The 115,343-nt window shown below is 43.2% G+C and carries 113 protein-coding genes, 9 pseudogenes and 2 riboswitches (2 of these 124 cut by a window edge); of the genes and pseudogenes, 96 read left to right on the top strand and 26 right to left on the bottom strand.

Annotated features, from left to right (window positions below; all coding sequences use genetic code 11):
• From Q3W56_RS06415 to Q3W56_RS06245, 35 genes and pseudogenes are all read left to right on the top strand, one after another.
• Positions 1 to 309 carry the 3' portion of a RusA family crossover junction endodeoxyribonuclease gene (locus Q3W56_RS06415; RefSeq protein WP_069837300.1) on the top strand. The gene continues 120 nt to the left of window position 1, outside the view, so the window shows 309 of its 429 coding nt (coding positions 121-429); the start codon falls outside the window, past its left edge; its stop codon occupies positions 307 to 309.
• 80 nt (positions 310 to 389) lie between these two features.
• Positions 390 to 596, top strand: coding sequence for an XtrA/YqaO family protein (locus Q3W56_RS06410; RefSeq protein WP_139451244.1), 207 nt, complete (start codon positions 390 to 392; stop codon positions 594 to 596).
• 32 nt (positions 597 to 628) lie between these two features.
• A complete protein-coding gene (locus Q3W56_RS06405) occupies positions 629 to 955 on the top strand; it encodes a VWA domain-containing protein (protein ID WP_302894877.1) in 327 nt (108 codons plus the stop codon).
• Complete coding sequence (locus Q3W56_RS06400; protein WP_302894876.1) at positions 952 to 1,482, top strand: hypothetical protein; 531 nt, start codon at positions 952 to 954, stop codon at positions 1,480 to 1,482. Before Q3W56_RS06405 ends, Q3W56_RS06400 begins: the two co-directional genes overlap by 4 nt.
• The gene (locus tag Q3W56_RS06395) at positions 1,479 to 1,736 is read left to right on the top strand and encodes a hypothetical protein (protein ID WP_302894875.1); all 258 of its coding nucleotides are present in this window, start codon (positions 1,479 to 1,481) and stop codon (positions 1,734 to 1,736) included. The genes Q3W56_RS06400 and Q3W56_RS06395 overlap by 4 nt, the downstream gene beginning before the upstream one ends.
• 120 nt (positions 1,737 to 1,856) lie before the next feature.
• Positions 1,857 to 2,606, top strand: a complete 750-nt coding sequence (locus tag Q3W56_RS06390) for a hypothetical protein (RefSeq protein ID WP_268523131.1) — start codon at positions 1,857 to 1,859, stop codon at positions 2,604 to 2,606.
• Between the two features lie 127 nt (positions 2,607 to 2,733).
• On the top strand, positions 2,734 to 2,865 hold the full coding sequence (locus Q3W56_RS06385) for a hypothetical protein (protein ID WP_268523130.1): 132 nt from the start codon (positions 2,734 to 2,736) through the stop codon (positions 2,863 to 2,865).
• A 15-nt stretch (positions 2,866 to 2,880) separates the two neighbouring features.
• A pseudogene (locus Q3W56_RS06380) lies at positions 2,881 to 3,050 on the top strand (hypothetical protein).
• A 36-nt stretch (positions 3,051 to 3,086) separates the two neighbouring features.
• Complete coding sequence (locus Q3W56_RS06375) at positions 3,087 to 3,548, top strand: hypothetical protein (protein ID WP_302894874.1); 462 nt, start codon at positions 3,087 to 3,089, stop codon at positions 3,546 to 3,548.
• A 253-nt stretch (positions 3,549 to 3,801) separates the two neighbouring features.
• The gene (locus Q3W56_RS06370; protein ID WP_302894904.1) at positions 3,802 to 4,176 is read left to right on the top strand and encodes an HNH endonuclease signature motif containing protein; all 375 of its coding nucleotides are present in this window, start codon (positions 3,802 to 3,804) and stop codon (positions 4,174 to 4,176) included.
• Positions 4,145 to 4,486: a transglycosylase gene (locus Q3W56_RS06365; protein WP_302894873.1), complete on the top strand. Its 342-nt coding sequence runs from the start codon at positions 4,145 to 4,147 to the stop codon at positions 4,484 to 4,486. The genes Q3W56_RS06370 and Q3W56_RS06365 overlap by 32 nt, the downstream gene beginning before the upstream one ends.
• A gap of 71 nt (positions 4,487 to 4,557) precedes the next feature.
• Positions 4,558 to 5,091, top strand: coding sequence for a phage terminase small subunit P27 family (locus tag Q3W56_RS06360; protein WP_017697674.1), 534 nt, complete (start codon positions 4,558 to 4,560; stop codon positions 5,089 to 5,091).
• On the top strand, positions 5,091 to 6,800 hold the full coding sequence (locus tag Q3W56_RS06355) for a terminase large subunit (protein WP_302894872.1): 1,710 nt from the start codon (positions 5,091 to 5,093) through the stop codon (positions 6,798 to 6,800). The genes Q3W56_RS06360 and Q3W56_RS06355 overlap by 1 nt, the downstream gene beginning before the upstream one ends.
• A gap of 12 nt (positions 6,801 to 6,812) precedes the next feature.
• Positions 6,813 to 7,031 carry a hypothetical protein gene (locus tag Q3W56_RS06350; protein WP_302894905.1) on the top strand — a complete coding sequence of 73 codons (219 nt, stop codon included), beginning with the start codon at positions 6,813 to 6,815 and terminating at the stop codon, positions 7,029 to 7,031.
• Positions 7,032 to 7,036: 5 nt separating this feature from the next.
• On the top strand, positions 7,037 to 8,284 hold the full coding sequence (locus tag Q3W56_RS06345; protein WP_483298523.1) for a phage portal protein: 1,248 nt from the start codon (positions 7,037 to 7,039) through the stop codon (positions 8,282 to 8,284).
• Positions 8,274 to 8,900, top strand: coding sequence for an HK97 family phage prohead protease (locus tag Q3W56_RS06340; protein ID WP_268447175.1), 627 nt, complete (start codon positions 8,274 to 8,276; stop codon positions 8,898 to 8,900). The genes Q3W56_RS06345 and Q3W56_RS06340 overlap by 11 nt, the downstream gene beginning before the upstream one ends.
• A 36-nt stretch (positions 8,901 to 8,936) precedes the next feature.
• The gene (locus tag Q3W56_RS06335) at positions 8,937 to 10,142 is read left to right on the top strand and encodes a phage major capsid protein (protein WP_302894871.1); all 1,206 of its coding nucleotides are present in this window, start codon (positions 8,937 to 8,939) and stop codon (positions 10,140 to 10,142) included.
• Between the two features lie 17 nt (positions 10,143 to 10,159).
• A complete protein-coding gene (locus Q3W56_RS06330; RefSeq protein WP_302894870.1) occupies positions 10,160 to 10,474 on the top strand; it encodes a hypothetical protein in 315 nt (104 codons plus the stop codon).
• Positions 10,475 to 10,502: 28 nt separating this feature from the next.
• Positions 10,503 to 10,895 (top strand): collagen-like protein, encoded by a 393-nt coding sequence (locus Q3W56_RS06325; RefSeq protein WP_302894902.1) that lies wholly within the window; start codon positions 10,503 to 10,505, stop codon positions 10,893 to 10,895.
• A 15-nt stretch (positions 10,896 to 10,910) separates the two neighbouring features.
• Positions 10,911 to 11,258: a head-tail connector protein gene (locus Q3W56_RS06320; RefSeq protein WP_302894869.1), complete on the top strand. Its 348-nt coding sequence runs from the start codon at positions 10,911 to 10,913 to the stop codon at positions 11,256 to 11,258.
• Positions 11,191 to 11,562 (top strand): phage head closure protein, encoded by a 372-nt coding sequence (locus Q3W56_RS06315; protein WP_302894868.1) that lies wholly within the window; start codon positions 11,191 to 11,193, stop codon positions 11,560 to 11,562. The genes Q3W56_RS06320 and Q3W56_RS06315 overlap by 68 nt, the downstream gene beginning before the upstream one ends.
• A complete protein-coding gene (locus Q3W56_RS06310; protein WP_302894867.1) occupies positions 11,555 to 11,938 on the top strand; it encodes an HK97-gp10 family putative phage morphogenesis protein in 384 nt (127 codons plus the stop codon). Before Q3W56_RS06315 ends, Q3W56_RS06310 begins: the two co-directional genes overlap by 8 nt.
• Positions 11,935 to 12,315 (top strand): hypothetical protein, encoded by a 381-nt coding sequence (locus tag Q3W56_RS06305; RefSeq protein WP_268453683.1) that lies wholly within the window; start codon positions 11,935 to 11,937, stop codon positions 12,313 to 12,315. Before Q3W56_RS06310 ends, Q3W56_RS06305 begins: the two co-directional genes overlap by 4 nt.
• Positions 12,316 to 12,927, top strand: coding sequence for a major tail protein (locus tag Q3W56_RS06300; protein WP_268395707.1), 612 nt, complete (start codon positions 12,316 to 12,318; stop codon positions 12,925 to 12,927).
• Between the two features lie 54 nt (positions 12,928 to 12,981).
• Positions 12,982 to 13,320 carry a phage tail assembly chaperone G gene (gpG, locus tag Q3W56_RS06295; protein WP_003220222.1) on the top strand — a complete coding sequence of 113 codons (339 nt, stop codon included), beginning with the start codon at positions 12,982 to 12,984 and terminating at the stop codon, positions 13,318 to 13,320.
• 2 nt (positions 13,321 to 13,322) lie between these two features.
• Complete coding sequence (locus Q3W56_RS06290; RefSeq protein ID WP_268377658.1) at positions 13,323 to 13,502, top strand: hypothetical protein; 180 nt, start codon at positions 13,323 to 13,325, stop codon at positions 13,500 to 13,502.
• Between the two features lie 12 nt (positions 13,503 to 13,514).
• The gene (locus Q3W56_RS06285) at positions 13,515 to 17,393 is read left to right on the top strand and encodes a phage tail tape measure protein (RefSeq protein WP_302894866.1); all 3,879 of its coding nucleotides are present in this window, start codon (positions 13,515 to 13,517) and stop codon (positions 17,391 to 17,393) included.
• Positions 17,394 to 17,395: 2 nt separating this feature from the next.
• A complete protein-coding gene (locus Q3W56_RS06280) occupies positions 17,396 to 18,232 on the top strand; it encodes a phage tail family protein (protein ID WP_302894901.1) in 837 nt (278 codons plus the stop codon).
• An 11-nt stretch (positions 18,233 to 18,243) separates the two neighbouring features.
• Complete coding sequence (locus Q3W56_RS06275) at positions 18,244 to 19,950, top strand: phage tail protein (protein ID WP_302894865.1); 1,707 nt, start codon at positions 18,244 to 18,246, stop codon at positions 19,948 to 19,950.
• A 36-nt stretch (positions 19,951 to 19,986) separates the two neighbouring features.
• Positions 19,987 to 22,632 (top strand): peptidase G2 autoproteolytic cleavage domain-containing protein, encoded by a 2,646-nt coding sequence (locus Q3W56_RS06270; protein ID WP_302894864.1) that lies wholly within the window; start codon positions 19,987 to 19,989, stop codon positions 22,630 to 22,632.
• Between the two features lie 16 nt (positions 22,633 to 22,648).
• Positions 22,649 to 23,881 (top strand): phage baseplate upper protein, encoded by a 1,233-nt coding sequence (locus tag Q3W56_RS06265; RefSeq protein ID WP_302894900.1) that lies wholly within the window; start codon positions 22,649 to 22,651, stop codon positions 23,879 to 23,881.
• Positions 23,878 to 24,240, top strand: coding sequence for a hypothetical protein (locus Q3W56_RS06260; protein ID WP_302894863.1), 363 nt, complete (start codon positions 23,878 to 23,880; stop codon positions 24,238 to 24,240). Before Q3W56_RS06265 ends, Q3W56_RS06260 begins: the two co-directional genes overlap by 4 nt.
• On the top strand, positions 24,240 to 24,413 hold the full coding sequence (locus tag Q3W56_RS06255) for an XkdX family protein (RefSeq protein WP_302894862.1): 174 nt from the start codon (positions 24,240 to 24,242) through the stop codon (positions 24,411 to 24,413). Before Q3W56_RS06260 ends, Q3W56_RS06255 begins: the two co-directional genes overlap by 1 nt.
• Before the next feature lie 53 nt (positions 24,414 to 24,466).
• Positions 24,467 to 24,889, top strand: a complete 423-nt coding sequence (locus Q3W56_RS06250; protein ID WP_302894861.1) for a phage holin family protein — start codon at positions 24,467 to 24,469, stop codon at positions 24,887 to 24,889.
• Between the two features lie 42 nt (positions 24,890 to 24,931).
• The gene (locus Q3W56_RS06245; RefSeq protein ID WP_302894860.1) at positions 24,932 to 25,909 is read left to right on the top strand and encodes an N-acetylmuramoyl-L-alanine amidase; all 978 of its coding nucleotides are present in this window, start codon (positions 24,932 to 24,934) and stop codon (positions 25,907 to 25,909) included.
• Positions 25,910 to 25,934: 25 nt separating this feature from the next.
• On the opposite strand, the gene Q3W56_RS06240 is transcribed toward Q3W56_RS06245, so the two are convergent.
• The 3 genes from Q3W56_RS06240 to Q3W56_RS06230 form a co-directional block, all read right to left on the bottom strand.
• Entirely contained in the window at positions 25,935 to 26,696 is a 762-nt protein-coding gene (locus Q3W56_RS06240) for a hypothetical protein (protein ID WP_268377642.1), read from the bottom strand.
• A gap of 180 nt (positions 26,697 to 26,876) precedes the next feature.
• The gene (locus tag Q3W56_RS06235; RefSeq protein ID WP_268377640.1) at positions 26,877 to 27,392 is read right to left on the bottom strand and encodes a hypothetical protein; all 516 of its coding nucleotides are present in this window, start codon (positions 27,390 to 27,392) and stop codon (positions 26,877 to 26,879) included.
• A 125-nt stretch (positions 27,393 to 27,517) separates the two neighbouring features.
• The gene (locus Q3W56_RS06230; protein WP_250620337.1) at positions 27,518 to 27,718 is read right to left on the bottom strand and encodes a hypothetical protein; all 201 of its coding nucleotides are present in this window, start codon (positions 27,716 to 27,718) and stop codon (positions 27,518 to 27,520) included.
• Between the two features lie 539 nt (positions 27,719 to 28,257).
• Between Q3W56_RS06230 and Q3W56_RS06225 the strand changes: the two genes are divergently transcribed.
• From Q3W56_RS06225 to Q3W56_RS06215, 3 genes are all read left to right on the top strand, one after another.
• Positions 28,258 to 28,503 carry a helix-turn-helix domain-containing protein gene (locus tag Q3W56_RS06225; protein WP_302894859.1) on the top strand — a complete coding sequence of 82 codons (246 nt, stop codon included), beginning with the start codon at positions 28,258 to 28,260 and terminating at the stop codon, positions 28,501 to 28,503.
• 179 nt (positions 28,504 to 28,682) lie between these two features.
• Complete coding sequence (locus Q3W56_RS06220; RefSeq protein WP_302894858.1) at positions 28,683 to 29,018, top strand: helix-turn-helix domain-containing protein; 336 nt, start codon at positions 28,683 to 28,685, stop codon at positions 29,016 to 29,018.
• Positions 29,015 to 30,436, top strand: a complete 1,422-nt coding sequence (locus Q3W56_RS06215) for an ImmA/IrrE family metallo-endopeptidase (RefSeq protein WP_302894857.1) — start codon at positions 29,015 to 29,017, stop codon at positions 30,434 to 30,436. The genes Q3W56_RS06220 and Q3W56_RS06215 overlap by 4 nt, the downstream gene beginning before the upstream one ends.
• A gap of 23 nt (positions 30,437 to 30,459) precedes the next feature.
• Here Q3W56_RS06215 and Q3W56_RS06210 read toward each other — a convergent pair whose 3' ends face one another.
• Positions 30,460 to 30,648 carry a hypothetical protein gene (locus Q3W56_RS06210; protein WP_302894856.1) on the bottom strand — a complete coding sequence of 63 codons (189 nt, stop codon included), beginning with the start codon at positions 30,646 to 30,648 and terminating at the stop codon, positions 30,460 to 30,462.
• 638 nt (positions 30,649 to 31,286) lie between these two features.
• Here Q3W56_RS06210 and Q3W56_RS06205 point away from each other — a divergent pair.
• Both Q3W56_RS06205 and Q3W56_RS06200 read left to right on the top strand, forming a co-directional pair.
• Positions 31,287 to 31,570, top strand: a pseudogene (locus Q3W56_RS06205) (hypothetical protein); the annotation flags it as partial.
• Between the two features lie 144 nt (positions 31,571 to 31,714).
• Positions 31,715 to 32,380, top strand: a complete 666-nt coding sequence (locus Q3W56_RS06200; protein WP_368045758.1) for an alpha/beta hydrolase family protein — start codon at positions 31,715 to 31,717, stop codon at positions 32,378 to 32,380.
• A 113-nt stretch (positions 32,381 to 32,493) separates the two neighbouring features.
• On the opposite strand, the pseudogene Q3W56_RS06195 reads toward Q3W56_RS06200, so the two are convergent.
• Positions 32,494 to 32,778 (bottom strand): annotated as a pseudogene (locus Q3W56_RS06195) (transcriptional regulator); the annotation flags it as partial.
• Between Q3W56_RS06195 and Q3W56_RS06190 the strand changes: the two are divergent.
• Both Q3W56_RS06190 and Q3W56_RS06185 read left to right on the top strand, forming a co-directional pair.
• Positions 32,683 to 33,411 carry an MFS transporter gene (locus Q3W56_RS06190; protein ID WP_302894855.1) on the top strand — a complete coding sequence of 243 codons (729 nt, stop codon included), beginning with the start codon at positions 32,683 to 32,685 and terminating at the stop codon, positions 33,409 to 33,411. The pseudogene Q3W56_RS06195 and the gene Q3W56_RS06190 sit on opposite strands and share 96 nt — an antisense overlap.
• Positions 33,412 to 33,505: 94 nt before the next feature.
• Positions 33,506 to 34,468 (top strand): carbohydrate kinase family protein, encoded by a 963-nt coding sequence (locus tag Q3W56_RS06185; RefSeq protein WP_302894854.1) that lies wholly within the window; start codon positions 33,506 to 33,508, stop codon positions 34,466 to 34,468.
• A 59-nt stretch (positions 34,469 to 34,527) separates the two neighbouring features.
• On the opposite strand, the gene Q3W56_RS06180 is transcribed toward Q3W56_RS06185, so the two are convergent.
• The gene (locus tag Q3W56_RS06180) at positions 34,528 to 35,523 is read right to left on the bottom strand and encodes a potassium channel family protein (protein ID WP_302894853.1); all 996 of its coding nucleotides are present in this window, start codon (positions 35,521 to 35,523) and stop codon (positions 34,528 to 34,530) included.
• 610 nt (positions 35,524 to 36,133) lie between these two features.
• Here Q3W56_RS06180 and iolT point away from each other — a divergent pair.
• Positions 36,134 to 37,555: a myo-inositol transporter IolT gene (gene iolT, locus Q3W56_RS06175; RefSeq protein WP_302894852.1), complete on the top strand. Its 1,422-nt coding sequence runs from the start codon at positions 36,134 to 36,136 to the stop codon at positions 37,553 to 37,555.
• Positions 37,556 to 37,605: 50 nt separating this feature from the next.
• On the opposite strand, the gene bdhA is transcribed toward iolT, so the two are convergent.
• Complete coding sequence (gene bdhA, locus Q3W56_RS06170) at positions 37,606 to 38,646, bottom strand: (R,R)-butanediol dehydrogenase (protein ID WP_019713487.1); 1,041 nt, start codon at positions 38,644 to 38,646, stop codon at positions 37,606 to 37,608.
• Positions 38,647 to 39,090: 444 nt separating this feature from the next.
• Here bdhA and walM point away from each other — a divergent pair, with 444 nt between their 5' ends.
• Positions 39,091 to 39,462, top strand: coding sequence for a cell wall metabolism protein WalM (gene walM / locus Q3W56_RS06165; RefSeq protein WP_019713488.1), 372 nt, complete (start codon positions 39,091 to 39,093; stop codon positions 39,460 to 39,462).
• 70 nt (positions 39,463 to 39,532) lie between these two features.
• Positions 39,533 to 40,579, top strand: a complete 1,047-nt coding sequence (locus Q3W56_RS06160) for a hypothetical protein (RefSeq protein ID WP_302894851.1) — start codon at positions 39,533 to 39,535, stop codon at positions 40,577 to 40,579.
• A 28-nt stretch (positions 40,580 to 40,607) separates the two neighbouring features.
• Here Q3W56_RS06160 and Q3W56_RS06155 read toward each other — a convergent pair whose 3' ends face one another.
• The 6 genes from Q3W56_RS06155 to gabP all read right to left on the bottom strand — a co-directional run bounded on the left by Q3W56_RS06155 (position 40,608) and on the right by gabP (position 46,261).
• On the bottom strand, positions 40,608 to 40,766 hold the full coding sequence (locus Q3W56_RS06155; protein ID WP_029316997.1) for a hypothetical protein: 159 nt from the start codon (positions 40,764 to 40,766) through the stop codon (positions 40,608 to 40,610).
• Between the two features lie 185 nt (positions 40,767 to 40,951).
• Entirely contained in the window at positions 40,952 to 41,161 is a 210-nt protein-coding gene (locus tag Q3W56_RS06150) for a cold-shock protein (RefSeq protein WP_003219370.1), read from the bottom strand.
• A gap of 82 nt (positions 41,162 to 41,243) precedes the next feature.
• Complete coding sequence (locus tag Q3W56_RS06145) at positions 41,244 to 42,059, bottom strand: alpha/beta fold hydrolase (protein ID WP_302894850.1); 816 nt, start codon at positions 42,057 to 42,059, stop codon at positions 41,244 to 41,246.
• A gap of 12 nt (positions 42,060 to 42,071) precedes the next feature.
• Positions 42,072 to 43,061: a DUF4003 domain-containing protein gene (locus Q3W56_RS06140; RefSeq protein ID WP_302894849.1), complete on the bottom strand. Its 990-nt coding sequence runs from the start codon at positions 43,059 to 43,061 to the stop codon at positions 42,072 to 42,074.
• A 98-nt stretch (positions 43,062 to 43,159) separates the two neighbouring features.
• Positions 43,160 to 44,701 (bottom strand): outer spore coat copper-dependent laccase CotA, encoded by a 1,542-nt coding sequence (gene cotA / locus Q3W56_RS06135; RefSeq protein WP_302894848.1) that lies wholly within the window; start codon positions 44,699 to 44,701, stop codon positions 43,160 to 43,162.
• Positions 44,702 to 44,851: 150 nt separating this feature from the next.
• Entirely contained in the window at positions 44,852 to 46,261 is a 1,410-nt protein-coding gene (gabP, locus tag Q3W56_RS06130; protein WP_302894847.1) for a GABA permease, read from the bottom strand.
• A 410-nt stretch (positions 46,262 to 46,671) separates the two neighbouring features.
• Here gabP and mneS point away from each other — a divergent pair, with 410 nt between their 5' ends.
• The 22 genes from mneS to purD all read left to right on the top strand — a co-directional run bounded on the left by mneS (position 46,672) and on the right by purD (position 70,923).
• Positions 46,672 to 47,544, top strand: a complete 873-nt coding sequence (gene mneS / locus Q3W56_RS06125; RefSeq protein ID WP_302894846.1) for a manganese transporter MneS — start codon at positions 46,672 to 46,674, stop codon at positions 47,542 to 47,544.
• Positions 47,545 to 47,692: 148 nt separating this feature from the next.
• The gene (locus Q3W56_RS06120; RefSeq protein WP_302894845.1) at positions 47,693 to 48,655 is read left to right on the top strand and encodes an AAA family ATPase; all 963 of its coding nucleotides are present in this window, start codon (positions 47,693 to 47,695) and stop codon (positions 48,653 to 48,655) included.
• Positions 48,655 to 49,833 (top strand): DUF58 domain-containing protein, encoded by a 1,179-nt coding sequence (locus Q3W56_RS06115; RefSeq protein WP_302894844.1) that lies wholly within the window; start codon positions 48,655 to 48,657, stop codon positions 49,831 to 49,833. The genes Q3W56_RS06120 and Q3W56_RS06115 overlap by 1 nt, the downstream gene beginning before the upstream one ends.
• A 39-nt stretch (positions 49,834 to 49,872) precedes the next feature.
• Positions 49,873 to 52,086: a DUF4129 domain-containing transglutaminase family protein gene (locus Q3W56_RS06110; protein ID WP_302894843.1), complete on the top strand. Its 2,214-nt coding sequence runs from the start codon at positions 49,873 to 49,875 to the stop codon at positions 52,084 to 52,086.
• A gap of 162 nt (positions 52,087 to 52,248) precedes the next feature.
• Entirely contained in the window at positions 52,249 to 53,790 is a 1,542-nt protein-coding gene (gene guaA / locus Q3W56_RS06105) for a glutamine-hydrolyzing GMP synthase (RefSeq protein WP_268400516.1), read from the top strand.
• Between the two features lie 143 nt (positions 53,791 to 53,933).
• A riboswitch (purine riboswitch) is annotated at positions 53,934 to 54,035 on the top strand.
• Positions 54,036 to 54,171: 136 nt separating this feature from the next.
• Complete coding sequence (pbuG, locus tag Q3W56_RS06100) at positions 54,172 to 55,494, top strand: hypoxanthine/guanine permease PbuG (RefSeq protein ID WP_302894842.1); 1,323 nt, start codon at positions 54,172 to 54,174, stop codon at positions 55,492 to 55,494.
• A 207-nt stretch (positions 55,495 to 55,701) separates the two neighbouring features.
• Complete coding sequence (locus Q3W56_RS06095) at positions 55,702 to 56,505, top strand: hypothetical protein (RefSeq protein WP_302894841.1); 804 nt, start codon at positions 55,702 to 55,704, stop codon at positions 56,503 to 56,505.
• 159 nt (positions 56,506 to 56,664) lie between these two features.
• On the top strand, positions 56,665 to 56,832 hold the full coding sequence (locus Q3W56_RS06090; RefSeq protein ID WP_019713500.1) for a Fur-regulated basic protein FbpA: 168 nt from the start codon (positions 56,665 to 56,667) through the stop codon (positions 56,830 to 56,832).
• A gap of 213 nt (positions 56,833 to 57,045) precedes the next feature.
• Complete coding sequence (locus Q3W56_RS06085) at positions 57,046 to 57,600, top strand: DUF2179 domain-containing protein (protein WP_268400513.1); 555 nt, start codon at positions 57,046 to 57,048, stop codon at positions 57,598 to 57,600.
• Positions 57,600 to 57,797: an NETI motif-containing protein gene (locus tag Q3W56_RS06080; protein ID WP_302894840.1), complete on the top strand. Its 198-nt coding sequence runs from the start codon at positions 57,600 to 57,602 to the stop codon at positions 57,795 to 57,797. The genes Q3W56_RS06085 and Q3W56_RS06080 overlap by 1 nt, the downstream gene beginning before the upstream one ends.
• A 79-nt stretch (positions 57,798 to 57,876) precedes the next feature.
• Positions 57,877 to 57,978: riboswitch (purine riboswitch) on the top strand.
• A gap of 140 nt (positions 57,979 to 58,118) precedes the next feature.
• Positions 58,119 to 58,607 (top strand): 5-(carboxyamino)imidazole ribonucleotide mutase, encoded by a 489-nt coding sequence (gene purE, locus Q3W56_RS06075; protein WP_302894839.1) that lies wholly within the window; start codon positions 58,119 to 58,121, stop codon positions 58,605 to 58,607.
• On the top strand, positions 58,600 to 59,742 hold the full coding sequence (gene purK, locus Q3W56_RS06070; protein ID WP_019713503.1) for a 5-(carboxyamino)imidazole ribonucleotide synthase: 1,143 nt from the start codon (positions 58,600 to 58,602) through the stop codon (positions 59,740 to 59,742). Before purE ends, purK begins: the two co-directional genes overlap by 8 nt.
• Entirely contained in the window at positions 59,739 to 61,034 is a 1,296-nt protein-coding gene (gene purB / locus Q3W56_RS06065) for an adenylosuccinate lyase (protein ID WP_302894838.1), read from the top strand. The genes purK and purB overlap by 4 nt, the downstream gene beginning before the upstream one ends.
• 74 nt (positions 61,035 to 61,108) lie before the next feature.
• The gene (gene purC, locus Q3W56_RS06060; RefSeq protein WP_268400511.1) at positions 61,109 to 61,834 is read left to right on the top strand and encodes a phosphoribosylaminoimidazolesuccinocarboxamide synthase; all 726 of its coding nucleotides are present in this window, start codon (positions 61,109 to 61,111) and stop codon (positions 61,832 to 61,834) included.
• Complete coding sequence (gene purS, locus Q3W56_RS06055; protein ID WP_003219409.1) at positions 61,827 to 62,081, top strand: phosphoribosylformylglycinamidine synthase subunit PurS; 255 nt, start codon at positions 61,827 to 61,829, stop codon at positions 62,079 to 62,081. Before purC ends, purS begins: the two co-directional genes overlap by 8 nt.
• Positions 62,078 to 62,761 (top strand): phosphoribosylformylglycinamidine synthase subunit PurQ, encoded by a 684-nt coding sequence (purQ, locus tag Q3W56_RS06050; protein ID WP_302894837.1) that lies wholly within the window; start codon positions 62,078 to 62,080, stop codon positions 62,759 to 62,761. Before purS ends, purQ begins: the two co-directional genes overlap by 4 nt.
• On the top strand, positions 62,745 to 64,973 hold the full coding sequence (purL, locus tag Q3W56_RS06045) for a phosphoribosylformylglycinamidine synthase subunit PurL (protein WP_302894836.1): 2,229 nt from the start codon (positions 62,745 to 62,747) through the stop codon (positions 64,971 to 64,973). The genes purQ and purL overlap by 17 nt, the downstream gene beginning before the upstream one ends.
• Positions 64,949 to 66,379 (top strand): amidophosphoribosyltransferase, encoded by a 1,431-nt coding sequence (gene purF, locus Q3W56_RS06040; RefSeq protein ID WP_302894835.1) that lies wholly within the window; start codon positions 64,949 to 64,951, stop codon positions 66,377 to 66,379. The genes purL and purF overlap by 25 nt, the downstream gene beginning before the upstream one ends.
• 100 nt (positions 66,380 to 66,479) lie before the next feature.
• The gene (gene purM / locus Q3W56_RS06035) at positions 66,480 to 67,520 is read left to right on the top strand and encodes a phosphoribosylformylglycinamidine cyclo-ligase (protein WP_302894834.1); all 1,041 of its coding nucleotides are present in this window, start codon (positions 66,480 to 66,482) and stop codon (positions 67,518 to 67,520) included.
• Positions 67,517 to 68,104, top strand: coding sequence for a phosphoribosylglycinamide formyltransferase (gene purN / locus Q3W56_RS06030; RefSeq protein ID WP_302894833.1), 588 nt, complete (start codon positions 67,517 to 67,519; stop codon positions 68,102 to 68,104). The genes purM and purN overlap by 4 nt, the downstream gene beginning before the upstream one ends.
• Positions 68,101 to 69,639, top strand: coding sequence for a bifunctional phosphoribosylaminoimidazolecarboxamide formyltransferase/IMP cyclohydrolase (gene purH, locus Q3W56_RS06025; protein WP_302894832.1), 1,539 nt, complete (start codon positions 68,101 to 68,103; stop codon positions 69,637 to 69,639). The genes purN and purH overlap by 4 nt, the downstream gene beginning before the upstream one ends.
• 15 nt (positions 69,640 to 69,654) lie before the next feature.
• Positions 69,655 to 70,923 (top strand): phosphoribosylamine--glycine ligase, encoded by a 1,269-nt coding sequence (gene purD / locus Q3W56_RS06020; protein ID WP_302894831.1) that lies wholly within the window; start codon positions 69,655 to 69,657, stop codon positions 70,921 to 70,923.
• 38 nt (positions 70,924 to 70,961) lie between these two features.
• Here the strand turns inward: purD and Q3W56_RS06015 are convergent, their stop codons facing one another.
• Positions 70,962 to 71,384, bottom strand: coding sequence for an Lrp/AsnC family transcriptional regulator (locus tag Q3W56_RS06015; protein ID WP_302894830.1), 423 nt, complete (start codon positions 71,382 to 71,384; stop codon positions 70,962 to 70,964).
• 141 nt (positions 71,385 to 71,525) lie between these two features.
• Here Q3W56_RS06015 and Q3W56_RS06010 point away from each other — a divergent pair.
• Positions 71,526 to 72,801: pseudogene (locus tag Q3W56_RS06010) on the top strand (APC family permease).
• A 14-nt stretch (positions 72,802 to 72,815) separates the two neighbouring features.
• On the opposite strand, the gene Q3W56_RS06005 reads toward Q3W56_RS06010, so the two are convergent.
• Positions 72,816 to 73,049: a YgaP family membrane protein gene (locus Q3W56_RS06005; protein WP_019713513.1), complete on the bottom strand. Its 234-nt coding sequence runs from the start codon at positions 73,047 to 73,049 to the stop codon at positions 72,816 to 72,818.
• A gap of 129 nt (positions 73,050 to 73,178) precedes the next feature.
• On the opposite strand from Q3W56_RS06005, the gene Q3W56_RS06000 reads away from it, so the two are divergent.
• From Q3W56_RS06000 to Q3W56_RS05990, 3 genes are read left to right on the top strand one after another with little or no spacing between them, the layout of a single operon-like run.
• On the top strand, positions 73,179 to 74,921 hold the full coding sequence (locus tag Q3W56_RS06000; protein ID WP_019713514.1) for an adenine deaminase: 1,743 nt from the start codon (positions 73,179 to 73,181) through the stop codon (positions 74,919 to 74,921).
• Positions 74,922 to 74,947: 26 nt separating this feature from the next.
• Positions 74,948 to 75,943: a DUF3048 domain-containing protein gene (locus tag Q3W56_RS05995; protein ID WP_302894828.1), complete on the top strand. Its 996-nt coding sequence runs from the start codon at positions 74,948 to 74,950 to the stop codon at positions 75,941 to 75,943.
• Between the two features lie 2 nt (positions 75,944 to 75,945).
• On the top strand, positions 75,946 to 76,260 hold the full coding sequence (locus Q3W56_RS05990) for a YerC/YecD family TrpR-related protein (RefSeq protein ID WP_003219429.1): 315 nt from the start codon (positions 75,946 to 75,948) through the stop codon (positions 76,258 to 76,260).
• A gap of 37 nt (positions 76,261 to 76,297) precedes the next feature.
• Here the strand turns inward: Q3W56_RS05990 and Q3W56_RS05985 are convergent.
• Positions 76,298 to 76,954, bottom strand: a pseudogene (locus tag Q3W56_RS05985) (glutamate synthase-related protein); the annotation flags it as partial.
• A gap of 156 nt (positions 76,955 to 77,110) precedes the next feature.
• Here Q3W56_RS05985 and pcrB point away from each other — a divergent pair.
• The 5 genes from pcrB to Q3W56_RS05960 all read left to right on the top strand — a co-directional run bounded on the left by pcrB (position 77,111) and on the right by Q3W56_RS05960 (position 84,500).
• Positions 77,111 to 77,797 carry a heptaprenylglyceryl phosphate synthase gene (gene pcrB / locus Q3W56_RS05980; protein ID WP_302894827.1) on the top strand — a complete coding sequence of 229 codons (687 nt, stop codon included), beginning with the start codon at positions 77,111 to 77,113 and terminating at the stop codon, positions 77,795 to 77,797.
• Positions 77,798 to 77,858: 61 nt separating this feature from the next.
• Positions 77,859 to 80,078: a DNA helicase PcrA gene (gene pcrA / locus Q3W56_RS05975; RefSeq protein ID WP_302894898.1), complete on the top strand. Its 2,220-nt coding sequence runs from the start codon at positions 77,859 to 77,861 to the stop codon at positions 80,076 to 80,078.
• A 23-nt stretch (positions 80,079 to 80,101) separates the two neighbouring features.
• The gene (gene ligA / locus Q3W56_RS05970) at positions 80,102 to 82,108 is read left to right on the top strand and encodes an NAD-dependent DNA ligase LigA (RefSeq protein ID WP_302894826.1); all 2,007 of its coding nucleotides are present in this window, start codon (positions 80,102 to 80,104) and stop codon (positions 82,106 to 82,108) included.
• Positions 82,109 to 82,123: 15 nt separating this feature from the next.
• Positions 82,124 to 83,314, top strand: coding sequence for a CamS family sex pheromone protein (locus tag Q3W56_RS05965; RefSeq protein WP_019713519.1), 1,191 nt, complete (start codon positions 82,124 to 82,126; stop codon positions 83,312 to 83,314).
• 184 nt (positions 83,315 to 83,498) lie between these two features.
• Positions 83,499 to 84,500 carry a phosphotransferase enzyme family protein gene (locus tag Q3W56_RS05960; RefSeq protein WP_302894825.1) on the top strand — a complete coding sequence of 334 codons (1,002 nt, stop codon included), beginning with the start codon at positions 83,499 to 83,501 and terminating at the stop codon, positions 84,498 to 84,500.
• 37 nt (positions 84,501 to 84,537) lie between these two features.
• Here Q3W56_RS05960 and Q3W56_RS05955 read toward each other — a convergent pair whose 3' ends face one another.
• Both Q3W56_RS05955 and putP read right to left on the bottom strand, forming a co-directional pair.
• The gene (locus Q3W56_RS05955; RefSeq protein WP_072181537.1) at positions 84,538 to 85,236 is read right to left on the bottom strand and encodes an MgtC/SapB family protein; all 699 of its coding nucleotides are present in this window, start codon (positions 85,234 to 85,236) and stop codon (positions 84,538 to 84,540) included.
• Positions 85,237 to 85,340: 104 nt separating this feature from the next.
• Positions 85,341 to 86,819, bottom strand: a complete 1,479-nt coding sequence (gene putP, locus Q3W56_RS05950) for a sodium/proline symporter PutP (protein WP_302894824.1) — start codon at positions 86,817 to 86,819, stop codon at positions 85,341 to 85,343.
• Positions 86,820 to 87,232: 413 nt separating this feature from the next.
• Between putP and gatC the strand changes: the two genes are divergently transcribed.
• Genes gatC through gatB form a run of 3 tightly spaced genes read left to right on the top strand, consistent with a single transcriptional unit; the run spans position 87,233 to position 90,440 of the window.
• A complete protein-coding gene (gene gatC / locus Q3W56_RS05945; RefSeq protein ID WP_003219442.1) occupies positions 87,233 to 87,523 on the top strand; it encodes an Asp-tRNA(Asn)/Glu-tRNA(Gln) amidotransferase subunit GatC in 291 nt (96 codons plus the stop codon).
• Positions 87,524 to 87,538: 15 nt separating this feature from the next.
• On the top strand, positions 87,539 to 88,996 hold the full coding sequence (gene gatA / locus Q3W56_RS05940; protein ID WP_302894823.1) for an Asp-tRNA(Asn)/Glu-tRNA(Gln) amidotransferase subunit GatA: 1,458 nt from the start codon (positions 87,539 to 87,541) through the stop codon (positions 88,994 to 88,996).
• Between the two features lie 13 nt (positions 88,997 to 89,009).
• Complete coding sequence (gatB, locus tag Q3W56_RS05935; RefSeq protein ID WP_003219444.1) at positions 89,010 to 90,440, top strand: Asp-tRNA(Asn)/Glu-tRNA(Gln) amidotransferase subunit GatB; 1,431 nt, start codon at positions 89,010 to 89,012, stop codon at positions 90,438 to 90,440.
• 21 nt (positions 90,441 to 90,461) lie between these two features.
• Here gatB and Q3W56_RS05930 read toward each other — a convergent pair.
• Positions 90,462 to 91,326, bottom strand: a pseudogene (locus tag Q3W56_RS05930) (TetR/AcrR family transcriptional regulator); the annotation flags it as partial.
• A 130-nt stretch (positions 91,327 to 91,456) separates the two neighbouring features.
• Here Q3W56_RS05930 and srfP point away from each other — a divergent pair.
• The 7 genes and pseudogenes from srfP to Q3W56_RS05900 all read left to right on the top strand — a co-directional run bounded on the left by srfP (position 91,457) and on the right by Q3W56_RS05900 (position 100,068).
• The gene (gene srfP / locus Q3W56_RS05925) at positions 91,457 to 94,618 is read left to right on the top strand and encodes a surfactin resistance protein SrfP (protein ID WP_302894822.1); all 3,162 of its coding nucleotides are present in this window, start codon (positions 91,457 to 91,459) and stop codon (positions 94,616 to 94,618) included.
• Positions 94,619 to 95,137: 519 nt separating this feature from the next.
• Positions 95,138 to 95,656, top strand: a complete 519-nt coding sequence (locus Q3W56_RS05920) for a hypothetical protein (RefSeq protein ID WP_302894821.1) — start codon at positions 95,138 to 95,140, stop codon at positions 95,654 to 95,656.
• An 86-nt stretch (positions 95,657 to 95,742) separates the two neighbouring features.
• Entirely contained in the window at positions 95,743 to 95,949 is a 207-nt protein-coding gene (locus tag Q3W56_RS05915; protein ID WP_302894820.1) for a hypothetical protein, read from the top strand.
• Positions 95,950 to 96,232: 283 nt separating this feature from the next.
• Positions 96,233 to 96,310: pseudogene (locus Q3W56_RS21165) on the top strand (hypothetical protein); the annotation flags it as partial.
• A gap of 149 nt (positions 96,311 to 96,459) precedes the next feature.
• Positions 96,460 to 97,371: a diacylglycerol kinase gene (locus tag Q3W56_RS05910; protein ID WP_268399506.1), complete on the top strand. Its 912-nt coding sequence runs from the start codon at positions 96,460 to 96,462 to the stop codon at positions 97,369 to 97,371.
• 58 nt (positions 97,372 to 97,429) lie between these two features.
• A complete protein-coding gene (rlmD, locus tag Q3W56_RS05905; RefSeq protein WP_302894819.1) occupies positions 97,430 to 98,809 on the top strand; it encodes a 23S rRNA (uracil(1939)-C(5))-methyltransferase RlmD in 1,380 nt (459 codons plus the stop codon).
• 143 nt (positions 98,810 to 98,952) lie between these two features.
• Positions 98,953 to 100,068 (top strand): MrcB family domain-containing protein, encoded by a 1,116-nt coding sequence (locus tag Q3W56_RS05900; protein ID WP_302894818.1) that lies wholly within the window; start codon positions 98,953 to 98,955, stop codon positions 100,066 to 100,068.
• Between the two features lie 205 nt (positions 100,069 to 100,273).
• Here Q3W56_RS05900 and Q3W56_RS05895 read toward each other — a convergent pair whose 3' ends face one another.
• The 6 genes and pseudogenes from Q3W56_RS05895 to Q3W56_RS05870 all read right to left on the bottom strand — a co-directional run bounded on the left by Q3W56_RS05895 (position 100,274) and on the right by Q3W56_RS05870 (position 105,308).
• Complete coding sequence (locus Q3W56_RS05895; protein WP_302894817.1) at positions 100,274 to 100,471, bottom strand: hypothetical protein; 198 nt, start codon at positions 100,469 to 100,471, stop codon at positions 100,274 to 100,276.
• On the bottom strand, positions 100,461 to 101,588 hold the full coding sequence (locus Q3W56_RS05890) for a Rap family tetratricopeptide repeat protein (RefSeq protein ID WP_079288967.1): 1,128 nt from the start codon (positions 101,586 to 101,588) through the stop codon (positions 100,461 to 100,463). The genes Q3W56_RS05895 and Q3W56_RS05890 overlap by 11 nt, the downstream gene beginning before the upstream one ends.
• A 188-nt stretch (positions 101,589 to 101,776) precedes the next feature.
• Positions 101,777 to 102,081 (bottom strand): annotated as a pseudogene (locus tag Q3W56_RS05885) (hypothetical protein).
• Between the two features lie 234 nt (positions 102,082 to 102,315).
• Positions 102,316 to 102,786, bottom strand: a complete 471-nt coding sequence (locus Q3W56_RS05880; RefSeq protein ID WP_079288966.1) for an antitoxin YezG family protein — start codon at positions 102,784 to 102,786, stop codon at positions 102,316 to 102,318.
• 34 nt (positions 102,787 to 102,820) lie between these two features.
• Positions 102,821 to 103,294, bottom strand: a complete 474-nt coding sequence (locus Q3W56_RS05875; RefSeq protein WP_114150843.1) for an antitoxin YezG family protein — start codon at positions 103,292 to 103,294, stop codon at positions 102,821 to 102,823.
• A 4-nt stretch (positions 103,295 to 103,298) separates the two neighbouring features.
• Positions 103,299 to 105,308, bottom strand: coding sequence for a T7SS effector LXG polymorphic toxin (locus tag Q3W56_RS05870; RefSeq protein WP_302894816.1), 2,010 nt, complete (start codon positions 105,306 to 105,308; stop codon positions 103,299 to 103,301).
• A gap of 179 nt (positions 105,309 to 105,487) precedes the next feature.
• Here Q3W56_RS05870 and Q3W56_RS05865 point away from each other — a divergent pair.
• From Q3W56_RS05865 to Q3W56_RS05830, 8 genes and pseudogenes are all read left to right on the top strand, one after another.
• Positions 105,488 to 106,505 (top strand): annotated as a pseudogene (locus tag Q3W56_RS05865) (hypothetical protein).
• A 581-nt stretch (positions 106,506 to 107,086) separates the two neighbouring features.
• Complete coding sequence (phnD, locus tag Q3W56_RS05860) at positions 107,087 to 108,124, top strand: phosphate/phosphite/phosphonate ABC transporter substrate-binding protein (RefSeq protein WP_268399522.1); 1,038 nt, start codon at positions 107,087 to 107,089, stop codon at positions 108,122 to 108,124.
• 27 nt (positions 108,125 to 108,151) lie between these two features.
• Complete coding sequence (phnC, locus tag Q3W56_RS05855; protein WP_268399524.1) at positions 108,152 to 108,940, top strand: phosphonate ABC transporter ATP-binding protein; 789 nt, start codon at positions 108,152 to 108,154, stop codon at positions 108,938 to 108,940.
• Entirely contained in the window at positions 108,930 to 109,715 is a 786-nt protein-coding gene (locus Q3W56_RS05850; protein WP_268399527.1) for a PhnE/PtxC family ABC transporter permease, read from the top strand. Before phnC ends, Q3W56_RS05850 begins: the two co-directional genes overlap by 11 nt.
• A complete protein-coding gene (locus Q3W56_RS05845; protein ID WP_302894815.1) occupies positions 109,715 to 110,575 on the top strand; it encodes a PhnE/PtxC family ABC transporter permease in 861 nt (286 codons plus the stop codon). Before Q3W56_RS05850 ends, Q3W56_RS05845 begins: the two co-directional genes overlap by 1 nt.
• Before the next feature lie 275 nt (positions 110,576 to 110,850).
• Positions 110,851 to 111,993 (top strand): response regulator aspartate phosphatase RapH, encoded by a 1,143-nt coding sequence (gene rapH, locus Q3W56_RS05840; RefSeq protein WP_302894814.1) that lies wholly within the window; start codon positions 110,851 to 110,853, stop codon positions 111,991 to 111,993.
• The gene (gene phrH, locus Q3W56_RS05835) at positions 111,983 to 112,162 is read left to right on the top strand and encodes a phosphatase RapH inhibitor PhrH (protein ID WP_302894813.1); all 180 of its coding nucleotides are present in this window, start codon (positions 111,983 to 111,985) and stop codon (positions 112,160 to 112,162) included. Before rapH ends, phrH begins: the two co-directional genes overlap by 11 nt.
• A 159-nt stretch (positions 112,163 to 112,321) precedes the next feature.
• Positions 112,322 to 113,041, top strand: a complete 720-nt coding sequence (locus Q3W56_RS05830; protein ID WP_302894812.1) for a YebC/PmpR family DNA-binding transcriptional regulator — start codon at positions 112,322 to 112,324, stop codon at positions 113,039 to 113,041.
• Positions 113,042 to 113,187: 146 nt separating this feature from the next.
• Here Q3W56_RS05830 and Q3W56_RS05825 read toward each other — a convergent pair whose 3' ends face one another.
• Positions 113,188 to 114,171, bottom strand: a complete 984-nt coding sequence (locus Q3W56_RS05825; protein ID WP_302894811.1) for an amidohydrolase family protein — start codon at positions 114,169 to 114,171, stop codon at positions 113,188 to 113,190.
• 253 nt (positions 114,172 to 114,424) lie between these two features.
• Here Q3W56_RS05825 and Q3W56_RS05820 point away from each other — a divergent pair, with 253 nt between their 5' ends.
• Positions 114,425 to 115,054, top strand: coding sequence for a TetR/AcrR family transcriptional regulator (locus tag Q3W56_RS05820; RefSeq protein ID WP_302894810.1), 630 nt, complete (start codon positions 114,425 to 114,427; stop codon positions 115,052 to 115,054).
• 73 nt (positions 115,055 to 115,127) lie between these two features.
• Positions 115,128 to 115,343: the 5' portion of a spore coat-associated protein CotJA gene (gene cotJA / locus Q3W56_RS05815; RefSeq protein ID WP_268399542.1), read on the top strand. It continues 33 nt past the right edge of the window; the window shows 216 of its 249 coding nt (coding positions 1-216); its start codon is at positions 115,128 to 115,130; its stop codon lies beyond the right edge, outside the window.

The raw sequence follows: 115,343 nt of genomic DNA, 5'->3' as shown, positions 1-115,343 counted from the left end.
TATGTTGCATTAGTTGCGTCACAGTATCGACCAGAGAAGGTTATTACTGGTCCTGTCGCAATGGATGTCAGAGTATTCAGACCGATGCCGAAAAAAGTTTCTAACTCGAAAAAGAAAAAGGAGAGTGCAGAGAAGGGACTTCTTCGCCCAACCACAAAGCCGGACGTTGATAACTATGTGAAGGGTGTCAAAGATGCTTTAAACCATCTGATATACAAGGATGATAGTCAAGTAGTGGATTTGAAAGTCAGCAAGTTTTATAGCGAAGAGCCAAGAGTGGAAGTGATCATTACAGAGATTGCACAGTAAAACAAAAAAAGCACCGAAGCGTATGCCCCGATGCATTGATATGAACTGGTACTTCTATCATAGCACAGGGGGCGCTAAGAATGTACAACCCAAGAGAAATTAATTTAAGCAAAGATACAACAATCGAACAGGCAATTGAGCCGGGCAAAATACAGATTCTTATTTTAGATGGGAACGAGGGCACTGCACATGTCCTTGAAGCCCCAGAACACGGAGAAACAATCATTCAAACAATTAAGGGCGGTCTGTCTCGATTAGATTATAGGATCGGCCACAAATTCAAATAGCAGGGGCTTTCCCCTGCGGGGGAGGAACGGACATGAATAAATTACAGGAAATTAAAGCGCGTATTTCAAAACTAAAAGGCTATGAAAATGCTAAGCCAACAGATCAATACTGGATGGATAAAGAGCATATTGACTTTCTAATTGATCGGACTGAACTGTCTGTTAAACAGCAGGAAATCATCGAGGAAAACAAGCGCCAGCAGGAAGTAACGGTTCATCAATTCCGGCAGGCTCAAAAGGACATTCAGCATCTAAGCGGCGATAGGAAACGATACAAACAGGCATTAGAGAAGATCATAACAAATCTCACTTTCGCGATTACAGTTGCCCAAAATGAATTGGAGGGTGATGTGAAATGAACAAGGATATTCAATTTTTGAAAGAGCTTCAAAAGCAATTGAAAACACAGGATCATGACTCTCAAGCTGCACCCCGGTTTTGGACAGTCGGTGATTATGAATGGGTTGAAGCTCGGGAGGAAAACGCAGAGCGTTATTCTGTATACCTGCCATATATTGCAGAAGCCTATGTTTTTGATGATTATCTAGAAGAAATAAAAGAAGATAGTGAGCTGTCTAAAGAAGCCTTAACAGAGTTGCAAGAAATTGAGGACGACTATGACGATGCTATTGAGTGGATACAAAAATACATTGATGAAGAAGCAGAATTAATTCCAGAAAGAAAGGTTCACATTATACAACCAAATACAATGTTTTTGACAAATACAGAAGCAAAGAGCCACATCAAATTGAACAAGCACCATTACACTTCAGAAGCTCATACGTACGCTATGACAGCTTGGAGAGCACCAAAAGTTGAACGATTGCTTAAAATTCTTGAAACGTTTGATTGGGATTCGCTTGGGAAAGAAGGTGCTGCAGAATGATCCCTTTACAAGTCGAGCTTCAGCGGGCAGTCAAAGCCACGAAAGACGAAGCGATGACAGTTGAGCAGGCAGCGGAATATTTGAAAGTGCATCCAGATTACATACCGGTGCTTGTGGCAAAGTCAGACGATCTGAAAATGATCGGTGATGAAACAATCATTGCAAAGCGTGATAAGACGAATGGCTGGCTGATTGGGGGTATTGGGGTGGTTTTATTCTTTGCTATTGCGGTTCTGCCGGGGATAGGGGGATAAGGTATGATCGAATACAGCTGCCCGAAATGCGGCTGTAGTATGGATGTTGAGGAGGAGATTATAAGTTGATAAAATAGGATTAATAGGAAAATATTGAAGTGTGGAAGTGGGAAAATTGAAATGGAAAAAAAATTAAGTGAATTATTAAGTTATTTTGAAGTGCCTAGCTACGTTATTATGCTAGTAGGTCTCGCTTTGTATCTGATTAGGATTTTACACCCAATTACTCTTTTTTCTTCGAATGTTGTTGAACAGAGATTGTTTTCAAAAGAACAAATCTTTAGTTTGAAAGTAACTAAACATATTTTGAATACGTTATTTTGGGTGATTGTTTTATATCCAACAACATTTTATCTCAGGCATATTATACCTGGACCTAATGATTTAATTTCCTATGTGATTGTATTTGTTGGTGGAATTATATGGAGCGTAGTGAAAATAACAAATGAAGGAGCTTTTTCAAAAATCAAGTCTAGTAGACTATGTAAAGGTTTATTTGTTTTAGTTTTTATGATTTGTTTAATACTTTTTTATATGGAGCTTTATAGCTTCTTTATAGATTTACCGTTTTCGGAAAAGGAAAAGTTTAACCTGAAAGTTTTTGGGTGGAGTATGCTTGTTTTATTCTTATTTACACTTCCAATTCCTTTTATTTTAAAACCTATTTCCAAAATTATTAAATGGTCAAGCGAACAAATTGTTTATATAGAAGATGAAAAAAAACGAAAATGGTATATTTTATATTCAATAAATAAAGAGACTGTCTTGTTAGGAAATAAAAATGAACATAGACTATGCACTAAAACTATGATCAAGAGGAAAGAAGAACTATATAACACACCAATCGAGATGGTTAAACCTGATAATTAAGTCCAAGACGGAAAGCCTGCGGACACTGAACTTACAGCATTATCGCTGTTTGTTTGGTGTCCGTTTTTTATTTCGCAACTATCTGGATGTCTATCGCGATTACTACTCGTGAAAGGAGTGATTGGACATGAAACAGCCCAAAAAGAAACCATCACTGAAGCAACAGGAGCACTCAGATCGTTTCTGGCAATCAATGATGAACACGAACATGCAAACACTCAGACGCGGCAAAGGCGGCGCTTATAAACGCAGAAAGTAAAAGGGGGGTTTCAGGATGAAATACGGATTCGCTTATAAAAACGGAAAGCTTGTAAATATCTTTTGCGGCAAAGAAGAGCTCTATAACGAGTTGAAAGCCTTCTTGGTCAAAACTTTCAGTATCAGTGTGAAAGAGGTATCAAGGACTCAATATATCGCAGAACAAAAAGCAAACAACTGGAATGACACTTACTCTATTTAACTATCAGGAGGGAAAGCACTATGACAGATCAAATGATTGCTTGGGAGATTGAGGAATGGATTCGTGATTATAAATTCATGCTGCGGGAGATCAAAAGGCTCAACCGTGTGTTGAACAAAGTAGACTTTATTAGCACAAAGCTCACTGCAACATATGGGGAAGAAGCGGGCATGCCAAGGGGATCAGCAGGCGTCAGTCAGGCAGAATTGCGACAGATGGACCGAAGAGAAAGACGGCTCCACAAATATGAATCTATTTTGCATTACCTGGACAACGCTATGGAACACATTGAAGACGAAAAGCACCGTATCGTTTATGATTGCATGATGGAAGGCATGAGCTACACTGCTATTGCAAACCACCTTGATTGCTCCCGAGATACCATCAGAAAGATCAAAACAGCCATAATCGGCAACATCGTCAATAAAGTCAAAGAAGCCAACACTCTGCAATATTTGAACTCATTTAAATCGGCGGTGTAAAATGGGAGGCAGGATCGGCGCGGCGGATTATTCCTGCGTCACCACCAATTTCATATAGTGATCTAAAGCTCTATGCCCTTAATGGGTTGTAGGGCTTTTTTATATCAAGTAGCAGCAAGCGGAGCGTCATCAGTAAGGTGATGTTCTTTTTATATATTGTAAACTGCTTCCGGTAAGCCTCAGGATAGACAATTAGCGGTTAACGGCTTGAGTGCGGTGGCAGTTTAGAAAGAATATGATTGGAGGGATCAATATTAAAAAAGCTCTAAAGCCCTGCAATGAACCTGGCTGTCCCAACCTAACACGGGAGGGCTACTGCGAACAGCATAAGCGAACCAAGCCGGCCTATGATCAATATCGGGGGTCCGCTGCCAAACGGGGGTATAACAGCAGGTGGAGGCAGACGCGTCTTGGCTACTTGTCAAAGCATCCGTTCTGTGTATCGTGCATGCTGGAAGGTAGACGGGTGCCGGCAACAGTAGTCGACCATATCAAACCGCATAAAGGAGACATGAAACTCTTTTGGGACTCAAGCAATTGGCAGCCACTATGTGCACCATGCCATAGCCGGAAGACAGCGAAGGAGGATGGAGGATTTGGGAACAGAACATCAAACATGCATGTGTGATGAATGTGGAACAATGCTCTTGGTCAAAGGATGCTCAAAGGTCAGGAAGCATGACGATGGCATTCGTGAGCATTATATCAAGTGTCCTCGGTGTCGGACTGAGTATACATCCTATTACACCAATGCTGACATAAGACGTTTGCAACATAAGGTAAAGAAACTGTTTGCTCTTCGTGCAACGATGAAAAAGGAAACGGCATTCGATCTGTATACAAAGAAATTAAAAGAAGCAAAAAAGAAATTAGAAGCCGCAATGCTGCAGTTGAAAGAGGAAATGAGCACCCCCCACCCTAAAATCTCTGAGGGGTGAACGCCGGAGACCGCGCTCCCCTCCCCATTTTGAAAAATTCCCTAAATGAAAATTCGGAAGGAGGTGAGGGAATGGCTAGACCGAGGCAACCTGTTGATTTGCTACTGGTGAAAGGGAAGAAACACCTGACACAGCAAGAGATTGAGGAGCGTCGAGCACAGGAAATAAAGGCACCAAACGACAAAGTAAAAGCTCCATCATATTTGCCAAAAGACTTAAAAAGAGAGTTTAAAAAGATAGCGGACGAGCTGAAAAACATCGGGATTATGACCAATTTAGATGTTGATGCGCTTGCCCGTTTTTTGTTTGCCCGGAAATTATATTTGCAAGTAACAGAGCAATTGCTTGAACGGGGTCCGATGAAAACAGTGATCGTTAGAAAATTTGATGATGACGGGAATGTAATAGGTGAAGAAGAAAAGGTTGTACCGAATGATGACTATTCTGAACTATTGATAAACCAAGACAAGTTGTTTAAACAATGCCGGCAAGCTTCAAGCGATTTAGGACTGACCATTTCCTCTCGCTGTAAACTCGTCATCCCGAAAAAAGATGATGGGAAACCGAAGTCAAAAGAGGAAGAACGGTTCGGGGGCCGCATGTAATGCAAGAGATTAATGCCGAAATTCTCATTGAACGGGTATGGTCATACGCTGAGAAAATCCGTTCTGGTGAAATCAAGGCAAGCAAAAAGCACAGATGGGCTGTTGAGCGCTTTTTTCGAGATGTTGAACGCCTCGCAGATGATGACTGTCCTTATTATTTTGACGCTGAGGCTGTTGTCGATTTTTATGAATGGGCGCGGCAATTCAGACACGTCGAGGGGATTCTTGCCGGACAGCCGATTGAGCTTACAGACTTTCAGCTTTTTATAGCGGCTAATATCTACGGTTTTTATAAAAAAGAAAACGGTGCTCGGCGATTTCGAAAAGTTTATATCCAGCTGGCCCGGAAAAATGCGAAATCACAGTTTCTTGCTTTAGTGGCATCATACGAGATTTTTCCGACGCAAGAAAAACACCGGGTATTTATCGCCGGCTGGTCCAGAGAACAATCAGATGAGGTTTATCAAGCCATACTCGAACAGCTGCATCATGCGCCCATACTGAAAGGGAAATACTCCTCAGCCAATGGGCGAGTAAAAAAATACAAGACAAACTCCATCATTCAGCCTTTATCTCGGGAAGCCCGGAAGTTAGGGGACGGGAAAAACCCATCTATTGGGATAGTGGACGAATATCATGCTCATGAAACAAGTGAAATTTATGATGTTCTTGATAGTGGTATGGTCGCCCGCCGCAGCCCGTTAATGGCTGTTATTACGACAGCCGGCTTTCATATGGAAAGGCCGTGTTTCAGGGAATATCAATATACAAGTAAAATTCTTGATCCAGACATTGACACGGAGAATGATGATTATTTTGTTATGATCTGTGAACTTGATCCAGAGGACGATATAAAAGACGAATCAAACTGGATTAAAGCCAATCCCATTGTTGCAACGTATCCAGAGGGCATGGAGTCTTTGCGTGCTGCGCTTAAAGTAGCGCTCGAAGTTCCCGAAAAAATGAGAAGCTTTCTAACTAAAAATATGAATCGATGGGTTGATCAGAAGGATAATGGATATATGAACATGACAAAATGGCGGGCATGCAGCGGTGACATTCCTGATTTACAGGGCATGTCAGTTTACCTTGGGCTTGATCTGTCCATGACTACAGACTTAACATCCGTTGGATATGTGGCCGTGCAGGATGGCTTGTTCTACGTTGGTCAACATTCCTTTATGCCTGAGGCACGAGCCAAGGAAAAAATGGCAACAGATAAGGTGCCGTATGATTTGTGGAAAGAGATGGGTTACATTACGTATACGGCAGGGGAAGCGGTTGATTATCAACGAGTCGAACAGTGGATCATAGAATTTATTCATAAACATCGTTTTCGGCCACAAGAGATTGTATACGATAAATGGAACGCTCTTCATTTAGCCCAACGTCTTGAATCAAAAGGGCTGACGACAGTCGAAATGCCACAAAGAATAAATCATCTTTCATTACCTACAAAGAGTTTTCGGGAAAACGTTTATGAGGGGAAAGTCATACACGGTGACGATCCGGTTTTAACATGGGCCATTAATAACGCGATTACGAAAATTGATCCGCAGGAAAATATCATGCTGGATAAAGCAAAATCGAAGCAAAGGATCGACCCTATTGCAGCTGTTATAAATGCGTATGCCCGTGCGATGTACTTCGGCAATAGTGGAAGAATTGATTTGAATGAACATTTTGGGTCCGGCAATTTCAGTTTTTAGGATGTGAGAAGTATGAAAAAGGTTAGTGCCTTTTTTGCAGCTATGTTTAACCCTAGAGTTATGAAAAGAGGGTTTTCTTTTTTCTTGTTGATATTAAATGATCTGCTGTTCATCACGGGTACAGGCTTTATCCTGACAGCTGCTTATAGATGGAACACAAACATCGGTCTGATTCTGACGGGTGTCTTTTTTATGTTTTATGCCTATCTTCTGACCAAGAAAGCGAGGTGAAATAGTTGTTAATAGATCGGATGTTTGAAAAACGGTTCGGTTCAACGGATATAGACGGTTTCAATGATTTATTTGTAAATTTATTCGGCGGCCGGAAAACAGCGAGCGGCGAAACTGTAAATGAAAGAAATTCATTGGTGCAGCCTGACGTTTTTGCATGCGTGAACGTATTATCAGATGATATTGCAAAATTGCCGATCCATACGTTTCAAAAAACAGAAAACGGCATAGAACGTAATCCGGATCATCCCACTGCCTACGCTGTTTATGCACGTCCTAATCCTTATATGACGGCTTTTGTGTGGAAAAAGTTGATGATGACGCAAGTGCTGACATGGGGAAATGGTTACTCATATATCCAATTCGGTGAAAACGGTTATCCAAAAGCGCTGTCTCCTTTACGTCCTGAAACTACAAACGCTTATATTAGTCCGAATACGGGCATGTTGTGGTATCAAACGGTGGTCAATGGAAAGGCCGTGGAGCTGTATGATCATGAAGTGCTGCATTTTAAAGGACTTTCAACAGATGGCATACACGGAAAATCACCCATAGGGGTAGTACGGGAACATATCGGGGCACAATCGGCAGCCACAAAATACAATGCCAAGTTGTACAAAAATGAAGCAACACCGCGCGGAATCTTGAAAGTTCCTGCTTTTTTAGATGAGAAGCCTAAAGAGAATGTTCGTAAAGAATGGAAAAGAGTAAACCAGGGCGAAAATATTGCGATCATCGACAATGGCTTAGAATATCAATCTATTTCTATGCCATTGCAAGAAGCTCAGTTTGTAGAGTCGATGAAATTTAACAAAGCACAAATTTCTATGATCTATAAAGTACCTTTGCATAAACTCAATGAACTGGACAAAGCCACCTTCTCCAATATTGAGCATCAGTCTATTGAATACGTCAGAAACACTCTGCAGCCATGGATTGTGAATTTTGAACAAGAACTCAACGTGAAATTATTTATGGATCACAGCCAGAGAAGCGGCCACTATGTAAAATTCAATGTCGATAGTGAGTTACGGGGAGATAGTCAGTCACAGGCAGAGTATTTTAAAACAATGCATGAAACAGGGGTGCTGAATAAAAACGAAATTAGAGAGCTCATTGAACGCAATCCGATTCAACACGGAGAGAAATATCTCGCCAGCTTAAATTATGTGTTTCTTGATTTCATGGAAGAATATCAGCGCCTTAAAGCTGGCGGCGCCGTGAAAGGGGGTGACATCAAGAATGAAGGATAAGGAAGTCCGGCAGTTAACGACACCCATTGAGATACGTTCAGAAGGTGAAGGGCAAAGCGAATTTGTCGAAGGTTACGCTTTAAAATTTGAAAAGTGGTCAGAGCGTTTAGGGTGGTTCAAGGAGATTATCAGCAGGAATGCACTTGATTCAGCCGATCTGTCAAACGTTATTGCTCTTTTTAATCATCAGCAAGACTTTCCTTTGGCGAGAAATACTGTTTCAGGCGATTCTGGGCGTCTTGACCTTGAAATAGATGGAATAGGTCTCAAATTCAGATTTAAGCCCTCAGACACGTCATATGCTCGTGATTTAATGGAGAATGTCCGCAGCGGTGTTATTAATCAATGCTCTTTTGCTTTTTCACTCGATTATGGCGACGCAGACGCGGACGAGTGGCGGCTAAATGAAGATGAGGACATCTATGAGAGAAGAATCAATAAAATACACCGTATTTTTGACATATCTCTTGTCACGACGCCGGCGTATAGCGATACAGAGGCAGTCGTAGGCGCCCGCAGTTTGGAAAAAGTGGAGCAATTGAAGGAGAGCCGCAACGCATCAGATGAAACATTAAAAATGGAATTGGAACTACTTGACCTTGTACTCCCGGAGTAAGGTCTTTTTTTGTGTCTAAATAAGGAGGAAACCAATATGCCAATGCAAATGAGCAAAAAAGAAATTCAATTAAGACAGCAATTTACTGAAAAGAAGCAGCAAGCAGACAAGGCGCTGCAGGAGGGAAAAACCGATGAGGCGCGTGCCTTGCTTGATGAAGTGAAGCAGCTCAAGAATCAAATTGAATTGATGACAGAAGGACGTTCACTTGATGTGCCTGACTTGCCGGGTGGTGTGAATTTTGTGCCGGAGCAGGAGCGGAATCCAGAAGGTAGGACAGGTGATACAGGAGCAAAAGAGGAGCGTCAAAAGATGTTCGCTCAAGCATTCATGAAGTCCCTTCGAGGCAAGCGTTTAACTGATGAGGAACGTGACTTATTTGAAAGTGAAGAGTTTCGGGCAATGTCCGGTAAAAATGAAGAAGATGGCGGCATCTTAATTCCCGAAGATATTTCTAGACTGATCAAAGAGTTAAAAAGGGAGCAAGTACATCAGTTAGAGCAATACGTGACTGTTGAGCCAGTTGCAACTCGTTCAGGAAGTCGGATGCTTGAGAAAAATAGTGATTTGACTCCGTTTGCAGTTCTTGAAGAAATGGACGAGATTCAAGAAACGGATCAGCCGAAATTCTCCAAACTCTCTTATAACATTGTGGATTATGCTGGCATCTTGCCACTTTCAAATACACTACTTCAAGATACAGATCAAGCAATCATGGCCTATGTTGCTAAATGGTTTGTAAAGAAATCAATCGCGACTAGAAACGCTCTTATTTTGTCAATTCTAGATAAATTGAAAAAGGTTGAATTTAAAGGCTTAGATACTATCAAAAAGACTTTGAACGTAACGCTTGATCCAGCAATATCACCAAACGCAATTATCATGACTAACCAAGACGGATTTGATTATCTTGATCAGTTAAAGGATGCAGACGGTAAATATCTGCTTAAAGATATTCCTTCTGAACCAACAAACAAAATGTTATTTGGCCGTCGGGTAGTGGTCATTCCAAACAAGGTATTAAAAACGAAATCAGGAAAAGCGCCTGTTATTATTGGCGACCTTAAAGAAGCAATTGTATTATTCGATCGTCAGCAACAATCCATTGCCTCTACCGATGTCGGTGCTGGTGCATTTGAGACAAATACAACTAAAGTGCGCGCAATTGAGCGTGAAGACGTAAAATTGTGGGATTCTGAGGCGGTTGTGTACGGTCAATTGACATTACCTGATGCTGCTTAAATAAAGGAGGAATTCAAATGCGGGTAACTAAAAATTACACTACTGATGGCGGGGATCGTACCGTCATTGGCGGTGTTTTAGAAATTGCCGGAGGCAAGGTCATTAAAGATGGACAAGAAGTCAGTTTAGACGGCGGCAGACAAGCAGAACCCGGCCCCGGCAGTGTAACCCATGAAATGCTGGCGGATAAGTCAGTCCGCAGTAACAATATTGGGACCGGAAGCGTAATGGAAGAGCACTTGAATTCAGCTATCACAGAAAGACTATCAAGTTTAGAAGATAGATTGAAAGCATTAGAGACATCGAAAACAGAACCAGCTGCAGCTGAATGAAAAATATAAAAGAAAAGGATGAGTGAAAATGGCAGAAGATTATCTTTATGAGAGTGGCGGAGTAAAAACATCATCAGAAAAGGGGGCTGACGGTAAAGCAATTACACCTGTTTATCTAAAAGAAAACAGTGAGGATAACCCTGTCTATGTGAAAGGACTTCAAGGTGAACCGGGACCCCAAGGTGAACCCGGGCCGCCCGGTCCAAAGGGCGATCCAGCTGTAATTGAAGAAGGCTCTATTACTCACGAAATGTTGGGGGAAAAGTCTGTTCGCAGCAATAACATTGGCTCTGGAAGTGTCATGATGGACAATTTAAATTCAGATGTAAAAACAGTATTTGACCAGTTGCAAAAACAAATTGATGAGTTGAAAAATGAGGTGCAGACGCTTAAAGGAACAGATGAAGCGCCACAAGAATAAGGCGGTGTGTATTAAATGGATTTAGAGGCTATTAAAAACTATTTAAAGGTCGATCATGAAGAAGATGATCGCCAACTCTTGAAACAAATAGCGGCGGCCAAAAGCTATATCATAAATGGAATAGGCCGGTATATTGAAGGGCACCCGCAATTTGAGTTGGTACTTCAAATGCTTGTTGAACATTGGTATGAAAACAAAGGGATATATGAGTCCGGTGGCACCGGCTCGTCTATTCCTTTTACTGCTGAAAATATATTGACGCAGCTGCGTTATACATCCGAAGGAGAGCAAGACCATGAAGAAGAAAATCAGCGAACTCCGGCACAGACTGACCTTTCAAAAGAAGGAGTCAATACAGGATAAAGAACTGAATTGGAATGAGAAATATATTGATTTATTTACTGTATGGGGAGCAATAGAAGGATTTAGTTCTCTCGGAAAAAATGAATCTGTTATCGCGGGGGCATGGGGAGTGAAATCACCGAAAAAGATCACCATTCGTTATCGGGATGACGTTCAACAAGATATGAGGATTGTGAAGTGTGTCGGCAGAAATGAAAAGAATGAACCGATGTTCCGTACCTTTGATGTGATAGATTTTAACGATCCCGAAGATAACAAGGAAGAGCTTGAGATCATGTGTCAGGAGGTCGGTTTGAATGGCTAATATGGACATTGACGGCCTCGATGAGTTAACTGCGTTTTTTGAAAAGATTGGCGGCGATGTTGAGAAAGTTGAACCCGTAGCATTAAAGGCCGGCGGTGAAATCATCGCCGAACGGCAGCGCGGCCACGTTAATCGAAGTGATAAACAACAGCCTCATATGCAGGACAATATCACAGTTTCTAATGTAAGAGAATCCAAGGACGGAGAGAAATTTGTTTCTGTTGGTCCGAATAAAAAAGTCGCTTACCGTGCCAATTATCTTGAATGGGGCACATCAAAAATGCCGCCTCATCCGTTCATAGAAAAAGGTGGAGATGAAGGGGAGGGGCCTGCTGTGGCATTAATGGAGCGAATCCTAACAGCGCCGATCAAATGACAATGGACCCGGTTAGTGAATTAGTCAAAACTCTTACATCCAGTTCTAAATTGAATGAATTAGTAACGGGCGGAATCCATAATCTCACCGCAAATGATGTGAATGCATTTCCGAGAGTCGTATTTTATGAGCTTAAAGATGCTGATGCCGGTTATGCAGATAATGAAGCATACTGTTTTGAAGTTCGGTTTCAGATGAGTATATTCACTCAAGCAAGTACGCGGAGATTTGAAAAGCTCATTGCTTATGAAATAGATAAATTAATGCGATCAATTGGTTATGGTCGATATGATTCGCAAGCATTGTACGAAGAAGACACAAAAGTCTATCACAAAGCTATGAGGTATATGAAAGGCTATTTTAAGGAGGAAGAATAGATGGGAAAAATCTTAACCGGACTGGATATGTTCCATATCGCAGAAGTTCTGCAAGATACAAAAGATGAACTTGAATTTTCAGTACCAGAGGAATTACCGGGTGCAGTTAGTATGAAACTTGATCCGAAGTCTGAAACAGAAACTTTCTATGCGGATAACGGCGCGTATGCACAGTTAAGCAGCTTAGGAGACATTGACGGGGAAATGGAAGTCGCAGATTTACCCCTTGATATGCAGGCGAGGATTTTCGGGAAAACGGTTGAAAATGGTATTCATTTCTCTAGTGCAGATGACCGGCCACTAGAGATTGCGCTGGGTTTCCGTGCGAAAATTTCAACTGGTGGATACCGTTACTATTGGGCTTTAAAAGGGAAGCCGGAACTAGTTCCAGTTGAACATAAAACGGAGGAAGGAAAACCGTCGCCTCAATCTACACAAGTGAAAATTAAATTTAGTCCATTGACAAATGTGAAAAAAGGAAAGAGAAGATGGGAAGCCAAAGCCGAAGAAGGAAACGGCATTAATGCTGATACTTGGTTCAGACAAGTTGTCTATAACAAAGATAGTTTTATTTCTGGCGGAAATGATGAAGTTGTTGACGTTGGTAAATAAGTAACCTGAGCGCTTTAAGCGCTCTTTTTTCTTGAATTAAAAGGAGGAATGAAAGTGGAGGCTTTAACAATCACTCTAAGAATTGACGGGAAAGACAAAAAGTTTGTGACACCAGACTTCATTTCCGGAAAGTTGTTTCGCAGTGCTGCGGCTATTGCGGAAGACTTTGAATCTAACGATACTGACAGGCTGTTTACTGAAAAACAAAATGAATTTGTCTGTAATGTATTCGGAAATAAATTCACGCTTGATCAATTTGAAGAGGGAATCGATTCCCGACTAGCTGGAAGAACAATTTATGCTACTGCAAATTATGTTCTTGGAAACATAACAGAAGCAAGCGCTCTGTTAAATCCGAATCAGAATGCAGATGGTGAAGAACCGGGGGAGTAAGTTTGTCCGAGGCTGTCATGGATATGTATAACGCCTTGGAAGAAGTCGGGTTCTCTCAAAACCAAATTGATGAAATGGACATTGTGTATCATCTCAAACGGTTGGCAAGGAGAAAAGAAACGACTGAAAATCCGAAACCTAATGAGAATGATCAAGTGTACATAGATCAGATTTTAGGATAAGGAGGTGCCCGATTGAGCAAGGATATTAAAGTCAAACTGTATACCAATTCATCGCAGTTTAATACCGAGATGCGTGGTATTGCTGTTCAGATGAAAAATATCAAATCTGAGTTCGAAAAGAACCGTACAGCAGTCGGTGTGTGGGGGAATCAGTTAAGGACAGCCCAAGTAACAGCCCGGACTCTTAGTCAACAGCTTGAGCTGCATAAACAAAAAGTAAAAGCCCTTGAAAGAGCTTATGCAGATGCGGCGATTAAAAAAGGGAAGGATGCAAAAGAGACACAAGCTCTTGCTCGACGACTGAACAATGCGACTGCACAGATGAATAGAACGCAACATGCCTTGAAGGAAACGACTCAGAAGATAAAAGAGATGGAGAGTGCATCAAAAAGAGCTGCTGCGCGAATCAGACAGATGGAGCAGCGTTTGAATTCTGTTGGCGGAACGATGCGCTCTGTGGGTTCATCGGTTGCAATAACGTCGGGCGTGGCCTTCGGTAGTTTAGTTTTGACATTCAAAGACGCCATACAAACCGGTATGGAATTTGAAAAGCAAATGAGCAAGGTAAAAGCGATCTCCGGCGGTACAGCGTCAGAGGTAGCCAAATTGAAAGAGCAAGCGAAAGAGCTCGGTGCAACCACTGTCTTTACAGCAAGTCAGGCGGCGGATGCACAGGGCTTTTTAGCTATGGCCGGTTTTAAAGTGAATGAAATTTATGATGCAATGCCGGGTATGCTCAGCCTTGCGGCTGCTGGTCAGTTAGAGCTGGGCGCTGCGGCAGATATTACGTCTAATATCATGACTGCATTTGCTCTAAAAGCTAAAGAATCAGGTCATGCATCGGATGTCATTGCGTATGCGGCTTCTAATGCAAACACAAATGTAGAGCAGATGGGGGAAGCCATGAAATTCTTGGCGCCTAATGCTCATTCACTTGGATGGGGCATGGAGGAATCAGCTGCCGCAGTTATGGCCTTTGGTGATGCTGGTCTTCAAGGGACATTAGCGGGACAAGCATTTGGTACATCTTTGACTCGCCTTGCAGCGCCTTCCAAAAAGGCAGCTAAAGAAATAGAAAGGCTAGGTCTTAATTTCTTTGATGCTGCTGGGAATATGAAGAGCATGCCTGAAGTAATTGCTGAGATGGAAAAAGGTATGAAGGGCATGACGAAGGAGCAACAGACTGCTACGCTGAAAACAATCGTAGGGGCCGAGGCGTATAAACATTGGACAATACTTCTTGAAAAAGGCTCGAAAGCCCTCGGAGATAATACAAAAGCTCTTGAAAAGTCAGATGGTGCAGCCAAGAAAATGGCTGATACTATGCTTGATAATGCACAAGGCAGCATTGTTGCTTTTCAGTCTGCGCTTGAAGGTGCAAAGATCAAACTAACTGAAAATCTTCTGCCGGCGCTTGGTGATCTGGCCGAAAAAGGAACAGAAATTATATCCGTTTTTAATAATATGGATTCCAGCACAGTTCAAACCATTGCCAAAACTGCTCTTCTTGCAACAGGCGTTCTGGGGGTTACAACAGCCGTTGCGACGTTAACAGCTGGAATAGGAACTCTTCTAGCATTTACCGGTCCTGTTGGCCTTGCTATTGTCGGCGGAACTGCCCTTCTCGGAGGAATTACTGTTGCCACTTATGCTTACAATGAAGAATTAAAGAATCAAAAGAAGAAACAGGAAGAGGCACGGGAAGCCGCATTGCTTTACGGTGAAGGGGTTTCTAAAGCAACTCAAAAATCAGCGGCGGCTTATGTTGATTTAAGAGAAAAAGCTGAACTTCAATTATTCGAATTGAGCCGGGTTTCGGGTGAAGAAGCTCAGAAAATGTCATCTAAATTAGTTACCACATATGCCAGTATGCGTGACCAATTGATACAAGAACTTGAAGGGCTTAAAAAGGATGCTTTGGTTGTCTTAAAAGGGCTTTATGCTGATACCGATGAACAAACAAAAAAAGCCGGCGAAAAGATGACTGACAAGATGGTCGGTGCGATTGATAAAGATATGCAAGAGGCTAGGAATAAATTAAAGCAGTTAAATGCTTTGCAAAAAGAGACAGGTCTCGTCACATCTAACATGACTGCCTCTCAAAAGAAACAATTCAATGACATTGTATCTTATTTTGAGTTGTCAACAAGTAAATTTGCCGCCAATCAAAAAGAAGCATTAGCAATGCAAAAAGTAGTAACGGATCAGCAAGGACAACTTTCATTTAAACAAGCTCAACAGTACAACAATGACATTAAAAAAGTCTATGAAGATGGTAAACAAGCCGCAAAGAAAGATATGGAATACAGAAATAGTGTTATTGAGAAGCTGTATGCGCAGGGATATATGGAGGCAGACCAAAGGAAATCGTTATTGAGCAAAAGTACAGCTGACTATAATACTGCATTAGCGAAAAACACTGATGCCTATGAAAAAAACTCAAGAGCCTTGTTCTCTAAAATGTCGAGAGATGGTAAACTCCTTGATTTAGAAACAGGAAAGGCTCTTGAGAGACAAACAGAGTTTATTACTAACTCAATGGGTATCGCAACGCAAGCTGAAGAACAGGATGCAGCATATCAAGAACGATGGGCAGCACGTCAAATAGATTATCTTCAAAAACTAGGGCAATCTAAAGAAAAAGCAATTGAGACAACTCAACAGGCTTTAGAAGAGTTTTATCAGGGAATGGGGATGACCCAAGAAAAAGCCCGCGAAGAAGCCAGTCAAATGATTGCCAATGTTGAAGGAGAACTAGATAAGCCGACAAATGCCGAGCAGTCAGGGAAGAAGGTTGCTGAGGACTTTTCTGCCGGATTGAAGCAGTCTACACCAGCAGTGGTAGGTGAAGGAACAGTTTTACAGCAGGCTTTAAATAATTCATTGAAGTCTGATACTGCTACACCTGCACAAGCCGGTAAATCCAAGGGAAACGCTCTAAAATCAGGTTTAGACTCTACCAAAAACTCGAATATACAAAGTGGTTCTGTCTTGCGGCAAGCTGTATTGAGTGAACTTGCTAAGGGCGGCGGGCAGGCCAATTCAGCAGGGCAGAACAAGGGAAATAAACATAAAGCTGGTTTAAATTCCACTAAAGGTGTCAATACATCGGCTGCTGGTTCTCTTAGTTCATCTGTTACAGGTGCATTGGGTAAAACAACCGACGGTGGTGGCGGTAAAAAGGCTGGAAATGAATTAGCGAGAGGATTGAACAGCCAAAAAGGTAACGCAAATTCTGCAGGTAAAAATGTATCTAATAGTGCAAAGACAGGTTTAAAAAGCGTTAAAACAAACAGTGTAGGTCAAGACTTTGTAACTGGATTTATAAATGGAATGGGGTCTTTAAATGGATCACTTGTTAGTGCAGCATGGAAACTTGGTAAATCTGCACTTAGTTCATTAAAGAAATCCATTGACTCGCATTCTCCGTCAAAACTGACTCAATCAGAAGGTCATAACTTTTCTGATGGTTTTGCAATTGGAATTCAAGATAAGGCAAAAACAGTGAAGAAAAGCGCTGTTTCCATGGCTCAAAGTACCATGAGTTCATTTAAACAGGAACTTAGCCAGATGGCTTTTGACATAAAGGGCGCGGCCGATCAGCTGATTTCCATGAAATCGGAACTTGTGGTCAGAAATGAAGTGGATACCCCATCGTTAAACGAAAAGCTTGATGCTTTGATTAAGCTTTTATCCAAGGGACTTACAGGTGATGGAGGAGGAAGCGCAGGAATGGCACAAGCTCCAGTTGTCATTTATCCTGCACCTGTTCAGATAGATGGTCAGCATGTTGCAAATATCCTGTTTGAAAAAGGAGATGGGAGTATTCTTGATCAAAAAAGCGCGGATCGTTACAACCAGAGTGCCTATAAAGGTGGGGTGAGAGGTTAATGATTGATCTATATTTAGACTTTAACGATGGAAAGGGGGAGCGAGAGCTAACAAGCTTGCTCCCTCGTTTTAGTGTGAGGAGTTTTACACCCGACTCTCCCAATATTGAGCGAGAAACAACAACGATCCCGAGGATAAACGGCTTAGTCTTGCCGCAGCATCCCCGAGATGTTGTTTATAAGGAGCGAAGTATAAAAGTTGAATTTCTTCTTAATTCAATTATTGCTGAGACGTTTTACCAGAACAGGCATGAACTTTATGCCTTGTTAGTTCAGCCGTTTCCCTATTACATTTCAACTGATTTGTTTCCTAACCGTCGTTTTCTTGTTACTTGTGACGGGAATTTCTCTATCCCGAAAGATAAGCAGAAAAACCATGCAACATTCACTGTAGAGTTTACAGACATTCTCGGGCTAGCCGAATCTAAGTATACATCTTCAACACTCCAGAATTTTAACGGAGAACACTGGAGTTCGGGCATGGGAATTTTAATGAGGGATGATCTTGAATATCACTTCAAAAACCAAAAGCGATTCAGCATTTATAATCCGGGGGATGCCATTGTAAATACTTTGCAGCATAACTACAATGTTACCTTTTGGGCGAAAGGCAAGAATGTCACAATAGTTAATCACACGAACGGTGAAAAGCTAAAGATTGAACAAGAACTTCAACGATCTCAGAAGGTAACGTTCATCAAACAATATACAGTGATTAATGATAAACGAATTAAAACCTCTGGCCGGCTTCCGTCTTTAGATATTGGATGGAACGAGTTTGAAATACAAAACTCGAATGATTTTGAAATCAAATTTGATACCCATTTTTATTACAAGTAAGGAGGGATGATATGGCTGCAGCAGACTTTATTAAAAGCCTTGTACCCGGCGCACAAAATGTATATAAAAAATATAATGTTCTCGCCAGCCTTGTCATTGCTCAAGGATGTCTTGAAAGTGGGTACGGCACAAGTGGATTGGCGCAAAAAGCGCATAATCTTTTTGGCATAAAAGGGACATATAACGGTCAGTATGTTTTGATGTGGACAAGCGAGCAAGATAAGTATGGAAACGTGGAAAGGATACAAGCTAAATTTAGAAAGTATCCCTCCTATGCTGAAAGCTTAGCTGATTTAGGAAGCTTGTATAACCGACTTGATCGATATAAGGCAGTCGTGGGTGAGATCAACTATAAAAAGGCATGTCAAGCAGTGAAAGACGGCGGCTATGCTACAGATGTGAACTATCCGAGCAAGTTAATCAGTATCATAGATCAATATAATTTAACGCAATACGATAACATAACGACGCTTCCTGACGAACCAGATGTACCTGATAATCCGGATACCCCGGTGGAGGACCCTGTATTTCCAAGTAAGGAATATGCGGGGAAAGACGTTTCTTTAAATAAAAACTTGCCTTCTGATGTTGATTTCCCTCAATTGTTTGTTTCTACGACTGACGGAAAGGATGTCGTTGAAATAACAGGTGTTATTGTTGATTTGACAGATGACACAACAGGAAAGAAAAGCTTTACCTTCACTATTACAAAAACTCAGCAGAATGCAGCTGAATTTGATCTTTTAATAAACGACAATATCCTTTATATAGACGAGAGAAAGTTCAATCACCAGAAATACTACATTACGGATGTTGACCTGAAACAATCAAAAAATGTAATCACAAAAACGATTACCGCGAATCATATCTACTCTGTCCTTCTTGTCGAAAACCGTGTTGAGGAAACGGTCTCTAAAAAGCTAAAGCTAAAAGAGGCGCTTGATATTGCACTAAAAGGGACGGACTTCACTTATGTATTAGAAGCTCCTGAAAGTGATTTCCCATCGGCAGAAGAGGAGAATTTTGGAGAGAAAAACAGCACAGAATTGATGGATCAAATCATAGAGGAATATGATTTAGAAATTGATGTTGATAATTATAAAATCCATGTTTACAAGAAAATGGGGCAGGAAGTAGACTTCACGCTTGATTCCCGTTATAACATGCCGGGAATTAATATCAAAACAAACTCGCAAAACTGCACGACTCGGGCGTGGGGATACGGTGCAATGGCAAAGGATAGCAACTCTACAGATAAGAAACCTAAGTATGTTTTTGAGCCTATTCTTTATGTTCATCCCGAAGAGAAAAGATTCTTGCGAGAGGGTAAACCAAGATGGGCCGATCCGATAAAAGATGAAACAATCAAAAAGCCGGGCAGCATGGTCTCAGCTTTAAAGAAACATGTCAATCCTTACCCAGAAACCACTGTAAGTGTAGATTATCAATATATCTATGAACCTAAGCTTTTATCTATTGAAAAACCTTTTTGGAAAGGTGACACAATTCATGTTTTGGCTGATACGGCCGACGGCATTACGTTTGAAGATGATGTTCGTTTATTGACCATTCAATATAACCCCTTGAACCCTTACAGCAGTCCTAAGCTTACATTTGCTAATTTTAGAAAGGATATTCAAGACATTGCAGTCAATCAGGCCAAGAAAATAAGGGATCAAAAACGCTATATTGATCAGTTAATGCGAACGCTCCGATAAGCGTTTTTTATTTTACCAAAAAAGGAGTGATCAAAATTGATTCGGCTAATAAAAGACTATGATCATACAAGAAATTCTCGTTATCAAGAACAGCTAAGATCAGATATACAGAACATAGAAAATACGTTGAATGAACACGAATATAATTTTAAGCGCCATGAAGCCTCCAAAAACGCCCACACATCGGAACAAATTGACCACGGCGGCTTTACTGTTGGAAACCGCCTGAAAAATCTATCAGCGCGATTTGCCAACATGGTTACAAATCACGATGGTTCAGATGTCAAAGAAGTAGTGGACGCTCGGGTGACAACTGAAGGAGAAATCGCGCAAACCTTGAAGGACCGGTTAGATTTAGAATTTAATAGGCTCGCTCAAAAAATAAAGCGCACCGTGTATGTTGATGACTTTGGCGCAATTCCCGACGGAAAAACAGACAGCACTGAGGCTTTCAAAAAAGCTTTAGGGAATGGCCGGGTGCGAATTGAGTTAAGTGCCGGAACCTATATTGTAAGAGGCATCAAGCTCCCATCCTGGACGTACTTGAATGGAAAGGGAAAAGGTATCACGACCATCAAACTCCATGAGGATACGCCCGCCAGCGAATGGGTGATTACAAATGCAGACTATGAGAAGGGAAACAGAAATGTCTTTGTACAGGGGATGTCGCTTGATTGGAACCCGGATCGACAAGGGGGAGTTCGGGCGACTGGTGGACAACATTCCAGCTGCTTAACATTTGCCAATGTTAAATACGGATGGGTAAAAGATGTTGAGGCGATAAACCCAGGGCTGCATGGTTTTGATATTACAACTCCTACTTATGATCATTTGCCAACAATTGATTATACGAAGAACGGGAGTCGTTATATATGGCTAGACAATTGCGTTGCCTACGGATATGGCGACGATGGGATTACCACACATTACAGTGAATATATTTTCATATCCAATTCACATTGTGTTTATCCAAGTGGCAAAGCTCATAAGCAGGGGGAGTCCAATTCCAACGGTATTGAAATTGACGACGGTTCAAAGCACGCCTGGATACTGAATTGCTATTCTGCAGGAAACGTCAGGGGCGTGGAGGTTAAAGCTCATGCCAAATGGCCGGCTGCTCAAAATGTCCATGTTATCGGTCATGTGTCGTATCATGATGTACGGTCATATGATATCCGTCACATCGGCCATCATTTAGCATCTGATCCTGAAAGCACGACAGCTTACGGTGTCACATTAACAGATTGTACTGCGATTGAACCGGTATTTAATTCCTTGTATAAGGACCTTTCACCGCGGGCGCTTGTCATTTCTGCCTACAAAAATGTCGTCGTAAGCGGCTTTACAGCCATCGGTGATCCTTCATACGATTATAAAAACTATCCGGCTATCGCGCTGCAATATCGCAGCCGAAACATCTCACTCAATGGGATTCAAGTACGCGGGTTTAAAAAAGCTGAAGCGGATATCCGTCTTTTTGGAGGTGACCAGCGTACTGATAATGTCAACATTTCAAACTTCACATTTTATAAATCTGCCAAAAGCGGCTTTGTGATTGGCGGGAGAGTATATAACGTTAATATCAACAATGGGATCATGACAGGGGACAAGGGTGCTTACGGTATCACCTCACCAAACAGTCAAGCCAATATTGTGGGTGTTTATGCAGAGGGTTATGATTACGCGGCGATGATTAAAGGCCAAAAGTATAAATATGTGCCAAACAACTTAAAAGGCGGGACGAGGGTTGCCACAACTTCAGGATATGCGACCTCAGAGACCGGTTTTATTGCGGCTGCATCCGGTGATCCTGTTGCTTCCGGAGAGGCTTCAGCTGTCATTGGATCTACCGGCGGATGTAAAGCACAAGGAACGCGGAATGTGGTGCTCGGTTCTTCTGATGGATCAACCGCAACAAAAGACGGAAGTCGCTCTGTCATCGGGGCTTCAAATGATGTCAGGATTGAGGGAGATGGAGTATCCCGAACAATTTTATCCTCACAAGCTGTCATCAACAATAAAAGCTATACGGTGGCGCTTGGATACGGCACCGGGAGTCCATCGGCTTCAAATAAAAAGGTAGAGATAAATGCAAAGGCTGGGAATGTTTTAGGTACCGGTCGTATTGAAAGTGTATCTGACTTAAAGGACTTGGCTGAATACTTTGAATCTAAAGACGGCAGTAAGATTGAGTCCGGTTACCTGGTAACGTTGGACGGCGATAAAATCAGGAAAGCAGAAAAAGGTGAAAAGGTTTTAGGTGTTATTTCTGAGACGGCCGGCGTCATTATGGGCGGTGCAGCTTTTTATTGGAATGATCGCTATTTGAGAAATGAGTTCGGCGGAATCATATATGAAGAAATTAACGTTGAATCAAAAGACAAAGACGATAATGTGGTGATTCAAAAAGAACTCATACCAAAAGAAAACCCGCATTACGATCCAGATATAGAATATATTTCGCGGGAAGAGCGGGACGAGTGGCATGTTGTGGGACTGGTTGGTCAGGTCTATGTCAGGATTGATAATACGGTCCAGATAGGAGACAGCATCGTTCCTTCAGGCGGCATTGGCACTAAATCAGAAGACGGAACAGGTTTTTATGTGATGCGTATCAAGCATCCTTACTCTTTTCAAAATGGATACGGTGTTGCCATGGTCTTCATGTATCCGCAGCTGTAAAGGAGGTTCATTAGTGATTTATAAACAAGGTGGTATATCACTTGATATAAACGCGCGGAAATCGAGCGCACATTCAACCAATATCCAATTTTTTACCCAGGATACGGGCAGCGCCAAGCTGTCCTTTTCTTTTACAAAAGATGGTGTCCCACTTCCATTGTCCGCGGTCGATGCAAAAATTGTTTTGCTTTATCCGGACGGCTCTTTCTATAAAAAGAGTCTTACTTTAATAGACAAAGTGAACGGAAAAGCAGAATACATTTTGTCGGATAGGGAACTGAAACATCCCGGAATTGTAAAGGCCGAATTAAAGCTCTACTATACAAATGGTCAGGCTCTGGCTACTTCCTTTTTTACTTTTACGATATCAAAGACATTGGAAGATCAGAACATCGTCCCGGTAGCTGAGTATTACATTGATGATTTTGAGACGTTACGGAATGGCATTAATCAGACAGTGGACGAAATCAGCCGAACAGTTGAAGAGCTGCGCGAGAAGTTTGCCGATCTCGAAGCAATTGAAACAAAAGAGGGCGCGCAGGAAAAGGCTGATATAGCAGAAAAAAACGCTAAGGGGTATACCGATGTACACGCAAATGATCAGATAAAGCATATTACGGCAAAAGAGCGCGAGACATGGAATGCGAAGGAGACACCTTCCGGCGCACAGGAAAAAGTGAATGCCCATGCTGCTGACTTAGAAATACATTTAGCAGCAGAAGAGCGAGGTACTTGGAATGCCAAAGAAACACCAGAAGGGGCCCAGAGAAAAGTTGATGCTCATGAAAACAAAACGGAAATTCACGTCACGTCAGAAGAGAAAAATAACTGGAATGATGTTATTAATCAATTTAGGGCGCACAATTACAATCAAGAAAGACATACATCTGCTATAGAACGCGCTAAGTGGAACGGGGCTATCACGTATGCCAATATTACTCTTAAAAATGGGGCTGCAGCCGGAACACGGACGCCCATTTATGCAAGGTGGGGGCCTTTATTGTTACTCCGGGGACATGTGAAAACAGAACCAGAAATTATATTTGGTTCAATTCCAGCATCATACGTTCCAGCTGGCGGGGCAGTCGTTTCTATTGCTCTTAGTGGGACAGGCGGGACAGCCAATCTCATTGTATATGAAAACGGAGATTTAAAAATCAAATATCCAGACCCGACAGATTCAAGCAAGCTTGGCGGAGGATACTATATAGATGTTGTCATCGGTTTTCAAGAGGGAGGTACAGCATGATACAGGTTTACAGATATGATGAGAACTTTATCTTTGTTGAACCGGTACCAATTGAAGAACCGGGCGAGGATGGAAAATATGTAATTCCTAGAAATTGTACAACCATTCAGCCTCCATCATACATTAAACCTATGTTTCATCTGGAAGAGCAAAAATGGTCAGAAGTAGCAACTCAAGCAGAAAAAGACGAGATTTTAAAACAAGTTGAAAATGGAAGAGTTCCGTCACCTTTAGATGTGTTAAAGTCTCAAAATGCTGAAATCATGGTGCAGCTGGCTGAAGCCCAGAACTTGATAGAGTCTCAGGCGAAAATGATCGCGGACTTATTATTAATGCTGGCTGAAGGAGGGGAAGCGTGATGGATTGGTTTAGAAATATCAAAACCATCTATGGGTGGGGCAGACAGTATTACACAAACGCTGATGTCGCCCGTTTTGTTGTCTCAAATAGAATCACAGAAGAACAATATAAAGAAATCACCGGTCTGACCTATCCAGCTACAGAGCCGGTTGTCATAGATTTAGGAAGTTAACCAACACCCGTCGAGGTGTTTTTATTTTGCCTCTAAGGAGGTGATCAAAAGAAATGGAGGAAACGAACGTGTATATTAACTTTGAAACGTTGGATTTAGCGAGAGTCTACTTGTTTGGAGGTGTGAAATACCTTGATTTACTGCTGATTATCAGCATTATTGACATCCTAACTGGTGTGATTAAGGCATGGAAATTTAAAAAGCTGCGGAGCCGGAGCGCATGGTTTGGTTACGTACGAAAAATGCTAACCTTTCTAGTTGTCATTGTGGCAAATATCATTGATACAATCCTTAATTTGAACGGTGTCCTGACATTTGGAACCGTTCTTTTTTATATCGCCAATGAGGGGCTTTCCATTACGGAGAATCTTGCACAGATCGGCGTTAAGATTCCGGCTGCCATTACTGACCGGCTTCACGTAATCGAAAATGACAACGAACAAACAAAGGAAAAGGATGAACAGGCTGCTGGTTAACCCGGCGGCTTTTTCTATATCAAATTAAAGGAGAGAACTCTTATGACAATCACAGTGAAAAAGGATCTTGTATCAAAATCTAAATACGGTTTGAAATGCCCGAACCCAATGACGGCGCAGTACATCACCATTCATAACACGGCAAACGATGCGTCAGCTGCTAACGAGATCAGCTATATGATCGGGAATACAAGCTCGACAAGCTTTCACTTTGCAGTCGATGACAAGGAGGTGCGGCAGGGCATCCCTACAAATCGCAATGCATGGCACACAGGAGACGGCACAAACGGAACTGGGAACCGTAAATCTATCGGTGTTGAAATCTGTTACAGCAAGTCAGGAGGCACTAAATATAAGGCAGCAGAAAAGCTGGCTGTTAAATTTGTGGCGCAGCTGCTTAAAGAACGCGGCTGGGGGATTGATCGTGTCCGCAAGCATCAAGACTGGAATGGAAAGTATTGTCCGCACCGTATTTTGTCAGAGGGAAGATGGGATGAGGTAAAGGCTGCCATTGAAGTAGAATTGAAAACGCTAGGAGGGAAGACAACATCTAAACCGTCATCATCTGCGTCTAAAGCTTCTGGGAGCACTTACACAGTCAAAAAAGGCGATACTCTTTCTGCAATTGCAAAAGAGCATGGGGTAAGTGTGGCAAATCTTCAGAGCTGGAATAACATTAAAGACCCGAATAAAATCAAAGTTGGCCAAAAGTTAAATCTTGAAGGCACAAGCACTTCCAGCACTAAACCAAGCAGTAAAAAAACGTCATATGCGCTGCCTTCTGGCATCTATAAAGTGACAAGTCCTATGCGAAAAGGGGATGACGTAAGGCAAATTCAAAAATCGCTGGCTGCTCTTTACTTCTATCCGGATAAAGGGGCAAAGAATAACGGCATCGACGGCGTATATGGACCGAAAACAGCAAACGCAGTCAAACGGTTCCAGTCTATGTATGGGCTAACACCTGACGGAATTTATGGATCGAAGACAAAAGCAAAGCTCGAAGCTCTTTTGAAGTAATAGGCCCCCTTTTGAGGGGGCTCTTTTATTTTGGCTCAATATTTATTATTAGAGACATTGTTGGAATTTTAGCTAGTGTAACAAGGTAGTCACCATCGAGCACCTCAAGTGTATTTTGCTCACTTTTTAGAAGATCGTTTACATGCTTAATATCAATTCCTAAAGTATGAAAAACCGCAAGTGTATTAACCAGGCCTATTTGAGAAGCCATATTATCTGAACCAGAAGTGGATAAATGTAAACGGTAAAATTTTTGATTGTTGTCATACCATGCTTCCAAAGTGAAAGTTCCACCGGAGTCATCAGTTTCTTTTTTAATTTCTCTTGTGTAGACTGTGCCATCACTGACTTCGTTAAGGTTAAATTCTCCGATATTATCTTTATTAATACGACTGAGACCAGTGGAATCAATATCTTTATTACTTTCTATATCACGAGCCACTTCATTGAAAGTCTGTACAAATTCATCAAGGCTAAAATTAAATTCTTTTTGGTTATCCTCAACACTCTGAACTTCAGAGTCTTCGTCGTCTTCAGAATACATTGGCTCCTCTTCTATTGAAGGCTCATCTGTAGTGCTTTCTGTGGCAGCAGTGACATCCTCGGTTTTGGATTTGTGAGATTCTCGATTCAACGTACCCATAATGAAAAAAAGACATAAAGCCAAAACAAGGCTTATTGGAGCTATTTGAATGCCTATCTTCCTAGTTTTTTCAAAGAAGATAAAAATCAATGCTGTAATAAAGACAAAGGTTGCTAATGTTGCAATAATACCAAGAATAATCATATGATCCTCCTCTTTTTAAAACGAATATTTACATTTTAAAGCAAATGAGGATTAATATCTACGCACTGTAAATACCTTGATAGTGATTGGGATTACAGACCGAGAACGAAAGTAAAGCTTGAAGCGAAATTACAAAAAATTAAACCCCTTCTGTTGTAGAAGGGGTTTAAAATTCATTTATCAATTTTCTTGTGGAGCAATCTTTGCCACTGGAGCACCACAGAGTAGGAAGAATGCAAATACTGCTGGTGGGGAAACTGCTAAACCTATAGTTCCTAGAAATCCTACAACAGTCAACCACTCTCCGTTTTGAATGGCTTTTTGAACTTGATTCAAAGCACCTTTACTTAAGTTAAGTGCATCTTCTAAACATCCTTGAACACTATTGATTTTGACATCGGTATAATTATATTCCTTATTCATATAATTAGCGAAAGCGATCATGCCCTCTTTTTGAGCTGAAGGATAAGGAGCTTTTTCAAGCTCGTCCTCATTGACTGTATATCCCGTCTCTTTGTCAAAAACTAAAATTTTAGTAAAGATGTACTCAACTTCTGCAACAGATTTTTCAATTTGTTCTTCAGTTAAGCCATCTAAACCGTCCTCCGGATTCAATTCTGTTGCTGAAGCTGCTGGTGCTATTGTGGCAATAGCAAGAAAGAAAATCGACGCCAGAAAAAACAATCTTTTCAACATGTGTGAACTCCCCCTTTTTTGAAATGGCAAAGCAATTTAATAGTAACATACATTTTTTCAAGAAAAAGGTAGTTTGATTATAATTAACAAAATAGACACAATTAGTAAAATATCGACAAAGATTGTTACCACAAATGCAAAGCAAGAAACGAAAGTGCCCATGCAAATATGCCGAACATTACAAAAAACCTAAGAAAAGTTTCATATTTTGTAAGTCTTCGTTCTTTTTTTGTTTTACCTAATCTCCAATAAAGGGCGTAGCCGGAGAACAATAAAATTATTTGTCCCAGTTGAGACACGGACTCTAAAAACTCTATACCATTCATTGATTTCACCTCTTATTTAATTATCGCAGACAAAAAAACCGTTTCCAACAGTTATATAAAAATTGAGCAATCCGTAATATGTCTAATGGTATAAAAAATGATGTTTCCCTTATCCAGTTATTATTTTAACGGAGCAGAATTTTTTTATTAAACCTATATACAATTGTTTATAGATTGTGTATAATAAGAGTATAAGGAGGTGAGGAAATGCTAGACAATATGTTAAAAGTCCTTCAAATTATCTTCTATGTTGCATCAATCGCATGGATTGCCCAACAATCACACGATGCAAAGAAAAATAATAAGAAGGACTAAGTGTAAAGGGAAGCGAGTTGGTCGCTCGCTTCTCAATATAATTATAAACAGTCTAGCATACAATATGAAGAGAAAACAAACATTCATTTTTTCCATGATACTGCTTAGTGTTGCATCCATTGGGCTGCGCTCATTTTGGACAAACCCTTTTACAACAGGCGTTATGATCTTTGTCTTAGCGTTAACCATTTACACGATCATTAAGGATTTAAGGAGAAGATAACATGGAATATCATCTGAAAAGCCGTCAGGAGGTCGAGGACTTCATCAGGCGTGAAGTCCTCACCACTAACGAGGCAGCAGAGTTACTCGGGGTTAAACGGGCACGGATAAGCCAGCTTATAGGCAGCGGGAAGCTTATTCCAGTTAAAAAGTTGAGCGGCATCAGTTTGTTTCTTCGCTCTGATATTGTGGTAAAGAAAAAAGAGCTGGAAGCTTCCCGGAAAAAATATCGTCCATATGAAGATTGAATATATAGTTATGATTTTCGTTGTTCTGCATACACTGAGTTAAAAAAACCCTCCGTAAATTGTATAAAAACTGGAAAAAAGGGCAGTACTGTCTATAGACAAAATAACATTTTTCACCTATTATTAAGGGAGTAATCCGGGGGTAAAGGCACACAAAAAGGGTAAGGTGGTGCACATATATGAAGAATATTATAACCAAAAAAGTGAAGCGTTTAAGAGAAAATTTACACCTGCGTGAAACGTATATGGCTGATTTGCTCAATATTAAGTTAAGTGATTATTTATTGTTTGAATCAGGCTATCTTGATTTAGATGATGTGCAAATTGATCTCTTAGCTAGAGCACTTGGAGTTAAAGAGCAATATCTTTATGTTGACGAAATTAGTGACAATAAAGTTTTAGCAAGAACGGATGATGGAGAAATCAGTGAAAATGATAAAAGGCAAATTGCTGAATTTAAAAATTTCCAAAGAAATTTAAGAAAAAAAAGAGATAAGGAGCCAGTCCTCAATTGATTAATGATTTAATAAAAAAATTAAGAGATGGCTATTCTCGTTATAAATACACTCCTGAAAAACTTGCCAACAATGTTTTAAAAACTTATTTCAACGGTGAGCCCCCAAAGTTTCCTATTAACATATTTAAAATGTTAAAGGATTTTGGGGTTTTTTATGAGTTTAGGGACTTAGACAAGCTAGAAGGTGCGTATTTACCTGATAGTGATGAATTGGAAGCTGCTGTTCTTATTAACAAAAACCGTCCATACGCAAGACAAAGATTTACTACTGCCCATGAACTCTGTCATCATATTAAAGATTACGATCAAGACATCTTATGCCCTAAAAATAGTAAAGATCCTAAAGAGCAGTATGCCAATGGTTTTGCAGCAAGGTTGTTAATGCCAAGAAAGTACTTTATTATGGAAGCGGATAAACTTGCTAACGAGGATGGATATGTAGAACCCGAAGATGCTTTTTCACTCTGTCACATTTTTGGTACAAGTTATGAATCTGTTATGTGGAATCTTTATAACTTTGGTAAATTATCTTTCCATTTGGACAAAGACTTCTTCACTAGGGTACGTGTAACAGAGAGACTTGGGAAGATTGGGCACAAAGAATTTTTACGGGACATAATTAATGACTATAAATATTTTCCTTCAGAGAAAAATACTCATTTATGGTTGAAGATACAGCATGAGCTAGTATTTAATGATAGCAGATTAGAAGGCTTAGATGTTAATTTAGAAGAAGTTGCTGAATTACTTACCGATTTTAGGCTTAAAGGTAAGGAGAGTAAGTATTATGAGAAATTTCAAGACGGGGATCGTTGTGAAGTAATTGGCCACAGTTTTATGTATGACATGATTAAAAATAAAAGATTAAAAGAAGTCCCAGACCGTACAGGGCTATTAGACCTACATAAGACTTTGTTTTGTCTATCTCCACACGCAGATGAAATGGGAGTGTTCAGAAAAATCGATAATATGATTTCTGGTGCAAGCATACAAACTTCCCCATACTCTAGAATAGAACAAGACATATACTTTGTTTGTAAAGACATTGAAAAACTTCTAAATGAAAAAATTGAAAAAGATGATAAAGAAGAAGAGATGTCAATTTCAGATTATGTCTCTAAAGTCACACGTATACACCATGAATTGACTAAGATTCATCCTTTTGAAGATGGTAATGGAAGAATAATTCGTGCTTTTTCAAATTGGTTATTAAAGCTGAAAAACTTGCCACCTATATATATTCCATATGAAGCAAAATCAGAATATGTGGATTCTTTACAAAAGGCAGATGAAAATTGGGACTTTGAAGATCTTGATGCATTTTTTTATAAGCGGTTGTTGGAGTCGTTTATAATTTTAAATGAAGAATTCTCATTGGTTTTTGAAGAAGATTACGAACTTCAACAAACTAGTTAAAGCCTAATAAATTTTAGGCTTTTTTATATTATCCACTTTTTCTGCAATTTATCCCACTTCAATTCACCTTTCATCATTAAGCTTTTCACAGCTGCACGAATATCCTCTTCGCTCTTTCCTGTTTTTCTTTTCAAGTCGTTTAATGTCGGGTTCTTTCCGTATAAATGCATGTTCATTATGATCTGATACACTTTCCGTTCAAAATTAGTCATTTGATCATCTCCCTATAGGGGATTATATAAGAACTAATGTTCTGTCTGCAAATATCATGTTATTTTTTAAAAAATAACACGAAAATAACGAAAATCCCACCCAACTGTGAAAAGATGTGGTTTCTTTTTGTTTTATATTCGTTGTTTTTTAACACGGAAACCCTTAAATGAAAGAGTCTGAAATCATGCGAAAATAGCGTGAATTATGGGCGGCATGATGTAAAACCGACAAAAAAACCTTGATTTACAAAGGTTTGTCGGCAACGGACGTCATTTTTGATGCCCTTGATGCCATTTATAAATTTAGAAGCTTCTCATGAGTTCACCGAACTTGTGAGAGGCTTCTTTTTTTCTGTCTTTTTTGATGTGTAAATAGTGTTTAAAAATAATTCGTCCAAACCTTTGTTACTTCTCTCTCTATTGCAGACAGGAGACCATATTGGTATACTCTCATACGACAAAAAAGAACCTTATCTAAATTATAGTGCCACCAAGACTTTTAGACGTTCTTCCCTAGGAAAGCACTGTCAAAGAGAAATTCTGTTAAATTGCTATTTGTGCTGCTTTTTTAGCTGCTAAAAGACAATGTTTCCCTTGCAAAAAAGGAAACTTGTCTTTTATGGTAAAACGACAGAATAATGACATCCGATCCCCATTAATTCACTGTCAATGGAGTTAGATTCTTGATAAACTCCGTCCCGACTCTATAGAGAAAGACAACCCAATTATCAACTCTGACATTATCAAGGAGGACTTAATAGTGCATTTTTCAGAAATGATAGATCGCTTGGCTTTATATGATTTACACAGAAAAAGAAGTAAAGATAAACATTTTTCTGCTGCTTTTACAGCCGATGTAGATGATAGAGAGGAATTTTACAGTGCAGATATAGCTGATGTTTCTATTGATTTGAATAAATCTAAAAAAAGTTATAGGGTTGGCACATTTAGTTATGAATCCTTAATTCAAACTGGGAATTTTGTTAATGATTCTTTAAAAGGGCAGGTTTTTTTAAATAAAAATGATATAGATCAACCCAATGTCATTTTTGTACACGGCTGGCGCATGGATTCGTATAATAGGATCAAAAAAATATTTCATAATCGTATAATGAACGATTTAGGCTGGAACATGTATTATTATTCTCTTCCATACCATTTTGAAAGAGAACCGGAAAATTCACTGTATAGTGGCGAGTTGATGATTAGTGCAAATATTGATCGTACAATTGAGTCGACAAGACAGGCCATTGTCGATTTACGGGCGTTCATTCACTGGATAAAAGCAAATAAAAAGGGCCCTGTTATCATAGTGGGAGTAAGCTTAGGAGGATGGGTTACTAATCTAATTGCTACCCTAGAATCTCAAATTGATGTAGTGGTATCAATCTTTTATGCCAATCGCCTTTCTTATTCAATATGGAACACGATCCCAGGTAAATTCATAAGAGAAGAATTAGAACAAAATGGTGTATCCTATGAGGATTTAGTGAAATATTGGAATATTACAGATCCTAGTCAATCTTTGCCAAAAGTTAATAAAGATAACATTCTGCTGATTTCTGCTAAACATGATCAGTATATTGACTTGAAAGATGCAGATTATTTATGGGAAAGTTGGGGAAAACCCACAAGATATGTCTACAATTGTGGTCATTCCGGTATTGTTCTTTGCCGTAAAAAGCTGGCAAATGATACGCTTTCCTTTATACGAGATAGAATACATACCTGAAACCTGGTTCACTACATTTGTAGACCTTAATAAGAAACGAAAGGCCAGCTGCAACTTCAGTTGGCCTTTCCTATTTGTAATAAAGAAACCGAGTGAGATTGCTGACAGGACTACTATGCGTTTTCCTTAATCACCATTGCCAGTTGTTCAACCTCTTCCTGAATCCCAATCACAGGCTCCCGCGAATCAATCAAACGAATCGCTTTTAGGTTAGATTCCTTCGCTTTCGTTTTCTCTCCTCTAAGATACAACAGTTGCGCCATTCCGTAATGATTGTAGATCAGCTCAACCTGATTCGCGTTATGTTTGTCATAAAGCATCTGCTCAAAGGCATCTTCCGCTTTCTCAAACTGATCACACTTCACGTAAGTTACGCCCGGATTGAAATAAGCTTTGACAGGAATGGTGGTCGTTTCCAGCAGGCAGGTCAGCCACTCGATATCCAAGTCGGATTTTTCGAGAATGATCCAGATCATTCCGAACATTTTTCCGGCGTCAATTCGTCTGGGAATATAGTTTATCCCCATCTGCCCGATCCAGCTTTTGATCGTGTTAGAGGAGACCCCCCAGCTGGAGTGCGTTATCTATATAAGACTGTCCAGATAAGACTGTCCAGTTTTTTCGTTCTTTTTCCTTCTGACTTTTACACTCATTTTCATTTGGCTTTTCGCCTCGAGATTTTTCACAACGCCTTTAAATACGCTTGCTTGGGAATGGTTGCGTATTGTGTCGATTATGCGGAATGGAAAACCGGAGTTCGCGCGGATGGCGTGGTGATTTCCAGCATGAGCTTTATCAATAAGCTGGGCGTTGCGTTAGCCGGGTCATTTTCGGCCATTTATTTAGGAATCGCCGGATATGTGGCGAATGCAGACCAGACAGTTACGTCATTGAATGCGATTAAAAACATGAATGCTTTGATTCCGGGATTTTTTATTTTGCTTTCTATTATTCTTATCGCCTTCTATCCTTTAACTGAAAAAAGATATAAGTACATCATCTCTGAGCTGGAGCAAAGGTCTGCGAGATAAATAGATGTAAAATTTTTAATATTCAATGTTGTATTTATGGCAAAAAGTAATATACTGAGACTGTAATCTAGACTTTATAAATGAGTGTGATCATATGCGTAGTAATTCTGTTATTTGTATTGGAGAATTGTTAATTGATTTCTTTTGTACCGATGTGGATGTTGATTTAATGGAAGGGCGCCATTTCTTGAAAAGTGCCGGGGGTGCACCGGCGAATGTGTCGGCGGCCATTGCTAAGCTGGGCGGAGACGCTGCTTTCAGCGGAAAAGTGGGCAAGGATCCGTTTGGATATTTTCTGAAGCAAACATTGGACGCTGTACACGTCGATACCTCTATGCTGGTCATGGATGAGAAAGCGCCTACAACGCTTGCTTTTGTTTCATTAAAGCAAAATGGAGAGCGCGACTTTGTTTTTAATAGAGGCGCGGATGCTTTGTTTACGCTGGAGGACATTGACCAGGACAAACTAAACGAAGCGAAAATCCTTCATTTCGGCTCTGCAACGGCACTGTTATCAGATCCGTTTTGCTCAGCCTATTTACGGCTTATGTCGATTGCGAAAGACAATGGACAGTTTGTTTCATTCGACCCTAACTATCGTGAAGATTTATGGAAGGGAAGGGTGTCAGAGTTTGTAAGTGTCGCAAAAAAAGCGATCGCTGTAAGTGATTTTGTGAAAGTCAGTGACGAGGAGCTTGAGATTATCAGCGGTGTGAAGAATCATGAAGAGGGCGTTGAAATTCTTCATGAGATCGGAGCTAACATTGTCGCTGTGACACTTGGGAAAAGCGGAACTCTTCTTTCGAATGGGAAAGACCATGAAATCATTCCAAGCATTCCGGTAACATCAATCGATTCAACAGGAGCGGGAGATGCTTTTGTCGGTGCGGCTTTATATCAATTGGCAAACACGGATCACATTCAATCAGTTGATGCTGATTTTGCGAAGCTGCGTGAAATTGTGGCGTTTGCCAATAAGGTGGGAGGCCTTGTGTGCACGAAAATTGGAGCGATTGATGCACTGCCTAGCATGGATGAGATTGAAGTTACTTTGTAAAGAGCATGGATGTTTCTTGAAAGTCTTTGGACTTTTGGGGGGCATCTTTTTTTATTTGCCTACTCTCGTATAGGCCATTTTCGAGCACCTGCTTGGATAATTCCCAGCAGCAATTGACGACGTTCCTTTAAAGAATTGACGGCTGTTTGAAATGTTTGCTTGGATAAAGTCGGTATGCCTGATTGTTGAAGCCTTGAGATGTCTGGTTCCGGCGGCGCTTGTTCAGCTGAGTGGATATAGGCAGTATGAACGGTATCCAAGTAGTTTTTAATACTAGAGCGCGTTTCTTTAATGTGAAGCTGATTCGGCTGATATTGTTCAGGAATGCCGTATTTCAAGATGGTTAATGCCTCATCCAAAACTGTGACAGCTATAATGGATGATTCCTGATGCTGCGTGCTATGGTAAAAATGAAGGATAGGGAAGGCGTTATGCTGAGCGGTCAGCTTTCCCAGCTCTGATGAGATAGCGACAAGAAGGAAATCAATGTGGTGAAAATCCTTGCCGTTCCATGCGTTCTGGACGATTTCTGTTCCGTCATGCCCTAGACTTAATACACTTTGGGCAAAGGAGCGCTTTTGATTAACTGCACTCAAGACCGAAATCAAATATGTGACAGAAAATGTGATGGTAAGCAGGCCTTGAGCCGTTTCAATAACCGTTACAAGCTTCCATAGGTCTCCATTCGGTGCGAGGTCGCCATTTCCTAGTGTAAACATGACATAACCGGAAAAATAAATTCGATCTGACCAGGATGCCGGTTCTTGCGATTGAGTTTCCACGAGTGAATGGGGGTCACTTGAGAAGATCAAAAACCACCCGCCCCAAAATAAAATAATCCATATTATTAACGTCAGGCATAACAGGAGAGGACCTGCCATGCTTAGAACCTTTGCATGGTCTCCGCTAATTTTACGGCAGCCTTTCCACAGCCATGCAGACAGACTTCTTGTGATCGGGCCGGAACCGCTCTCTAACCATAATGTGGTCCATAAAAAATCAATCATCCCCGCTGTCAACAATAAAAGGCCTGTCATCAGATAAATCTCATTCAATTTTGTTGCCTCCCCTAACCAGCCATCTTTTATTTTCTTATCTATTTCCTTTTATCTTGAGTCTGAAACAATTGATCGAATGTTGATAAGAGAGTCATTGCAGAGAAGAAAAATAGGAGGAGTTAACCAAAACTTACCCATTTTATTTATAGTAGCAGATGAACAGAAATTCACAGAAATTTTGTCTTGTTTCACATAATTTTATAAAGAAAAAAGTTCATTTTCTCCTTGAATTGGTCATTTTCCTTTTATTGAATAAAAAAATTTTCAGAAATTTATATTGACTGAAAATGCTTTTAAAATTATGATAATATCAGATGTAACAAAAATGTCACTATGATATTACTATAATTGAACTACTAAGTGACTATAAAGTAACAAATCAAAATGTATATGTTCAAGAAATACCCACTGTTCTTTTAGTGAAAAATGAAATCGCTTCCAAGGGAAATGACATGCGAAGAAGAAGGGAAGGTTATGAGGCCATTGGAGAAAAACATGATGAACTTTTTCTGAAGCCTGCTTATGAAATGTGAGTAAGGCAGCAGCCCTAAAATAAAGTTTTTGAAATACGCATTGATCGATTTTGAAAAAGACTGGGGGAAACAGTATGAATAAACAAGGCAATCAAATGTCATTTTTACGTACAGTTATTTTAGTCTCGACCTTCGGCGGGCTCTTATTCGGTTATGATACCGGAGTGCTCAATGGAGCTTTGCCGTATATGGGAGAGCCGGACCAGCTTAACCTCAATGCCTTTACAGAGGGGCTCGTCACCAGCTCGCTTCTTTTTGGAGCTGCGCTCGGTGCTGTGTTTGGCGGAAGGATGTCTGATTTTAACGGCCGGCGCAAAAACATTTTGTTTCTCGCTGTTATATTTTTTATTTCAACGATCGGATGTACGTTTGCTCCAAATGTAACGATCATGATTATCTCCCGTTTTGTACTTGGCATTGCAGTCGGTGGTGCATCAGTTACGGTTCCTGCTTATTTAGCAGAGATGTCTCCTATGGAAAGCAGGGGGCGGATGGTGACGCAGAATGAATTAATGATTGTATCAGGACAGCTTTTGGCCTTTGTTTTTAATGCAATCCTCGGAACAACAATGGGAGACAACTCCCATGTGTGGAGATTTATGCTGGTCATTGCGTCGCTTCCAGCCGTATTCCTGTTTTTCGGCATGATCAGAATGCCTGAGAGTCCCCGCTGGCTCGTTTCTAAAGGTAGAAAAGAAGACGCTTTGCGTGTATTGAAAAAAATCAGGGATGAAAAGCGGGCGGCATCTGAACTGCAAGAAATTGAATTCGCTTTCAAAAAAGAAGATCAGCTTGAAAAAGCAACGTTTAAAGATCTTTCGGTCCCATGGGTGCGCCGTATTGTGTTCATTGGGATAGGGATTGCGATTGTACAGCAAATTACAGGTGTAAACTCAATTATGTATTATGGAACTGAAATTTTAAGAGATTCTGGTTTTCAAACGGAAGCCGCTTTAATCGGGAATATCGCCAATGGCGTAATTTCGGTATTGGCAACGTTCGTTGGGATCTGGCTTCTTGGTAAAGTAGGCCGCCGGCCAATGCTGATGACAGGTTTGATTGGAACGACAACGGCATTATTGCTGATCGGGATATTTTCACTTGTAATGGAAGGATCACCGGCCCTTCCATATGTTGTCCTGTTATTAACGGTTACGTTCCTTGCTTTTCAGCAGGGTGCGATTTCACCAGTGACGTGGCTGATGCTTTCAGAGATTTTCCCGCTTCGCCTTCGCGGCCTGGGAATGGGTGTCACGGTATTCTGTTTGTGGATGGTGAATTTTGCAGTCAGTTTCACCTTCCCGATATTGCTGGCCGGCATCGGGCTGTCCACGACCTTCTTTATCTTCGTCGGATTAGGCATTTGCTCTGTTCTGTTTGTGAAGAAATTTTTGCCGGAAACGAAAGGGCTTTCTCTTGAGCAGCTGGAGGAAAACTTCCGCTCTTATGATCGCAGCGAGGGGAAGAAAGAGCCCAGCGCTGAAGTAATTGGATAATTAAAAAAAGAATCCGCGCTCGAGTGCGGATTCTTCTTTCTGGATTCAAATTAGTTAGGTCTGACAAGGATTTTGACTTGGTTTTTCTCTTTAATCAGAGCCCCGAAGCCCTCCTCGATTAAATCGTCTAACACGATTTTTTTCGTTACGAGTTTGTCGGCTGAGAAATAGCCTTCTTTCATTAATGACAAGACAGCGGGGAAGATGTCACGGTATCCGATAATTCCTTTTACTGTGCGTTCTTTGATGACGATATCGTTCGGATGGATTTCAGCGCCTTTTTCCCAAATGCTGACGATGACGGTTTCACCGGCGATTGTAGTGGATTGGATTGCTTGGCGTAATACCACTGGAACGCCTGTGACTTCGAATGCTACGTCAACGCCGCCTCCTGTACGTTCTGCAATTTCAGCTACTACATCGTCTGTTTTGGACGGATCAACGATGATCGCTCCAAGCTCCTCAGCTTTTTGCTGGCGTTCAGGTGAAAGCTCAACAGCATAAATATCAGTCGCACCGGCAGCTTTCAGCGCTTCAATCACCAGAAGTCCAATCGGGCCGCAGCCGAATACAGCCGCTTTGTCGCCGGCTTTGATTTTGCTTGAGCGGACAGCATATAAAGCGACCGCAGAAGGTTCAACGAGCGCGCCTTGTTCATATGATAATTCGTCAGGAAGCTTGAATAACAGCTCTTCATCTACAGAGACATATTCAGAGAAACCGCCGCCTCCGCCGGCTAAGCCGAGGAATCCCATTTGCTCATCAAGGTTGTAGGCACCCTGGTGGCCGTGTGTGGCAAAAATCGGTTCGACTACGACGCGGTCTCCAATTTTATAATTTTCAACGCCTTCCCCGACTTCAACAACTTCGCCGGAGAATTCATGGCCCATTGTGACAGGTGCTGTTTCATTCGTTAATGGATGCGGTTTGTCAACCGGAATAAAGATCGGCCCGCCCAGATACTCGTGTAAATCACTGCCGCAGATGCCGCACCATTTGACTTTGATCTTTACTTTTCCCGGCTCCGTTTTTGGCTCTTCGATATGTTCAATACGGATATCTTTTTGGTTATGCCATCTTGCTGCCTTCATGGATTACCACTCCTATATCTTTTTGATATGAGTAGCATTCCGCACGGATCAATATGAACTGTTCACAAAATCGCCATTTTTAAAACCAAAAAAGAAATGAAATTTTTATATAATATAATTTATGTTTTTTTAAAAAAAGAAACTTTGAAGAAAAGAGAGTCTCGCACACTCTTTTTTCTTTACTATGAGAGAGTATGAGTCGTATACATAACTATGAATTTGGTTTGAACAATACGGTAATGGTTCGTTCATATTGAATGCGTTAACTACTCTATCAACAATTATAACGCTAACACTGCAATTATAATAGGATAATCTTCCATGGTTTATTTTAGCAGATGTAATTTTTCTGACTTTGTAACATTACTGTAAGAATATTGAAATAAAAAATCCCTGTTTCATCGTGTATAATTTTTCCTAGAAGTTAACAAATAGGGGGACAAAATGGTGAAGAAAGTCATTTTAGCGGCTTTTATCTTAGCAGGAAGTATTTTGGGAGCTTTCAGTTTTTCATCAGATGCCAGTGCGAAACATGTGAACGGAAATATTACTTGGTATAATGGAGTCGGAAAAAAAGGCTCTTCAGGTAAAAAACTGGGACATTGGGATTGTGCGACCAAGATCGGATTTGATGTTCCTAAAAACGGGACAAAAATCAGAGCCTATGCAAAAGCGAAGCCTAAAAAGGTAATTACGGTTTACAAAAATGATGTTGGCAGAATGCCTAATGCAGTACTGGACGTAAGCCCTAAAGCGTTTAAAGCGCTTGGATATCCATTAAGCAAAGGAAAAGTAGCGGGACATTACAGCTATTAATCTAATCTACATATATAATCTGTAAAGCAAGAAGTCACATTCTTGCTTTTTCTATTGGTGGAGATAAAAGATGAAAAAAAGAATCATATTATTATTAGCAGTCATCATAGCAGCTGCCGCGGGGGTTGCGTTTTACGTTATAAAGGATAAAGGCCATGAGAAGGCTGCTGATGTTTCATTCAATACGGAAAGCGGCGATAAGCTGCTTGTTTCAATTACGAATACCGATCTGCAGACGAAGTATTATGAAAATGATAAGGTGATCCATGAGGAGAAGCTGACCAGCTATCCGGCATTTGCTTTGGATCAAAAGCAGCAGGTGCTTTATTATACGGGCAATAACGATCAAAATGAAATGAGGCTTTTTAAGCTGGATTTAAAGTCTAATAAAAAGACGATACTTTATAAAGGCGCGGAGAGTGCGGATAGTTTGTTTTTGTCAAAAGACCGTTCAACCATCTTTTTCCGTTTAGGAAAAGCGGACGAAAGCAATTTCCGAATTGCAGCTTTTGATCTGAAAACGAAGAAGTACAAAAACCTTTATCCTGCCGCTAATGATCAGGATGACACCGTCAGCAGCTTCTTTTATAACAAAAAAACAGATTCGTTTGCATTGCTGCATTATTCTGTAGACGAAGATTACAAGAAAACAGATGAAGCGAATGAAAAGGGAACCGATCCTGAACCGACAACGATTCATTTTGCGGCAGGCCATCAAAACAGATTTGATGAGCTGAAGAGCCTTGACCAGTTTATCAGCGATATTGCTGTTTCCGATGATGATAAACAGATTTTGTTTACATCATATACGCAGAAAGGCACGGAGCAAACCGCTTCTGTTCAGATGCTGAATGCGGATACGAAAAAATATGAAACCATCATTTCAAATCAAAATTCATTCAAGCTGTTAATTGACGCACAGCCGCAGTTCTCTAAGGATGGAAAGGACATTTATTTTCTTGCCGAAGCCGAAGGGGCTAAAAAACTGAAGGATGAAACAGGGCGCGAAGCCAAGGTGCGGACGATTTATTCCTATAACCTTGAAAATAAGGCGTTCAAAAAAGTATGGGAAAATCCGAACGGCATCATCAACAGCTTTTCTGTCATCAACGAATAAAACCACTCGGCATGGGCTGAGTGGTTTTTTAATAAACGAGGTGCAGGGCTAATGATCCAAGCCATTTAAAGAGATGGATCAGAGGTATCGACAAAAACAGAAGTTCAACATAAGCGTTGATTGCAAGGTTCAGCTTTTTAAACCTAGCTCTCTTTTTCAGATCTCTTTGCTGCTGGTTTGAGAACACGTTATCACCCCTTATATCCATATAATACCATAAGAATAGGTGAAAAAGCCCTAAACATTTATGGTTTTGGGCTTCTTTCTCATTTGCGGCCTCTTGCAATGAGAGGCTTATTCTGAAATATAGAATTTGCGTCTCCGTTCGGGGATTGTTTGCTTGCAGGAGACTGCATTTGTTATAGGGAAGAGCTAGCTTGTTTTCGTTTGACTGTTGTTTTGGAGATTCACTAATGAACGGATGCCGTCGATCATTTTGCTTCCGCACAAAGGACATGATGGCGAGTCACTGCTGGCGAAGTTTTTTCTGGTCCAGCCGTTGCAGTCTTCTTTTGTGCATTCCCATGTACTCACATCTTCTTTAGGCAGCGGTTCTTGATTACGTTTGTTATAGTAAGACATAAAGTCACTTCTTCCCTCATGTATTTTACTGCACATTTCTTATTGTCTCATACTTTTACTCAATCTCCTAATTCCTTTTTCTTTATGGTTTTCCAATCAGGCCATCTAAAAAGGAGAGGAGTGTACTATTAAAAACGTCGGGCTCTTCTAAAAACGGGCAATGGCTGCTTTCAGAAAAGGTGACTAGCGTCGAGTTTGGAATATTGCTGCGCAAGTGCTCTCCAGCTGCTGTCGAGAAAAATTTCCGGTCTTCTCCGAAGCACAGCAATGTCGGCACATTGATGTTTTGCAGGGTGCCGCGGTAATCAGCAGCCGTTTGGTTAAATAAAATCGTGCTTGAAATGGCAGCCGGCTGTTTGAGGATTTCTGCCAGCATCCATTCTGTTTCTGTCTCGGAAGGCGGTTTTGCGAACATACTATGGATGAAACTTTCGTAGAATGGCAGCGGGTCAGTCTGAATGGCGTGCATCGCCGTTTTTAAACCGTCAAAATCAAACGGACCGTGTTCCCAGCCCTCCCATTGATAGTCGGAAGCGGATTGATCGATGATCACAGCGGCTTGTATGTTATCATTCCCAAATTGATTGAAATAATCCCATACGACGAAAGCACCCATTGACCAGCCGGCAAGAACGGCCTGATCAAACTCCATTACTTTTAAAAATTCCCTTACATCACGGGCATATTGGGAAATGGTGTGTCCGTGAAGCGCTTTGTCGGATTCGCCGTGTCCTCTGAGGTCGAGACGAATACACTGATAATTGGCAGAAAGTGCTGAAAATTGTTTGTGGAAAAATTGTCCGCTCATCAGCACGCCGTGTATAAACAGAATCGGTGTACCGCTCCCATGCGTTTCATAGTATAGGCGTGTCTGGTCTTCTAATGTGATGTATGGCATTTTTTCTCCTCCTTAGTTTCCGTCATGAGAATGACTGGCTGCTGTTGAGCTGATGATAGCAGCTGTCGCGGCTGCCTGCTGGGCCTGAATGACTGTTTCGATTGCGGTGTATAGCCCTGATTCCATCAGCATATTTTCTTCCATATGCTCACTGAGGTATAGGCTGACGGCAATTTTGAAATTCATTTCCTTTTGCCACTTAAATGCTTTTTCTTGATTTAATTCGTGAGTGATGTCCAAAACGGCTTTGATATTTGGCTCTTCCAGAAATGTGAGAAGGGCGAGATCTGGATAATGGTAACTCTTTGGCTTTTTGAAAGAATCAGTGATGGATTGATATATATGTTTACATTGGGAAACAAGCGTTTCAGGGTCTTTTTCACTTTGTAAGGCCAGGATATGGCTGACCTGGTGCAAGTACTGTCCTTTTTTTAACCCGTTGGCGGCCAGCAGCCGATAGCATGTTTCCGCCTTGTTTAGCGCCTGCAAACCTTTTCCGTTTTCGCCAATCAGTACGGCAAGCGGAACATTCTGAGTTGAAGTGAGGAAGTAATGATTTTTCTTCATCTGCTGATAAACAGATAGCCCCATATTCATCTGTTCTTTTTGGTTTGTCGTTTCAGATTTGCCGGTGAGCAAGATCAGAGCGGAAAGGTACGTGAACATATCCCGCTTATATCCAAGCTTCACCATTTCATTGTATACATCGATGAAAGTATGAAACGTTTGTTTTGCCTCTTGCTGAAAATGAATGTCCAGAAAAGAAGCAACAGTAAAACGGTGGTGTGAATTGAGTGTTGAGAAGCTCCCAATGTTTGATTTGATATAGCTGCTCAAATCATAAAAGCGATGAAAGTCAAACTCTCTTTTATTCACAATATATGCAGAAGAAATGAGCATTAATATCTGATCGTGTGCAACTTTCCATTTTAATTTTGATTTTAATTCAGCATAAATGGAAATGTATTGTTTTGTTTTTTCATTTAGGTCTTTTGTTAGCATAAAAAGCAGCTCCTCTTTGCTGTTTTTATGTTATACGAAAAAAGGGGCCAAAAGTTTCATATAGAAAAAACTTGCCTGTGAGAGGCAAGTTTGTCGTGTTATTTACGGGGATCTGTTATATCCATCGGTCTCATCATGTCATAGTCTTCGTGCTCAAGAATATGGCAGTGCCACACGTATCGTCCGCTGTAAGGCCCGAATGTCACCGCGATTCGCAGGACTTCACCTGCATGTGCTTGAATGGTGTCTTTCCAGCCCTTTTCACTTGGCGGCGGAGGAACAGCCGGGCCGGTGTAGGACAATTCCCCTCTTTCTTGATAACGCGCGATATCAAACGGACGCCTGTCTAACACACGGAAGGAGACCAAATGCAGGTGGATCGGATGTGTTCCGCGCGTCGGGTTGACGATGGACCATATTTCAGTTGTGCCAGCTTTTGGTGCTTCTGTGACAGGATCATGCCAGCGTTTGTTATTGAGAAGAAGGACGGGTCTGTCGTATTCGTCTTGGGTGCCTGCCAGCTTCAGTGTTCTGATGTTTTGTATTTTTCCATTCTGTACGGAAGGGTATGAGGCGAGGTACTTTGGCTTTCTGCTTTCGTCTTTTTGTGCCAAAGGTTTGGTGACTCTAAATTGCATGATATTCGCATCTGTTTCTGGATTAACGCCACCTCCGCAGCCCTCGCTGTTTGCCAAAATAATGGATTGGCCTTCATAGGCTGTGAAGTCAATGATGATATCGTAACGTTCAGCGGGCGCAAGACTGAAAGAGTTCAGTTTTACAGAGCGTGGCAGGAGCCCTCCGTCTGAACCGATCTGAATAAATGCTCCGCCATTATCGAGTGACAGGTTATAGGTTCTCGTATTGGAGGCGTTGATGACGCGGAAGCGGTATTTCCTCGGTTCAACCTCAAAGTATGGCCATGCCTTCCCGTTGACGAGTATGGTTTCTCCGCAAAAAGCCGGAACGATAGAAGGGTTAGGCAGTGAGGGGGAAGGGTTTTCCGGCCCGCTTGGATAAAACAAAGAACCGTCCTCGTTGATCGTGCGGTCTGTGATCAGAAGCGGCACGTCGTATACGCCGGAAGGCAGCTTTAGGCGTTTTTCCTTTGGATCGTGAATAATATAAGCGCCAACAAGTCCAGCATAGACATTTAGCCTCGTGAGTGCCATGGCGTGATCGTGATACCACAAAATAGCACCGCGCTGCTGATTTGGATAATGATAAACCTCTCGTTTAAAATAAGGGCCTGTTTGTTCAAAGTCTTTAGAAAACCAAGCCTCTGGATACCCATCACTATCATCTGGCGTGACGCCTCCGTGTAAATGAACGACAGTCTTTACTTCTGGCTCTTCATGCTGGCTGTCACTGTGATGAATCGTGTGATCGATCGGAAGGAAATGCTCTGACGGAAGGTTGTTCATCCATTTCACATACACGTTTTCGTTTCTTTTGACCTCAATGGTAGGCCCGGGAAATAAGCCGTTGTAGCCCCACAAACGGGTTGGGGGAAGATCGCGGTGAAGCTGATGGGCGCATTCTTCCATGGTGACTTCGTAGTATGTTTTTTCTTTTGATTGCTGTACTGGCTTTAGTGTATCTGGAATTGGGAGAGCATCTACAAATTTCTCAAGTGTCATTTTCATCTATCCTTATTTAAATTTTCCAAATTGGTACTATAGTTAATGACAATAAGGACGTGATGGTTCCAATAAGATCTGTGTGCCGCTGCCTGCCTAGAGAGAAATAACAAAATCCTAAACGGCAGGCCGTTTAGGATTTGATCAGCATTATGGCAGGATGTCGGGCTGTTGCTGTGTGACTGGCTTGGCTGCCGCTTTCTCGCTCTCCTTGCGTTTTCTGAACACAAGGTAAGAAATCAGAACGATTCCCGTGATGACGCCTGTCAGCAGCAGCTCGTTTCTCATGGAATTAATAAACGCCATTGATACTAAAATTCCGCAGATAGCGATGATGGTTAAGTAGGTTAGGAAAGGGAAGAGCCACATTTTGATTTTCAATGCTTCAGGATTTGATTTTTCGAGTTTTTTTCGCATTCTTAGCTGGGAAACAGCGATGACAAGATAGACGAGTAAAGCAATTGCGCCTGATGAGTTGACTAAGAATAAAAAGACGGTGTCCGGTGAAAAGTAGTTCATTACAACTGCAATATAAGAGAAAAATGTCCCGGCGACTATGGCTTGTACGGGAACGCCTTTTTTGCTTAATTTCATAAAACGGCGCGGCGCTTCGTTTCTTTCTGCAAGTGAATACAGCATTCTGGATGTGGTGTACAAACCTGAGTTTAGACAGGAGAGTACGGCTGTGAGGACGATAAAGTTCATAATCTGCGCGGCTGCCGGCACTCCAATATGCTCAAGTACAGCGACGAAAGGGCTTTCTAAAATATTTGCTGAATTCCAAGGCAAAAGTGCCACCACAACGGCGATAGAGCCAACGTAAAAGACGATGATGCGCCATACAACGGATCGGGTCGCTTTTGTCACGGATTCGATCGGGTTGGATGTTTCTCCCGCAGCAATGGCAACAATTTCTGTTCCCATAAAAGAGAAGATGACAACGACTATGCCAAGCAATACGGAGCTGATGCCTTCCGGGAAAAATCCGCCTTTGCCTGTAATATTAGAAACACCCACTGGTTCACTGCCTGGCGCAAAGCCGAAAATAAAGGCAAAACCAATGATTAGAAACGCGATGATGGTCACAACTTTAATGAGGGAAAACCAATATTCAAACTCACCGAAAGATTTAACGGAGTAGACGTTTGTCAGGGTGAGCACGATCGTCAAGATCAAACTTGTCAGCCATAGCGGGATATCATGGAACCAGTATTGAATAATGCCAGCACCGGCAATGGCTTCGATTGCGATCACAATTACCCAGAAAAACCAATACAGCCAGCCGATTGTAAATCCTGCCCACGGTCCGATGGCATCATGAGCGTATTGAGAAAACGACCCGCTCGTCGGGTTTACAGCAGACATCTCACCGAGCATTCTCATGATAAAAATCACCAATAATCCGGCTAATGCGTAAGAAACAATGGCACCGGGCCCGGTTGAGTGAATCACTGAACCGCTGCCTACAAATAGGCCGGCTCCAATCACGCCAGCAATTGAAATCATTGTCATATGGCGGGTCTTTAATTCTTTTTTTAATCCTGATTGTGTCTGGTTCATAGGTTCCCTCCTTTAAGAATGAAGTCATTACTGAATATTATGATAATTAAACTCTATCATAAATATAGAGTTTGTCGAAAAATCGTGTAAGAAAATATAACAGTTTATTTCAAATTTGTAGGGTTTTGTTTAAGGTGCATTCAGCAGAAATGCTTGAAATAAATGAAAAAATGTTTCTGTAATAATTTATTTTGTAGGTTGTTATAATCTCCTGATATATGTTTTTTTACGAGATATGTTGGTGTCATTGGATTTGAAGGTTTTTTTTGAAAGAGAAAATAATTGGCTTAGAGAAACAATGTTCCACCGTTTCTATTTTTCTGTGGCGGGTGAATCATGTTTCTGTAGACCCACTGCGGTTCAGCTTTGTATCATAATATAGGAAAACGCGAGCAGGGAGGAGGTTTTGTATGGAGAGATATGATGAACTGAAAAAAGGAGAAACCGGGGCGCTGGTCAGTATTGCCGCGTATCTTGTTCTGTCCGCAATTAAGCTGATTATCGGTTATCTCTTTCATTCGGAAGCACTTACGGCAGACGGGTTAAATAATACAACCGACATTATTGCTTCTGTTGCTGTGCTGATCGGCCTGCGTATCTCTCAAAAGCCTCCTGACGAGGATCATCCATACGGCCACTTTCGAGCGGAAACGATCGCATCACTTATCGCATCCTTTATTATGATGGTTGTCGGGCTGCAAGTGCTATTCAGCGCCGGAGAATCTATTTTTTCTGCGAAACAGGAGACACCGGGTATGATAGCGGCTTGGACGGCAGCGGGCGGGGCAGCCCTGATGCTTGTCGTCTACCAGTACAATAGAAGGCTGGGCAAAAAGGTGAAGAGCCAGGCGCTCCTTGCCGCGGCTGCTGATAATAAATCAGATGCATTTGTCAGTATCGGGACGTTTATCGGAATTGTGGCTGCGCAATTCCACCTTGCTTGGATCGATACGGTCACGGCGTTTGTAATCGGTCTTCTCATCTGCAAGACGGCATGGGATATTTTTAGAGAATCATCTCACTCTTTGACAGATGGCTTCGACGTAAAGGACATTTCAGCTTATAAACAGACGATCGAAAAGATCTCGGGTGTGAGTCGTTTAAAAGACATTAAAGCGAGATACTTGGGCAGTACGGTCTACGTTGATGTGGTCGTTGAGGTTTCGGCAGATTTAAATATTACGGAAAGCCACGATATTGCCAATGAAATTGAGCGGAGAATGAAGGAGGAGCATGCGATTGATTATTCGCATGTTCATATGGAGCCTTTAGAACACAAGTAATTGAGCTTCCTGTTACAGGGAGCTTTTTTGTGATTTGTCCTGCTTTATTGGAAACAATTTGCTAGAATCGTTTTTTTATACAGATCGCTATTTGTGGTAAAGTTAGGTTACAATATGAAGAATTTTGTAGATGACTAGGAGGAAAAGAATGGCATACAAAGAAGACCTGCATCCTTTGCTGGGGAAAGCAGTTGAACATATTAATAGAGTAATGGTTGGAAAACGAGACATCGCCATACTCAGCTTCGCAGCCATTCTTGCCAAAGGGCATGTGCTGCTTGAGGATGTACCCGGAGTCGGAAAAACGATGATGGTCCGCGCGCTGGCAAAGTCAATCGGCGCCGATTTCAAAAGAATCCAATTCACTCCGGATTTGCTGCCATCTGATGTAACAGGCGTATCCATCTATAATGCGAAAACAATGGAATTTGAGTACCGTCCCGGCCCGATTATGGGAAATATCGTGCTGGCCGATGAAATCAACCGCACCTCTCCGAAGACACAGTCTGCTTTGCTTGAAGCGATGGAAGAGGGAAGCGTAACGGTAGATGGACATACAATGCCGCTTGCCGCTCCGTTTTTTGTAATGGCAACGCAAAACCCAGTCGAATATGAAGGGACCTATCCTTTGCCGGAAGCCCAGCTTGACCGTTTTTTATTTAAGCTTCGCATGGGCTATCCGTCCTTTAATGAGGAGCTGGATGTTTTATCTATTCAGGAAAAAAGCCATCCGATTGAGACGCTTGAGCCGGTTATTACAAGAGAAGACTTCATCCGATTGCAGCAGGAAGTGCAACATGTCCGCGCCGATGACAGCATAAAAGAATATATTGTGGAGATCGTGCAGAAAACGAGACAGCATGCTTCTGTTCAATTAGGCGTAAGTCCGCGCGGATCAATTGCCCTCATGAAAGCGGCTCAAGCATACGCGCTGCTGCATCATCGCGACTATGTCATTCCGGATGATATTCAATATTTGGCTCCATTTACGCTTCCGCACCGGATGCTGCTGCAGCCTGAGGCGAAGTTTGAAGGGATCGAGGCAGAAGCAATCGTACGGGAGATCATGTCAGCTGTGAAGGTACCGGTTCAAAGGTCGTCGATCCGCTGATGAAGAAGAAATTACAATGGCTCATATATGGGTGGAAGCTGATTGTATTAACATTATTGACCGCTGCTGTTTTTTCTTACGCGATGTTTCAAGGCGGCTTTGTCAGCTGGTTTTTGTTTTACACGTTTCTCCCTTTTGTCGTGTATGCCGGGCTGCTGGCGTTGTATCCGCTCCGCTCTTTTCAGGCTTCACGGCAAATGGCCAAAACACAATTACATGCGGGGGACAGGCTGGGCGTGTCGGTTACGCTGAGTAGGAAGCTGCCATTTCCCATGATGTATATGGTGATTGAAGATTGCCTGCCAGTAGGAATCGAGTCATTGAACCGAGACAAAGCTGTGGCCAAACGGCTCGTTTTTCCTTGGTTTAAACGGACTATGACGATGTCATATGAATTAGTTCCCGTACCGCGCGGAGAGCATCATTTTCATGCTATCAGGGTGAGAACCGGGGATGTCCTCGGTTTGATTGAAAAAACAGTTTTTTATGAGCTGGAAGACACCCTGCTTGTTTATCCATCCTTTCAGCGTTTTTCCTATCAGGTGAATGAGAGGCATCAGGAAGACGGTGTAAGCGGTTCTTCTCCTATTCATCAGCACCATTCCTCAGTCGCGGCAAGTGTGCGGAATTATCAGCCGGGAGACCGGTTTGCTGCATTAGACTGGAAAACTTCTGCGCGGCGGAGCCAGCTGATGACGAAGGAATTTGAACCGTCACGAAGCAAAAACCTATTTCTTCTGATGGACCGTTCTTCCTCTGAAGCATTTGAAGAGGTCGTTTCTGTGACAGCTTCGATTCTTTATTCTGTTTTAAAAAACGGCGCGGGGGCAGGCTTGGCCTCAGTCGGAAAGGAAAAGAATATTTTTCCGATTCAGGAGGGAGAGCATCATTTTAACCACATGCTTCGGCATTTAGCTGTCGCTCATTATGATGCGGCTGATTCGGTAAGTCGATATGTACGGGAAGAGCTGGCGAAGCCATCTGTTCGCCAGGCTGACAAAGTGATCGTTACGGGGCAGTTCACGGAAGATTTGCTGAGCATCGCAGAAACCAGGGGAGGCCGGGTTACAGTGATACTGGCAAAAGAGAAAGGTGATGAACTTTCCCAAGCTGAAAATGTCATGATCGAACGGATGATGAAACGTCAAATCAGAGTTGAGGTCATGAGAGGCGGATGAGTTTCGCGTGTTGTTTAGAAAGAGAGGTGACGGGTGCACATGCCGCACGATGATCAGAAGGAAAGCCGTTTGAGCTTGCTGTTATTTTATTTTCTGGCGCTTTTATTGCTGTGTGAGTGGCTAAGGCCGCTTGACAGTTTTACAGATACGAAACATACGGGCTTTTTTAGTGTTTTTATCGGTTTGACGTTTCTGCTGACTTTTTTCAGGATGAGGTGGTTTGTCACCGTTCCTTTTTCTGTCTTATTTACGTTGATCTCGATACACATCCTGTTTTATCAAGGTTCAATATTTGACTTGAGCTGGGTCAGCTCTTTTTTACAGGATGTCTATTTGAATATCAAGCTGATTCAATCAGGGCAATGGAATGACATGATTCCTTCGTTTCGGACCCTGCTGTTTTTTGTGCTGCTCTGGCTGTTGGTCTATCTCCTTCATTATTGGGTGATTTACCAGAGGAGAATTTTATTTTTCTTTATCATGACTGTAGCGTATATTACGATTCTTGATACCTTTACGCCATATGATGCCACTTTTGCCGTCATCCGTATCGTGCTGATCGGCTTCTTTATGCTGGGCCTTTTATACTTAGACCGCATCAAGCTGATGGAAAGAATTACACTGCCAAAAATGTCTGTCCTGAAATGGTTTCTTCCTTTAACTGTATTGGTTGTGGCTGCGGTGGGATTCGGGCTTGCCGCTCCGAAATCAGAACCGGCATGGCCTGATCCGGTACCCTTTCTCAAAAAAATCACGAATCAAGCTCATGTGCCGGCTGGAGAAAGCAAAATCGGATACGGGAACCATGATGAATCACTCGGCGGCCCGTTTCAGCAGGATGATACACCTGTTTTTGCATGGCAGGGAAAAGAGCGTACGTATTTCCGTGTGGAAACGAAGGATACGTATACAGGAAAAGGCTGGGTTGAAACAGACACAGGCATGTCCTATCAGCTTAGCGGAGGAAAAGTAGAAAATCTATGGTTTGACCATAAGGTTGCGACAGAGCGCAACACCGTTCGTGTAAAAGTCGATGAGCACTACGGGTATAACCATGTGATGTATCCGATCGGTGCAGAAACCATTCAGCCAAATCAGGCTGTCTCGCTTGAAATGAACGGGAACACGGAACAAATTTCTCCGATCAGTGAACAAGCCGGTGAGATCAGAAATATGGGGAGCTATACAGTAACGTACCATTCTCCGGTCTACAAGCTGGATGAGCTGAGAAAGGTAAAAGTGAGAAGCAACAGTGAGGAATACAGATTCAGTGACCGCTATATGCAGCTGCCGAATTCACTGCCTGAGCGGGTAAGAACCCTTGCAATCAAGCTGACTCAGGATCAAGATAATATGTTTGATAAGGTGAAAGCGGTTGAGGACTACTTAGGATCAAATGAGTTCACATATGAAACCGAAAACGTATCCATCCCTAAGAGTGATGAGGATTATGTCGATCAATTTTTGTTTGAAACAAAGATGGGCTACTGTGATAACTTCTCTTCCGCTATGGTGGTGCTGCTGCGTTCGGCCGGCATTCCGGCCCGCTGGATAAAGGGTTATACGTCCGGTGAATATAAAGAAGCAGGGAACAAAAACGGCAGCATTTACGAAGTGACCAACAACAACGCCCATTCCTGGGTAGAGGTGTATTTCCCGGAACAGGGCTGGGTCACGTTTGAGCCGACTAAAGGGTTTATAAATCCGGCTGAGTTTGTTTCTTCAGACACAAAGGATTCCGGCAGCAAGAGCAGCAGCTCACCGGAGAAAACAAAAGAGCAGCAGAAAGAAGAGAAAAAACAGCCGAAAAAAGAGGAAAAACAAAAGGAAAAACGGGAGCCAGCTGGTTCTAAAAAGCCGTCCGCTTCACATGCAAATGCCGGTGCGGGCTGGTATGTAGGACTTGCAATTCTCGCAGTCCTCCTGTTGACAGTAGTATTGCTGTATGTTTTCCGTTCGTTATGGATTCCTGTTTTCGTTGTGAGAAAATTGAAGCGGCGTAGCGATCAGTACGTGTTTTTTGAGGCGTATGGCGCGTTGCTGAAACAGCTGAAGAGAAGGGGACTGTCGAAACGAGACAGTGAAACGCTGCGTGATTATGCAAAACGAATCGATGGAAAATTCGGCTCGGAAGACATGTCAAAGCTGACATTATGCTATGAACGGGCGCTTTACAGAAATGAAGATTCGGCTGCGCTTTGGATTGAATCCAGAGAGTTATGGGAAAATTTAATTAAAAGAAGATGGTCTTGACCGCTTATCAACGTGTTGTTAGAATTAGTGAATATTATCGGAGTCTGGGAGCGAGTTGCCAGACTCCGACAAAACGGCCTTGCCAAGGAGGGCGGAGGAAGCTTCATATCTGTCCTCGTTTTTTTCTGTGTCAAAAAACTTAGAGGAGATTAGGTGACAACCATGACAAAGTTAGTGAATGAAATGATTCTTGTCCTTGATTTCGGTAGTCAGTATAACCAGCTGATTACACGCCGTATCCGTGAATTCGGTGTATACAGCGAACTGCATCCCCATACATTGACGGCTGAAGAAATTAAAGAAATGAATCCAAAAGGAATTATTTTATCCGGCGGTCCAAACAGTGTGTATGATGAAAACTCTTTCCGCTGTGACGAAAAAATCTTCGAGCTTGATATTCCTGTTTTGGGAATTTGCTACGGCATGCAGCTGATGACTCATTACCTTGGCGGTAAAGTTGAAGCGGCAAGCCAGCGTGAATACGGGAAAGCAAACATCCACATCGAAGGCACACCTGATTTGTTCAAAGACCTTCCGCACGAACAAGTGGTTTGGATGAGCCATGGCGATTTGGTTGTAGAAGTTCCTGAAGGCTTCACGGTTGACGCGACAAGCCATCACTGCCCGAATTCAGCGATGAGCAAAGCCGATAAAAAATGGTACGGTGTTCAGTTCCACCCGGAAGTGCGCCACTCTGAATACGGTAATGATCTTCTGAAAAACTTCGTATTCGGTGTTTGCGATTGTGAAGGCAAATGGTCAATGGAGAACTTTATCGAAATCGAAATGCAAAAAATCCGTGAAACGGTCGGAGACAAACAGGTTCTTTGCGCGCTAAGCGGCGGCGTTGATTCCTCGGTTGTTGCTGTTTTGATTCATAAAGCAATCGGCGACCAGCTGACTTGTATCTTTGTAGACCATGGTCTTCTTCGTAAAGGCGAGGCAGAAGGTGTTATGAAAACATTCAGCGAAGGCTTTAACATGAACGTGATTAAAGTAGACGCAAAAGACAGATTCTTAAATAAATTAAAAGGCGTTTCTGACCCTGAGCAAAAACGCAAAATCATCGGTAATGAATTCATTTACGTGTTCGATGATGAGGCGGACAAGCTCAAAGGCATCGACTACCTTGCACAAGGAACGCTTTACACTGATATCATCGAGAGCGGTACTGCAACGGCGCAAACGATCAAATCTCACCACAATGTAGGCGGGCTTCCTGAAGACATGCAGTTTGAACTGATCGAGCCGTTAAACACGCTATTCAAAGACGAAGTGCGCGCGCTTGGCACAGAGCTCGGCATTCCGGATGAAATTGTATGGCGCCAGCCTTTCCCAGGACCGGGCCTCGGAATCCGCGTCCTTGGCGAAGTTACAGAAGAAAAACTGGAAATCGTTCGTGAATCAGATGCGATTTTGCGTGAAGAAGTAGCAAATCATGGATTAGAGCGTGATATCTGGCAATACTTCACAGTTCTTCCTGACATCCGCAGCGTTGGTGTTATGGGTGACGCAAGAACGTATGATTACACAATCGGAATCCGCGCCGTTACATCAATCGACGGCATGACATCTGACTGGGCGCGTATCCCGTGGGATGTGCTTGAAGTCATTTCTACACGTATCGTAAACGAAGTGAAGCACATTAACCGCGTGGTGTACGATATTACAAGTAAGCCGCCTGCGACGATTGAGTGGGAATAATAAATAAGTAATGGAGACCATCTTTTAGGCGATTTTGCCAAGAAGATGGTTTTTTCTGTTTATTACGAACAAAATCGAATTCCATTCGACTATTGTTCGTTATTTATATTGTCAATTCAAAATGAAGTTGGTACAATAGACACAGAAATCAAATAAGATGAATTCGTATAATCGCGGGGATATGGCTCGCAAGTCTCTACCAAGCTACCGTAAATGGCTTGACTACGTAAACATTTCTTTCGTTTGATATATAAATAAAACACGTTTATTTATTCAAACTGAAATCCGTCTGTAGTCAAGCGTCCCAAACTATATTGGGGCGTTTTTTATTTGGCGTTTTCAGGACAGAATAAATAGAAAAGAGTGAAGGGAGCAAATAGCTTGAAAACGTTTTTTCAGTTTGATGAGCTGGGCACCAGCTATCGCAATGAAATCATTGGCGGATTAACAACTTTTTTATCTATGGCATATATTCTGTTCGTCAATCCGATTACACTTGCTTTGGAGAGCGTGAAAGATTTTCCGGAGGCGCTGAGAATCGACCAAGGTGCGGTCTTTACGGCGACAGCGCTTGCGTCTGCAGCAGGCTGTATTTTAATGGGATTGATAGCGAGATATCCGATCGCCATTGCGCCTGGTATGGGGCTCAACGCATTTTTTGCGTTTTCTGTCGTCCTTGGGATGGGCATTTCCTGGCAGGCAGCTTTGTCTGGTGTGTTTATTTCAGGTCTTATTTTTGTTGCTCTTTCTTTAACAGGTTTTCGAGAAAAAATCATCAACGCCATTCCGCCTGAGCTGAAATTGGCAGTCGGCGCGGGGATCGGCCTGTTTATTACATTTGTTGGATTGCAAGGGTCAGGAATCATTGCAGCGAACCCTTCTACACTGGTCACCATCGGAAACATTCACAGTGGTCCTGTGCTGTTAACGGTTTTCGGTGTGATTGTAACGGTTATTTTAATGGTGCTTCGCGTGAATGCGGGCGTGTTTATCGGGATGCTGTTAACAGCGGTTGCCGGCATGATTTTCGGTTTGGTTCCGGTACCGTCTCAAATCATCGGTAGTGTGCCAAGCCTTGCGCCGACTTTCGGACAAGCTTGGATTCACCTGCCGGAGATTTTCTCCGTACAAATGCTGATCGTCATTTTAACGTTCCTGTTTGTCGGATTTTTTGATACAGCGGGTACACTTGTTGCTGTGGCAACGCAAGCTGGTTTAATGAAGGAAAACAAATTGCCGCGTGCGGGCCGTGCGCTATTAGCTGATTCATCTTCTATTGTGATCGGAGCCGTGCTTGGTACGTCTACAACAACTTCTTACGTTGAATCAAGCTCAGGTGTCGCTGCGGGTGCCCGTTCAGGATTTGCGGCAATTGTAACAGGTATTCTCTTTTTACTGGCTACGTTTTTCTCACCGCTCTTGTCAGTCGTTACATCAAACGTAACAGCGCCGGCACTGATCATTGTTGGTGCACTGATGGTTGCGCCGCTTGGCAAAATCGCTTGGGATAAGTTCGAAGTGGCCGTTCCTGCTTTCCTTACCATGATCATGATGCCGTTAACGTACAGCATTGCGACCGGAATTGCCATCGGATTTATTTTCTATCCGATTACAATGGTGTGCAAAGGGAGAGCCAAAGAGGTTCATCCGATTATGTACGGGCTGTTTGCTGTATTTATCCTGTACTTTATCTTCTTAAAATAAGGAATAAGACCAGCTGCCTCGGCAGCTGGTTTTTTTGTTGCAAAAGGTAAAACCATATCATATGATATACCGTCATGTAGATGTGCCGCCGGCCTCAGTGAAAAGGAAATGACTTGACTGTTCAGGAAGGCTTCGGTACCTTATATAAGTGTTTTATTTTCTTACTGAATGGTATTCCGCCGTATTTTTTTGATAGGAGTTGCTAACATGACGGAAGAAAGAAAAGAAACGTTTGAAGAAGAAGTCAACCAGAGTGAAAGAATAGATGCAAATGAAGAACCGCTATCGAGAATGTCCAGAAATGCGAGCAGGCAAAGCAAGCAGAAGCAAAAACAAAAGCAGAAACCGCACCAGGGACGCGGTGTATCAACTGCTAAAGACAAGCTTGCGTCTATATGGGCAGCCATCAACAGATATTGCGTTTTTGCGTTCTCGATTTTGAAATCACCGGCGAAAACCGTCGTAGCGGATGGTTTTTCTCATTATAAGTATGGTCTGATATCAATGCTAATATTCAGTATGATCTTTTCAATCGGGAACTGGTTTCAGTTAAAGGCGAGCTGGAATCGGCCGCTCGGTTTCGGAGAACGCCACCACGCTTTTTATGACGGGTTTTTAGTCGTTCTTGTGTATTTGCTTCTCTTTTTCGCGGTGATGGTCTTAGCCGTATGGGCCGTCTCCCGCTATATGATGAATGAGAAGGTGACGTTTCGGGAAGTGGCTGCCGGTTTGGGTTCCTTGCTTGTACCGGTAATTGCTGTTTCAATCCTTTGGTTAATCTTTGCCATCGTAAATATTCCGATGCTGACAGTTCTGTTTACAGTGCTAATCTTGTTTTCGATCTTTTTTGTGATGGCGCTGTATGTGCAGCGTCTGCATCAGGCGGCACAGGATGCACCGATTGACTATATCTATTGTGTATTTGCTGTGGTTGCGATAGCGCTGCTGTTTGCGGCGGTGACTTGGCCGTTGATTTCTGAATATTTCACGGCGTCGCTCATTCCGCTTTAATGAAAAAACCGGCTGTTGATAGCCGGTTTTTTCATGTCACAATTTTTACAAATATATCTAAAAAACATAGTTGATTTGTAGGATTAACCCATGTATGATAAGGAAAATGCTGTAAAACGTCCAGCGCACAAACCTTTATGTTTAAGGAGGATGATGGACATGGCTCATTTACTTCGCCGAGCGATTAATCAAAAGAAACAATTTTTAAAAACCAAATTACTGCTCTCGGAATTTTATCAGGGTAGAGGGGAACAGCTGGCTGATTATACGCTGAGTGAGCTTGAGAAAGAATACAAGTCCCTTCTGAAAATGAAAAAAGAGATCTGACAATATATGAGAAGAGTTGAGTCTGCTGAAAAGCGGGCTTTTTATTTTGATTTTGAAAAGGTGAGAAAGAGGGTAAGCTACTACTGTTCAATCTCATAAAGCGTGTCGAAATATTTTCCTGAGGCTTACAGCCTCAGCTCATTGTAAACGACTCATTTCTCTAGTAGAATATGAATGCTTTATGCAAGCTGAAGAGTAGGGGGATGAAATAAAATGATGCAAACCATCTTATCAAATGGGTTAGCCATGGTTCTCATAATTCTCATTATTAATATTGTCTATGTGTCATTTTTTACAATAAGAATGATATTAACACTAAAAGGCCAGCGTTATTTAGCGGCCGGCATCAGTACGATTGAGATATTGGTTTATGTGACAGGGCTGAGTCTGGTGCTTGATAACTTAGACCAAATTCAAAATGTGATTGCGTACGCGCTCGGTTACGGTCTTGGCGTGATTGTCGGCATGAAAATAGAAGAAAAATTGGCGCTTGGCTATATTATGGTCAATGTGATTACGAAGGAGCTTGATCTTGATCTTCCGAGGCAGCTCCGTGAAAAAGGCTATGGCGTGACAAACTGGGTGGTCGGAGGGCTTGAAGGCGACCGCACTGCCCTTCAGATTTTGACGCCGAGAAGATATGAACTTCAGCTGTATGATACGATTAAAACACTTGATTCAAAAGCCTTTATTATTGCATATGAACCAAAAACAATCCATGGCGGCTTCTGGGTCAAAGCGGTGAAGAAGAGGAGAATTAAAGAATAATGGCAAAGCCCAAGAAGAAAAAGTTTGCAGTAACAGAGCAGCAAACGATTGATGCGGTGCTTCAGCAAATGAAAGAAGAAGGATATCTTCCTGTAAGGCGAATGGAAGAGCCTATTTTTATGGAGAAAAAGGAAAATGGGTCAATTCAGATTGTTCCGTGCGGGAAAAAAATCGTATTTGAAGGGAAATTGATCTAAAACACGAACATTAGTAGAATGAATTTTTGTATTGTTCGATAATATCGTTGACATTATCCATGTCCGTTGTTAAGATAAACATGAAATCAAAACACGACCTCATATAATCTTGGGAATATGGCCCATAAGTTTCTACCCGGCAACCGTAAATTGCCGGACTATGCAGGAAAGTGATCGATAAAACTGACATGGATATATCGCAGAAGCGAACGACTGACGATACATGTACCATGCCCGGTTTGTATTGCTTCCTCATAAGTGCAATGCAGAGCGGGTATTTTTTATTTTCTGAAAACAAAAGCATTAGAAGGTGGGGACAGAATGCAGCCGCTAGTAGGAATCATCATGGGAAGCACTTCCGATTGGGAGACAATGAAAAACGCATGCGACATACTTGACGAACTTAATGTTCCGTACGAAAAAAAGGTCGTTTCCGCTCATCGGACGCCTGATTTGATGTTTGAATACGCTGAAACTGCGAGAGAAAGAGGCATCAAGGTGATTATCGCCGGTGCCGGAGGAGCGGCCCATCTTCCGGGGATGACGGCTGCGAAAACAACTCTTCCGGTCATTGGAGTCCCGGTTCAGTCCAAGGCGCTGAATGGGCTGGATTCACTTCTGTCTATCGTGCAAATGCCAGGAGGCGTGCCGGTTGCGACAACAGCCATCGGCAAAGCGGGCGCTGTGAACGCCGGTCTGTTAGCGGCGCAAATTTTGTCAGCTTTTGACGAAGATCTTGCCCGTAAGCTGGATGAGAGAAGAGAAAGTACAAAACAGACGGTGTTAGAAAGCAGTGATCAGCTTGTCTAAACAAATCATCTATCCGGGAGCTGTCATCGGAATGATTGGCGGCGGCCAGCTTGGAAAAATGATGGCTGTTTCCGCCAAACAAATGGGGTATAAAGTCGCGGTCATTGATCCGGTGAAAGATTCGCCGTGCGGGCAGGTTGCGGATATCGAAATTACAGCTCATTATAATGACCGTGAAGCGATTCGAAAATTGGCTGACGTCAGCGACATCATCACTTATGAGTTTGAAAACATTGACTATGATGCGCTGCATTGGCTAAAAGGTCATGCGTATCTCCCGCAAGGAAGTGAGCTGCTGCTCATTACCCAAAACCGTGAAACGGAGAAAAAGGCAATTCAAGCCGCGGGTTGTGCAGTCGCGCCGTACAGCATCGTCAAAACAGATGATGAACTGAAACAGGCGGTACAGGAGCTAGGGCTTCCAGCAGTACTGAAAACATGCCGCGGCGGATACGACGGCAAAGGCCAATTTGTGATCAAGGAAGAGGCGCAAATTGAGCATGCTGCAGCTCTTTTAGAACACGGAATTTGCATTCTCGAAAGCTGGGTTTCTTTTAAAATGGAACTGTCGGTTATCGTCGTCAGATCGGTAAACGGTGAAATTTCAACATTTCCGGCAGCTGAGAACATTCACCATAACAATATTCTTTTCCAAAGCATCGTGCCTGCACGGGTGGAGGAAGGGATTCAGAAGAAGGCTGCTGATTTGGCCGTTAAGCTTGCAGACGAGCTTAACCTTGTCGGACCGCTTGCTGTTGAGATGTTCCTGACAGAAGACGGAGAGCTTTTGGTCAATGAACTGGCGCCAAGACCGCACAATTCAGGGCATTATACACTGGATCTTTGCGAAACGAGCCAGTTTGAACAGCATATCAGAGCGGTATGCGGCCTTCCGCTCGGGAAAACAGATTTGCTGAAGCCGGGTATGATGGTGAATCTTCTCGGCGATGAAGTGAAGCTTGTTGAGGAAGAACCGGAGCTTTTAAAAGAAGCAAAGCTATATATATACGGGAAACATGAAATTAAAAAAGGCCGCAAGATGGGGCATATTACATTTATGAAGCAACCTGAAGACCATTGGATTCAGGAGATCACAAATAAATGGATGAATAGAGACGGAGGACAAGCTGAATGATTGAACGTTATTCAAGACCTGAAATGTCTGCGATTTGGACGGATGAAAACAGATTTCAAGCATGGCTGGAGGTGGAGATTCTTGCCTGTGAAGCGTGGGCGGAGCTTGGCGTCATTCCGAAAGAAGACGTAAAGGTCATGCGTGAGAACGCGTCATTTGACATCAACCGCATTTTAGAAATCGAACAGGACACGCGCCATGACGTTGTCGCTTTTACACGCGCCGTTTCCGAATCACTGGGGGAAGAAAGAAAATGGGTGCACTACGGTTTAACGTCAACTGACGTTGTAGATACGGCTCTTTCTTACTTATTAAAACAGGCAAACGACATTCTGCTCAAGGACCTTGAGAGATTTGTTGACATAATAAAAGAAAAAGCGAAAGAGCATAAATACACAGTTATGATGGGGCGCACACACGGCGTACACGCTGAGCCGACAACGTTCGGTTTAAAACTTGCGCTTTGGCATGAGGAAATGAAACGGAATCTTGAGCGTTTTAAACAAGCGAAAGCAGGCATTGAGGTTGGGAAGATTTCCGGCGCGGTCGGCACGTATGCGAACATTGACCCATTTGTAGAGCAATATGTTTGTGAGAAGCTCGGATTGAAAGCAGCACCGATTTCAACTCAAACCCTTCAGCGTGACCGCCATGCTGACTATATGGCGACACTTGCTTTGATCGCGACAAGCATCGAAAAATTCGCAGTGGAAATTCGCGGACTGCAAAAGAGTGAAACACGCGAAGTTGAAGAATTTTTCGCGAAAGGGCAAAAGGGTTCATCTGCGATGCCGCACAAAAGAAATCCGATTGGCTCTGAAAACATGACAGGCATGGCACGTGTGATACGCGGCTACATGATGACAGCTTACGAAAATGTTCCTTTATGGCATGAGCGCGATATTTCTCATTCTTCAGCAGAACGGATTATTCTTCCGGATGCGACAATCGCGCTGAACTACATGCTGAACCGCTTCTCTAACATCGTGAAGAATTTAACGGTTTTCCCGGAAAACATGAAGCGCAACATGGATCGCACGCTCGGCCTTATCTACTCTCAGCGCGTGCTGCTTGCTTTGATTGACACAGGCCTGACTCGCGAAGAAGCATATGACACAGTGCAGCCGAAAGCAATGGAGGCATGGGAAAAACAAGTGCCGTTCCGTAAGCTTGTGGAAGCGGAAGAAAAAATCACGTCACGTCTTTCTCCTGAAAAAATTGCTGACTGCTTTGATTACAACTATCATCTGAAAAATGTTGATCTGATCTTTGAACGTTTAGGTTTAGCATAGAAGAAGCTTTTAGGCGGCTTCTTCTATGCTGTCTTAGTTTGAAAATTCCCAACATTCGGGTTAGGAGGCCTTCCGTGAATATTGTGAAGAATGAACTTTTATACGAAGGAAAAGCAAAAAAGATCTACAAAACCGATGACGAAAACACGCTGTATGTCGTGTATAAAGACTCCGCCACTGCTTTTAACGGTGAGAAAAAAGCAGAAATCAGCGGAAAAGGGCGCTTGAATAACGAAATCTCAAGCCTCATTTTCAAACACCTTCATGCTAAGGGCATTAACAACCACTTTATCGAGCGTATTTCGGAAACGGAGCAGCTCATTAAGAAGGTAACGATTGTGCCGCTTGAAGTCGTCGTCAGAAATGTTGTGGCAGGAAGCATGTCCAAACGTCTCGGCATTCCAGAAGGCACGGAGCTTGAACAGCCGATAATCGAGTTTTACTACAAGGATGACGCGCTGGGTGATCCGCTCATCACAGAGGATCATATTTGGCTGTTGAAAGCGGCGACTTCTGAGCAGGTAGCATCCATTAAGTCCATTACAAAAACAGTAAATGAAGAGCTTCAAGCCATTTTTGACGATTGTCATGTCAGATTAATAGATTTCAAGCTTGAATTCGGTTTAGATGCAGACGGGCAAGTGCTTTTGGCGGATGAAATTTCACCTGACACATGCCGCTTGTGGGATAAAGATACGAACGAAAAGCTGGACAAAGATTTATTTAGACGCAATTTGGGAAGCTTAACCGACGCATACGAAGAGATTTTCAAAAGACTGGGAGGCATTCATCATGTATAAAGTAAAAGTTTATGTCAGCTTAAAAGAAAGTGTACTAGATCCACAAGGGAGTGCTGTCCAGCATGCCTTGCACAGTATGACTTATAACGAAGTTCAAGATGTGCGTATCGGAAAATACATGGAGCTTACCATTGAAAAATCTGACCGGGACCTTGACGTGCTCGTGAAAGAAATGTGCGAAAAACTTCTAGCGAATACAGTGATTGAAGATTACAGATACGAAGTTGAGGAGGTAGTCGCACAGTGAAATTTGCGGTGATTGTGTTACCCGGCTCCAACTGTGATATCGATATGTATCATGCTGTAAAGGATGAGCTCGGCCATGAAGTGGAATACGTCTGGCATGAGGAAACAAGCCTTGAAGGCTTCGACGGCGTGTTAATTCCGGGAGGATTTTCTTACGGCGATTACTTGAGATGCGGTGCTATCGCCCGATTTGCGAATATTATGCCAGCTGTCAAACAGGCGGCGGCTGAAGGGAAACCAGTTCTTGGCGTCTGCAACGGATTCCAGATTTTACAGGAGCTTGGCCTTCTGCCAGGCGCAATGAGACGCAACAAAGATCTGAAGTTCATTTGCCGTCCGGTTGAATTAATTGTACAAAACGATGAGACATTATTTACATCTTCCTATGAAAAAGGCCAATCGATTACCATCCCGGTTGCCCATGGTGAAGGAAATTTCTACTGTGATGACGAAACGCTTGCTTCATTGAAAGAGAACAATCAAATTGCTTTCACATACGGCTCCAATATTAACGGGAGTGTCAGCGACATTGCCGGTGTCGTGAATGAGAAAGGCAACGTATTAGGCATGATGCCTCACCCTGAGCGCGCGGTCGATGAACTGCTTGGAAGCGCCGACGGTCTTACATTGTTTCAGTCTATCGTGAAAAATTGGAGGGAAACTCATGTCACTACTGCTTGAACCAAGTAAAGAACAAATAAAAGAAGAGAAACTGTATCAGCAAATGGGTGTCAGTGATGATGAGTTTGCATTGATTGAATCCATTCTTGGCAGATTGCCGAACTACACAGAAATCGGAATTTTTTCTGTCATGTGGTCAGAGCATTGCAGCTACAAAAACTCAAAGCCGATTCTGCGTAAATTCCCGACAAGCGGCGAGCGGGTGCTGCAAGGTCCGGGGGAAGGCGCTGGAATCGTTGATATCGGTGACAACCAAGCGGTTGTGTTCAAAATTGAATCGCATAACCATCCATCAGCCATTGAACCGTACCAAGGTGCTGCGACTGGCGTAGGCGGCATAATCCGTGACGTTTTCTCAATGGGGGCCCGTCCAATCGCTGTATTGAACTCTCTTCGATTTGGTGAACTGACTTCACCGCGTGTGAAGTACTTGTTTGAAGAAGTAGTAGCGGGTATTGCCGGATACGGCAACTGTATCGGCATCCCGACAGTCGGCGGAGAAGTGCAGTTTGACAGCAGCTATGAAGGAAATCCGCTCGTCAACGCAATGTGTGTCGGTTTAATCAACCATGAAGACATCAAAAAAGGCCAGGCGAAGGGTGTCGGCAACACAGTCATGTACGTAGGGGCAAAAACGGGGCGTGACGGAATCCACGGCGCTACGTTTGCTTCTGAAGAAATGTCTGATTCGTCTGAAGAAAAACGCTCTGCTGTTCAAGTCGGCGATCCGTTTATGGAGAAGCTTTTGCTTGAAGCATGTCTAGAAGTCATCCAATGTGATGCGTTAGTCGGTATTCAGGATATGGGAGCTGCCGGTTTAACAAGCTCAAGTGCCGAAATGGCAAGTAAAGCCGGCTCTGGTATTGAGATGAATCTTGACCTGATTCCTCAGCGTGAAACAGGCATGACTGCATATGAAATGATGCTTTCTGAATCACAGGAACGGATGCTTTTGGTCATCGAGCGCGGACGTGAGCAGGAAATCATTGATATTTTTGACAAATACGATCTTGAAGCAGTTTCTGTCGGACGCGTGACAGATGATAAAATGCTTCGCCTGACACATAAAGGAGAGGTAGTGTGTGAGCTGCCTGTTGATGCCTTGGCAGAAGAAGCGCCGGTTTACCACAAGCCATCTCAAGAACCAGCATACTACCGCGAATTTTTAGAGACGGATGTTCCGGCTCCTCAAATTGATGATGCGAATGAAACGCTAAAAGCCCTTCTCCAGCAGCCGACGATCGCAAGCAAAGAGTGGGTTTACGATCAGTATGACTACATGGTGCGGACGAATACAGTTGTCGCTCCTGGGTCTGATGCGGGTGTTCTCAGAATCCGCGGAACGAAAAAGGCACTGGCGATGACGACAGACTGTAACGCCCGTTATCTCTATCTCGATCCTGAAGTAGGCGGGAAAATCGCTGTCGCTGAAGCGGCGCGCAACATCATTTGCTCAGGCGCAGAACCGCTTGCAGTCACAGATAACCTTAACTTCGGAAACCCTGAGAAACCGGAAATCTTCTGGCAGATCGAAAAAGCGGCTGACGGCATCAGCGAGGCGTGCAATGTTCTCAGCACACCGGTTATCGGCGGAAACGTTTCACTTTTTAACGAATCAAACGGAACGGCGATCTACCCGACACCTGTTATCGGCATGGTCGGCTTAATTCAAGATACAGCACACATTACAACACAGCATTTCAAACAAGCGGGAGATCTTGTATATGTGATTGGCGAAACAAAACCTGAGTTTGCCGGAAGCGAGCTGCAAAAAATGACAGAAGGCAATATTTACGGAAAAGCACCGCAAATTGATCTTGATGTAGAACTGTCACGCCAAAGAGCTTTGCTTGATGCGATTAAAAAAGGCTTTGTTCAATCTGCGCATGATGTGTCTGAAGGCGGTTTAGGCGTAGCGATTGCAGAAAGTGTCATGACGACAGAAAATCTTGGCGCGAACGTGACTGTTGAAGGCGAAGCAGCATTATTATTCTCAGAATCTCAATCCCGCTTCGTCGTTTCAGTGAAAAAAGAACATCAAGCAGCGTTTGAAGCAGCTGTGAAAGATGCAGTTCATATCGGTGAGGTAACAGCTGATGGTCTTCTGGCGATTCAAAACCAAGACGGACAACAATTGATTCATGCGCAAACGAAAGAGCTTGAGCGCGCATGGAAAGGAGCTATCCCATGTTTGCTGAAATCAAAGGCTTAAATGAAGAGTGCGGCGTATTTGGGATTTGGGGACATGAAGAAGCCCCGCAAATCACCTATTACGGCCTCCACAGCCTCCAGCACCGAGGACAGGAAGGCGCGGGCATTGTAGCAACTGACGGTGAAAAACTAACGGCGCACAAAGGCCAAGGGCTGATCACTGAAGTGTTTCAAAATGGCGAGCTCAGCAAAGTAAAGGGAAAAGGCGCAATCGGGCACGTTCGGTATGCGACGGCTGGAGGCGGCGGATACGAAAATGTACAGCCGCTCCTCTTCCGTTCCCAAAACAATGGCAGTCTGGCGCTTGCCCATAATGGAAACCTTGTCAACGCCACTCAGCTGAAGCAGCAGCTCGAAAATCAAGGGAGCATTTTTCAAACCTCTTCGGACACAGAGGTGTTGGCTCACCTGATCAAAAGAAGCGGACACTTCACACTGAAGGATCAAATAAAAAACTCGCTTTCCATGCTGAAAGGCGCCTACGCATTCCTGATCATGACTGAGACAGAAATGATTGTGGCGCTTGACCCGAACGGGCTTAGGCCGCTATCCATCGGCATGCTGGGCGACGCTTATGTCGTCGCATCAGAAACATGCGCATTTGATGTCGTCGGCGCAACGTATCTTCGTGAGGTAGAACCGGGTGAAATGCTGATCATCAATGATGAAGGCATGAAATCAGAACGATTCTCTATGAATATCAACCGTTCCATTTGCAGCATGGAGTATATCTATTTCTCCAGGCCTGACAGTAATATTGACGGTATTAATGTGCATAGTGCGCGTAAAAACCTTGGGAAAATGCTGGCTCAGGAATCCGCAGTTGAAGCTGATGTCGTAACAGGGGTTCCGGATTCCAGTATTTCAGCTGCGATCGGCTATGCGGAAGCGACAGGCATCCCGTATGAGCTGGGCTTAATCAAAAACCGCTATGTCGGCAGAACGTTTATTCAGCCATCTCAGGCTCTGCGCGAGCAAGGTGTCAGAATGAAGCTATCTGCTGTTCGCGGGGTTGTAGAAGGAAAACGCGTCGTTATGGTAGATGACTCTATCGTGCGTGGAACAACAAGCCGCCGGATTGTCACCATGCTCAGAGAAGCGGGTGCAACAGAGGTGCATGTGAAAATCAGTTCACCGCCGATCGCTCATCCGTGCTTTTACGGCATTGATACGTCCACACATGAAGAACTGATCGCGTCCTCCCATTCAGTTGAAGAAATCCGTCAGGAAATCGGGGCGGACACCCTCTCATTTTTGAGTGTGGAAGGGCTGCTGAAAGGCATCGGCAGAACATACGATGACTCGAATTGCGGACAGTGTCTCGCTTGCTTTACAGGTAAATATCCAACTGAAATTTATCAGGATACAGTGCTTCCTCATGTAAAAGAAGCAGTATTAACCAAATAAAACTTGAAAATGACATAAAGGCAGCGCAGTTCGGCTGCCTTTCTCTTTCTGCCCTCGTTTGGGGAGATATTTTGAAAAGCGCCTTAAAGGAGTGAATAGGATGTCTGAAGCATATAAAAACGCAGGAGTTGACATCGAAGCCGGATATGAAGCTGTAAAACGAATGAAAAAACATGTGGAGCGCACAAAACGGCTTGGCGTTATGGGCAGCCTTGGCGGTTTTGGCGGCATGTTTGACCTGTCTGAGCTTTCTTATCAAAAACCTGTTTTAATTTCGGGAACGGACGGTGTCGGCACGAAATTAAAGCTCGCTTTTTCCATCGATAAGCATGACACGATTGGTGTTGACGCTGTTGCGATGTGTGTCAATGATGTACTGGCACAAGGCGCAGAGCCGCTGTTTTTCCTCGATTATTTAGCGGTCGGCAAAGCGGACCCTATAAAAATTGAGCAGATCGTGCAAGGTGTGGCGAACGGCTGTGAGCAGTCAGGCTCAGCCTTAGTGGGCGGTGAGACGGCTGAAATGCCGGGACTATATACAGCTGATGAATACGATATCGCCGGTTTCTCAGTCGGAGTGGCGGAAAAGGACAAAATCGTCACTGGAGAAAACATCAAGGAAGGCCATCTTTTGGTCGGTCTCAGCTCCAGCGGCCTTCACAGCAACGGATTTTCCCTTGTGAGAAAATTGCTGCTGGATGATGCGGAGCTGGATCTTGATACAACATACGAACCGTTTGACCGCCCGCTTGGCGAGGAGCTGCTTGAACCGACAAAAATTTACGTGAAGCCTGTGCTTGCTGCGGTGAAAAGCGGAAAAGTCGACGGCATGGCTCACGTAACAGGCGGAGGGTTTATCGAAAATATCCCGCGTATGCTTCCAGAAGGCTTAAGTGCAGAAATCGATCACGGCTCATGGCCGATTCCGCCGATTTTCTCTTTCCTTCAAGAGTACGGCAAGCTGAAGGAAGAAGACATGTTCAACGTCTTTAATATGGGCATCGGCTTTGTGTTGGCAGTTAAAGAAGAGAATCTGACAGATGTGATCGGAACGCTTGAAAGCCATGGTGAAAAAGCCTATTTGATCGGGCGTGTGAAACAAGGCGAAGGCGTCACATTCGGCGGTGCGGCGCTTTCATGAAAAAGTTTGCGGTATTCGCATCCGGAAACGGTTCAAACTTCGAAGCCATCGTTACGCGTTTAAAAGAGGAGAACTGGGATGCGTCCGTATCGCTTCTCGTTTGCGACAAACCGCAGGCGAAAGTCATCGAACGGGCGGAAACATTCCACATTCCATCCTTTGCATTTGAGCCGAAGTCTTATGAAAACAAGGCCGCATTTGAACGGGCCATTATCGAACAGCTTCATCTCCATGACGTTGAATTGATTGTTCTTGCCGGTTATATGAGGCTGATAGGTGATACGCTGCTTGAGGCATACGGAGGAAAAATCATTAACATTCACCCGTCACTTCTTCCGGCGTTTCCCGGGATCGACGCAGTCGGGAAGGCGTACCGCGCGGGCGTGAAGGTTGCAGGAATCACTGTGCATTATGTCGATGAAGGAATGGATACAGGCCCGATCATCGCTCAAAAGGCAATCGAAATTGACGAACATGATACTTTGGAAACAATTGAACAGCGGATTCACAAGCTTGAGCATAAATGGTATCCGAGTGTAATTAAACAGCTATTAGCATTAAATAACAGAGGTGAGAAGGCATGACTATTAAACGTGCATTAATCAGTGTTTCAGATAAAACAAATCTCGTTCCTTTCGTAAAAGAACTGACAGAGCTTGGCGTTGAAGTGATTTCAACAGGCGGAACGAAAAAGCTTCTTCAAGAAAACGGTGTGAACGTCATCGGAATTTCTGAAGTGACAGGCTTTCCTGAAATTATGGACGGACGGCTCAAAACACTTCACCCGAATATTCACGGCGGTCTTCTGGCAGTTCGCGGCAATGAAGAGCATATGGCGCAGATCAATGAACACGGAATTCAGCCGATCGACCTCGTTGTGGTCAATCTCTATCCATTTAAAGAAACCATTTCTAAAGAAGATGTCACATATGAAGAAGCAATCGAAAATATCGACATCGGCGGACCGGGCATGCTGCGTGCGGCATCAAAAAACCATCAGGATGTGACGGTTATCGTTGATCCAGCGGATTACAGCCCTGTTCTGAATCAAATCAAAGAAGAAGGCGGCGTATCCCTTCAGAAAAAACGCGAGCTGGCGGCAAAAGTATTCCGACATACTGCGGCATATGACGCACTGATCGCTGACTATCTGACAAACGTTGTCGGTGAAAAAGAACCTGAACAATTCACTGTAACATTTGAGAAAAAACAATCGCTTCGCTACGGGGAAAACCCGCATCAGGAAGCAACATTCTATCAAACAGCACTTCCTGTCAAAGGCTCCATTGCGCAAGCGGAACAGCTTCACGGCAAAGAGCTTTCTTACAACAACATTAAAGACGCAGATGCGGCAGTTCAAATCGTCCGTGAATTTACTGAGCCGGCTGCAGTTGCCGTCAAGCATATGAATCCATGCGGCGTTGGAACAGGAAAAACAATTTCAGAAGCCTTCAACAGAGCGTTTGAAGCGGATCAAACATCTATCTTCGGCGGCATTATCGCCCTGAACCGTGAAGTGGACAAGGCAACTGCCGAAGCGCTTCACAACATTTTCTTAGAAATTATCATTGCGCCTTCATTCAGCCAAGAAGCACTTCACATCCTGACTGCGAAGAAAAATCTTCGTCTGCTGACGCTTGATGTGACAGCTGCCGTTCAAAAAGAAAAGCAGCTGACATCCGTTCAAGGCGGGCTGCTGACTCAGGATTTGGATATGCACGGGTTTGATGATGCTGAGATCAACATCCCAACGAAGAGAGAGCCGAACGAGCAAGAGTGGGAAGACTTGAAGCTTGCTTGGAAAGTCGTGAAGCATGTGAAATCAAATGCGATCGTTCTCGCGAAAGACAACATGACAGTCGGCGTGGGAGCAGGCCAAATGAATCGCGTCGGATCAGCGAAAATTGCCATTGACCAAGCAGGTGAAAAAGCGAAAGGCAGCGCACTTGGATCTGATGCATTTTTCCCAATGCCGGATACTGTCGAAGAAGCGGCAAAAGCGGGCATTACGGCTATCATTCAGCCGGGGGGATCTGTACGTGATGAGGATTCCATCAAAAAAGCAGATGAGTACGGCATTGCCATGGTATTCACCGGCATTAGACACTTCAAACATTAAGGGGATGAAAACGACGTGAATGTATTCATTATCGGTAAAGGCGGAAGAGAACATACGCTGGCATGGAAGGCGGCGCAAAGCAGCCTCGTAGAAAATGTATTTGCCGCCCCAGGAAATGACGGGATGGCAGCTTCCGCACAGCTAGTAAACATTGAGGAAAGCGACCACGCCGGGCTTGTCTCGTTTGCAAAAGAACATCAGGTCGGCCTGACTATTGTCGGGCCAGAGGTTCCTTTAATAGAAGGTCTGGTGGATGAATTTGAAAAAGCTGGTCTTCCTGTATTCGGTCCGTCAAAAGCTGCTGCGATCATTGAAGGCAGCAAACAGTTCGCTAAAGATTTAATGAAGAAATATGGCATCCCGACCGCAGAATACGACACATTTACATCCTTTGAAGAGGCAAAGGCATATGTGCAGGAAAAAGGCGCTCCGATTGTCATAAAAGCAGATGGACTTGCGGCCGGTAAAGGCGTTACAGTTGCCATGACAGAGGAAGAAGCAATTGCATGTCTGCATGATTTCCTTGAGGATGAAAAATTCGGTGATGCGAGCGCGTCTGTTGTCATTGAAGAATTTCTTTCAGGCGAAGAATTTTCTCTAATGGCATTCGTCAAGGGAGAAAAGGTGTATCCAATGGTGATTGCCCAAGATCACAAGCGGGCGTTTGACGGAGACAAAGGCCCAAATACAGGCGGAATGGGCGCTTACTCGCCAGTTCCGCAAATTTCGGAAGAAACCGTCCGCCATGCGGTAGAAACCATCGTCAAACCCGCCGCAAAAGCAATGGTACAAGAAGGCCGTTCCTTCACTGGCGTTTTATATGCGGGATTGATGCTTACTGAAAACGGCTCGAAGGTCATCGAATTTAATGCCCGTTTTGGCGATCCGGAAACACAGGTCGTGCTTCCGCGCATGGAATCTGATCTGGTACAGGTGCTTCTTGATCTTTTAGAAGATAAAGAAGTCGATTTGAAATGGAAGGATACCGCGGCTGTAAGTGTTGTGCTTGCTTCAGAAGGGTACCCGGAAAGCTACGCAAAAGGCACGCCGATAGGCAGCCTTGCAGCGGAAACGGAGCAGGTGGTTGTCTTCCATGCCGGAACGAAAGCAGAAGGCGGAGAGTTCGTCACAAACGGTGGACGCGTCGCCAATGTGGCGGCTTTTGATGACACATTTGAAGCGGCGAGAGATCGAGTGTACAAAGCCGTTGATGAGATCATCAAGCCGGGACTCTTTTTCAGAAAAGACATTGGGGCACGCGCGTTAAAGGCTGTCCAAAAATAAAGCGCAGAACCCCGCAGATTGAGCTGCGGGGTTTTTTGTTATACAAGAGCGGGGTGGTGTGCGGAAGAAGAAAGGACAACCAGCGTGGTGGGTTTACCGTGGGCTATCGAAGCGTCAATAAAATCTTCGAGCGTATGTACCGATTCTGTCACCACTTTTGTCACATAGCTGTACATGCCTGTAATGCGGTGGTTTTCTGTCACATCCGGATGCGCTGCGGCAAAGGCGGCGTAGTGTTTACAGCTTTTCGGCTCCATCAGGATAAAAGCCGTAACATGCTTGTTTAGTTTTTCGTAACAGATATTCGCGCTGTAGCCGGTAATCACTCCTTTGTCTTCCAGCTTCCTGACACGTTCCGCCGCGCTTGGCGGACTGAGGCCGACAAGCTTTCCCAACTCAACCATCGTTAATCTGCCATTTCGCTGTAAATGAGAGAGAATGTGAAGGTCTGTATCGTCCATTTTTTGGCTCCTTTATAAGTTTAGGTGAATTCGCAAAAATTCCTTCTATTATAAGGTGATGCTGATCATTTACCTTCATTGTAGCATATGGATGCCCTCTTATTCTTCCTATAATAAAGCCATCAACGGAGAGGAGGCATCATGTTGCCTGAATTGCAGCGTTCGATCACTTGGATACAAGGGACAGCATTAACGATTGGGGCCGTTTTAGGCTGTGGGATATTAATCCTGCCGTCTGTCACCGCTGACGCAGCCGGTCCCGCTTCTTTATTCGTTTGGGTGTTCATGTCTTTCTTGTCTTTTCTTCTTGTCGGCACACTGGCCCGTCTTGTGAAAATAGCCCCCAGCGCGGGAGGAATCACGGCTTACGTGCAGCTGGCTTTTCCGAAAAAAGCTGGAGCGGTTTTGGGCTGGATCATGTTAGGGTCCGTTCCAATCGGCGTTCCCGTCATCGCTTTAACTGGCGCGCATTACGTCAGTTACGTCACAGAGGCGTCGGATTGGCAGATTACTTTGATTGCGTGCTGTATGCTGGCTGTCTCCATTTTGCTTCATATGAGAGGCATCCAACTATCCGCAAACATCAGTATACTTGTTATTTGTGTCATCGTATTTCTGCTTGTCACTTCTGTTGCCGTGTCATTGCCTCATGTCAAAGCAGCAGCATTCGAACCGTTTCTGCCACATGGCTGGTCTGCTGCGGGATCTGTTTCTGTTATAATTTTTTTCTCTTTTGTAGGCTGGGAAATGATTACCCCATTGGCTGAGGAATTTCATCGTCCTGAAAAAGATGTCCCACTCAGCTTGTACTTGGGAGCGGCTTGTGTGGCGGGGCTGTATATCCTGCTGTCATTTGTGACGGTGGGGACTCATTCATATGGTGAAAATGGAGAAATTGCATCGCTTGCCATGCTCATATCAAAAGGAGCGGGGGAAAGCGGAGTATATGTAACGGTATGTTTAGCACTGTTTATCACATTCGCCACCATTCATGCCAATATTGCGGGTTTTTCCAGAATGGTGTATGCATTGGCGAGAGAGGGGCACATTCCAGTATATTTTAGGAAACTCAGTGAGACAAAACATACGCCTATCCGTGTATTAACAGCGCTTGCCGCAGTGTTTGGTTTAGTGCTAGGGGCATATGGCTTGTTTCAAATCGATTTGACAACGCTGTTAAAAGGGCCAAGTGCGGCATTCATCGCATCTTACATTTGTACAATGGCGGCAGCTCTGAAACTGCTGAGCTGGAGAGATTCAGGCTGGTGGATCGCGTTCGGGGCGTTTGCGGCTTGCACTGTTATTTACTCTTTCAGCGGCTGGGCACTCCTTTATCCGGCAGCACTGGCAGCCGCAGGGTATCTCTATATAAAGACAAAGGAATGTCGTGAGAAAAAAGCTTGATCACGTTTCGTGAGCAAGCTTTTTTGTTTATCTGTTTTGATGCTCCTGTTCGTTATTGCCGGAAGCGCCGTTTTGAATCATGTAGGTCACAGGGCAGAAGCGCAAGATTCCGGAACCTGCTTTCAATGCCCCCATAAAGATGTAAAAGAGGTGCATTCTGCACCAAGGCTTTTTTGTAAACGTTGCGCTGGCGGCTGACATAATCGTCAGTCCGCAGGCGATTCTAAAGACGGCATTGACGAGACTGATGTTTGGCTTCATGGAAATCCGCTCCTTTTTACTTAAAAAAGTTTTTTTATCTAACCTTCAAAAATTTGTAACGTTTATACCGTGCGTGATGAGGAAGGATGTGATAACATGAGTCTAATACATGTAAAGGAGAGTATGTGAATGTCCGAACGCACCTTTAACTGGAAAAACAAAGACATCAGGGCACAGGTTGATGTTGTAGACTCAAAGCTGCTTCCAACGCTCCTTTTACGGAATGCTCTCGTCTTAAATCCATATGTAAAACAATGGCTGAAAAAAAACATTTGGATTTATCAGGACCGCATTGTTTATGTGGGTCATGAACTTCCGAATAGAGCCGAAGAAATTCATACGATTGATTGTGAAGGAAAATACATTGTGCCAGGGTATATCGAACCGCACGCACATCCTTTTCAAATATATAATCCCCAAACGCTGGCTGAATATGTGTCTCAATACGGAACGACGACATTTGTGAATGATAACTTATTTTTGCTTTTACAAACCGGAAAAAAGAAAGCGCTTACTATTTTAAGTGAACTCAAAAAGCAGCCTGTTCAATATTTCTGGTGGTCACGCTATGACCTTCAGACTGAGGTATTGAACGAGGATCACGTTCTTCCGTTTGATGTCAGAAAGCAGTGGATTGAACATCCGGATGTGATTCAAGGGGGAGAAATGACAGGATGGCCTCGTTTGGTAGATGGTGATGATTTAATGCTTCACTGTATGCAAGCTACAAAGAAGCAGAGGAAACGCATTGAAGGGCATTTTCCCGGCGCTTCAGATAAAACGCTTACAAAAATGAAGCTGTTCGGAGCGGATTGTGATCATGAAGCGATGACAGGTGATGAAGTGATGAGAAGGCTGGAACTGGGCTACTATGTTTCCCTTCGGAACTCTTCCATTCGCCCTGATGTAAGAAAAATCTTGCAGGAACTGCATGAGAAGGATTTCCGCTATTATGACCATTTCTTTTACACGACAGACGGCGCGACGCCGAATTTCTATAAAGGCGGCATGACAAACGAGTTGATCCGCATCGCGTTAGAAGAAGGAGTTCCGGCAATCGATGCCTACAATATGGCATCATTTAATATCGCAAAGTATTACCAAATGGATGATTATTTAGGAGTTGTCGGACCGGGAAGACTGGCATCGTTAAATGTACTTGAAGATCCGTTAAACCCGAATCCCGTGACCGTTCTGTCAAAAGGGATCATCCTCCGTGAAGACGGCTGTGATTTGAAGGCATTTACAAAGACGGTCTGGAGCAAAGGCGGTCTTGTCCCGCTTGAGCTTTCATATGATATGACGATGGATGATTTGCAGTTTTCCATGCCGATGGGCGTGAAAATGCGGAATGCGGTCATTATGGAGCCGTATATGATTGAGATCGACAATTCGTTGGAACAGCTCTCATTTGACCATGATGAAAGTTATTTGACGATGCTTGACAGACATGGGAAATGGCGCGTCAATACGATGATAAAAGGCTTTGCCTCAAGCGTGCAGGGATTTGTGAGCTCCTTTACGACGACAGGTGATATTGTGGCGATCGGAAAAAATAAGGCGGATATGCTGCTCGCTTTCGCCCGCATGAAAGAGATCGGGGGAGGAATCGTCCTTGCGGAAAACGGGAGCATTCTGTATGAAATTCCGCTTGCGCTCTGCGGCTGCGCCTCTTCGGAAGCGTATGAAGACGTGCTGGAGAAGGAACAAAAGCTGAGAGATCTTCTGACTGAAAGAGGCTACGAGTTTTGTGATCCCGTCTATACACTGCTCTTTTTGCAAAGTACGCACCTTCCGTATATACGCATTACGCCTAGAGGAATCTTCGACGTCATGAAAAAAACTGTACTCTTTCCATCGATAATGCGTTAAAATATAAAAGAGCAGGGAGCCGACATATGAAAAAATGGATGACAGGTTGTGTGCTGTGTTTCGTGTTTTTTCTGCTGGTATCCTGCCAGCAGAAGGATGCTGTCCCGATTGTTGAAAAGAAGCTGAAAGCTCCTTTGACGGGACTGGAGACTGAACAGAAGGTGGCTGACCGCCGTCCTGTTGCTGTTGTGGTGAACAATCACCCGAAGGCGAGGCCGCAATCAGGACTGTCTAAAGCCGACATTGTGATAGAAGCGCTGGCCGAAGGGCAAATTACTAGATTTCTGGCCATTTTCCAAAGCCAGATGCCTGAAACTGTCGGTCCTGTGCGAAGCGCGCGGGAATATTTCGTCGCTCTCAGCAATGGCTTTGACAGCGTATTTGTCCATCACGGCTGGAGTCCTGGCGCCAAAGAGCAGCTGGAATCCGGAGCTGCCGATTTTATTAACGGATTGGATTTTGACGGTAGCTTATTTTGGAGAGCTGATTTTAGCAAACCGCCCCATAATTCCTATACGTCTTATGATTACATAAAAAAGGCGGCGGAACAAAAGGGATATGAGCTGAAGCGGGAAACGGATCCGCTGCTGTTTCAAACATCAGAAGCAAAACCTGCAAATGAATCTTACAATGTTCGGGTAGATTATGGAACAAAGAACGTTACAAATCTTGTCGAATACAATTATGATAAAAAAGCTGAAGCTTATACAAGAAGCTCTGATGGTGTCATAATGACAGACCGGGAAACCGGAAAGCCGGTTGCAATGCAAAATATTTTCATTGTTGAAGCCAGCCATCATACTATTGATCAAGCTGGAAGGCGGGACATCGACCTGGAATCAGGGGGGAAAGGTCTGTTGTTTCAGCACGGAAACGTTATTGAAACAGACTGGAAACAAGTAAACGGTAGAATTGTGCCCTTAAAAGACGGCAAATGGCTGCCGTTTGTGCCAGGAAAGACTTGGATTAATATCGTGCCTGATCTCGATGCGGCTTCCATTAGTAAAGGAGAAGGTGTGTAACGATGCAAATCGATAAATTACGCGGCAAAGAGCTGGACCAGTTATTCAACTCGATCTTATCGCTGAAAGACCTGGAGGAATGTTACCGGTTCTTCGATGATCTTTGCACAATTAACGAAATTCAATCGCTGGCTCAGCGTCTTGAAGTGGCGCGCATGCTTCGCGAAGGAAACACGTATCATAAGATTGAAACAGAAACAGGTGCTTCCACGGCGACGATTTCCCGTGTGAAACGCTGCTTAAATTACGGTAATGATGCTTATGAAATGGCACTCGACCGTGTGAAGGAGACCGAAACTGAGTCTTCTTCAAAATAACAAAGAACCGCCCTGCCATACGGCTTGGGCGGTTTCTTTATGAAACAAATTGGTGGATTAGTTTGTCGATGTTGACGATGCTGCCATCCTCTTTTCGATAGCCAACATGCTCCTTGGAAAAGCGGACCGGCGAATTGATGCCCGCTGCGGCTGCGAGGTTAAACAGCCCCTCGCGCAGCGAAATGACGTAATTGCAGACAAGATGCTGTTTTTCCTCAACGCTTAGTGCTTTTTGCAGGTTTGGATCTGTTGTCGCCACACCTGCCGGACATGTGTTGGTGTGGCAGACGAGAGCGCGGATGCAGCCGACCGAAAACATCATGCCGCGGGCAATGTTGACAAAATCAGCGCCGAGGGCTAAAGCAACCGCGATTTTGTCAGGAGTCAGGAGTTTCCCAGAAGCAAAGATTTCCATCTGGCCGCGCAAGCCGTACTGTCTAAGAAGCGTGTCAACAATAGGCAGCGCTGACATAATCGGAAGGCCGACTGTATCAGCGAGCTCGTAAAAGGAAGCTCCGGTGGTCGATTCCCCCGGTTCGACATTCCGGATGTCTGCCACCTCTTCAGATACCTTGGCGCCATCCACATGGCCGCCGCGGTTTTTCGCTCCTTGCGCCAGCTTCAGTTCAAAGGCTTTAATTTGGTCAAGCCTGTTTATTCGTTTAAATTCCTCCCATGAAAATTCTCCATTTCTCTATTGAAGGCTTTTTTAAGGTCCCTTTTTTATGAAAAAAGAATCAAAACACCTTTTTCAGTGAATAACGAGATTAACGGCTTTTTCCGTTTTTCCGCGCTATGTGAATTTGTTATAATGTTTAAATGGTAACAAACGAATGGAGGAACGTATGACGTGTACGATGTAACGGAGTGGAAGCATGTCTTTAAACTCGATCCAAATAAAGATTTGCCTGATGAACAGCTGGAGCTTCTCTGTGAATCAGGAACGGATGCGGTCATTATCGGAGGAAGCGATGGTGTGACAGAGGACAATGTCCTGCGGATGATGTCTAAGGTGAGACGGTTTTTGGTCCCGTGTGTCCTTGAGGTGTCAGCAATTGAAGCAATCGTTCCCGGCTTTGACTTATATTTTATTCCAAGTGTATTAAACAGCAAAAACGCGGACTGGATTGTCGGAATGCACCAGAAAGCCATGAAGGAATACGGAGATCTGATGTCTATGGAAGAAATCATGGCGGAAGGCTACTGCATCGCTAATCCCGATTGCAAAGCGGCGGAACTGACTGAAGCGGATGCCGATCTGAGTATTGACGATATTGTCGCCTATGCGCGTGTGTCTGAGCTGCTGCATCTGCCGAGTTTTTACTTGGAATACAGCGGCATGCTTGGAGACATAGAAGCCGTGAAAAAAACGAAGGCTGTATTGGAAACGTCCACCTTATTTTATGGCGGCGGCATCAAGGATGCGGAAACGGCAAAGCAGTATGCTGAGCATGCTGACGTGATTGTTGTTGGCAATGCGGTATATGAAGATTTTGACCGGGCTTTGAAAACAGTAGCGGCTGTGAAAGGCGAGTAGTAAATTGTACGGATTTGGTTTATGATAGAACATATGTTTTGTATAGGCGGGTGAACAAATGTTGAATTATATTAGCAATCAATTATTAAGCGGATTAAACCCCGTTCAGCAGGAAGCTGTCAAAACAACGGACGGGCCTCTCTTGCTGATGGCGGGAGCGGGAAGCGGAAAGACACGTGTCCTGACACACAGAATCGCTTACTTAATGGCGGAAAAGCATGTGGCGCCGTGGAACATTTTGGCGATCACATTTACAAATAAAGCAGCACGTGAAATGAAAGAACGTGTGGAAAGCATTCTCGGACCGGGCGCGGACGATATCTGGATTTCCACATTTCACAGCATGTGCGTGCGGATCTTGCGCAGAGATATCGACCGGATCGGAATCAACCGCAATTTCTCTATCCTTGATACGGCAGACCAGCTGTCAGTCATCAAGGGGATCTTGAAGGAGCGCAATCTTGATCCGAAGAAGTTTGATCCAAGAAGCATTCTCGGCACGATCAGCAGTGCGAAAAACGAATTGACCGAACCGGAAGAATTCTCTAAAGTTGCCGGCGGCTACTATGATCAGGTCGTCAGCGATGTATACACTGATTATCAGAAGAAACTGCTGAAAAATCAATCGCTTGATTTCGACGACTTGATTATGACGACCATTAAATTGTTTGACCGTGTACCGGAAGTGCTTGAATTTTATCAGCGCAAATTCCAGTACATCCACGTCGATGAGTATCAAGATACGAACAGGGCACAATACATGCTTGTTAAACAGCTTGCAGAGCGTTTCCAGAACCTTTGCGTTGTCGGTGACTCTGATCAGTCGATCTACAGATGGCGCGGCGCGGATATCACCAACATCCTTTCTTTTGAAAAAGATTACCCGAACGCCAGCGTAATTTTGCTTGAACAAAATTACCGTTCAACGAAACGGATATTGCGCGCGGCTAACGAGGTCATCAAAAATAACTCAAACCGCAAACCGAAGAATTTGTGGACGGAAAACGATGAAGGCATCAAAATTTCCTATTACCGCGGAGATAATGAGTTCGGCGAAGGACAGTTTGTGGCCGGTAAAATTCATCAGCTTCACAGCTCAGGCAAGCGGAAACTCTCCGATATCGCCATCTTGTACCGGACAAATGCGCAGTCCCGTGTGATTGAGGAAACGCTTCTCAAAGCAGGCTTGAACTATAACATTGTCGGCGGCACAAAGTTCTATGACAGAAAAGAAATTAAAGACATTCTCGCGTACTTGCGCCTCGTGTCCAATCCGGATGACGATATCAGTTTCACACGCATTGTCAATGTGCCGAAACGCGGAGTCGGTGCGACATCACTTGAAAAAATTGCTTCGTATGCCGCGATGAACGGCTTATCATTCTTCCAAGCCATTCAGCAGGTTGATTTTATCGGCGTCAGCGCCAAGGCAGCCAACGCACTTGACAGCTTCAGGCAAATGATTGAGAACCTGACCAATATGCAGGATTACTTATCCATTACAGAGCTGACAGAAGAAATTCTTGATAAGACGGAATACAGAGAAATGCTGAAGGCTGAGAAATCAATCGAAGCCCAAAGCCGTTTAGAAAACATCGACGAGTTCCTGTCTGTTACGAAAAACTTTGAACAGAAAAGTGAAGATAAGACACTTGTTGCGTTTCTGACAGACTTGGCCCTGATAGCAGATATCGATCAGCTTGACCAGAAGGAGGAAGAGTCGGGCGGCAAGGATGCCATCACCCTGATGACACTGCACGCCGCAAAAGGACTGGAGTTTCCGGTTGTTTTCTTGATGGGGCTTGAAGAAGGCGTCTTCCCGCATAGCCGTTCATTAATGGAGGAAGCGGAAATGGAAGAAGAACGCCGCCTTGCATACGTTGGGATTACAAGGGCGGAGCAGGAGCTTTATCTGACCAACGCCAAAATGCGCACCTTGTTTGGCCGAACAAATATGAATCCGGAATCTCGCTTTATTGCTGAAATACCGGATGATTTATTGGAAAACCTAAATGAGAAAAAAGAAACGAGAGCGCCGTCCGCGAGAAAAATGCAGCCGAGACGCGGCCCTGTTTCACGTCCGGTATCCTACGCCAGCAAAACAGGCGGAGACACTTTAAACTGGGCTGTTGGAGATAAGGCCGGCCATAAAAAATGGGGAACAGGAACTGTCGTCAGTGTGAAAGGCGAAGGAGAAGGGACGGAGCTGGATATTGCCTTCCCGAGCCCTGTCGGTGTAAAACGCCTGTTAGCGGCATTCGCTCCTATTGAAAAGCAGTAATTGAAGAGGAAAGGAAGAAGCAGATGGACAAAGAAACAGCGAAGCAGCGTGCAGAAGAACTGCGCCGCACCATCAACAAGTATAGCTATGAATATTACACCTTAGATGAACCGAGCGTCCCTGATGCCGAATACGACAGATTGATGCAGGAGCTGATTGCGATCGAGGAGGAGCATCCAGCACTCAGAACGCCTGACTCTCCTACGCAGCGTGTCGGCGGAGCCGTGCTTGAAGCGTTTCAGAAAGTCACTCACGGCACGCCGATGCTCAGTTTGGGCAACGCCTTTAATGCCGATGATCTCCGTGATTTCGACCGCCGGGTGCGCCAGGCTGTCGGTGACGATGTGGCGTATAATGTCGAGCTGAAAATAGACGGTCTTGCTGTTTCTCTCCGTTATGAAGACGGCTATTTTGTCAGAGGTGCCACAAGAGGTGACGGAACGACGGGAGAGGATATTACGGAGAATCTGAAGACGATCCGCAATATCCCGCTCAAAATGAAACGTGACCTGTCGATTGAAGTACGCGGCGAGGCGTATATGCCGAAGCGTTCGTTTGAAACGCTTAATGAGGAACGGATCAAAAACGAAGAAGAACCGTTTGCCAATCCGCGAAATGCCGCCGCTGGATCACTCAGACAGCTCGATCCGAAAATTGCAGCGAAACGAAACCTCGATATCTTCGTCTACAGTATAGCGGAGCTTGACGAGATGGGTGTGGTGACGCAAAGCCAGGGGCTTGATTTTCTCGACGAAATCGGATTTAAAACAAACCAGGAACGAAAAAAATGCGCCAGCATAGAAGAAGTTATTGCACTGATTGATGAGTTTCAGTCTAAACGAGCTGACCTCCCGTATGAAATTGACGGCATCGTGATTAAAGTTGATTCCCTTGATCAGCAGGAGGAGCTTGGTTTTACAGCGAAAAGCCCGCGCTGGGCCATCGCGTATAAATTTCCTGCTGAAGAGGTCGTGACAAAACTTCTCGACATCGAATTAAATGTCGGCAGAACGGGTGTAATTACGCCGACCGCCATTCTTGAGCCGGTAAAAGTTGCCGGCACAACGGTCTCAAGAGCATCCCTTCATAACGAAGATTTAATTAAAGAGAAGGATATTCGGATATTAGATAAGGTCGTCATCAAAAAAGCGGGCGATATCATTCCGGAAGTCGTGAACGTCCTTGTTGAACAGCGCACAGGAGAAGAAAAGGAATTCAGCATGCCGACGGAATGTCCCGAATGCGGGAGCGAACTCGTCCGCATCGAAGGGGAAGTGGCGCTTCGCTGCATTAATCCTGAATGCCCGGCTCAAATCCGGGAAGGGCTGATCCATTTTGTTTCCCGCAATGCCATGAACATTGACGGGCTTGGCGAACGAGTGATCACACAGCTGTTTGAGGAGAACCTTGTCCGCAATGTGGCGGATTTATATAAGCTGACGAAGGAACAGGTCATCCAGCTCGAACGCATGGGCGAAAAATCTACTGAAAATCTGATCAGCTCCATTCAAAAGTCCAAAGAAAATTCGTTAGAGCGCTTGCTATTCGGACTCGGCATCCGCTTTATCGGTTCAAAGGCTGCAAAGACGCTAGCCATGCATTTTGAAAGCTTGGAGAACCTAAAAAAAGCTTCAAAAGAGGAGCTTCTCGCAATCGATGAAATCGGTGAAAAAATGGCTGATGCGGTCATCACTTATTTTCATAAAGAAGAAATGATTGATCTCTTGAATGAACTTCAGGAGCTGGGCGTAAACACAGACTACAAAGGCCCGAAAAAAGTAAAAGCAGAGGAAAGCGATTCTTACTTTGCCGGTAAAACAATTGTTCTGACAGGCAAGCTGGAAGAACTGTCAAGAAACGATGCCAAGGCGCAAATCGAAGCGCTAGGCGGCAAGCTGACTGGAAGCGTCAGCAAAAACACAGACTTGGTCATCGCCGGTGAAGCTGCGGGAAGCAAGCTGACAAAAGCACAAGAGCTGAACATTGAAGTATGGAATGAAGAACAGTTAATGGGAGAGCTAAAGAAATAAGAGGAGTGTTTTCTATTGAAAAAGACGTTGGCAATGGCGGCAACGGCGGCAGTGTTAATGCTGTCTGCCTGCTCGTCAGGTTTTGGGGGGGATAAGGAGGAAGAGATTACGCAAAAGACGGCCAAATCGTCAGAAAAAGCGATTGTCCCGAAATATAATATCTCTGACTCCTATTACAAAATGGTGCTGCCGTTTAAGGCAGGAAAAGCGCGCGGCTTAACAACGGGACAGCTGAATACAAGGCTGGACATTGATGAATTTGAAACAGGGCTGATGCGTCTTGCCCAAGATTCTTTCTCGACTGACGATTATCTGTTCCAGGAAGGGCAATATTTAGATGAAGATACAGTATTAAGCTGGCTGGCACGGAAAAAAACTGGCTCTGATTTGAAAAAAGCCCAAAAAGAAGATAAGAACTTCAAAAATGAAGGCTTGAACCCAGCACTTCCGAGTTCCGGTTCAACAGAAGAAAAGAACGAAAGCAGCCCGGTTTATTTAGCGTCCATGCTGGAGCACGATTATTTAGTCAGAAAAGACAAGAATTCCATCCAGCTTGGCGGTGTGATGATCGGACTGGCATTAAACTCCGTGTATTACTATCGTGAAAAAATAGGCGACCCTCAAAAAGAAGTGGAGATTAACGACAGCACGCTCCGCGAGCAGGGAGAAAAAATCGCACAAGAGGTCATTAACCGACTCCGTAAAAAAGATAACCTGAAGAATGTGCCGATTACAGTCGCGCTCTACAAGCAGGCTTCAAAAACATCAATTGTGCCGGGGAACTTCATCGCCAAAACAGAAGTCAAAGCAGGCTCCACGGATATCTCAAATTGGGATGACATAAATGAAAAATATGTATTTTATCCGGCGGATACAACGACAGCAGAAAAATACCCGGATGACACCGAGGTCTTTAAGCGGTTCAAAAACTCAATTGAAGAATTTTTCCCGAACTATACAGGTGTTGTTGGTACAGCGTTATATGAAAATAAAGAAATGAAGAAGATGAAGATTGACATTCCAATGCAATTCTACGGAAAAAGTGAAGTCGTCGCGTTTACCCAGTTCTTAACAGGTGAAGTGATGGACTACTACTCCAAGGGCTCAGTTGATGTCGAAGTCAATATCACATCCTCAGACGGACAGGAAGCGGTCATTATCCGCAATGCCGGAGATAAAGAGCCGACTGTTCATATTTATAATTAAAAACAAAGCAGAGAATCCTTGTGTCAATATGGCACAAGGGTTTTTTATGTTACAATCAACAGGAAAAGGAAAAAGATGTATTTTTCGCTTCTGCCGAGACACAAATCAGGGGGAGGTATGTTGATGCTGGAGCTCGTGTGAATACAATCAATATCAAATCAATAGCAAAGAAAGGGAGCTAGACGTGCATAAAGAAATCAAAAACATATTACATGAAAATCAGGTTTTGGCAGAGGCTGGGATGAAATACGGTTTTTCAAACAGCCAGGTTCGTTTTCTGGCTGATGCGGAAAACTATGTATATGAAATTATGAAAGACAACCATTCTTATATTCTAAAGATCACCCATACAATTCGGAGATCTTCTGATTATATTATGGGAGAAATGGAATGGCTCCGTCACCTTGCGGAAGGCGGGCTGTCAGTTGCAAAACCACTGCCGTCGCTGGGCGGGAAAGACGTTGAAGAAGTGCCGGACGGAATTGGCGGTTCATTTTTACTGAGAGTATATGAGAAAGCGCCGGGGCAAAAAGTGGATGAATCGGACTGGAATGAAATACTATTTTATAAGCTTGGCAGATACACAGGCGAGATGCACAGCCTGACAAAAAGCTTCAAACTGGGCAATCCCGCTTTTAAAAGACAGGAATGGGATGAAGAGGAGCAATTAAAGCTGAGAAAGTATGTGCCTGACGATCAAACAAAGGTGTTTCAGCAAGCCGATTCGCTAATGGATGAACTGCGGCGGCTGCCAAAAAGCCGGGACAGCTACGGTTTGGTGCATGCGGATCTGCATCATGGCAATTTTCATTGGGATCATGGCAAAATCACAGCATTTGATTTTGATGATATCGGCTATAATTGGTTCATTAATGATATCAGCATTCTCCTTTACAATGTGCTGTGGTACCCGGTTGTGCCATATGAAGATAAAGCTGCGTTTACAGAAGAATTTATGACGCATTTCATGAGAGGGTACTGGGAGAAAAATGAACTTGATCCTGCATGGCTAAAAAGGATACCTGATTTCCTCCGCCACCGCCATATGCTGATTTACGGACTGCTTCATCAAATGTTTGACCTTGACGCAATAGGAGAAGAGGAAAAAGAAATGCTCGCCGGCTTCAGAAGAGATATAGAGAATGGGACACCGATCACAGCATTTGATTTTTCTTCACTGATGTAGATAGAAAAAAGCCAATGGGGTACTGTCCCATTGGCTTTTATAATGTATCACACTTTACGCCGACTACGCCTTCAATGTCTTTAATGTCATAGTAGACATCGGTCGTGTACCTGTTTTTATGGACGCGGACCTTCACTTCCATGATTGGAAATTCCTTTTCGCCCAGATCGTCGATTCGGACGGAGTGTGTTTTGATATCTCTTCTTTTCATTTCTTTTAAAATCTCTGTCATTTTGTCTTTATCAGAAAGCGACATTCTGATGCGGATGTCTTTTTCCTGAAGGCGGTCTGGGCCGATTTTTCTGACCACCCATGGGAGAAATTCCACGCTGATCAGGATGAACAGAAGACTGGCAAACGCTTCTTTATAAAATCCGGCTCCCGTTGCCAGCCCGAGCCCTGCTGCCCCCCAGATCATAGCTGATGTCGTTAGGCCGGAAATGACATCGTTGCTTTTCCGCAAGATGACACCGGCTCCGATAAACCCGACGCCGGAGATGATTTGGGCCGGCAGACGCAGCGGATCCATCATGATGCGGTAGTATTTAGGGAAATGATAAGCCGCATTAATACTGACGATCGTCAGCATGCATGAGCTGACGGCGATAACGATACAGGTTTTTAATCCGAGCGGCTTGTTTTTTAATTCGCGCTCAAGCCCGATGACCATGCCAATCAAAGTGGCTATGCCCAGTTTTAGTAATATATCAGGATCAATATACCAGCTCAACAGCAACTTCCCCCTTCTCTAAGGTGTTTTTAAATAAATATGATTTTCTCACAGTATTTATAGCAAAACAAGAGCACAAAAGCCACCAAGCGGTGCTTGATGGCTTATTATTACTTTTTGCGTTTTAACAGCTTTTCCATGACACCGAACAAACGGTAAGAGGCTTTTGCAGGACGTTTTGTGATCAAGCTTCCGATAATACCTGCAATCATACTCAGGAAAAATCCTGGAATCATTTCATAGAGGCCTGTAGAGTCAGCTAAACCAGTTGTAATCCAAATTAATACTGTCGCAGCTCCCACAACCATGGCTGATAGGGCGCCCCATTCAGTCATTCGTTTCCAATACAGGCTCAACAGAATGGCAGGCCCAAAAGCAGAACCGAATCCGGCCCACGCATAACCAACCAAATCAAGAATCGTGCTGCTTGGATTCAGGGACATCAGAATAGCAATGACCGCTATGATCAATACTGACAGCCGGCCGGCCATGACCAATTCTTTATCTGATGCTTCACGTCTGAAAAATGTCCGATATAAATCTTCTGTCATTGCGCTCGCTGTTACCAAAAGCTGAGAAGAGATCGAACTCATAATAGCTGCTAAAATAGCAGACAGCAAGAATCCCGTAATTAATGGGTGGAACAATATTTTAGAAAAAATAATGAAAATCGTTTCAGGATCACTTACAGCAACTCCGAATTTATGTGCGTAAGCCACACCGACTAAACCCGTTACGGTTGAACCAAGAATAGAGATAATCATCCAGCTCATACCGATTCTGCGCGCAGGTTTTAAATCCTTGATATGCTTAATCGCCATAAAACGGACGATGATATGAGGCTGGCCGTAGTAGCCCAAGCCCCAGGCCAAATAAGAAATAATGCTAATGACGCTCGCGCCTTTAAAAATATCCAATAGCTTTGGGTCTACAGCTGTAATCTCATGTAAAGCAGGAGAAACGCCGCCCAGCTGGGTAAAAGCAACGATCGGCACAAGCACTAGTGCTGCAAACATGATCGCACCCTGTACAAAGTCAGTCAGACTGACAGCAAGGAAACCGCCAAACAATGTATATAACACGACAACGCCTGCAGTCAGCAGGAGTCCAAGTGTATAATCGGCTCCAAAAGCAGATTCAAATAATCTTCCGCCTGATACCATACCTGAAGACGTATACAGTGTGAAAAAGATCATAATGATGAAAGCTGATACAATTTTCAGCACTGACGAAGAATGCTGGAATCGTTTATCAAAGAAATCGGGAATCGTAATCGCGTCATCCGCCGCTTCTGTATACGCTCTAAGACGGGGAGCCAAAAGAAGATAGTTCGAATACGCGCCGATTGTCAAACCGAGTGCAAGCCACAGCGTCGACAAGCCTGTTGCAAACATGGCCCCTGGAATTCCCATCAGCATCCATCCGCTCATATCCGCCGCTCCGGCAGACAAAGCTGTGACAAATGGTCCGAGACCCCTTCCTCCAAGCATGTAATCGTTGATATCAGTTGTTTTCTTAAACGAGTACCAGCCGATTAACAGCATGGCAGTAAAATAAATTCCTAACGATATAATAATTTCAATACTCACGTTTTACCCTCTCTTCAATTCTAATAATGTTGCATCACCTCTCAAATTGATGGTGCCAGTTAAGCTGTCTGGCACAAGTGCAAACCCTAATGTCATTCATTTGCAGGTGCACTTGTTAACCTAACCTAACAAAGTATTCCCGGCCATTCAAGCGATGAAACCTAGACCGCCAGCGGGAAATACTGTTGCGAACCTAGAAGGGAATAAAGAATGAAGCGCTTTCAAAAAATAATAAAAGTAAAAATATTCAGAAAAATATTTCGTTTCTCCTTTGTCTCTTTTTAGTATAAAATATATAGGGTATTGTCTCGAAAACACAGGCCTGTCCAAGGCGTTTTGTTGCTTTAGAGGGCTTGTTTTTGATATGATCAGTATTATATGACTTAACGGAGAAATATGTGGAGGTGGATCATATGTCACGAATTTCAATAGAAGAAGTAAAGCACGTTGCGCACCTTGCAAGACTTGCGATTACTGAAGAAGAAGCAAAAATGTTCACTGAACAGCTTGACAGCATCATTTCATTTGCCGAGGAGCTTAATGAGGTTAACACAGATAATGTGGAACCTACAACCCACGTGCTGAAAATGAAAAATGTCATGAGAGAAGATGAAGCGGGTAAAGGTCTTCCGGTTGAGGACGTTATGAAAAATGCACCTGACCATAAAGACGGCTATATTCGTGTGCCATCAATTTTGGACTAAAGGAGGGACACAAGAATGTCATTATTTGATCATAAAATCACAGAATTAAAACAGCTCATACATAAAAAAGAGATTAAGATTTCTGATCTGGTTGACGAATCTTATAAACGCATCCAAGCGGTGGATGATAAGGTACAAGCCTTTTTGGCATTAGATGAAGAAAGAGCGCGCGCGTACGCGAAGGAGCTTGATGAGGCGGTTGACGGCCGTTCTGAGCACGGTCTTCTTTTTGGTATGCCGATCGGCGTTAAAGATAATATCGTAACAAAAGGGCTGCGCACAACTTGCTCCAGCAAAATTCTCGAAAACTTCGATCCAATCTACGATGCTACTGTTGTTCAGCGCCTTCAAGACGCTGAAGCTGTCACAATCGGGAAGTTAAACATGGACGAATTCGCCATGGGATCATCTACCGAAAACTCAGCTTACAAACTGACGAAAAACCCTTGGAACTTAGATACAGTTCCCGGCGGTTCAAGCGGCGGTTCAGCGGCTGCGGTTGCTGCGGGAGAAGTTCCGTTTTCTCTTGGATCAGACACAGGCGGTTCCATCCGTCAGCCGGCATCTTTCTGCGGCGTTGTCGGATTAAAGCCTACATACGGACGTGTATCCCGTTACGGGCTCGTCGCATTTGCGTCTTCATTAGACCAAATCGGGCCGATTACTCGTACGGTTGAGGACAACGCATTCTTGCTTCAAGCGATTTCCGGCGTAGACAAAATGGACTCCACAAGCGCAAATGTGGACGTGCCTGATTTTCTTTCTTCATTAACTGGCGACATCAAAGGACTGAAAATCGCGGTTCCGAAAGAATATCTTGGTGAAGGTGTCGGTAAAGAAGCGAGAGAATCTGTACTTGCCGCGCTGAAAGTTCTTGAAGGCCTCGGCGCTACATGGGAAGAAGTATCTCTTCCGCACAGCAAATACGCGCTTGCGACATATTACCTGCTGTCATCTTCTGAAGCGTCAGCCAACCTTGCACGCTTTGACGGCATCCGCTACGGCTACCGTACAGACAACGCGGACAACCTGATCGACCTTTACAAGCAAACGCGCGCTGAAGGTTTCGGAAATGAAGTCAAACGCCGTATCATGCTCGGAACGTTCGCTTTAAGCTCAGGCTACTATGATGCGTACTACAAAAAAGCGCAAAAAGTGCGTACGTTGATTAAGAAAGACTTCGAAGACGTATTTGAGAAATATGATGTTATTGTTGGACCGACTACACCAACACCTGCATTTAAAATCGGTGAAAACACGAAAGATCCGCTCACAATGTATGCAAACGATATCTTAACAATTCCGGTCAACCTTGCCGGCGTACCGGGAATCAGTGTGCCATGCGGATTAGCAGACGGCCTTCCGCTCGGCCTGCAAATCATCGGAAAACACTTTGATGAAAGCACTGTATACCGTGTTGCTCATGCATTTGAACAAGAGACAGACCATCACAAAGCAAAACCTGAATTGTAAGGGGTGAAAAAAATTGAACTTTGAAACGGTAATCGGACTTGAAGTCCACGTCGAGTTAAAAACAAAATCAAAAATTTTCTCAAGCTCTCCAACGCCATTCGGCGCGGAAGCGAATACGCAGACTAGCGTCATTGACCTCGGATACCCGGGTGTCCTGCCTGTTCTGAACAAAGAAGCCGTTGAATTTGCAATGAAAGCCGCTATGGCACTCAACTGTGAGATTGCAACGGATACGAAGTTTGACCGCAAAAACTATTTCTATCCGGACAACCCGAAAGCGTATCAGATTTCTCAATTTGATAAGCCAATTGGCGAAAACGGCTGGATCGAAATTGAAGTCGGCGGAAAAACAAAACGGATCGGCATCACACGGCTTCATCTTGAAGAAGATGCCGGAAAACTGACGCATACAGGCGACGGCTACTCTCTTGTTGACTTCAACCGCCAAGGAACGCCGCTTGTTGAGATCGTATCAGAGCCGGATATCCGCACGCCGGAAGAGGCTTACGCGTATCTTGAAAAGCTAAAGTCCATCATTCAATATACAGGTGTTTCTGACTGTAAAATGGAAGAAGGCTCACTTCGCTGTGACGCCAATATCTCTCTTCGTCCGATCGGCCAAGAGGAATTCGGCACAAAAACAGAATTGAAAAACTTGAACTCCTTCGCGTTTGTTCAAAAAGGCCTTGAGCATGAAGAAAAACGCCAGGAACAGGTTCTTCTCTCTGGCGGTGTCATCCAGCAGGAAACACGCCGTTATGATGAAGCAACGAAGAAAACCATTCTCATGCGTGTCAAAGAGGGATCTGACGACTACCGTTACTTCCCAGAGCCAGACCTTGTCGAGCTCTACATTGATGACGAATGGAAGGAACGCGTGAAAGCAAGCATTCCTGAGCTTCCTGATGAGCGCCGCAAGCGTTATATCGAAGAGCTTGGCTTGCCTGCATATGACGCGATGGTTCTGACACTGACAAAAGAAATGGCTGATTTCTTCGAAGAAACCGTTCAAAAAGGCGCTGAAGCCAAACAAGCGTCCAACTGGCTGATGGGTGAAGTGTCAGCTTATCTGAATGCTGAGCAAAAAGAGCTTGCTGACGTTGCGCTGACACCTGAAGGCCTTGCCGGAATGATCAAATTAATTGAAAAAGGAACCATTTCTTCTAAGATCGCGAAGAAAGTGTTTAAGGAATTGATTGAAAAAGGCGGCGACGCTGAGAAGATTGTGAAAGAGAAAGGCCTTGTTCAGATTTCTGACGAAGGCGTGCTTCTGAAGCTTGTTACAGAGGCGCTTGACAACAATCCTCAATCAATCGAAGACTTTAAAAACGGGAAAGACCGTGCGATCGGCTTCCTTGTCGGACAGATTATGAAAGCGTCCAAAGGACAAGCCAACCCGCCGATGGTTAACAAAATCCTGCTTGAAGAGATTAAAAAACGCTAATAAAAAAAGCAGCCCGCAGGGGCTGCTTTTTTTATGGTTAAATCGAGATGAAGACAGAGATCAAAGTCCGAAGCTTTTCAACTTCTTTGTCGGTGGTTCCGGTTAAATTGGACAGCATACCTTTAATAATCGGCTTGCGCGGTTTATCCTGAGACAGTTCTTCCTCGATGACCTCAAGCGACACAGTGATATCCTCGGGCAGTGTGCTTTTTTCTTTTACTTTCTGAATGTCCTCAAGCAGCTGGTCTTTCCCCGCAGGCATCGGTCTGAAAATGTCTTTTGGCACAATTGGGTTGAGGGTTGAACGGCTCAGCCCCTGTACGAGGTCATCCAGTCTCTCAGTGATAAAGGCTGAAATCTCTTCTGCATCGATAATGAGCTCTCCGTTAAATACCATCACATTCATATAGGAATGCACAATGCCTCTTGCCATGATGGAGAGGTCCGCGACGTACCGCTCTATTTCTTCGCCATAAGATGTCAGCAAGGCGTTCCGGTACAGTTTATCGGTTTCCGCGGTTATGTTGTAAAAGTATTGCTTGATTTCTTGATTCTCCGGAATGATATTCTCGGTCAGCAAAAGTACGATAAAATCTTTATGATCGCGAAAATCTTCAAACTGAGCGCCAATTTGTTTTTTTAGCACTTCCTTAGGCGGTTTGCCGGCGAGATTCTCTTCTATATTTTTCATTTTTTTATTAGACATGCCGATGTAATATTCACAGGCAGATAATAGCAGCGCTTCTTTCGATTTAAAGTGCAAATAAAAAGCACCTTTGGAGATGCCGCATTCACTGGCGATTTCCTGAATCGTCGTAGCTGCGAATCCTTTTTTCGCAAATAAATGAATGCTGGTTTTTATGATTTTCTCTTTTTTTTCATTCATGACGTGCTTCCCCTTAGTCCTTGCAAAATTTAGTAAAATTTTCTGGTATATGAGTTGACGTTGTTGCGTTATAACGTTTAGTATTATATAGAATGACCAGTCAGTCAATAAAAATGTAATGGAGGATATGATGAATCACGTTATTAATTTCGTTCTGAAAAACAAATTCGCCGTATGGCTGATGACGATTATTGTAACGGCAGCCGGATTGTATGCGGGTATGAATATGAAGCAAGAATCCATTCCTGACGTCAACATGCCTTACTTGACGATCAGCACGACATATCCGGGCGCGACACCAAGCCAAGTGGCTGATGAGGTGACAAAACCGGTTGAACAAGCGGTGCAGAATTTGGACGGGGTCAGTGTTGTGACTTCGACCTCCTATGAAAATGCATCGTCGGTCATGATTGAATATGACTATGAGAAAGATATGGATAAAGCCAAAACAGAAGCGGCTGAGGCATTAGAAAACGTCAGCTTGCCTGATGACGCGAAAGATTCGGAAATTTCACGCTACAGCTTGAACTCCTTCCCGATTCTGACGCTCAGCGTGTCCAGTGATAAAGACAATCTGCAAGAGCTGACGAAAAAAGTGGAGGACAGTCTCGTTCCTAAGCTTGAAGGCATAGAAGGCGTTGCTTCCGTCCAAGTATCGGGCCAGCAGGTGGAAGAGGTTGAATTCTCTTTCAAAGAAGACAAACTGAAAGAATATGGCCTTGATGAAGATACAGTCAAACAAGTGATTCAAGGTTCAGATGTGACAACCCCGCTTGGATTGTACACATTCGGTAATCAAGAAAAATCTGTCGTCGTCAGCGGCGATATTGAAACAATAAAAGATTTGAAGAATATGAGAATCCCGACGGCATCCGCTTCAAGTGCAGGCAGCAGCGCAGCATCTCAAGCGGCGGCGCAGAGTGCACAAGCAGCTCAGAGCGCGCAAGCGGCAGCACAGGCGCAGCAAAGCGCAAGCACAGACGTGCCGACGGTTAAGCTTTCTGATATTGCCACAATAAAAGATGTGAAAAAAGCTGAATCTGTTTCACGCACAAATGGCAAAAACAGTATCGGCATCAACGTCGTCAAAGCAAACGATGCGAATACAGTAGAGGTTGCCGATCATGTCAAAGATGAGCTCAAGCAGTTCAAAGAAGACCATAAAGGCTTCAACTACAGTGCAACACTTGATATGGCAGAGCCGATCACACAGTCAGTTGAGACAATGTTAAGCAAAGCCATTTTCGGTGCTATTTTTGCAATTGTGATTATTCTCTTATTCTTAAGAGATATCAAATCAACATTAATTTCGATTATTTCTATTCCATTATCATTGCTGATCGCGCTTCTTGTGCTGCAGCAGCTTGATATCACACTGAATATCATGACGCTCGGTGCGATGACTGTGGCCATAGGACGTGTGGTCGATGACTCTATTGTTGTGATTGAGAACATTTACCGCCGCATGAGACTCAAAGATGAGCCGCTCCGCGGTAAAACCTTGGTTCGTGAAGCGACGAAGGAAATGTTTAAACCGATTATGTCATCGACGATCGTAACAATCGCGGTATTCCTGCCGCTCGCACTTGTAGGCGGACAAATCGGTGAATTGTTTATGCCATTTGCCTTAACGATCGTATTTGCGCTTGCCGCATCCCTGTTGATTTCGATCACGCTTGTGCCGATGCTCGCGCACAGCCTATTCAAAAAATCATTAACGGGCGGGCAGGTCAAAGCGAAAGAACACAAACCTGGCAGACTTGCAAACATCTATAAAAATGTATTGAACTGGGCGCTGAGCCACAAATGGATCACGTCTATCACTGCCGTTCTGATGCTCCTTGGAAGCTTGTTCCTCGTGCCGTTAATCGGTGCCAGCTACCTGCCGTCCGAGGAAGAGAAAACGATGCAGCTCACATACAGCCCAGAACCGGGTGAAACGAAAAAAGAAGCCGAAGCTGAAGCCGAAAAAGCGGAAAAGATCCTGCTTGACCGCAAGCATGTCGATACGGTTCAGTATTCATTAGGCTCTGGCAGCCCGCTTGCCGGGGGAGATTCAAACGGTGCGTTATTCTATATCAAATATGAAAGCGACACGCCTGACTTTGATCAAGAAAAAGACAACGTGCTGAAGAAAATCCAAGATCAGTCAAACCGCGGAGAATGGAAGTCGCAGGACTTCAGCTCTTCAGGCAATAACAATGAATTAACATACTATGTGTATGGCGATTCAGAAAATGACATTAAAGACACGGTTAAAGACATTGAAAAAGTCATGAAAGATGAAAAGGATCTGAAAAACGTAAGCTCAGGCCTTTCCAGCACATATGATGAGTACACATTTGTCGCTGACCAAGAAAAATTAAGCAAACTCGGTTTAACTGCGTCTCAAATTTCTCAGGCCTTAATGACACAAACATCACAAGAACCGCTCACAACTGTGAAAAAAGACGGCAAAGAGCTTGATGTGAACATTAAGACAGAAAAAGACGAGTATAAGAGTGTGAAAGATTTAGAGAATAAAAAAATCACTTCTGCAACTGGCCAGGAAGTCAAAATTGGCGATGTGGCAAAAGTGAAAGAAGGATCAACATCTGATACGGTGTCAAAACGTGACGGAAAAGTCTATGCGGATGTCACAGGTGAAGTGACAACAGACAACGTTACAGCTGTATCAGCTGATGTCCAGAAGAAAATTGATAAGCTTGACCTTCCTGATAGCGTATCAATTGATACAGGCGGCGTATCAGCTGATATCGCTGATTCCTTCACGAAGCTCGGTTTAGCGATGCTTGCAGCAGTTGCGATCGTTTACCTCGTGCTCGTGATTACATTCGGCGGAGCATTAGCGCCATTTGCGATTCTGTTTTCACTGCCGTTTACAATCATCGGTGCCCTGGTCGGACTATATGTATCAGGTGAAACGATCAGTCTGAACGCAATGATCGGTATGCTCATGCTGATCGGTATCGTTGTCACGAATGCCATTGTCTTAATTGACCGCGTGATTCATAAGGAAGCGGAAGGACTGCCTACGAGAGAAGCGCTCCTAGAAGCCGGCTCTACACGACTCCGTCCGATCCTGATGACAGCCATCGCGACAATCGGCGCCTTGATTCCGTTAGCACTCGGCTTCGAAGGCGGAAGCCAAGTCATTTCAAAAGGACTCGGCGTCACGGTTATCGGCGGTTTAATCAGTTCAACGCTTCTGACACTCTTGATCGTGCCGATCGTATACGAAGTATTGGCGAAGTTCCGCAAGAAAAAACCGGGAACGGCGGAAGAAGAGTAAGATGATATAACATATTCCCCTTAGAATGGACGGTGAATAATGGTCCATTCTAAGGGTTTTTTCTTTCAAAGTACAAAGGTGAAGAATGGTTAAATCTTCTTCATAAATAAAAAAAGCGGACTTATTGAGTTATTACTGAACAATATAATATAAAAAAATTTAGTGACATTCTCTAAATCTTGTCTCTAACAATAAATTATCCAAGGTCGACTTTTTAAAGAACTAGTTGAAAAACCCTTAGATCTTGCTCATTTACCTCAAATATAAATAAGTTTATAATTTTTACATATGAGGTGGTTTTTTATAACGTGTCCTGTATCATTTAGCTGGAATTACATACAATTAATCCTACAATATTCTTATAGTCAAAACATAATGACTCAGCTTGAATCCGAAAGATAATACTTTTATCTTTTTTTAGATTAATTAAGAGAGAAATAATTAAGAAATTAGAATCAAGTTAAATAGAAGAGTATAAACTTTATTTTAATCAGCATTTGAATGATGGAGGAGTTATGAATGAAAAAACTAACTGCTAAAAGTCTAATTATTACTAGCGTCGCAAGCGTATCTATGCTTGTTTTCACTCCATTTGCGGGAGCCGTATCTATAGAGAAAGAACAACAGAAAAAAGAAGTTACACAGATCCAATACCAAACAACAGTACTTCAAAATTCAATGACACTAAATAAAGAAGATCCAAGTGTAAATCAAATAGCCGATCACTTTAATTTAACAAAAAAAGAGACCACGCAACTTAAAGAAGCAATTAAAATGGTTAAAGAAAAACAAAGCAGTGGGTTTACCACACAAGGTAAATTGTCATGGGCAGTTAAAGCTTTAAAAGCAGCATGGGATAATATACCGACAAAAGTTAAAGCAGCACTTGGGGGAACAGCAGGCTTTGCAACTCTTTTAAATGTAATTGATAACTATACAGGAGCTATAGAAGATGCCTGCTACCAAGGAGCTCTTGTGGTAACAGGAAATCCTACAGCTGCTTGGTGGATATCTAAAACATTAATGCTTTTCCTTTAGTTGAGACTATGGTTGGTGTCTAACAAAAATATCCTATGTTATGCTTTGTTAAAGATAGAGATCTTGTGCATAATGAGGAGGTAATTATGAAATCTGAAGGAAACAGCGAACCAAACCCTAAGATAATAAAATGGTTAACCTGGGCCATACCAATAGTAATTATAGGATTAATATTTTTTCTTAAAAATATTGAAAATCCCGTGACTAATTTTTTATTTTATATTGTGTGTGCAGGTGTCATTATCTTAGTACTTTTCAGCATCATTAAAGAGAAAAGAGCAAAAAACAAATAAAAGCAGTTTTTTACGCTTACTATAGAGGTTTCCATTTTGTCAAAGTACCCAATAAAATTTGCGGGAATTCGAATTGGCGCAGTGTTTTCTCATTGAATTGGTAATAAGCAACTATTGATGATCCTCTTGCTTTCCTGTCTTTTCGGCCGGTGGCCTTGACAAATGCTAAGCAACCCACCTTGAGTGTTATTGTCGTCTTTATATAAGGTGAAGACAGTCAGGCTTTTTCACAGCAATTGCATTTTCGATGTTGTTTGATTCCATTAAGTAGTTCATGAATCCTTCACTCTTGATCGTGCCGATCGTATACGAAGTATTGGCGAAGTTCCGCAAGAAAAAACCGGGAACGGGAGAAGAGTAAAAAACAAAAGCCTCAGCTCTGCTGGGGCTTTTGTGCGTTTTTACCTGTAAGATTATGTACATTTTGTTGCGATTTTTTTAACTCATAGTATAATTAAAGGTTGTTAGTGTAAAAATGGATCGGATACTCTTAAGTAGGATGATGAGATAATGAAACGTGCACGCATAATATACAATCCGACTTCGGGACGGGAGAGCTTTAAAAAGCAACTTGCCCAGGTCCTGCAAAAGTTTGAACAAGCCGGCTATGAAACCTCCACCCATGCCACGACATGCGCCGGAGACGCAACGCACGCTGCCAAAGAAGCGGCATTGCGTGAGTTTGACTTAATTGTTGCAGCAGGCGGGGACGGAACGATCAATGAGGTCGTCAACGGACTTGCGCCTTTAGACAACCGTCCGACACTTGGTGTCATTCCTGTCGGCACAACGAACGACTTCGCCAGAGCGCTCAATATTCCGCGCGAGGATATATTAAAAGCGGCAGATACGGTCATTAACGGTGCTGCCCGTCCGATTGATATCGGACAGGTGAACGGCCAGTATTTTATTAATATCGCCGGGGGAGGACGTCTGACGGAGCTGACGTACGATGTGCCAAGCAAACTGAAAACGATGCTCGGCCAGCTTGCTTATTATTTAAAGGGAATGGAAATGCTGCCTTCACTTCGCCCGACAGAAGTCGAGATTGAATATGACGGCAAGCTGTTTCAAGGTGAAATCATGCTGTTTTTGGTCACGCTGACAAATTCCGTCGGCGGGTTCGAAAAACTCGCGCCGGATTCCAGCCTGAATGACGGCATGTTTGATTTGATGATACTCAAGAAAGCAAACCTTGCTGAATTTATCAGGGTCGCAACGATGGCGCTCCGCGGCGAACACATCAACGACCAGCACATTATTTATACAAAAGCGAACCGCGTGAAAGTCAATGTATCAGAAAAGATGCAGCTGAACCTGGACGGCGAGTACGGCGGCATGCTGCCGGGCGAATTCGTGAATCTGTACCGACATATTCACGTCGTCATGCCGAAGGAGAAAGCGGAACAGCTGGATGACTAAAAAACTTGGCTTGTACAGGCCAAGTTTTTCTTTCGCTTAAAACAAGAGGTGATTATAGATGAAAATGAAACCCCCAGTAGAAAAAAATGAATACTACGACGTGACATTTGAGGATTTGACTCACGAAGGGGCAGGCGTCGCAAAGGTGCAGGGCTTCCCGATCTTCGTGCCGAACGCCCTGCCTGAGGAAAAAGCCCAAATCAAAGTGACACGCGTCAAAAAGGGCTTCGCCTTTGGCCGCCTGATCGAGGTGAAGGAAGAAAGCCCGCACAGAACGGACGCCCCATGCCCGATTTACAAGCAATGCGGCGGCTGCCAGCTTCAGCACATGACCTACGAAGGCCAGCTCTTGTTTAAACAAAAACAAGTCAAAGACGTCTTAGAACGGATCGGCAAGCTGGACCTGTCAAACGTCACCGTGCACCCGACACTCGGCATGGAAGACCCTTGGAACTACAGAAACAAAGCACAGGTGCCGGTAGGAGAACGGGAAGGCGGACTCGTCGCCGGATTTTATCAGCAAAGAAGCCATGACATTATCGACATGAGCGCCTGCCTGATCCAGCAATCTAAAAACGACGAAGCTGTCCAAGCCGTCAAAGACATTTGCGCCAAATACGGTGTCAAAGCCTATAACGAAGAACGCCATAAAGGCTGGCTCCGCCATATCATGGTCAGATACGGCGTCGTTACGGGTGAAATGATGATCGTCTTCATCACAAGAACAAGCGATTTCCCGCATAAAGCGAAGATCATCGAAGACATCACAGCGCAATTCCCGCACGTCAAATCCATCGTGCAAAACATCAACCCAAACAAAACAAACGTCATTTTTGGCAACGAAACAAACGTCATCTGGGGCGAAGAATACATCTACGACCTCATCGGAGACGTCAAATTCGCCATCTCCGCCAGATCGTTTTATCAGGTCAACCCGGAGCAAACCAAAGTGCTCTACGACAAAGCGCTTGAGTACGCAGAGCTGAAAGGCGAAGAAACCGTCATTGACGCGTACTGCGGCATTGGCACGATTTCGTTGTTTTTAGCGAAGCAGGCGAAGAAAGTGTACGGCGTTGAGATTGTGCCGGAAGCGATTGAGGATGCCAAGCGAAACGCAGAATTAAACGGCATCACAAACGCGGAGTTCGCGGTCGGAGAAGCGGAAACCGTAATTCCGAAGTGGTACGAAGAAGGCATCGCAGCAGATACGCTAGTCGTCGACCCGCCAAGAAAAGGCTGCGACGAAGCCCTCCTGCGGACGATTGTGGAGATGAAGCCGAAGCGGGTGGTGTATGTGTCGTGTAACCCTGGCACGCTTGCAAGAGACCTGCGGATGCTTGAGGATGGCGGGTATACGACGCTCGAAGTGCAGCCTGTGGATATGTTTCCGCATACGAATCATGTGGAGTGTGTGGCTGTGCTTGAAATTGAGGATTAATGAAGTTATAAAAAGCAAGGGCCTCTCGGATTAGAGGCTTTTTGTTTTCCTGTATAATATTACAATATCCTATTTAAGAACAGGGGTGTATTAAAATAGTAGGTAACGTTACAATTCTTTCGAATTTTCCCATTAAAGAAAATTTGAAAAAGGTTTTAAAAAATTATCAACATGCCAAGAGTGAAACTTTCAAGAATCATCCTCTTGGTTACCTTGTTCGTCATGAAATAAAGAGAAATCTTATTGCAGAGGCTAAATTAGATCTATCCAAATATCATGTAGCAGGGTCAATTGGGATCGGGAAATGGGCTGAGGTTCCATGGATATCTATTTTTAAAAAGAATCTAACAACCTCAGCAACAAGAGGCTACTATATTGTTTACTTGTTTAATGCTGACGGTAGTGGGTTATACGTTAGCTTGAATCAAGGATGGACATACTTCAAAGAAAAGTATGGAACCAAGTTAGGTAAGGCAAAAATTCAAAAGACAGCTTCTATTATCAGAGAAAAACTAAATACTATACCTCGGAAAATGAACCTTTTGAATATTAGTTTAAAAGGAGAAGGTGATCTTGCGAAAGGGTATGAATTAGGACATATATGTGGTCGATATTATGATATGAGTAATTTGGATGAAGAAGACATCATAAGTGATTTACAAGCTTTATTAATTACATACATAGAATTAGAAGGCTTCATTGGAAACAGATCTATAGAACAGTTTAACGATTTCATTTTGTTGAAGGAAGACGGTCTGTTTTTAGAAGATGGGGATAATGAAGAGAAATATCAGTTGGCGACTCAGCAATTCATTGTATCAGAGGGTATAGTTGGGGGATATGAAGTTAATATAAAGAGAGAACGCCCAGATCCAATCTTTAACAAAGGTGGGCAAAAACAATGGTCAAGAAATGCGGGTTTAGCATCAAAAGCTATGATACTTTCAAATTATACATGTGAAATAGATCGTTCACATAAAACATTTATCTCAAAATCTACAAATAAACCGTACGTTGAGTCGCATCATCTTGTTCCTATTGCAAAACAAGAAGAGTTTCGATATGACTTAGATCAATTGGCAAATATAATTAGTCTTTGTCCACTTTGTCATCGTCTTATTCATTTAGGGAAAGATGAAGAGAAAGAAGAACTGTTGAAAAAATTGTTTGAACAGCGTAAAGAGCAACTTAACCGTGTTGGGGTAGAAATTACTTTTTCTGATCTTAAAAGGCTCTACGATATACCTAAATGCTTCTAGAGTAACGTACTATAGTATCTTTCTCTATGCTTTCTAAATTATAACAGTGTCATTTATGACTCTCAATACATTAAAGTACATTATTGACTGTCGGTAATATAAAGAGGATTTTCTATGACTTAGATTCTGATAAAGTTCTAAAAAACATACTCTTACTCCTAATCTTTTCAAGAAAACAGACGCAGCCCAAAGCTGCGTCTTGTCTTTAACCAATCGTTTCATTCCTTGCAATCATAATGTCTCTCTCAAAGATGGCTTTGTCTGCTAGGGAGTTCGTTGAATCGTTTGCAGCTTTGCTTGTCATGTTTCTGGATGCTACGTTTACTTCATTTCCTAAGGAAGAACTGATAAAGCTTACACCGATCAAAGCAATTACAGCGCACAAAGTCAGTTTAAATTTCATACAAACAATCCCCTCTCTGAATTTGTTTGCGGGCATGAACCATCTTTTTGAAACAGATAACAGAATCATCCATCTGCCCAATTTCAGTATAAAACTTTGCGGCTAATAATGCCAACTCTTCCATATAAGGATATCCTTGGGATGTCTCTAATTTGTTGAAAACATTTAATAAAATGGATGCTTCTCCTTTTTGGATAAACAGCGCCTGTAATCCTTCAAACATGATTTTAAATAGGTCATCGTTGAATTTACATGCGAAGCGTACGCCTTTTCTGAAACAATCCATTGCCTGTTCTTGTTTATGTTGAAGAAAATAAATTAAGGCTAAATCGTGGTAAGCTTGTGTCAAGTTGTTGAAATTTGATTTTTTAAATTGGAGTATCGATTTCTCCATGTATTTTGCTGCTTTCGTCAATTCGCCCATTTTAAGATAACAATTTCCGATATTGAATAAAGCTTGGCCGTAAATCCGCTTGTTTTTGCTTTCAAGAAGCCGTGCGCCTTTTAGTGCCTGTTCGAGGTGAGGGAGCGCCTTTTCATGACTTTCTAAATCGTCGTAGTTTCCTGCGATCACAAAATGGCATTGTATGCGGCGGACTGAGTAAAGGTCGTGTGTTTTATAGATGTTATACGCCTGAGAAGAATAGTGCATTGAGACATGGGTTTGTTTCATATGGTAAAACACTTCAGCCATTTTAAAATAAAATTCCGCCCGCTCAATTTCATCTGAAATATAGGGAATTGTGTTTTCTGCTTTTTGATAGAGTGTAATAGCAGTCAAGAAATTGCCTTGTTTAAATTCATACATTCCCTGAAAAAAGTAATAGTAATATTCAACTAGTTTCTCCATCTTCCTGTTGCTGCCTTCAATTCTCTTTAAATATTCTGACAACTTCATTTGTTTTCCTTCAGATGGAATCACATAGTCGATCATAAGCTGATGACGAAATGCAATGAGCTGATAGTAAATCAAGAGGTCTTGGTCTTCTTCCATAATGTCAATGTCCCGTTCGATCTCAGCTTTCAGCATTTCAGCGTCAGTCACATTAAACTTTTGAATATGCCGGTTCCACTCATTAATTTTCATCCCAACATGCGGAGACGAAATCGTGCCCAAACTTCTCACCCTTCCTCTTCTCACTAATTATGTAAATTTTATCAATACTGAAATTTAATAGGAAGGGGTTGAGCAACCGCAAAAAAAATTTTCGGTGCAGTCCGCAAATGGCAGTTTGGGTGTTTCGCGTTATATTTGGTTTTGTGGAGGTAGTACAATCTCAACTTTTGAACTTTGGATTGCGGTTATCACGACTGAGCAGTTTCGTCGTACTCTTTCAGCAGTTTTTCTGTTTTATGCATTTCTATGAGCATAGGATTCATGTAGTCGTTAGCTGATTCTAGATATGCTCTTGTGAGAGTGTCTAGTTTATTTCTAACTTTAGAGAGGTCTTCTTCGAATTGTTCCTCAGAGAAATGTTGGATAAAGACTTTTGCTTCTTCGTATCTTTTTAATATGTTTTTGACATTGGAGTTGGATTCTTTTGATTGTTTGTTTTTATTGTTGTGATTGTTAAATTAATTTGTTTTATTAATTCTCTTCTTACTGTCAAAATGTTGCTCCTATTATAAAGAGATATGAGATAAATATAAAACCTTAATATTAAAAAAAAGTATAGAGTCATCTAAAATCTCATCGTATAGAAAACTTTAACCCATTCAGAAGCAATCAATTTATTAGTTGATCGGTTAACAAATTTTATAATAGGTTTGTTTTTTTGGTTTCCATAAAAGCCAACCTGAGAATATAAAATAGCCCAGCAGTAAAAAGCTGAGCTATTTTTGAATTATAGACCGAAGTAGTTTATTACAAACTGTTTATCATCCTCATCTTCAGGCAATATTCCTAAATTTTTATATTCCCATACTACTTGTCGTTGAGTACCGTTTAAGTCTGAGGCAATGACATCGGTGTAATCATATTCTATTGAAAATTTGCCGCTTCGTTCTAGATTCAAAGTGAGGTTTGTCCATAAGTCTTCATTGTTTGTTTTAAATTCATTTTGTAACTCTTCGAAATAATCATGCAATTCATATAGAAGTTCGTCATATATATCTTCATCAACATTAAAATGTTCAGGAATATCGTGTGAATATATATATTCCTGATTTTGTGGAGTAGTAAAGAAGAAGTAAACTTCTGAAGAATCATCTAAAATTTCGGCATAAAGAGCAACCTTCTTCCATTCAGAGGGGATAATTTCATTTATTTGCTCAGCGATTTTTTGATATACTTCGCTCATTTTTTGAGTTTCCATTCGATTAACCTCTAACTCCGATTCGATGATTGCATTAGTTTATGTTTAGATAATCCTTAACAAATTCTTTATCCTCTTCATCTTCGGGGAAAATACCCAAGTTATTGAACTCCCAAATCATTTGTCTTTCGTATTCGTCCAAATCAGACTCAATAACATCTTCATAATCATAATCAATTGAAAACGTTCCAGAGCTTTCAAGATTCAGTGTCAAATTTGTCCATGCTTCGGGATTATTTTCTTTAAATTCAGTGTGTAACTGCTTAAACAACTCTTGGAGGTCTAGTAGTAGTTCGGTATAAATTTTTTTACTGACCTGAAATTGTTCTGGAATGTCGTGAGAGTATATATATTCATCGTTTTCTGGTGTTTGAAAGAAAAAATACACTTCTCTGGAGCCGTCTAGTATTTCTGCATAAAGAACAACTTTGCTCCATTCGGAAGGGATCATGTCATTAATTTGTTCTGCTATTTTTTGATATAGCACTTCCATCTTTTTTGTTTCCACTAGATTAACCCCCTGGTTTATTTTCTATAGTAACTTGTCTCGCTCTACGATTACCTATCTTATATTCAACATTAAATAATACAGGTCTAAGTGAATCTCCCTGATAAACCGGTTCTATATTAACTTTTACTTGCTTAGGAGGTTTTCCATTTAACGCCTTTGACCACACTTGCTCCATTTTGTACCATTTCCCGCCGCTCCTATTAATCTGAGAATTCATCGGCACGATATTGTCAAACTGGCCTGAGCCTTTGAATTGGGTGGCGATTAAATGGCCTCCGTCATCGTCAGGCTTTCGGTCTTGGGGCTTTCCAGCATTCGACTGTGCATATTGGTTTCGTTTTGCTTCTCCCATCTGTAAGTCTGCTTTGACACTTGTAATTCTACCATAATTGTCAGTGGTGTACGTGTAGCCTTCTTTTGTTTTATAAACGACATTTGGCTTCAGCACTTTCTTTCTGCTCCATTTTGCATAATGCTCGCCGTATTTGACGGTTACCGGCGGAACATGTGGCGCTGGAGTTCGTCTTCCGCTTGATGACGTTCCGTATGGTTTCGGCAGGATGACCTTGGCGAATTTTTGCAGTCCTTCTTTAAGCGTGACCCCGTTGACTGCGTTGTAAGGAACGCCTGCCGGCACTAAATCGTGACGGGGATGATAGGGGAGAATATCCGCAAGTGTGAGATCTCCGATTTGATTTAATTTGGTTTTGACGTGTTTTTTGGATACTTCTATGCCTGTGTTTACTTTTTGTTTGATGTGATCAATGGTTTGTTTTGAGACCGTGATGGCTTTTTGTGCTGTTGCTGATTTGCTTGCTGCTGTTTTGACTTTGGCCGTCACTTTGGCGGCTGTGCCTGTTTTGGAGACGGCGCCAACGCCTTTTGTGCCGACAACTGATGTGACAACAGTGCCAACCGCATATGACACCCATCTTGCTCTTGAGTAGGTGTCACCATTCACCATGTCTTTTTGGTATGATTCTTCGATTGCCGCTGAAATGGCTTCATACGTTTTGATCGGGTGAGCCACCGCTCCTGTAATGGCTTCAACGGTTCCGCCCGGATCTGTGACCATATCCCACAGACCTGTGACCGCGTCTTTTCCTGAATCGTAAAGGCCGACGGCAACCCCTTTGAAGCCTGCTTCAAGCTCACGCGTGTTTTCAATTTGGATGAAGTATCTTTGCTGTTCTGCTGTCAGATTTTCATAGCTGATTGTTTTTGCCATTTCGTAGAATTCATCAGCATCTGCATAATCGTAGTTTTTCAGTCTTTCTTTCAGTTTTTCAATCTCACGTTCCTTCGCTTCCTCTTTCTTAATCTTCAAGTAAGCATCCGTCCGCTTTTCAATGTCGCCTTTTTTCTTATGTATGTCACTCTCACGGTACGCCTTGGCGTTGTAGTGGATGGGAGTTGCGTTTTTGCCTTTTCCCGTTGCGTCTTGGAGCTTTTGGAAGTCGGACTTGATGAATTGTTCGTTTGGTTCTGACAGGGCATATTCTGTCTTCAGGTCTTCGTCCAGAGCGTCCAATTTTTCCAGTGTTTTTTTGCGTTTGTCGTTGGCATCGGCCAGCTCGTCTTTGAAGACTTCTGTTGAAAACAGGTCGAGCGGGAGGATGTCGTTGATATCGTTCAGGATGTCTTTCATGGCTTTTTTCTGTTCGGACATGATGGATTTCGATTTTTTGTGGGCGTTTGCCAGCTCATGTTCCAGAAAGGATTCTTCGATGTATGCGTCAGAGAGGGCTTTATCCTCAACGGCTCCGGCGATGCTGTTGAAAAATGCGATTTTCATGTCGATATAGTCGATCCATTGGTCGGTGACGCCGACGTGGTCGTGGTAGAAGGCTTTGATGTTGCTGGCGCCTTTTCCTGAGAATTCGCTGTCACTGAGATCCGCGACGCTTTTTAACGCTTTTCTCAAGTTGACCATTTGCGTTCTTAGTTCTTTGTACTCTTTTGCACGGTCTCTCGCTTCCGAAAGCAGTGTTTTCGCTTCAAATACTTTCATGACCATTTCCCTTCTTTTTTACACTCAATATCAAAATTTTACCACGGTGCGGGATAAGGGTGGGTGTGAGAACATGTTTCGGTGGAAAAATGAGTCATTTGGCATGGATCTTTATTCATGGAGGGATTGTGTAAACATAGTCGAAATGATTATTAATAGACATGTAAAGGAGCGTTTTGATGAAGAAAAAAGGCATTACATTCGGTTTATTAGGGTTTATGATATGCATCATCCTGTTTGCTCTGTATCTTCAGTTACATAATAAAAGCAATATTCCTGTCAAAACTTCCGCCATTCATCCTGAAGAAGACCGCATCTTTTTTATCTATTCCAACCCTCTCATAAAAGAGAGTACGCTGCTCTCAACCTCAACAGGCGAAAGATTTAATAGGCGCACGTTCAAGGTGGCGGATGTGCCGTACATCCAAACGAAGTCTTACGCATCAACAGACATTGTATTATTAGCGGAACATGAGTCCTTTTATTACACGCTGGAGAAGGATGGAATCAGAGAGCATCCGCTATCAAATCCCATTTTCGTTCTGGTATGAGGGGAAGGATGTTTCTGTTAAGGCCTATAACGTTGATACGACGGGGAATGACATCCATATAAACGATAAAAAAATGAAAAAGGAATATAGCCTCACCTTGCCTTCACTTGTCACGATGGGGGCGAGTGACGAGAATTATATTTATGTCATTCAAGGCATGGCAATTTACGTGATCGACAGAAACACAGAGGAAATCATTGAGACCCTAAGCTTAGCCTCGTATGGGGATAAATTCGCAGACTCAACCGATTTTATTGTCGCAAGCTCCCAGCATGAACTGACTGTGGTTGAAAAAGGGACATGGAAGACGAAGTATATTTCTTATCCTGATGATCTTGAATATGCTGATACCGTGTACTATGACAAAGAAAGCGGCCATTTTTATGTGACGTACGAAGACAAAGAGGGGGAAGCGAACCTGCTTGAGTATGGGAAGGACTTTTCTTTTCACACATACGGTTTAAAATTCCCTTATATGGATGCAAAGTTTAAGGGGAGTCAACTGTATGTTGTTGCCCAGGAAGAACATAAAAAAGGCATTGGCGGGTATGTGGGTGTGTTTGATATCCATACCAAGAAGTTGCTTTATCAGTTTGATTTGCCTGAGGAACAGGTGAAGGTTCAGGATTTTGTTGTGATTGATTGAGTGTATTCAGTCTCTTTCTGCTTCTGTAAAAGCGGAATATACAGACCACCAATACACCTTGGACTATCAAAGGATAGATAACAACTATAATTATCAATGTTAGATCAATAGAATGAGGTTGACGCTGTGTTACTAATTGCTTAAAACATAGATGCTTTGCGCATGGAGCAATGCCTATAGACAAAAAATCAGGATAACAAAGAAGAAGGAGGCTCATTAGAACCTGTCAATAAAGTAATGAGATTGAGAAAAGTGGGCGAAAGAGTGCTGTTACGAGCTGGTGAATACGTATATGGAATAAACGAAGAGCCTATGCCGCAACGTATATGTGTTGCGGACATAGGTCTTTTTAATAGTCATATTTTACAGACAGGGGAAACGGATATCTGAGCGTATGTTGCGCAATCATTGTAAGAGGCACACGGTTTGTTGTCAGAGCTGACACAGTATTCTTAATGACTGACTGATTACATTGCACTGCTTTTACCAACTCTTTACAATCTTTATGCCAAATTAATCTTAGATTGATATTCGTTTGCTAGTATCAAAGTATGAAATAAATAAGAGTGAGGAGTTTGATGATGAAAAGGACGTTTTTAGCTTTGCTTACTTTAGTTATACTCGTCGTATTTTCAGGTTGTTCATCTTCTGCCGGAGGAGCAGGTGCTGAAAAGGATACGCTTACGATGGCTTGGCTTCCCAATGAATCTGGGTCAGACTTTACAGAAGCACGGGATGAGATAGGAAAGATTATTGAGGAGAAAACAGGCAAAAAGGTCAAACATCAAACGACAACAGACTATATTGTCGCAATTGAAGCAATCGCCAATGGAAATGCGGATATATCTTTCTTAGGCGCGCAGGGTTACATAGAAGCACATAATAAAAATGAAAAGGTTCTTCCTCTCGTCGTTCGATCTGGTGAGTCCGGGACTTTAGAGGATGCGGTTTATTACAGCTGGCTGGCTGTCAATAAAGGTAATGTGGATGAATATAAGAATGGTAACGAATTTTCGATTGACCACATTAAGGGTAAGAAGTTTTCTTTCGTATCTAACAGTTCCACTTCTGGGTTCAAGGTTCCATCGCAAGGCATCGTGGATTATTTCAGCAAAAAGGATGAGTTTAAGAGCTTGAAGGCAGAGGATTTGCTGCAAGGCGGCAAAAACCAGTTTTTTAGCGAGGTATTATATGGAGGTTCTCACCAAGGATCTGCAGTCAACCTGTTATCAAACAAAGCGGATGTCGCTGCGTTCTGTGATTCATGTGTAGACACTTATGTAGAGTTGGCGGAAGGGGAAGAGAATCGTCCCGGAGCGGTTTATAAAGTAAAAGAGGGGGCGGCAGAACCATTTAATACAGTTGTCGGGAAAGAATTTTCCCTCATTTCCGCTACTCCTGTGCTTAACGCGCCATTTGCCATTAACTCTGAGAATGTGGATAAAGATCTCCAAGCCCAACTTGTAGACATATTAACATCTGATGCGGTGACAAATAACGAAAAAGTTTTCGTGCCAGAGGATTCCAAGTTTACAGGGTTATTCACGAAAAAAGGGGATGAGCGTTTAGTAGAAGTCGATGACTCTTGGTTTAACCCGATTCGCGAACTTTCCAAATAATGAATAACGAACAAGGAGATGTAAACTATGTCAGCCTTATTAGAAGTGAATCAAGTATCCAAACGATTTGGCGAGGATCAATTGGCGTTGTCAGATGTTTCCTTCTCTGTCAATCAAGGAGAGTTCGTTTCAATTATCGGTCCATCAGGAGCAGGGAAATCGACTCTCCTTCGCTGCATTAATCGCATGATTGATGCAAGCAGCGGAGACATAACCTTTGATAACATCAATGTGACGAATCTAAGGAAGAGGGACTTAAAAAAAATCCGAACAAAAATGGGGATGATTTTTCAACACTATAACTTAGTGAACCGCTTGAGTGTAATTGAAAACACCCTTCACGGCAACTTAGGAAAAAAATCCACCTTGGCAGGGGTTTTCGGCCTGTACAGTCAAGATGAAAAGGAAGAAGCCGTTAAGATTTTGCAAGTTCTTGGTTTGGAAGAACACATTTACAACCGGAGTGACCAGTTGAGTGGTGGACAAAAGCAGAGAGTGGGAATCGCCCGTGCCTTGATTCAAAATCCCCGCATGCTTCTATGCGATGAGCCCATCGCTTCACTAGATCCTAATTCTGCAAAGATCATCATGGATCATTTGAGAAACATTTCAACTGACATGGGCATAACCGTTCTCGTCAATCTTCACCAAGTAGACGTAGCTATGAAGTACTCAGATCAAATTATCGGAATCAACCGGGGCCGGGTTGTGTATCATGGTTCGCCTAAAAACATTACGAAAGAGGATATTCAGAGTATTTACGGCTCAGAAGCTGAGGATCTTATTTTTGATATAGGAGGCATCCATGCAAGCTAACATCTTTGCAAAAAAGAGACGCAGTACATTAGGCACTGTTTTTATCGTAGGCGTCGTTACATTGTTAGCGATTATCATTACCGAATTCAATGTTATTAAAGGTTTTGCCTCTCTTCCTAAAGCCGTCGAATGGGGGGTGGGAAACTTCTACCCGACGAAAGAGTCGTTAGCGAAACTGCCGGATATCATGGAGATGCTCATCGAGACATTGCTTGTCTCGATTGCAGCAACCACAACAGGGGCCATATTTGCTCTGTTATTTGCGATTTTAGGCTCCGACACAATGAGGGTGAATGTGTTCTTTGGCCGTATCAGCAGAGGCATCGCCACTATTTTTCGAAATATTGATGTGGCGGCGTGGGCCATGATCCTATTATTCTCGTTTGGCCAGAGTTCATTGACTGGTTATTTTGCTTTGTTTTTTGGCTCGTTCGGCTTTTTGACAAGAGCTTTTGTGGAAACGATTGATGAGGTGAGCGGAGGCTCTGTTGAGGCGCTGCAATCGACTGGAGCGGGTTATTTTCCAATCATCATCCAATCGGTGCTTCCGTCGAGCCTGCCGCAGATGATCAGCTGGATTTTGTTTATGATCGAGACAAATATAAGGAGTGCGACCTTGATTGGGCTGCTGACGGGCTCAGGCATAGGATTTACCTTTAACCTGTACTACAAGAGCCTCAACTATGATATCGCCTCATTAGTGGTGGTCGTCATTATCGTAACGATCTTATTGATTGAAACCTTATCGAATTATGTAAGAAGGGTGATTTTGTAATGGATTCAAACGAACAAATGGACGAATCAAACCAGGTGCTTACATCCCCGCTGCCCAAAAAAATAAAAATCAAAACAATGACAAAATCAACGGTGGTTATAAGAGGCACCCTTCTTATTCTAGCATTGCTCACGGTATATGCATTCAGCAGTTTTGACTATAAAGAACTGAATGTTGGGGAAGCGGTCCTTGCCACTTTTGCTAACTTGAAAGCTATGTTTTTTGAGCCTCATCTTAACCATTTAACGTTTACTGATGCCCTTTACGGCGTTTTTGTGACACTATGTCTCGCTTTTTTGACCACGGTATTCGGAGCAGTCATCGCCTTGTTTTTAGGCTTGCTTGCTGCTGAAAACTTAACCAATAAACGGATTTCCACGGTTATGAAAGGATTGGTTGCTTTTATAAGAGCTGTTCCGACAGTATTGTGGGTGCTGATTTTTGCTGTAGCGGCAGGTCTGGGAAGTGTTGCTGCTGTCATCGGTATGACATTTCATTCAATCAGCTATTTGGTGAAGGCCTATTCAGAGTCTTTTGAAGAACTGGATAACGGGGTGATAGAAGCACTTCAAGCGAGCGGAGCGAACTGGTGGCAGATTATCTTTCAAGCCGTAATCCCTTCTTCTCTCACTTATATGATTTCATGGACGTTTCTGCGGTTTGAAATCAATTTTGCGGTCGCTGTCGCAATGGGCGCAGCTGCGGGTGCAGGCGGTATCGGATTTGATATGTTTATGGCGAGCAATTTTTATCAGGATATTAGAGAAATAGGCTCCATCACCTACTTTATTTTAGCCATTGCTGTCCTTTTAGAGATGGTAGCCGTTAGGTTGAAGAAAACGCTCAAGGTAAATGGGTAAGACTAAGGACAACCCCTTTTTAACAGCTTAGTAGCTGGGCGAAACAGGATCAAAGAAGCTGGAAAAGCTTCTTTTTTGTATTTGACATCGTTTCGATGAGTGAATGGCTGAATGGCGTATTACAAGTAAAATGACATGGACCCTTGCCTAAAGGGGCTTTTTTTGCGAAGAAAAGCAAATTGACAGGATGAAAAAACAATTTCTTCCTTTCATATTGTTTTCAAAATTTGGGATTGATAGAATATGACATATCTCACAGAGAAGGAGGGAAGCCGTTGAGTCAAGCCATACCGTCTTCGCGTGTTGGTGTTAAGATTAATGAATGGTACAAGATGATTCGCCAGTTCAGTGTTCCGGATGCTGAGGTTCTGAAAGCGGAGGTGGAGCAGGACATTCAGCAGATGGAAGAGGATCAGGATTTGCTGATCTATTATTCTCTGATGTGTTTTCGGCACCAGCTGATGCTGGATTATTTGGAGCCGGGACAAACATACGGGAATCGCCCTACAGTGACAGAGCTTTTGGAAACAATTGAAACTCCTCAGAAAAAACTCACAGGCCTTTTGAAATACTACTCTTTGTTTTTCCGCGGCATGTATGAATTTGATCAGAAAGAATATGTAGAAGCGATCGGGTATTATCGCGAGGCGGAGAAAGAACTGCCGTTTGTGTCAGATGAAATTGAGAAAGCGGAATTCCATTTTAAAGTGGCAGAAGCGTACTACCATATGAAGCAAACCCATGTGTCGATGCATCATATTCTTCAAGCCTTAGACATTTATCAAAACCATCCCCTATACAGCGTTAGAACGATACAAAGCTTGTTTGTGATCGCCGGCAACTATGATGATTTCAAACATTATGACAAAGCGCTCCCGCATTTAGAAAAGGCGCTGGAATTGGCCATGGACATTCAAAACGACCGCTTTATCGCCATTTCTCTATTGAACATCGCGAACAGCTATGACAGATCAGGAGACGATCATATGGCTATAGAACATTTCCAAAAAGCTGCGAAAATAAGCAGAGAGAAAGTCCCTGATCTGCTTCCGAACGTCTTGTTTGGATTAAGCTGGACATTATGTAAGGCAGGCCAAACACAGAAGGCGTTTCAGTTCATAGAGGAAGGATTAGAACATATGACAGCCTATCCAAATGCGGGGTCCCACAACCTTTATAAAGAATTGTATCTGTTCTTGCAGGCAGTGTACAAAGAGGTTGTTGACGAACGGAAAATTCATGATCTTTTAAGCTATTTCGAAAAAAAGAACCTGCACGCGTACATTGAAGCATGTGCCCGGAGTGCAGCCGCTGTTTTTGAAAGCCGCTGTCTTTTTGAACACGCTGCTGCGTTTTATCGGAAAGTGCTGAAAGCCCAAGATGATATTCAAAAAGGAGAGTGTTTATATGCCTATTAAGAAAAAAGTGATGATGTGCCTTGCAGTTACGCTAGTTTTCGGAAGCATTTCGTTTCCTTTCTTGACGCAGTCCGGCGGCTTTAAGGAATCTACAGATCGAAATACGACGCATCTCGATCATTCCCCTTACAATCTTATGAGTGATCAGAAGAAGAAAGCCCTTAGCTAGGGCTTTTTCTTCCTTTACGGAAGACGTTCGACTTTCCACATCACGGCATTCCTTCTATTTCTAACGCAAGACACTCGAAACAACCAAACCATTTGAGGTATAATGGATAAAGTGAATAACAGTATTTAGATTGATATATATGAAAGAGAGTGGAACATCATGGGCCGTAAGTGGAACAATATTAAAGAGAAGAAGGCGTCTAAGGACGCGAATACGAGTCGGATTTATGCGAAGTTTGGCCGTGAGATTTACGTGGCGGCGAAGCAGGGCGAGCCTGATCCGGAATCCAACCAGGCGCTGAAGGTAGTGCTTGAGCGCGCGAAAACTTACAGCGTGCCGAAAAACATCATTGAACGTGCGATTGAGAAGGCGAAGGGCGGAGCGGAAGAAAATTACGATGAGCTTCGTTATGAGGGCTTTGGTCCGAACGGATCAATGATCATCGTTGATGCGCTGACGAATAATGTAAACCGCACGGCGCCGGAAGTGCGTGCGGCGTTCGGGAAAAACGGCGGAAACATGGGTGTGAGCGGATCTGTTGCTTACATGTTTGATGCGACGGCTGTTATCGGTATGGAAGGCAAAACAGCTGACGAAGCGCTTGAAATCCTGATGGAAGCGGATGTCGACGTCCGTGACATTTTAGAAGAGGATGACAGCGTGATCGTATATGCTGAGCCGGATCAATTCCATGCGGTGCAGGAGGCGTTTAAAAACGCGGGCGTTGAGGAATTTACAGTAGCCGAGCTAACCATGCTTGCGCAAAGTGAAGTAACGCTTCCGGATGATGCGAAGGAACAGTTTGAAAAATTGATTGACGCATTAGAGGATTTGGAAGATGTTCAGCAGGTGTATCATAACGTTGATTTAGGTGAATAAAACGTAAGCAGACTGTTATGGTCTGCTTTTTTTGTTCTTGAAAGTGTTAGGTTTGATGCCTATCGGTCTGTAAATATTTATCTATTAAAAAAAGTTCTCACCTTTATAGTTAAAAAGACCTTCGGCAGAGCCGAAGGTCTTCTTCATTATCGATTGAATTGAAAAAGCTTAGCCGCGTTTTCAGTGCCGATTTTGTACCGATCCGTTTCGCTGATTGGACATTGGTCAAACCAGGAAGAGATTTCTTCCATTGTTTCATAAGGATAGTCGACCGAAAAGAGGATGCGGTCTGAGCCAACCTCTAACAATGTATCAATTAAAGCCTGGGTTCTGAACACACCGCTTGTTGTGAGATAAAAGTTTTTGCGGAGGTATTCAGTTGGCGCTTTCTTATGGCTGCCGTGGGTTTCAGGACGCTGATGGCGGAGTCTGTGTTCAACCCGCGGCAATGTAAACGGCAGGCCCTCGCCCAAGTGGCCAAGGATGACAGTCAAATCAGGGTATTCGTCGAAAAGGCCGCTGAGCATCAGGCGGATGGCATGTGTTGCTGTTTCAAAACCGAAGCCCCACGCTGAACCGAGGAGACCTTCGTAGCCTTCATAGATACGCTGCTGATGCGGCAGCGGGATACGCGGATGCAGATAGACGGGAACCTGCAGTTGCGCGGCTTTTTCCCAGAAAGGGCGTACCTGGGGCTCGTCTAAATATTGAGCGGTGTTTTCGTCCCCAATGTTGCTGTAGCCGTTGACCAAGGCACCCACAAAGCCGAGCTCGTTTACGGCCCGTTCGAGTTCCTTCGCAGCTTCTTCAGGATCTTGAAGCGGAACTGCCGCAAATGCTTTAAAGCGGTCAGGATGCTTAGAAACGAAAAATTCCGCAGCGTGATCGTTCATTTGCCTTGCGAGATTCACAGCTCTGTCAGGATCAGTGATACCTTCAATACCAGGCTGTGTCAATGAGAGAATTGAGGTTTGGATTCCGTTTCGATCCATGTCTTCAATCCGTTTCTCGAATTCCTGCAATCGTACTTGGACAGCGCTGAAATACTCATCGTCAGTAAAATTGTGGCTTCCTGTAGCCGGAAAATCAGGAGATTCCCAGTGCTCTTCTAATGCGATTTTTCCTTTCATATGCCAAAGACTCCTCTCTTTATCATAACGGGTGGTGAAATCAGATGGAGTGCACTCATGTTACGTAACGAAGCTTCGTTAAATAATTATTGAACATAATGTTCATTACTTTACATCATGTACAAGATGTACGTTCATGGTACAGTAGATTTTGGGAAAAGGTCAATAAACAGAGAACGCCCAAATGTGTAGAAGTAGACACCTGCGGATGATTTGTCCAGAAGAAAATGAAAGTTAGACAGGGAGGAAAAAAATGTCTAAAAAACACAAAGTCGATCCGAGAATCAGACGAACAAACCAATATTTAAGAGACGCTTTAATCACCCTTCTGAAAGAAAAAGATGCCAATTCGATTACAATTCAGGAAATTACCGAAAAAGCGGATCTGACCCGCGGCACCTTTTATTTGCATTATCGGGATAAACAGGATTTTCTGTTTCAAAGTATGACAGAGGTTCTTGATGATTTGATCCGGCAGGTAAAGCCAGAAACGCCGGTCGGACCGGTCAGTATTAATGAGGATCATCCGCCTGTATCTTTTGTGAAGCTTTTTGAGTACATCCATGAACATGCCGAATACTTCCAAGTGATGCTGAGCGACAGAGGTCTGCCGCAATTCAGAAGTCTTATGGCGGAGTTTGTTCAGAAACGAATTTACGAGGAATTGCTTTCTTCGATTGAGGAATCAGAGAAAACGCTGCAGGTGCCGAAAGAGATACTCGTCAGCTATATCACATCGGCCCATATCGGGGTTATTTGTTCCTGGCTGGAGAGCGGCATGAAGTACAGTCCGTTGTTTATGGCGAATCAATTAACGCGTTTAACGCTGCTGGGCCCGCTCCGTATCGCTGGGATCGAAGAACAGGTCAAGCTTCCTTATTAACGCTTTTAGTCATAACCCTGTCTCCTTCCTCATACCTATTAAGGTCATTGTTTTTGAGAAAGGAGGAGCCGGAATGAAGGATATGCAGCCGTTTACGCCCATCAAATCATACACGCCCTTTCACAGCCGTTTTGATCCCTGTCCGCCCATAGGGAAGAAATATTACAGAACGCCGCCTAATCTCTATATGACCTTTCAGCCTGAGCATATGGAGCAATTCTCGCCGATGGAGGCTTTGAGGAAAGGCACCCTTTGGAAGGATCTCTATGATTTTTATGAAAACCCTTAT

The sequence above is a fragment of the Bacillus sp. C28GYM-DRY-1 genome (assembly GCF_030519405.1).
Taxonomy (GTDB): domain Bacteria; phylum Bacillota; class Bacilli; order Bacillales; family Bacillaceae; genus Bacillus; species Bacillus spizizenii_A.
Note: the sequence above shows the minus strand (reverse complement) of the source record. Positions and strands in the feature narration are given on the sequence as shown.

What these genes read in the sequence shown, in the direction of transcription:
- Q3W56_RS06230 (WP_250620337.1), bottom strand. Translation starts at nt 27,718, where the DNA reads ATGAATGGTATAGAGTTTTTAGAGTCCGTGTCTCAACTGGGACAAATA.
- Q3W56_RS06095 (WP_302894841.1), top strand. Translation starts at nt 55,702, where the DNA reads ATGACGGAAGAAAGAAAAGAAACGTTTGAAGAAGAAGTCAACCAGAGT.
- mneS (WP_302894846.1), top strand. Translation starts at nt 46,672, where the DNA reads ATGGAGAGATATGATGAACTGAAAAAAGGAGAAACCGGGGCGCTGGTC.
- cotA (WP_302894848.1), bottom strand. Translation starts at nt 44,701, where the DNA reads ATGACACTTGAGAAATTTGTAGATGCTCTCCCAATTCCAGATACACTA.
- Q3W56_RS06300 (WP_268395707.1), top strand. Translation starts at nt 12,316, where the DNA reads ATGGGAAAAATCTTAACCGGACTGGATATGTTCCATATCGCAGAAGTT.
- Q3W56_RS05830 (WP_302894812.1), top strand. Translation starts at nt 112,322, where the DNA reads ATGGGCCGTAAGTGGAACAATATTAAAGAGAAGAAGGCGTCTAAGGAC.
- Q3W56_RS06120 (WP_302894845.1), top strand. Translation starts at nt 47,693, where the DNA reads ATGGCATACAAAGAAGACCTGCATCCTTTGCTGGGGAAAGCAGTTGAA.
- Q3W56_RS05895 (WP_302894817.1), bottom strand. Translation starts at nt 100,471, where the DNA reads ATGAAATTTAAACTGACTTTGTGCGCTGTAATTGCTTTGATCGGTGTA.
- Q3W56_RS05880 (WP_079288966.1), bottom strand. Translation starts at nt 102,786, where the DNA reads ATGGAAACTCAAAAAATGAGCGAAGTATATCAAAAAATCGCTGAGCAA.
- ligA (WP_302894826.1), top strand. Translation starts at nt 80,102, where the DNA reads ATGGACAAAGAAACAGCGAAGCAGCGTGCAGAAGAACTGCGCCGCACC.
- Q3W56_RS06355 (WP_302894872.1), top strand. Translation starts at nt 5,091, where the DNA reads ATGCAAGAGATTAATGCCGAAATTCTCATTGAACGGGTATGGTCATAC.
- phnD (WP_268399522.1), top strand. Translation starts at nt 107,087, where the DNA reads ATGAAAAGGACGTTTTTAGCTTTGCTTACTTTAGTTATACTCGTCGTA.
- Q3W56_RS06005 (WP_019713513.1), bottom strand. Translation starts at nt 73,049, where the DNA reads ATGAAGCCAAACATCAGTCTCGTCAATGCCGTCTTTAGAATCGCCTGC.
- Q3W56_RS06015 (WP_302894830.1), bottom strand. Translation starts at nt 71,384, where the DNA reads ATGGACGATACAGACCTTCACATTCTCTCTCATTTACAGCGAAATGGC.
- gatA (WP_302894823.1), top strand. Translation starts at nt 87,539, where the DNA reads ATGTCATTATTTGATCATAAAATCACAGAATTAAAACAGCTCATACAT.
- bdhA (WP_019713487.1), bottom strand. Translation starts at nt 38,646, where the DNA reads ATGAAGGCAGCAAGATGGCATAACCAAAAAGATATCCGTATTGAACAT.
- phrH (WP_302894813.1), top strand. Translation starts at nt 111,983, where the DNA reads ATGCCTATTAAGAAAAAAGTGATGATGTGCCTTGCAGTTACGCTAGTT.
- purF (WP_302894835.1), top strand. Translation starts at nt 64,949, where the DNA reads ATGTTTGCTGAAATCAAAGGCTTAAATGAAGAGTGCGGCGTATTTGGG.
- Q3W56_RS05820 (WP_302894810.1), top strand. Translation starts at nt 114,425, where the DNA reads ATGTCTAAAAAACACAAAGTCGATCCGAGAATCAGACGAACAAACCAA.
- Q3W56_RS06335 (WP_302894871.1), top strand. Translation starts at nt 8,937, where the DNA reads ATGCCAATGCAAATGAGCAAAAAAGAAATTCAATTAAGACAGCAATTT.
- Q3W56_RS05850 (WP_268399527.1), top strand. Translation starts at nt 108,930, where the DNA reads ATGCAAGCTAACATCTTTGCAAAAAAGAGACGCAGTACATTAGGCACT.
- Q3W56_RS06410 (WP_139451244.1), top strand. Translation starts at nt 390, where the DNA reads ATGTACAACCCAAGAGAAATTAATTTAAGCAAAGATACAACAATCGAA.
- Q3W56_RS06145 (WP_302894850.1), bottom strand. Translation starts at nt 42,059, where the DNA reads ATGCCATACATCACATTAGAAGACCAGACACGCCTATACTATGAAACG.
- Q3W56_RS06085 (WP_268400513.1), top strand. Translation starts at nt 57,046, where the DNA reads ATGATGCAAACCATCTTATCAAATGGGTTAGCCATGGTTCTCATAATT.
- Q3W56_RS06080 (WP_302894840.1), top strand. Translation starts at nt 57,600, where the DNA reads ATGGCAAAGCCCAAGAAGAAAAAGTTTGCAGTAACAGAGCAGCAAACG.
- Q3W56_RS06360 (WP_017697674.1), top strand. Translation starts at nt 4,558, where the DNA reads ATGGCTAGACCGAGGCAACCTGTTGATTTGCTACTGGTGAAAGGGAAG.
- Q3W56_RS06235 (WP_268377640.1), bottom strand. Translation starts at nt 27,392, where the DNA reads ATGTTGAAAAGATTGTTTTTTCTGGCGTCGATTTTCTTTCTTGCTATT.
- rlmD (WP_302894819.1), top strand. Translation starts at nt 97,430, where the DNA reads ATGAAAATGAAACCCCCAGTAGAAAAAAATGAATACTACGACGTGACA.
- srfP (WP_302894822.1), top strand. Translation starts at nt 91,457, where the DNA reads ATGAATCACGTTATTAATTTCGTTCTGAAAAACAAATTCGCCGTATGG.
- Q3W56_RS06325 (WP_302894902.1), top strand. Translation starts at nt 10,503, where the DNA reads ATGGCAGAAGATTATCTTTATGAGAGTGGCGGAGTAAAAACATCATCA.
- Q3W56_RS06260 (WP_302894863.1), top strand. Translation starts at nt 23,878, where the DNA reads ATGATACAGGTTTACAGATATGATGAGAACTTTATCTTTGTTGAACCG.
- purM (WP_302894834.1), top strand. Translation starts at nt 66,480, where the DNA reads ATGTCTGAAGCATATAAAAACGCAGGAGTTGACATCGAAGCCGGATAT.
- Q3W56_RS05825 (WP_302894811.1), bottom strand. Translation starts at nt 114,171, where the DNA reads ATGAAAGGAAAAATCGCATTAGAAGAGCACTGGGAATCTCCTGATTTT.
- Q3W56_RS06310 (WP_302894867.1), top strand. Translation starts at nt 11,555, where the DNA reads ATGGCTAATATGGACATTGACGGCCTCGATGAGTTAACTGCGTTTTTT.
- Q3W56_RS06245 (WP_302894860.1), top strand. Translation starts at nt 24,932, where the DNA reads ATGACAATCACAGTGAAAAAGGATCTTGTATCAAAATCTAAATACGGT.
- purS (WP_003219409.1), top strand. Translation starts at nt 61,827, where the DNA reads ATGTATAAAGTAAAAGTTTATGTCAGCTTAAAAGAAAGTGTACTAGAT.
- purH (WP_302894832.1), top strand. Translation starts at nt 68,101, where the DNA reads ATGACTATTAAACGTGCATTAATCAGTGTTTCAGATAAAACAAATCTC.
- Q3W56_RS06210 (WP_302894856.1), bottom strand. Translation starts at nt 30,648, where the DNA reads ATGACTAATTTTGAACGGAAAGTGTATCAGATCATAATGAACATGCAT.
- purB (WP_302894838.1), top strand. Translation starts at nt 59,739, where the DNA reads ATGATTGAACGTTATTCAAGACCTGAAATGTCTGCGATTTGGACGGAT.
- Q3W56_RS06320 (WP_302894869.1), top strand. Translation starts at nt 10,911, where the DNA reads ATGGATTTAGAGGCTATTAAAAACTATTTAAAGGTCGATCATGAAGAA.
- Q3W56_RS06140 (WP_302894849.1), bottom strand. Translation starts at nt 43,061, where the DNA reads ATGCTAACAAAAGACCTAAATGAAAAAACAAAACAATACATTTCCATT.
- Q3W56_RS06400 (WP_302894876.1), top strand. Translation starts at nt 952, where the DNA reads ATGAACAAGGATATTCAATTTTTGAAAGAGCTTCAAAAGCAATTGAAA.
- purL (WP_302894836.1), top strand. Translation starts at nt 62,745, where the DNA reads ATGTCACTACTGCTTGAACCAAGTAAAGAACAAATAAAAGAAGAGAAA.
- Q3W56_RS06305 (WP_268453683.1), top strand. Translation starts at nt 11,935, where the DNA reads ATGACAATGGACCCGGTTAGTGAATTAGTCAAAACTCTTACATCCAGT.
- phnC (WP_268399524.1), top strand. Translation starts at nt 108,152, where the DNA reads ATGTCAGCCTTATTAGAAGTGAATCAAGTATCCAAACGATTTGGCGAG.
- Q3W56_RS06240 (WP_268377642.1), bottom strand. Translation starts at nt 26,696, where the DNA reads ATGATTATTCTTGGTATTATTGCAACATTAGCAACCTTTGTCTTTATT.
- Q3W56_RS06390 (WP_268523131.1), top strand. Translation starts at nt 1,857, where the DNA reads ATGGAAAAAAAATTAAGTGAATTATTAAGTTATTTTGAAGTGCCTAGC.
- Q3W56_RS06395 (WP_302894875.1), top strand. Translation starts at nt 1,479, where the DNA reads ATGATCCCTTTACAAGTCGAGCTTCAGCGGGCAGTCAAAGCCACGAAA.
- Q3W56_RS06250 (WP_302894861.1), top strand. Translation starts at nt 24,467, where the DNA reads ATGGAGGAAACGAACGTGTATATTAACTTTGAAACGTTGGATTTAGCG.
- Q3W56_RS06200 (WP_368045758.1), top strand. Translation starts at nt 31,715, where the DNA reads ATGGATTCGTATAATAGGATCAAAAAAATATTTCATAATCGTATAATG.
- Q3W56_RS06340 (WP_268447175.1), top strand. Translation starts at nt 8,274, where the DNA reads ATGAAGGATAAGGAAGTCCGGCAGTTAACGACACCCATTGAGATACGT.
- iolT (WP_302894852.1), top strand. Translation starts at nt 36,134, where the DNA reads ATGAATAAACAAGGCAATCAAATGTCATTTTTACGTACAGTTATTTTA.
- Q3W56_RS06330 (WP_302894870.1), top strand. Translation starts at nt 10,160, where the DNA reads ATGCGGGTAACTAAAAATTACACTACTGATGGCGGGGATCGTACCGTC.
- Q3W56_RS06385 (WP_268523130.1), top strand. Translation starts at nt 2,734, where the DNA reads ATGAAACAGCCCAAAAAGAAACCATCACTGAAGCAACAGGAGCACTCA.
- Q3W56_RS06115 (WP_302894844.1), top strand. Translation starts at nt 48,655, where the DNA reads ATGAAGAAGAAATTACAATGGCTCATATATGGGTGGAAGCTGATTGTA.
- Q3W56_RS05995 (WP_302894828.1), top strand. Translation starts at nt 74,948, where the DNA reads ATGAAAAAATGGATGACAGGTTGTGTGCTGTGTTTCGTGTTTTTTCTG.
- Q3W56_RS06185 (WP_302894854.1), top strand. Translation starts at nt 33,506, where the DNA reads ATGCGTAGTAATTCTGTTATTTGTATTGGAGAATTGTTAATTGATTTC.
- walM (WP_019713488.1), top strand. Translation starts at nt 39,091, where the DNA reads ATGGTGAAGAAAGTCATTTTAGCGGCTTTTATCTTAGCAGGAAGTATT.
- Q3W56_RS05990 (WP_003219429.1), top strand. Translation starts at nt 75,946, where the DNA reads ATGCAAATCGATAAATTACGCGGCAAAGAGCTGGACCAGTTATTCAAC.
- Q3W56_RS06110 (WP_302894843.1), top strand. Translation starts at nt 49,873, where the DNA reads ATGCCGCACGATGATCAGAAGGAAAGCCGTTTGAGCTTGCTGTTATTT.
- purN (WP_302894833.1), top strand. Translation starts at nt 67,517, where the DNA reads ATGAAAAAGTTTGCGGTATTCGCATCCGGAAACGGTTCAAACTTCGAA.
- Q3W56_RS06275 (WP_302894865.1), top strand. Translation starts at nt 18,244, where the DNA reads ATGGCTGCAGCAGACTTTATTAAAAGCCTTGTACCCGGCGCACAAAAT.
- Q3W56_RS06375 (WP_302894874.1), top strand. Translation starts at nt 3,087, where the DNA reads ATGACAGATCAAATGATTGCTTGGGAGATTGAGGAATGGATTCGTGAT.
- Q3W56_RS06350 (WP_302894905.1), top strand. Translation starts at nt 6,813, where the DNA reads ATGAAAAAGGTTAGTGCCTTTTTTGCAGCTATGTTTAACCCTAGAGTT.
- Q3W56_RS06255 (WP_302894862.1), top strand. Translation starts at nt 24,240, where the DNA reads ATGGATTGGTTTAGAAATATCAAAACCATCTATGGGTGGGGCAGACAG.
- Q3W56_RS05910 (WP_268399506.1), top strand. Translation starts at nt 96,460, where the DNA reads ATGAAACGTGCACGCATAATATACAATCCGACTTCGGGACGGGAGAGC.
- gabP (WP_302894847.1), bottom strand. Translation starts at nt 46,261, where the DNA reads ATGAACCAGACACAATCAGGATTAAAAAAAGAATTAAAGACCCGCCAT.
- Q3W56_RS06190 (WP_302894855.1), top strand. Translation starts at nt 32,683, where the DNA reads ATGTTTGTCATAAAGCATCTGCTCAAAGGCATCTTCCGCTTTCTCAAA.
- Q3W56_RS06405 (WP_302894877.1), top strand. Translation starts at nt 629, where the DNA reads ATGAATAAATTACAGGAAATTAAAGCGCGTATTTCAAAACTAAAAGGC.
- gatC (WP_003219442.1), top strand. Translation starts at nt 87,233, where the DNA reads ATGTCACGAATTTCAATAGAAGAAGTAAAGCACGTTGCGCACCTTGCA.
- Q3W56_RS06150 (WP_003219370.1), bottom strand. Translation starts at nt 41,161, where the DNA reads ATGTCTTACTATAACAAACGTAATCAAGAACCGCTGCCTAAAGAAGAT.
- Q3W56_RS06225 (WP_302894859.1), top strand. Translation starts at nt 28,258, where the DNA reads ATGGAATATCATCTGAAAAGCCGTCAGGAGGTCGAGGACTTCATCAGG.
- Q3W56_RS05845 (WP_302894815.1), top strand. Translation starts at nt 109,715, where the DNA reads ATGGATTCAAACGAACAAATGGACGAATCAAACCAGGTGCTTACATCC.
- Q3W56_RS06315 (WP_302894868.1), top strand. Translation starts at nt 11,191, where the DNA reads ATGAAGAAGAAAATCAGCGAACTCCGGCACAGACTGACCTTTCAAAAG.
- Q3W56_RS05870 (WP_302894816.1), bottom strand. Translation starts at nt 105,308, where the DNA reads ATGAAAGTATTTGAAGCGAAAACACTGCTTTCGGAAGCGAGAGACCGT.
- Q3W56_RS06000 (WP_019713514.1), top strand. Translation starts at nt 73,179, where the DNA reads ATGTCCGAACGCACCTTTAACTGGAAAAACAAAGACATCAGGGCACAG.
- Q3W56_RS06090 (WP_019713500.1), top strand. Translation starts at nt 56,665, where the DNA reads ATGGCTCATTTACTTCGCCGAGCGATTAATCAAAAGAAACAATTTTTA.
- Q3W56_RS06160 (WP_302894851.1), top strand. Translation starts at nt 39,533, where the DNA reads ATGAAAAAAAGAATCATATTATTATTAGCAGTCATCATAGCAGCTGCC.
- Q3W56_RS05920 (WP_302894821.1), top strand. Translation starts at nt 95,138, where the DNA reads ATGAAAAAACTAACTGCTAAAAGTCTAATTATTACTAGCGTCGCAAGC.
- purE (WP_302894839.1), top strand. Translation starts at nt 58,119, where the DNA reads ATGCAGCCGCTAGTAGGAATCATCATGGGAAGCACTTCCGATTGGGAG.
- guaA (WP_268400516.1), top strand. Translation starts at nt 52,249, where the DNA reads ATGACAAAGTTAGTGAATGAAATGATTCTTGTCCTTGATTTCGGTAGT.
- Q3W56_RS06220 (WP_302894858.1), top strand. Translation starts at nt 28,683, where the DNA reads ATGAAGAATATTATAACCAAAAAAGTGAAGCGTTTAAGAGAAAATTTA.
- Q3W56_RS05915 (WP_302894820.1), top strand. Translation starts at nt 95,743, where the DNA reads ATGAAATCTGAAGGAAACAGCGAACCAAACCCTAAGATAATAAAATGG.